A 115,343-nucleotide genomic window follows, 5' to 3' on the forward strand; every position below is an offset into this window, starting at 1 on the left:
TCTTGGTCGACTTCCGAACATAGAGCCACGCCCCGTGTGCGCCTTACCCACCGGTCACCGTGTCGCCAGATCCGTTGCCCCGCACCGGTTCGGCACTCTCAGCGCCGAAACTCACCCACATTCATGCCGGGAGAGCCCGAATTCCGGGCCGGTAGACGGTATGGGGAAGGGCTGGGACCTCGCTCGCAAAGGTCGTGGGTTGTCGAGCAGGCTTGGTCTGGTTCGACAGAGCCGCGTCTGGTTCGACCGAGCCACATTTGTGAGGAGGTCCCAGTGGTTATTGAGCGTACGTGTGTTGGTCTGGACGTGCATGCCAGGTCTGTGGTCGCGGCGGCGATCGAAACGGATACAGGTGAGTTACATCGGCGGCGGATGGGTTCGGACAGCAAGGAGGTCCTGGCCTGGATCGGGCGCTTGCCCGGCCCGGTCCGGGTTGTGTATGAGGCTGGTCCAACAGGTTTTGGCCTCGCGCGGTTCCTGACCGCCAACGGGGTGGAGTGTGTGGTGGCGGCGCCGTCGAAGCTGCAGCGCCCGGCCGGTGATCGGGTCAAGACCGATTCCCGTGACGCGTTGCATTTGGCGCAGCTGCTCAGGTTGGGGCAGATCGCGGAGGTGACTATTCCGTCGCGGACGCAAGAGGCTGCCAGGGATCTTGTGCGGGCACGGGAGGATTGCCGCGGCGACCTGATGTCGGCGCGGCACCGGGTGTCGAAACTGCTGCTGCGCCACGGGATCGTTTACGACGGCAGCCCGACATGGAACCAGCCGCACAACCGGTGGCTGAGTCGGCAGCGGTTCGAGATCCCCGGGTCGCAGTTGGCGTTCGAGTCCGCGTACGAGGCGGTGGTGCTGACGTTGCAGCGGCGCGAACGTCTCGATGAGCAGATCGCGGCGATGGCGGCGGACAGCGAATTCACCGATGTGGTGCGGCGGCTGAACTGTCTGCGGGGGGTGTCGACGCTGACCGGTTTCGGGCTGGCGGTGGAGGTTGGGGACTGGCACAGGTTCACCGGCTCCACGATCGGGTCATTCTTGGGGCTGGTGCCAACGGAGTACTCCTCGGGAAGTTCTCGGTCGCAGGGGTCGATCACCAAGACCGGGAACAGTCACGCTCGCCGGCTGCTGGTGGAGGCGGCTTGGCACCACCGCCGCCCGTACCGGCCCAGTATCGCTCTGCGGGCACGCTGGGAGCTGGCCCCTGTGCAAGCCCGTGCCCGTGGCCATGAAGGAAACTGGCGGCTGCATAAACGCTGGATGCGGTTCGTCGAACGCAAGAAACGTCCCACCATCGCTACTGTCGCGATCGCCCGCGAACTGGCGGGCTGGTGCTGGTCGCTGGCGGTCCTGGAATAGTTGCCAGGCGCGACAGCCACAAACCACCCGTTGAGTTCCCGCCCGGGTCGCAGCGCGTGGAACGGACCCGCGATGTCGTTATGAGCAGCTCCCTTCACGGCAGCCACGCTCGATTGGTAGACCAGCGGCTCGTTCCAGCCGAACAGCCCGTCCTGCGGTAACCAACCCGCGCATATCAGTCTGACCGCGCGTCGCAAAGACACGCTGGCCCACAGCGCGGAACCCAACGGGCCCAAAGATGAGGGCCGTGTCCTAGCTGGTTGCTGGGACACGGCCCTCGCGCGCCGACTTGACAACCCCCACCTACATATCAACGACGATAACGGGTAGATCCCGAAGCGCGGTGTGCCAGGGCTGGGCGGGACCAGCGACATGTCGAGGCCGCGCGCCCGCGAAATCCGAAGAGCCGGCATGCCTGACATACGGCCGCGTACGCGCTCCTTCCACAGGCGCCGATGATCGCGACTTTTCCCCAGGCGCTCGCCAGCTCGCCGCGAAGGCGTCTCCGGAGCGCAGAGTTGTGCCACGTCCAGATGAATCTGGAGACAAGCTAGGGGGTGCGATGCGCAACGTAGTGCTGTTGAGCAGGCAAGAGTTGATCCGCGAACAAGTCGCCGAGATGGCGGCCGCAGTCGACGTCTCACTCATCGTCGCTGAGACTTTCGAGGACGCGTGCGCCCATCCTGGTTCACTAACTCTCATAGACGCGGGGGTGCTTGATGAGCATGGCTGCGTCCTGCTCGATGCCCACACGGCCAGGGACCTTGTCCTTCTCTCCAATGGCACGGACCCAGGAGTGTGGGAGGCCGCCGTCCGGATCGGCGCGGATCGCGTGGTACTCCTGCCCGATGGCTGGTCATGGCTTCGAGGCAAGCTAGCCAGCCTGGCGGACCCAGGTGGTCCGTCCGGACGCACGGTCTGTGTTGTAGGCGCTCGCGGGGGTTGCGGCGCCACCACGATCGCCGCCGCGATCGCCCGAGCCGCGGCTGACCGCGGGACAACAACCCTGCTCGTAGACGGCGACCCAGCGGGCTCCGGCCTGGACCTAGCCCTCGGACTGGAGGAGACCGAGGGCCTGAGGTGGCCGGACCTGAGCGCGGCTCGAGGCCAGCTCCCCGCCTCGGCGCTGAGCGAACGACTTCCCACGTCCGAGCGGATCGCCATACTCTCCCAGAGATCTGGCGCCGCTAGCGCCTCTTCCTCCTGGTTGCCTGCGCTCTCCGCTTTGCGTCGCTCCTATGACGTGACCATCGTGGACTTGCCCAGGTACCGCCTTGACTGGGCCGCCGTGCCGGCCGAGTCCGCCGTCATCCTCGTTACGACATTGGAGCTGACGGCCGTGGCCACCGCCCGCGCCCTGCTGGACGGGCCGCTAGAGGCCTTTCCATGCGTGACGGCCGTGCGCGTCGGCAGCGGGCCCCTGTCGCTCAGCGCCGTCGGCAAGGCCCTGGCCCCAGCTGACTTGGTCAGCATCCCCCGGAGTCGAGCCGTGATGGGAGCCGCCGATTTTGGAGACCTACTCACCTCAGTCACGTCCGGCGGCATAGGCAAGGCCGCCGAGCATCTGCTTGCGACAGCCTGGCCTCTCTCGGCCGCCGCCTAGTGCGCCCGTGGCAGCACAGACCCGCCTGCGGCCGGTTCGCCCGCTCGCCGACAACGCAGCCCCGACACCCTCGACCGACCCGACCACGCTCGCCAAGAGCGTGCGCGAGTGGCTCGCGGAGCGCGACCTGGATCCGATCGCGGCGAATGTTGGACGAGCGCTGCGCGGGGTCGGGCTCGTCGCGGACCCAGGTCTTGCCCAATCCCTTGTCGCGCGAATCACGGCCGAACTGTGCGGCGCCGGACCACTGCAGTCGTTGCTCGAACGCCCAGGCGTCACGGATGTGCTGGTCAACGGCTCCGCCGGGGTGTGGGTGGACGACGGGTCGGGGCTGCACAGGAGCCAGGTCAGGATGGGGGATGAGGGGCAGATCCGGGCATTGGCACAGCGCCTGGCGGCACTGGCTGGCCGTCGGCTGGATGACTCGTCTCCGTTCGTGGACGCCAGGCTGCCGGATGGGGTAAGACTCCACGCCGCTCTGGCGCCCCTGGCCCATCCTGGAACTCTGATTTCCCTCAGGGTCGGAGCGGCAGCTGGCCTGACGCTGGACGATCTCCTAGATCGCCGCTCCATCTCAGCTGCTGGATTGCCGTGGCTGAAGGCGATGGTGGCGGCCCGACTCGCCTTCCTCGTCACGGGCGGGACCGGCTCGGGCAAGACCACAGTCCTGCAAGCGCTCTTGGAAGTCGTGCCGATGACCGAACGGATCGTAGTTGTCGAAGAATCCTCCGAGCTACGACCATCTCACCCACACTGCGTGTCCTTGGAGGGCCGTGTCGCTAACGCCGAAGCGGCGGGCCGAGTCAACCTGACCGATCTGGTCCGTCAGGCAATGCGCATGCGCCCTGACCGAATCGTTCTCGGGGAGGCCAGGGGCGCGGAGGTCACCGATCTGTTGGCTGCCATGAACACCGGCCACGAGGGCTGCAGCGGCACGGTCCACGCGAATGAGGTCTACGCGGTGCCGCCCCGGCTCGAAGCCCTAGCCCTCACCGCCGGTCTGGGCCGGGCAGCGGTTCACAGCCAGATCGCCGCTGGGCTGGATGCTGTGTTGCACGTCGTGCGCGAGCCCGACGGGTCGCGGCGGATCCAGACGATAGGTGGCGTTGAGATGAAGCCGGATGGAATCGCTGCCGTGAGGCGCATCGTGTCCTTCACAGAACGCAATCCGGTTGTCCACGCACCGTCCCACCCAGTCATCCAAAGAATGCTCGCCGCCATGGGACGAACAGACGGAACCTCGCTGCGAGCCGATCTGCGAGCTGTAGTCGGAGCGTCCTGATGCCCAGGGAACTGCTCGCGCCCGCTCTCCTCGTCGCAGCCGCCTTCACGGCGCCCGCTCTCGTGCCGCAACGCAGCTCGCTTCGATGGACGGCGTCGGCCGCGTCGCGGGTTGCCGGAGCTATCGACGCGGCTCTGGGACGCCTCGCCTCCCGGCGCCGCAGCCGGGAACTGCAAGACGAGGCGTTGCGCTGGGCCATGGCACTGGCCGCCGAACTGCGCGCGGGCACTGAGGCGGCTACCGCACTGGCGTCCGTCGACCGCGTACAGCCGCTCGCCCATCGCGCCGCGCGCGCTGCCACGACCGGCGGCGACATTCCGGCCGGCCTTCGGACCGATGCCTTACGCGCGGGCGTTCCGCTGCTGAACACGGTGGCGGCCTGCTGGCAGGTAGGCCAAAGCAGCGGAGCCGGACTGGCGGACGCCGTGGAGAACCTGTCGGACGGCTACCGGCGGACCCTCGCGATAGAGCGATCGATAGATGCCGAATTGGCCGCGCCGCGCGCGACAGCCCGCCTGATGGCCATACTGCCTCTGATCGGTGTCGGCCTGGCCACCATGCTCGGGGCGAATCCCGTCGCCTGGCTCATGACAACGCCACTGGGGTTACTGACTCTCGCCGCCGGACTGTCGTTGAACCTGCTTGGAGCCGGTTGGACCAGACACCTGGCTCGCCAGATGGAACCCGGAAAGTGAAGTGGATCTGGCTAGCGGCGCTAGCTCTAGTCCTGTGGCGCTCACCGTCTCTCCGGCTGACGAGGCGAATACCGCATCGTGTCAGGACCGGTGAAGCCGTAAGCCCGCCACGGGGACGGCTCACGATCGGAAGCGCCTCCACCTGGGTGGCCCTCCTGGCCGCTGCGGCGTGCCTCGCCGTGCTCGGGTGGCCCCTCGGGGCTCTGGTGGCGTCGCTCGTTGGACTCGCCATTCGTCTTGGGATCCCCCGACTTAGCACCCGCGAGCAGCAGCGCACCCGCCTCGAGCTTGCCCGGGGGTTGCCGCCGGGAATCGACCTGCTGGCGGCGGCACTCCGCGCGGGCATGACTGACGCGGCAGCACTGGATGTGGTCCGCTCCGCCTCAGATGGACCGATCTCCAACCACCTGGGCCTCGTCGCGCGGGCCCTGCGACTCGGAGCTGATCCGCGCGACGCGTGGGCGTCCGCGATCGCCGAGCCAATCCTGGCGCCACTCGCGGAGGGCATGATCCGCTCGGCGCGCACGGGGGCAGCTGTGGGGCCAATCCTGGACCGCATCGCTGAGGACTCCCGAGCGCGCTACTTCGACGAAGCCCAGACAACGGCGAGGTCGATATCCGTTCGCGCGGTACTGCCCCTCGGGCTGTGCTACCTGCCGTCCTTCATGCTGCTGTCGGTCGTTCCTGTCGTGGCGGCGTACGTGTCTGGCCTGAAGTGGTGACTATCAACAGCCCTTCCGAAGCGTCCTGTGTCCCCAGGAGCGAAATCGCCCGACCCGCTAGTCGGATTCGCTCGCAGGCTTGTTCAAGCGACCGATCCTGGTCGCACTATCCGGTCTTGTACCGGGATTGGGGGACAAATGAGCGGAGTCATCGCAAGAATCAGGCAAGAGGAGACGGGCCTGTCGACCGCCGAGTACGCCGTTGGAACTGTGGCTGTGGCAGGCCTTGGCGGCCTGCTGCTGAAGCTGTTGACGTCCGACTGGTTCCTTGAGTTACTGCGCCGGATCATCGAATGGGCTTTCCATTCGCTCTTCGCCTGACGATGGGCAAGTCTGGGCCCTCGCGTCGGAGGACGTCGGCTCGGGTGGGGTGGCTGATGCCCCACCCGAGCGCCCAGGAGGCACCCCGCGGAGCCAAACATCGCCGGGCGGAATCGGAATCCGGGATGGTCACGCTTGAAACAGCGCTGGCAACGCCGCTGATCGTGATCTTGACTCTGGGCCTGGCCTGGACCGTGGCCCTGGGTGCGGCGCAAGCGCGGGCAGACGGCGCGGCGCGAGACGCGGCACTCCTGGTTGCCCGCGGCGCGACGGATGAGGCTGCGGCGACCGAAGCGAGACAGATCCTGGGGCCAGTATCAGTCGAGGTCAGGCGCTCCCAGGAACAAGTTTCGGTCAGGGTCTCGCGACGGTTCTCAGGACCAGGACCGGTTCTTTCGAAGCTCGACTACACAGTGCGCGCCGAAGCGGTCGCCGTCATGGAGCGTTCGTGACGCCAAACACGCAGCGGTTCAGTCGGGCGAGGGCGGGTCGGGGCGACAGTGGCGCGATCGTCGGGCTGCTGGCAATCGCGGTCGCCTTGAGCGTGGCCGTTGCCCTCGGCGCGTTGACGATCACGGGTCTGATGCAAGCACGCACCAGAGCCGCGAACGCGGCCGACCTGGCAGCGCTCGCGGTAGGAGAGCATCTGTTCGACTCGGCCGATCCGTGCGACGCGGGCTCGGCGATCGCGCGCGCGAACGGCGCCGAGCTGCGAACATGCGAACTCGAAGGCGCCGCCGTGGCGATCTCTGTGACAGTCCCGATCCCCGGCTGGATCGCGCGGGTCTCTCGCGACTCGACGATCCGCGCAGACGCTCGAGCCGAAGTCGTTGTTGATCCCGAGGCCAGGTCGCCAACCTGACAGTGCCCAGAGGCGGCAGCGCAGGTCACGCCACCGGAACGGGGGCATCAGGTGGAAGTGGGGCGCACCCCGGTCAACGACCCATCAAGGAACCCGCAACACCCACCACGGCACACTGGCCCCCTGCCTGACCGCCCCGGCAGGAAGGGATCCGTGGACCGGACCGCCGTCCGGGGCCTGCATCAACGCGAACTCGATCACGCTCAGAAGCTGGCGGACCTCGGACACGACGTCGTGTTCTTGCCGCGCCACCCCTCGGCACGCACACCGGACGTGTTGATCAATGGCGAAAGCTGGGAGTTGAAGGGCCCCCGCACGGGACTTTCGTCGGGACTGGTCGATGCAATCCGACGAGCCAAAGGGCAATCGAAGTCTGTCCATGTCGATTTGACGCGCTCAACGTTGACCCGCAACCAAGTCGAGGATGCGCTGGCAACCATCGAGCGGCGGTATCGTCGCCACTTCCGGCGTATCGTGGTCATAGAGATCGACGAAACCGGAGTCGACCTGACCTGGGAGGGGGCGTGATCACGTTGAATGAGGCTGAGTACGTTCTCGCGGACCTGGGTAGTCCTTTGACTCTTGACCAGTTCGCTGCTGAAGTCTCCCGGCTCTTGGCGACAGACTTGCAGCCATATGAGCGGAATGGGTACCGCTGGTTCAGCGGACTGCTGGGGCCCGACATGCTTCTGGACGTAGAAGCCGACGACATGGGGTTGGAGTCTGATCCCTTCCCCCTGGGCGTGGCAACGATGAGCGTCGGCGACAAGTATCTCCTCGACGAGGATCGTCAGATGCAGAAGGAGGCGGCTCGTTCAGTGTTCGACAAGCTGTCGGAGTCCACGGATTGGCGACTCGCGCTGGTGGACGAGGATGGCCTGTACGCGCTTCAGCGCCCGGCACTCCAGTCCGCCTAGCACTACCGCCTGACCTAGACACCGTTCACTTCAACCGGCCACGGAAGTAAGGGGTCGGCAAGCGCTCTGGCCTGGAACACGGCAGACTGGGCCACCTGAGCGGCACACTTACGAGGAGGTCCGCGTGGAGTTTGGCATCGAGACGCGAGATGTTGGCGACCAGACAATCGTGGCGGTGACCGGTGAACTCGACGTCTACACGGCTCCGGACTTCGAGGCGTGCCTGGAGGAGCTGGTCAAGGCAGGAAAGACCAAGCTAGTGATCGACTTGACCGGGGTGAACTTCCTGGACTCGACCGGCCTGGGCGTCATGGTCAAAGCCCTGAAGTGGGTACGCGAAGCTGGCGGGAGGCTGCGCGTGGTCGCGGACGAGGAGCGGATCGCGAGAGTCTTCCGGATCACGGGACTCGACGACGTCCTGGCGCTTTCGCCAGCCCTCGACCAAGCATTGGGGACCTAGCGATGCCCATCGCGACACTCTCGATTCCGGCCCTGCCTGAGCAGGCCATGACAGCGCGCATGGTCGTTGGAGCAGCGGCCCGCCGGGCAGGGATGGACCCTGAGACAGTCGACGACATCCGACTGGCGGTGACTGAGGCGGTCGCGCGGGCCATGCTGCGCTCTCGCCCTGGGGAGCGTGTCCGGATCTCGGTCCGCGATGATCTGGACCAGTTCCGAGTCGACGTCAGCGACACCACGGCTGAGGATGTCGTCGCTGACGACGAGTCGGAGCTATCCGTGTCCTTGATCCAGGCCTTGTCTCCGCGCGTTGTCGTCACCGAGAACGAATGGAACGGACAGACAGTGACCCTGGCCTGGGCGCTCGGCCCAAGGTAGGTGCCAGCAGGCCACCGATAGGCCGCGCATAGCCATTCACGTAGGATTCCAGCGGTCGGCGGAACCTGCGGGATCCGCCACATCCGGAAATGCCGCCCCAGCGCACTACGCCTGGGGCCCCCACCCGTCGCGCAGCGGCGGGAAGGGGGAGTCAAGCAAGGAGTGAGATCAAGTGGAGAATCTCTCCGTCGCCCTCGAACACGTAGAGCTGACCAGCAGCAGCATGACGATTGCGGCCGTCGTCGCAGTGATCGCCCTGCTGGCGCTAGGCGTCGCGGGATTGCTGGTCCGGGAGGTGCTCTCCGCCGGCGAAGGCACCGACAAGATGAAGAGCATCGCCGCTGCGGTGCAGGAGGGGGCGGCGGCATACCTCAGCCGTCAATTCCGAACCCTGTCCGTGTTCGCGGTGATCGTGTTCTTCCTGTTGTGGCTCTTGCCCGCCGATAGCACCAGCGAGCGAATCGGCAGGAGTGCCTTCTTCCTGATCGGTGCGATCTTCTCGGCCACAACCGGATACGTGGGAATGTGGCTGGCGGTGCGTGGCAACGTGCGCGTGGCCGCGGCGGCACGTGACGGAGACGAAGCCAAGTCGATGCGGATCGCCTTCCGTACTGGTGGCGTCGCCGGAATGTTCACCGTGGGCCTTGGTCTGTTCGGTGCAGCCGTCGTAGTCCTTGTCTACAAGTCCGGGGCCCCCAATGTGCTGGAGGGCTTCGGATTCGGCGCCGCGCTCCTAGCCATGTTCATGAGGGTGGGCGGCGGAATCTTCACCAAGGCAGCCGACGTGGGAGCCGACCTGGTCGGCAAGGTCGAACACGGGATACCCGAGGACGACCCGCGCAATGCCGCGACCATCGCTGACAACGTAGGCGACAACGTTGGCGACTGCGCGGGCATGGCAGCCGACCTATTCGAGTCCTACGCCGTGGTACTGGTGGCGGCACTAATCCTGGGCAAGGCTGCCTTCGGCGAGCTAGGCCTGATCTTCCCGCTGGTAGTCCCCGCGATCGGCGTGGTGACGGCGGTAGTAGGGATCTTCGCCGTCTCCCCAAGGGCCGGCGACCGCTCCGGGATGTCGGCGATCAACCGCGGCTTCTTCATCTCGGCGGGCATCTCCGCGATTCTTGTGATCGGCGCGGTCTTCCTGCTCCTGCCCGCGCGCATCACGGACCTCAACGGAATCGTGATCGGGGACTTGGGCCTGCTGCGAATCGACAGCTTCAATCCCCGCGTACTGGCCATAGGCGCCGTCCTGATCGGCATCGCACTGGCTGCTGCCATTCAACAGCTGACGGCGTACTTCACCGAAGCCAACCGCCGCCCCGTTGACGACGTGACCAAGAGTTCCCTGACCGGACCGGCGACCGTTGTGCTTTCAGGGATCTCGCTGGGGCTGGAGTCAGCGGTGTACTCCGCACTGATCATCGGAGCCGCTGTGTATGGCGCCATGCTGCTCGGGTCCGGCTCGGTACTCCTGTCATTGTTCGCCGTCGCTCTGGCGGGCACCGGTCTACTAACGACGGTCGGCGTCATCGTCTCGATGGACACCTTCGGGCCCGTCTCCGACAACGCCCAGGGCATCGCCGAGATGTCAGGCGATGTCAAGGGCGATGGCACCCGGATCCTGACCAAGCTGGACGCTGTCGGCAACTCCACGAAAGCCATCACAAAGGGCATCGCGATCGCTACAGCCGTCTTGGCCGCGACCGCCCTGTTCGGGGCCTTCCGTGACACGGTTGGGGCCGCCACCGCCGACATAATCGCCAACGCTGCGGAACTCCACGAGCGTGTGGGCGTGATCGACGCCCTTCAATACACGGGCATCTTGAACATCGCCAACCCGGCGAACCTTGTCGGTCTGCTCATCGGCGCATCGGTCGTCTTCCTGTTCTCAGGGCTTGCGATCAGCGCTGTGTCGCGAACCGCCGGCGCGGTCATCTTCGAAGTCCGCCGTCAGTTCCGCACCAGGCCGGGAATCATGGACGGGACAGAGAAGCCCGAATACGGGCGGGTAGTCGACATCGTCACGAAGGATTCCCTTCGCGAACTGGTCACGCCGGGACTGCTGGCAGTCCTCACCCCAATAGCGGTGGGCTTCGGGCTTGGCGTCGGGGCACTCGGTGCCTACCTGGCCGGAACCATCGCCACGGGCATGCTCATGGCAGTGTTCCTGGCGAACTCCGGCGGAGCATGGGACAACGCCAAGAAGTACATCGAGGACGGCAACTACGGGGGCAAGGGGTCGCCCGCCCATGAGGCGACCGTCATCGGCGACACTGTGGGCGATCCGTTCAAGGACACCGCAGGGCCGGCCATCAACCCCCTGATCAAGGTGATGAACCTAGTGGCACTACTGATAGCTCCACTCGTCGTCACGATGACACTTGGCGACCAGACTGTGGCTCGCTGGGGAATCGCCCTCGTGGCCTTGGCCATCGTGGTCGTGTCCATCGTCATCGGCAAGCGCCGCCCGATCACGGTCGGAGATGAAATCAATGAAGTGCCCGCACAGGAAGGGCCCGTAGGCGCCTGACGCCCAAGGATCCGATAGGGAGAAGATCGCTTTGCCCAGAAGTGGGAACGTGGCGACGCGCCGACTCGTGATCGTTGAGTCACCCGCGAAGGCCAAGACGATCCAGGGATACCTGGGCGACGGGTACACCGTGGAGTCCTCCGTAGGCCACATCAGGGACCTGCCGGACCGAGCGGCCGACGTACCGGAGAAGTACCGGGGGCAGGCCTGGGCGAAGACCGGCGTCGATATCGACAACGGCTTCGCTCCGCTGTATGTGGTCCCATCTGAGAAGAAGTCGAAGGTCCGCGACCTGAAGAAGGCCCTGGCGGAATCCGACGAACTGCTACTGGCCACTGATGAGGACCGCGAGGGTGAGGCCATCGCGTGGCACTTGATCCAAGTGCTGAATCCTGATGTGCCCTGCCGGCGAATGGTCTTCCACGAGATCACGCCCGAGGCCATCGCGGCAGCTGCCCAGAACACTCGAGACCTGAACACAGACCTAGTCGACGCACAGGAAACCCGGCGCATCGTTGACAGGCTCTTCGGCTACGAGGTGTCACCGGTGCTCTGGCGACGCGTCAAGCAGGGGCTGTCGGCAGGCCGGGTGCAGTCCGTGGCTCTGCGGCTGGTTGTCGAGCGTGAGCGTGAGCGGATCGCGTTCTGTTCGGCCGAATACTGCGACGTGCGCGGGTCGTTTCTTCCCGGACCGTTCGCCGCCCGCCTGGTGCGGGTGGATGCGAAGCGCGTCGCCACGGGCCGCGATTTCTCGGACACGGGACAGCTGACTAATCCTGAGCTGCTCGTGCTGAATGCTGCGGCGAGTAGCGCGTTGGCCGAGTCCCTGTCCGACAGCCAGTTCAGCGTGGCCTCCGTCCAACAGCAACCGCGCACCAGACGACCAGCGGCTCCCTTCATCACGTCTACGTTGCAGCAGGAAGCCTCGCGCCGACTCCGCTGGACTGCCCAGCGCACGATGCGGGTCGCACAGGGACTGTACGACCGCGGCTTCATCACCTACATGCGAACCGACTCAACGACACTGTCAGAGCAGGCGATCTCCGCAGCGCGCGGTCAGGCGCGACAACTGTTCGGCGACGACCATGTCCCGGCCGCCCCGCGCAAGTACGACAAGAAGGTCAAGAACGCCCAAGAGGCGCACGAGGCTATCCGCCCGGCGGGTGAGGTGTTCCAGCTACCCACGGAGGCCTCCGGGGCTCTGACAGGCGACGACATGGCGCTATATGAGCTGATCTGGAGGCGAACCCTCGCCTCGCAGATGAAGGACGCGACAGTGGCCACGACCACTGCCCGGCTGTCGGCCACAGCATCTGATGGACGGCAAGTCGAATTCAGCGCGTCCGGCACAGTCGTGGTGTTCGCTGGCTTCCTCGCCGCCTACCAGGACACCAGCGACAATGAGAACGCCAAGCGCGATGCCGGCCCACTTCCCCACATGACGGAGGGCCAGGAGATCAGCGCAACGGAGTTGGTCTCCGAAACGCATCGAACCAACCCACCCGGCCGTTACACCGAGGCCAGCCTCGTTAGGGCTCTTGAGGAGCGCGGGATCGGACGCCCCTCCACATTCGCCTCGATCATCGCGACAATCATCGATCGCGACTACGTGCGCAGGCGACAGTCCGCACTCGTCCCGTCCTTTCTCGGCATGGTCGTTGTACGACTTCTGGAAAACCACTTCGCGGACCTCGTGGACTATTCGTTCACTGCCCGCATGGAAGAGACGCTGGACGCGGTCGCCGGAGGAGACACATCACGGCTCGACGCCTTGCGGCGGTTCTACCTCGGTGACGCCACGGTCGGCTTCGATGGCCTGAGGCCTCTTGTCGATCGAGTCGGGGAGATCGACGCTCGGGCCTTGGCTACGTTCCAGATTGAAGGCAGCGACGCCGATCTGCGAGTCGGCCGGTACGGACCCTTCCTGGAACGCGGCGAAGAGCGGGTCAACGTGCCAGAAGATCTGGCGCCGGACGAACTTACCTCAGAGAAGATTGAGGAACTGTTCGCTCAGCCGCGGGGGGAGCGGGAGCTGGGCGTGGACCCCGCCAGCGGAAACGTCGTCGTCGTTAGGACCGGTCGGTTCGGTCCCTATGTCTGCGAAGTTCTCCCGGAAGGCTCCCCAGCGACGGAACGCCCGCGGACATCGTCCCTGTTCAAGGACATGGACATGACGTCGGTCGACCTCAACGACGCGCTGCGCTTGCTCTCACTTCCGCGCGTGATTGGCAATGATCCCGCCGACGACCAACCCATAGTCGCGCTGAACGGACGCTACGGCCCATTCATCAAGAAGGGCACGCAGAGCCGCTCACTTGAGACCGAGGAGCAACTGTTCACCATCGCGGTTCCGCAAGCCCTTGCTCTGCTTGCCCAGCCCCCGCGACGACGTGGCCAACGAGCCGCGGCGCCTGGACGCGAACTGGGACTCGACCCAACAAGCGGCAAACCAGTAACCCTGAAGGACGGGCGCTTCGGTCCATATGTGACCGATGGCGAGTACAACGCCACCGTCCCCAAGGGCGAGGATCCGGCTTCGGTTACGCTGAGCCAAGCCGCGAGCCTCCTGGCCGAGCGGCGAGCCAAGGGGCCGGCCAAGAAGCCCAGCTCGCGTGCGAAGAAGGCCCCGGCCAAGAAGACTGGCAAGCGGAAGGCGCCTGCGAAGAAGGCCCCCCTTCCAAAGACGTAGGAGAAACGATCGGCCACAAGCCCGAGCAGGCCCTGGAATACACAGCCAACTCGGTCCGGAGACAGGGAGCCCAATGAATATCGCTCACGACATCACCGCTCTGATCGGCGGAACGCCACTGGTCCGCCTGAACCACCTCGCCGAAGGCCTGCCTGGAACTGTGGTGGCCAAGCTGGAGTTCTTCAACCCGGCCGGGAGCGTCAAGGACCGGATCGGCCTGTCCATGATCGACGCGGCCGAGGAATCCGGGGAGCTCAAGCCTGGCGGCACAGTAATCGAACCAACCTCCGGGAACACCGGAATCGCACTCGCCCAGGTTTGTGCGGCACGCGGATACCGGCTGGTCATCACCATGCCCCTGACAATGAGCAAGGAACGGCGCGCGATCCTGCGAGCGTACGGGGCCGAACTGATTCTCACTCCAGGCCCGGATGGCATGGGCGGGGCTATCATGGCGGCTGAACACCTCAAGGAACAGAACCCGGACTGGGTGATGCCCCAGCAGTTCCTGAACCCGGCGAATCCAGACATACACAGGACCACGACCGCCGAGGAAATCTGGCGCGACACGGATGGCCAAATCGACTGCCTGGTCTCAGGAGTGGGAACAGGGGGCACTATCACTGGAATAGGCCAGCTCCTGCGGGAGAAGCGCCCTGAGGCTCGCATTGTCGCCGTGGAGCCGGATACTTCGCCGATATTGTCTGGCGGTACCAAGGGTCCGCACATCATCCAGGGCATCGGGGCGGGGTTTGTCCCAGGGGTTCTGGACACGAATATCTACGACGAGGTCGTGCGTGTAACGGACGAGAATGCGCTGATGTGCGCCCGGCAGATGGCTCGCGAAGAAGGCCTACTCGTCGGAATATCTTCGGGTGCTGCGACATGGGCCGCACTGCAGATCGCCGCTCGCCAAGAAATGCAGGACAAGCTGATAGTCGCGATCATCCCGTCGTTTGGCGAACGCTACTTGTCCACGCTGCTGTACTCCGACATGATGGACTGATGGCGAGGCTCGGCGAAGACATCCGGGCCGTTCTGGATAGAGACCCAGCATCGCGTACGAAGCTGGAGGTCTTTCTGGCCTACCCAGGGTTGCACGCGCAATGGGGATACAGACTCGCTCACTGGTTCTGGAACCATCGGATGCGCACGCTGGCCCGCTGGCTTTCCGACCTCGTACGGTTCGTGACCGGGATCGAGATCCACCCGGGGGCGGTCCTGGGACGTCGAGTCTTCATCGATCACGGGATGGGCGTTGTCATCGGCGAGACGACCGTTGTTGGGGACGACTGCACCATCTACCAGGGGGCGACGCTCGGTGGCTCAAGCCTGAAGAAGGGCAAGCGCCATCCGAACCTGGAGTCGAACGTCGTAGTCGGGGCGGGGGCGAAGATCCTGGGCCCGATCACCGTCGGCGCGAATGCGAGAGTCGGCGCGAACTCAGTAGTCACTCACGACGTCCCGGCCGGAACCGTCGTTGTCGGAGTCCCAGGCCAAGTCGTGACCAGAATCGCTCCCGACACCCCTTCGGTGGCGGACAGCGAGGCTGAGGCGCCCGACGCGATGGGCGACACGGTCGTGTCGCTGCTGCGCCGCGTCGAGGACCTGGAGCGGATGACGATGGGGCACGCGGGCCCCGGCCCGCACGCTCCGGTCCACGGAGTTTGGCGGGGTGAGGACTTCCGGGTCGGGGATTTCTCGATCTGACCGTGTGCGCGGCCGTGTCGGACCTGGAGCCTAAGCTCATGTGGTGGCTGGAGCATTCGTAGCGTTCGAGGGCGGCGACGGCAGCGGCAAGTCAACTCAGTGTCAGATGCTGGTTGACCGACTGGCTGCCGCAGGTCAAGCGGCTCGAGCTACCCGCGAGCCCGGTGGTTCGGTTCTAGGCGAACAGATCAGGTCCTTGCTGCTAACTCAAGATGCCCAGATGGATGCCAGGACCGAGGCACTGCTGTTCGCGGCGGCACGGGCCGATCACGTGGCGATGACGATTCAGCCTGCCTTACTGAGGGGAGAGGTCGTTGTTACCGACCGCTACTTGGATTCCTCTGTCGCGTACCAGGGAGTGGCGCGGGCACTCGGCGAGGATTGGATCGCGAACCTGAACATGTGGGCGACGGGGGGGCTTGTGCCGGATCTGACGGTTCTGCTCGATATTGATCCAGCCTCCGGCTTGCGACGCGCCGAGAATGCCAATCGGCTCGAAGCCGAACCACTTGAATTCCATAAGGCCGTCAGAGGCGCCTTCCTGGCTATGGCCGACAGGGCGCCAACCCGGTACCTAGTACTGCCGGCGCAGGACCCGGTTCCGCGAATCCACGAACAGGTTTGGGAAGCTGTGCGGTGCCTTGTCGGAGATCTCCCGTGAACGTCTGGCACAGCTTGATCGGGCAGCCGAGCGCATTGACACAACTGCGTGCGGCTGCCGCATCAGCACACGGAAGCGGCGACCCTCGGGCTATGACCCACGCCTGGCTGATCACTGGTCCGCCGGGGTCCGGCCGGTCGATCGCCGCTGTGTGCTTCGCGGCTGCGCTGGTTTGCCAGAGCCAGGGTTGCGGCGATTGCCCGGCGTGCCGAGCCGTACTCAATGGCAGCCACGCGGATGTCGACTTGGTTCGATCCACGACCCTCAGCCACGGCAAGGACCGGGCAAGACAGCTAGTAGCGCGTGCTTCGGGAGCGCCGTCGATGTCGGCCTGGCGCTGCTTCGTGATCCTGGACGCCGACCGAATGACACCCGCCGCGGCATCGACACTGCTCAAGGCCATAGAGGAACCGACCCCGCGCGCGGTATGGGTACTGTGCGCCCCTAGCCCCGAGGACCTGCTCCCCACGATTAGGTCTAGGACTAGACATGTCGCCTTGAGGATTCCGTCGGCGGCAGACATCGCCGAGGCCCTAGCGAGCGAGGGGGTCGACCCGGCGACGGCGGCGTTCGCGGCGAGCGCGTCACAGGGCCACATCGGTCGCGCGCGAGCCTTGGCTATCGATGAACACACACGGGAGAGGCGCATGATGGTCCTGCGCATCCCCCACCGACTCGGGGGCTTGGACTCCGCCTACGCCGCCGCCCACGAACTTCGGCGAGTCGCTGACGACGATGCCCGCGCCCGCAACAAGGAGCTGGATGAACGCGAGGCGGGCCATCTGCTGGACTCCTACGGTCAGGGTGCGACCGGCGTGTCGGCTCTTCGGGTCAAAGCGCTGGCCCGCAGTGCGATGACTGAGCTTAACAAGAACCAGCAACAACGGTCGTCGCGTTCGACACGAGACGAACTCGATCGGCATTTCGTCGACCTCACTGGTCTGTACCGCGACGTGCTAGTGATGCAGCTGGGCGCGGGAGCTGACCTAATCAACGCTGACATCCTGCCGCTGATCGAGAAGTTGTCGAGCTCAGGCGACGCGGCCCTGACGATCCTTCGGATTGACGCGATATCGCGAGCCCGGTCGCAACTCGCCGGCAACGTTCCTCCAGCGCTGGTCTGCGAAGCACTGATGGTGAACCTGCTCCACCCGGTTCGGGGCTGACAGGCACGCGCAGTCGCCCACAGGCCACGGTCGGTGACAGTGTCGACACGTTCCGACCTCAGATCGGCAAGAATCGCTTGAAAGCGTCTAGAGTCGGGCGTCTGGGAGGTCCGATTCGTGAAACGCCTGACCGCGAAAATCGCGGTGCTTGTGCTCGCGCCAGCCCTGGCGGTCGCGGCGTGTGTGTCGGCACCGTACCCGGAGCAGCCGCCGGATCCGTCGTCGTCGGCCATTCCCCTCAGCGCGTACTACGACCAGGATCTGGACTGGCAATCATGCGGCGGCGAGTTCGAGTGCGCGATGCTTTCGGTGCCTAAGGACTACGAAGACACTTCTGCGGGGGACTTCCAGATCGACATCGTCAGACTCCCATCGACGGGCGACCAGCGCCTGGGCTCTCTGGTCGTGAATCCAGGTGGCCCCGGCGGTAGCGGCGTGGACTATGCCAGGACGGTGGCGCACAGAGTTTCGGGTCAGGTCCGCCGGAGCTACGACATCGTTGGTTTCGACCCCCGCGGTGTGGGAGGCAGCGATCCAGTCGACTGCGTGACCGACTCCGAACTGGACTCCTTCATAGCGGCCGACGGTGCTCCGAGCAATCCGCGGGAGGCCGAGGATCTCGCGGAGATGGCGAAGGAATTCGGCAGGGACTGCGCTGCCACGTCCCCCGACTCGTACAAGTACATGTCAACCGACTCGGTCGCCAGGGACTTGGACATACAGCGCGCCGCTCTCGGTGACGACAAGCTCAACTATCTTGGCAAATCCTATGGAACGCTCATCGGAGAGACCTACCTGAGGCTTTTCGCGGACAAGGTCCGCCGGATGGTTCTGGATGGAGTACTGCCGCCGGATCTGACATCTGAGCAGGTGCATCTCGACCAAGCGATCGGCTTCGAGCAGGAGCTCCGCCGGTTCGTGCGGTATTGCCAGCGGCGGCGGAGCTGTCCTTTGCCCAAGGGGTCCGTGAACAAGGGCGTCGCCAGTATCCAGCGCTTCCTCAAAGATCTGCGAGCGAACCCGATCAAGGCCGAGCGCGATCGACCTCTAACCGAGTCCCTCGCGGCAGGGGCGATTCTCTACTATCTCTACGCCCCGTTCTACGGGGATTGGGACGAGCTCTCAGCCGGTCTGGCACCGGCGTTCCGCGGCGATGGTTCGAAGTTGATGAAGATGCTTGACCGCAGACTCGATCGCAGCTCCGACGGCCAATATCAGGACAACTCCATCGAAGCCTTCTACGCGGTGACATGCTTGGACAGAGCCGCCGAAAGCGATCTGGCTGTACTAGCCAAGCGCGAGAAGGAATGGGCGAAGATCGCTCCGACCTTCGGGGCGAGCGTGGCGTGGTCAGACCTGGTTTGTGGGCAGTGGCCAACACCACCCACAGGGAAACCGTTCAAGGTGGACGGCGCGGGAGCGGGACCCATCCTGGTGGTGTCACCAACCCGGGATCCGGCCACTCCGTTGAAGTGGGCGCGACGGGTCGTGTCGCAACTGACCGATGGTCACCTGATCACGTGGAACGCTGACGGGCACACCGCCTACATGAACGGCTCGGCCTGCGTTGACCGCGCGGTGAACGACTACCTCCTAACCGGCCGCGTGCCCAAAAACGACCCGAGGTGCGAGTAGATGAGACGTCAGATGGGTCTAGGTCGAGTCACGTGCGCCGTCATCGGCGTCTCGCTGCTGGTCGCCGCCAGCGCCTTGCTGGCGCCGCAGACCGTTGGGGGCGGGGCAGCGAGCGCCGACCCTGTGCGGTCCGGGGTGCGAGTCGCATCTGCGTCTGAGCCGAACGAGGCAGTTCTGTCGTGGCTGCGCAGGTCGCTCTCCGGCGGCAAGCCGTGGAACGTAGTAGTAGTGCTCACCGACGACCAACCCAAGTCCATGATGGAGGACATGACGGCGGTGCGCCGACAGGTAGCCGCACGCGGGATCACCTATCCAAACGCGCTCGTCCCCGAGTCCATATGCTGTCCATCTCGCTCCGCCCTTCTGACCGGCCGCCTCTCAGATGAGACTGGCGTGTACGACAACACCCGGAGCGGACCACCCGGTGGATACTGGGCGTTCCGCTCCAACGGGAACGAGAAGCGCACCATCGCGGTCGCGCTCCGCAAGGCTGGATACAGAACGGGGCTCTTCGGCAAGTACTTCAACGAGTTCGGCAAGTACTTCACCGGCAAGTCACCGAAGGGATGGTCCCAGTTCCAGGCATTCACCACGACAAGCCGCAGCGGGCGCTACTTCTCATATCCGGCCAGCACACTGAAGACCAAGCGCCAGAAGCGCCGGGCGGCGTCTGGCAAGGCGGTAAGAAACTACTCAGTCCGAGTTCTGAAGAAGTACTCAACAAAGCACTTCGGTCAGCAGACCGTACGCTTCATCAAGAGCACTCCGCGCCGCAAGCCTCTCTTCGCGCTGCTGACGCCATACGCTCCACACTCCCCATTCCGGGCGAAACAGCAGCATCGCTCGACCCTCACGGACACACGCTGGTGGGCTTCCGACCCGTCCATCATGGAACAGGACGTCTCAGACAAGCCCAAGTACGTCACCGACCAGGACCCCGAGGAGGTCTTGGCCAATAACCCCTTGGGGAGCAAGTACGTCAGGCAGCGGGAAACGCTCCTATCCGTGGACAACCAAGTGCGCAAGATAGTTAAGGTCCTCAGGCGCACAGGACGCCTGCACCGCACTCTGCTTGTGTACACCAGCGACAACGGCTACCTGCATGGTCAGCACAGGCTGATGCGCAAGTTCGTCCCCTATCGGGCCGCGACCGAAGTGCCACTCATGATCAGATACGGGAACAGAACTCCGGTCGGCCTGTCTGACTCCAGGATCGCGGGCGCGAACATCGACCTATCCGCCACGATCATGGCCGCTGCCCATGTGCCGTGGACTTCGGCGGGAATGTCGCTGATCGGGACGGCGAAGCGCACAGGTCTCCCCCTGAAGGCGGCCGCCTATTCGGCCAGTCCGTCAGTAAGGCGCCCACCGTACTGCGGCTGGCGAACTGACCAGGAAGCGTTCGTCCGCTACGGGTCGGGCGAGGAAGAATACTACGACTACGTTTCGGATCCGTTCGAGCTGACGAACCGCGCCGATGACCCAGAAGTGGCCGACCGAGTGGCGGTGCTGCGTTCCGCAGCGCGACTGGCGTGCGCCGACGTGCCACCGGACTTCGGCCCTTCTTTTGACGAGCCGAGCTGGGAGTACCCGCCTGACCCGACCCCGGAGCCGACCCCGGAGCCGACCCCGGAGCCAACCCCCAGCGAGAGCCCCAGCGAGTCGCCCAGCGCAACCCCCTAGCGCCGGAACCGGCCACGGGGGGCGACACAACATAACGTTTCGGTAGCGCTCTGTGGAAAGCCCAAGGCGGGCCTAAAAGGCGCCGACATACAATGTCGGTGATGTCTCGTCTCATCAGCGGTCTGTCCGCCATCGCATTGGGCCTGTCGGCGCTTCTGGCGCCCACGGGGGCTTCCGCGCTGAGTCCGGCCATCTCATCTGAAAAGTCTGACGACAAGGACAAGTCTGGTTCTTCGGAGCGCGACGAAGCCGCCGAGCGCGAAGCCCAAGAGGCAGCGGATAGGGCCGCCGCCGAAGCCGCGATGATCGCCGAAGCCACGAGCCGCCTGCAAGACGATCTATCCCGCACGCGGCAGGTCCGCGAGGCCGCGCGCGACCGCTACCTAGTAGCGAAGCGCCGTGCGGACAAGCTTGCCCGTGAGGTGGCGAAGGACAAGTCCGCTGTGGACCAGGCCCGCCGGATCGTCGGGCAGTACGCCAGGTCGATCTACATGGGCGGGCCGACCGACCTGACCCTCCTCGCCTCCGTGATCGACACCAACGAGCCCGGAGACCTGATCCGACGCGCGGACTCCGCCAGACGGGTGGGCGGAAGCAAGGATTACGAATTCCGTGAGGCCATGGAGGTGTTGCGGCGCACGGAGGAAACCAAGCTCGCATCGGATGCGGCACAAAGTGCCGCCGAGGTCAGCCTTGGTGCGGTGGACGATCAGCTCAACGGGCTTAGACGCCAACTGGCGGGTGTGGCTGGCCAGTGGGCGGACCATCTGGCCGTGACGACGTCGCTGCTGGATCCAGAGCAGGCCGAGCGAAACAGCAAGGCGGCGGCATCCTGGGCTGCGTACCTGACCAGACTCGCGGATCTGCGCGTACCAGTCGTCACGGCTAATCAAATCAAGACTTCAGACCTGCCCGACGGAGTCACGGCATCCCGATCCGTGCCCGGAACAGCGGTGTGGAAGAGCGGGAGCGACCGCGTCGTCGTACTTCCCGAGCGTGTGATCGCAGCTGTGACCTACGCCGTGTCAGCCCTGGGTACGCGGTACCGCTGGCAAGCGAATGCGGCGGGAGAGCTGGATTGCTCGTCTCTGGTCGACCGTGCGTGGAACATGCCGACCGTCGGCCCTTCGGCCAAGGACAACAAGCGCGCTCTCGTGGCCGGAGGAGTTCCCGGGCTAGCCGAACGAACAGCACTGCTGCCCAGCGACAGCGGGATCATCGGCGACATCGCCTTCCTCAGCGACCGTCGGCACGGAGTCAACCACGCTGGCATCATCTTGAATGACTCGACAATGATCGCCGCGGACGCGTCCAGCGGGGGTGTCAACGCCATCCCCATCCCAAGTACTCGCCTGTGGAAGGTGGGCCGACAAGTTCTGCCTGGTCCAAAGAGAGCAAACGCGCTACCCAAGACCACCGGCAAGCCGTGGCAATGCGGCGCGGATCCGTCAGCGCTGATGACGACGCCAGACGGCCAAGTGATCGGCAGTCCAGTGCAGTGCCCCGCGAAACCAGAGGTGTTCGGCGAGCTGAACATGGTTCCCGAAGCGATAGCCGTTGGCCGTTGCGTCGCCGCCATCTGGTCCCAGATCACCACGATCGGGGGATGGCGTCCAAGCGATCCGTATCCCGACCACCCGTCGGGACATGCGGTCGACATCATGATGCCTGGGGGGTGCTCGACAGACCCGGCAAACGTGGCGATCGGGAACGCCATCTCGATGTTCTTCATGAAGCACGCCAAGCGATTCGGCATCAACTACATCATCTGGCACCAGAAGATCTGGACATCAAGCCAGCCCATAATGCAGCCAGCCCAATGGCGTGGCATGAGTGGCCGAGGCAACTGCACCGCCAATCACATGGACCACGTCCACATCACGGTCGGGAATCCGCCTCCTGGAGCAGCCACTCCGCTCCCTTCACCCTCGGATGAGCCGAAGCGCAAGTCGAAGTCGCCCAAGAAGAAGTCGGGCAAGCGCTAGCCCAACTGAGTCTTTGGCCCACCGTCGCGGCGATAGGGGATCACTAGCCCGACTGCTACGATCCCGGCGGGAGGAGGGGGCCGTGTCAAGTCTCGACCTGTCAAGAGTCCAATTCGCGACGACTTCCGTCTACCACTTCCTGTTCGTGCCGCTGACGATCGGCCTGTCGTTCTTCGTGGCGATCCTCCACACGAAGTGGCATCGATCAGGCGACCCGGATCACCGGCGGCTCGTCAAGTTCTTCGGAACGCTGCTTGTCATCAATATCGCTGTCGGCGTGGTCACAGGGCTCGTCCAAGAGTTCGAGTTCGGCATGAACTGGTCCGCGTATTCTCGCTTCGTCGGTGACGTGTTCGGGGCTCCTCTGGCGATGGAAGGCCTGGCGGCCTTCTTCCTGGAATCGACTTTCCTGGGGCTGTGGCTGTTCGGATGGGACAGGCTGCCAAAGCGCGTGCACCTGGCATGCATTTGGCTCGTCGCGATCGGGACAGTCCTATCGGCGATGTTCATCATGGTCGCCAACTCGTGGATGCAGAACCCAGTCGGGTATGAGATCAACCAGTCAACCGGGCGCCCCGAACTCAACGACATCTCAGCCCTGTTCACCAACCCGGTCTTCGTGTGGGGGTTCGTCCACGTACTGCTCGCTTCGGCGGTGACGGGTGGGCTGTTCGTGCTTGGCGTTTCGGCGTGGCAGCTTCGGCGGGGCCGCGACGTGCGCATGTTCCACTACAGCGCCAAGATCGCCATCGTCGCACTGATCCCGGCGATTCTGGGCGTCATGGGAGTCGGCAGTGAGCTCGGTGTGATCGGCGCGGAGTTCCAGCCGATGAAGGTCGCGGCCGCCGAGGCCCAGTGGGAAACCTGCCAGCCTTGCTCCTTCAGTGCGTTCCAGACCGGAGGGAACAGCAGCGCCGACAAAGCCAGCCACGTGATCGAGATCCCGAACCTCCTATCGGTTCTGGCTACCAATTCTCCCGACGGCGAGGTTCTCGGTCTGAATGAGCTGAACGCCCAGTACCAGCAGCAGTACGGGGCCGGAGACTACATACCCAACGTCTTCGTCCAGTACTGGTCAATGCGCGTCATGGCCTACCTGGCCAGCCTCGTGGCGCTCGTGGTGTTCATCGGCGCCTGGCTGCTGTTCCGGCGCAAGCTGGATACCGCGCGATGGTTCCTGCCCGTCGCCATGATCGCCACTTTCACGCCGTACTTGATGAATGCCGCCGGCTGGATACTCACTGAGACCGGCCGGCAACCCTGGATCGTCCAAGGCCTCATGCTCACGGAGGACGGAGTTTCCCCGCCGATCTCCGCGCTCGACGTCTGGATCAGCATGTCGGTGTTCGTCCTTCTATACGTGATCCTGGCGATCGTGTGCGGCTCCCTGCTGTTGCGCTACGTCCGCAAGGGCCTGCCCGATCCAGAAGCTGACGGCGACGGTCACGATCTTCTACCCACCTTGACTTACTAGGAGTGCCCGTGGACTTGCAGGTGCTGTGGTTCATCGTCATAGCCGTACTGTGGACAGGATTCTTCATCCTGGAAGGCTTCGACTTCGGAGTCGGAGCTCTGCACGCGCTGATTGGGCGCTCCGAGATCGAGCGCCGCGTGGCCATCAACTCCGTCGGACCGTTCTGGGACGGCAACGAAGTCTGGCTAATCGTCGGAGGCGCGGCGATCTTCGCGGCCTTCCCGGCTTGGTACGCGACCATGTTCTCCGGTTTGTACTTGGCCCTGGTTTTGATACTCGCCGCGTTGATGGTCCGCGGCACCGCCTTCGAGTACAGGGGTAAGGGCAAGACGCAGCGCTGGCGCTCCAACTGGAGTCGAGGGCTCGCGGTCGGCAGCGTTCTGGCGCCACTGCTCATAGGCGTGGGGCTCGGCGACCTGTTGGCGGGGCTCCCGATCGGCGCCGACCAGGAATACACGGGCACATTCTGGAACGTCTTGACTCCATACGGGCTAGCCACAGGAGTGACTCTGCTTGTTCTGTGCCTGATGCACGGTTCCGCTTTCCTAGCGTTGAAGACAACCGATGAGGTAAGCCGGCGATCCGAGGCGCTGGCCCGCCCGCTGTCCCTGGCCGCGCTGACGCTGGTCGTGATCTGGGGCATCTGGACGGGCCTGGTCGGCGGATCGAACTCGCCTGTCGCGCTCGCGCTGCAGGCATTGATGGTCGTCGGAGCGATCCTCGCCGCCGTCCGGGTCAGGACAGGGAATCAAGGTCAAGCATTCGCGGCCAGCGCCATCACGATCGGTGCGGCCGTCGCTTCGTTGTTCGCCAGTCTCTACCCCAACGTCATGGTGTCTAGCACCAGCGCGGCGAACAACCTCACCGTCGCGGGCACCGCCTCAGGGGACTACGCCCTGAGAATCATGAGCATTGTCGCGGTTGTCCTGTTCCCGGTGGTCCTGATCTACCAGGGCTGGACCTACCACGTGTTTCGCAAGCGCGTCTCGGCGCCAGCTCAGTCCTGACCGTCAGTCCGCGGCAGGAAGCTACCCGAGCGCGGAATAGGCCAGAAGAGCGGCGAACAGGAACGCTATGGCGGCGTTGATCTGCTTGGCGTGGCTCCTCGTGAAGCGGTTCATGGCGCTCAACCACCTGTCCGAACGCGAGCCCATCAACGTAACCGCCAGCGCGGGCAAGATGACCGGGGCCAGAGTGCAGAAGAACACCAGAGCCAGCATCAACCCTTGGGTCACCAAGCTCGTCGCTGAATTCATGATGTCGTGGGTGGCTGGCAGTATCAGGACCACGCTCGAGAAGTTCGTGACCATGCCCGTCAAGCCGACCGCTACGAATGTCCCGAGGCCGGCGTTCTTCAGGCGCGCCGCGGTCTTGGCTGGTGGCTTGCCCTGATCCTTCCCCCTGCGTAGCGCCCGGACGCCCAGCAGTAGGAGCAGGGCAGCCGCCGCTAGCTTGATGAGTCGCTCGGTCTCGGACATATGAGTCGACGAGAGCGTGACGGTCGCGGCGACCGTCGCCAGGACGAACATGTAGGCACCAGCCGCTATCGCCACACCCAGGGCGAATGACCATGCGCGCGCCACCGGGCGAATCGCTCCCGACAGGATCAGCAGCTGCAGCCCCAGAAGAGTTGGGCTCACCGCGGCCCCGAGAGCCAACGGAACGACTTCCGCCTCCAGCGATGTCACACCAAGACGGTAGCGTCCTCTCGCACGAACAATCAGCTGTGCGCTGGTACTGCCGGGGCCACAGTGCGACTTCGTCGAGTAATCAGCCATCCGGCCAGCCACGCCAGAGTCGCCACGGCGATCACGAAGAAGCTCGGCGGAAGGTTGAACATCGCCGAAAGCGTCAAGCCGAACCACACCGAAGCGATGCTGATCAGCGACCCGATCGCGATGACCGCAGCCGGGCGTGCCGTGACCATGAACGCGGTCGCGGCGGGCGTCACGACCAGTCCGAACAGCAGCAGGGTGCCTACGACCTGCACCGCCATCGTGATAACCAATGCGAGTAGCAGCATGAACACAATGCTCAGGGTTCGCACCGGCAGCCCTTTCGCCTCAGCGACCAGCGGGTCCAGTGAAGCGAACCTGAGAGGCCGGAACACGACGGCGATCGCGGCCACCAGCGCGAACATCAGCCCCGCGAACAGGACCAGTTCACTGGTCTTGATGGCCAGAAGGTTCCCGAACAGCACACTGGTCACGGTGGCCGCGCCCTGCGTCGCGAGGCTGGCGAACAGGATCCCCAATCCCGAAGCGAAAGCCAGGACCGTCCCTGTGGCCACTTCTCGCTGGGACGCCCTGTCTCCAAGCACACCGATGACGAGGCCTCCAACGGCGCAGAACACGAGCAGGCCCAGTGAGATAGGAGCCCCGACGAGCAACGCTCCCGTAGCCCCGGGAAACCCTATGTGCGCTAGGGCGTGCGCCGCGAAAGCGCTGGATCGAATGATCACGAAGTAGCCGATCAGGCCCGAGGCGAGGGCAACGACGGTTCCGCCCAGGAATGCGTTCCGCATGAAGGTGGACGTAACTACGTCAATCCATTCCGGCTCGAACCCCGCCGCGATCTGATTGGTCACGCTCATCCGCTCCTCGTGAACAGGTCGCCCTGCGCTGTCCTGACGACACGGATCTTCGTCCCATACAAGTGAGTCAGAAGCTCCTCGCTTACCGCTTCGTCCAACGACGCGTAATGCGCGTGACCGTCGAACAGGTAGATGACGCTGTTGATGAGCGACAGCAGGGGGTTCAGGTCGTGAGTGACGATCAGGATCCCGATACCACGCTGATCATGCACGCGGCCGAGCACAGATACCAGCTCGTTCTGGTTCCTCAGGTCCAAGCTGGCGAACGGTTCGTCCAGCACGAGGAGCTCCGGGTCGCCGACGAGAGCGCGGGCAATCGCGACTCGCTGCTGCTGGCCACCTGACAGGTCAGCGACCCGCCGATCGCCAGATTCCGCCGCCCCAGCGTCCGCCAGAGCAGCATCTACGTCATCCAACTGTCTCTGAGTAGCCCGACGAAGCCCCCACTGGTACCCGGTCAAGCCCATCATCACCTGATCACGCGCCAGCAAGAACTCCCCGCTGGCCGTGCCGTAATGCTGCGGCACGTAGCCGACTCGCCGATCACCCTTGCGGGGACGCGTTCCGAGCACTTCGACTGATCCGCTCGCGGGAGGCAGCAGTCCCAAAAGCAAGTGCAGCAGCGTGGTCTTGCCGGAACCGTTGGGGCCAATCACGGCCACGACGGAGCCCTGGGGCACGTCGAAGGAACCTTCCGACCAGATCAACGATCCATGCCGCGCCACGCTCACGTCGCGCAGACTGATCATGGGGGCGACGTCGCTCATCCTCGCACCCCCAGTGCCCCAGCCAGAGCCCTGAGCTGACTGACTTGCCAGTCAGCGAACGATGAGGCACCGGGAACCACCGTCTCAGTCACCGCCACTACTGGAACGGAGGCTTCTCTAGCGTCCCGCTCGATCATCTCCGGCACAGCGCCCGATACCTGCGAGTTGAATATCAACACCGCCATTTGGTGACCTTCCAATGCCGCCTTGAAGTCCTTGAGGTCTCCCGGGGACGGCTCCCCTTCGTTCGCGGAGGACCGCCGGTATCCAGCTGGGGTCCGATTGACCAGGCCCAGTGCGTCGGCCATGTAGTCGAACAACGGTTCGGTGGCTCCGAAGGGCTTCCCGGCGGCTTGCTTCCTGATGCGCGCGATCTCGGCATAGTAGGGCCGCATGGACTCGGTCCAAGCGGCCTGCCGCGCTGCGAAGTACCCCGCCGCATCCGGCGACTGCGCAGACAGTTGCCGCGTTATCGCACGCGCCGTCTCGGCCACGTACTCGGGGCTGTACCACAGGTGGGGGTTGGCTCCGGCGGACACTCGATTCACTACTGCCGCGTCCACCACATCTGGCTGAGCGGGCAGAGCCTCCACGACACCAGAGGCCCACGCGTCATACCCCGCACCGTTGACGACTACTAGGTCGGCCTCATCAAATGCCGCCAGATCGGACGGCGTCGGCTCGAAGTCGTGGGGATCGATGGATGAGTTGGCCACGGCAGTTGTGACCTGCGCGCATTCCCCACCGAGCTGCTGAGCGATGTCGCCCCACTGGTCGACGCTGGCGACCACTTCCACTACTCGCCCACCACACGAGGAGCCGACTACGCCGCCATCTGGCGCGGTCTGCGAGCACGCGACAACCGTCAGCGTGGCTGCGGCCATCAGGGCCGCCAGGCGAGTCCCCATCCGGGCCCCCATCCGGTACAGTTGATAATGACATTCATAACCGTATCATCCCGCAACGGCCACACGCACGGATCAAGTGACACAATGCCGTGGAACAACTGGGAGGACTGCAGCATGTCTGACGCGGAGGCTCCAGACAATGCGGGCGTGCGGCTCCCGGGCGCTCTCCGCGCGACCAGGCAGCGGCTGGCGGTGGCGGCGGCACTGGACGACGAGGCGGCCTTCCGGTCCGCCCAGAGTCTCCACGAGGCGATTCGGGGCCGTGGCGTGCGGGTGGGTCTGACTACCGTCTACCGGACTTTGCAGGCGCTGGCCGACGCAGGCGAAGTTGATGTAATTCAGCGGGCGGATGGCGAGTCTGTCTATCGACGGTGCGCGGTAGCCGAGCATCACCATCACCTGGTTTGCCGCATGTGCGGTACGACCGTGGACATAGAGGCCCCTGCGGTGGAACGGTGGGCCGGAAAGGTCGCCGAGCAGCACGAGTTCACCGAAGTCAGTCACTCGACGGAGATCTTCGGCGTCTGTCCTCGATGCGGCGCTCAGTAGTCGGCGGCGGGAGCCGTCTCCCCTCCCCGCCAGAGCTTGGATTCCGGAACCGGCCGCCTGCGCGAGATCAGGTAGGCCGCCATCGCTGACAGGCCCGCGATGATCTGAGGCAGGAACCAGATAAGCCTCCACAGCAGATCTGCCGCGACTGCCACTGATCCCGGCGCCCCGAACGCGACGAGCAATCCGATCAGGGCAGCGTCCACTGTGCCGAGCCCGCCTGGCGTCACAGGTATCGAGACCAGCAGGAGCGCCACGGAGTAGGCAGCGAAGATCTCGATGATGCTCAGCTGTTCCCCGACGGCGTCCAGTCCCACCAGGGCGAAGAAGAGTACGAACAAGGGCATGATCTGGGCGGCCACGTTTGTAACTGTGAGCTGCTTCCACTTCTGCGCCACCAAGCCGTGCGCGTTCTCGCGGAACTCAACCAGCGAGCCAACGAAGTCCGGGGTCTCGCGATGAAGTCGGTGGAACACAGGGCCGATGAGTCGCTCCGCGAGACGGCCGACCCTTCGAGCGCCGGACTCGCTGCGCAGAACAATCACGATGAGAATCACCGAGACCAGAACGACAGCCAGGCCGATGATGGCGATCGTGGCCATACCAGCGGTCGACCGGCCTTCAACCACGAGCAGCGTCACTGCCACTGCCGGCATCCCAAGCGTGAGCAGATACGTCCACACAGCGTCAGCACTCACTGCCGCTGCGGACAAGGCCGACGGCACACCGTAGCGCGACAACATGGAGTACTGGGTACCTACAGCGATAGCGCCGCCTCCGGGGATCGCGTTGCTGACGAGAAATCCCGCCTGCCGCTCCGAGAACCCCCTCCAGTAGCCAAGGCGGGGGATGGCCACAAGGACAGTGAATGGGTACACCGCGATGTTGGCGAGCCCCGCGACGACGACCGCGAGTATCCAAACCACGGGCATGTCCGCCAGCTCCTTGAGCGCCTCCTGATAGGAGGAGGCCTGAGGAAGCAGGAGCGCGAAGACAGCCACCACGACGATCACGCCAACCAGCGCGGTGATCACGAATCGTCTGCGACTATGCCGCGTCTTTACCCCGTCTGGCACGACGTTCTCGGGAGGCACGAGTTGATGTTATTGCCAATTCAGTCCACGCTGGCGCGATAGGGAGATCGGAGGGACGCGACATGGGAATCACCTTGGCCCACGTTGATGCCTTCAGCAGCGAACCATTCGCTGGCAATCCGGCGGCCGTGTGCTTGCTCCCGCAGCCCAAGGATCCCGCCTGGCTCCAATCCGTCGCCCTGGAGATGAACCTGTCCGAAACCGCGTTCGTAGTCCGGAGGGGCGGATCAGACTTCGACCTGCGATGGTTCACTCCGACGTGCGAGGTCGACTTGTGTGGGCACGCGACTCTGGCCAGCGCTCATGTGCTCTGGGAGATGGAAGTCTTGGCCGACTTCGAACCAGCGACGTTCCACACCGCCAGCGGCGTGTTGACCGCCTCGAGCCGGGATGAGTGGATCGAACTTGACTTCCCGGCGATCACTGCTCGCCCGTGCCCGCCGCCCGAGGGTCTGCTCGCAGCGCTGGGAATCGAAGCCGACTATGTCGGGCGCAGCGCATCCGACTACCTAGTGGAGGTGAGCCAGGAGTCCACAGTGCGTCACATCCGGCCCGACTTCGAGCTGCTGAAGCAGCTTCCGGCCCAGGGAGTGATCGTTACCAGCGCTTCGAACGGGGGCTTCGACTTCGTCTCCAGGTACTTCGCTCCAGCCGCTGGCATCGATGAGGACCCGGTGACGGGATCAGCGCACTGCTGTCTGGCACCGTTCTGGAGTCGGAAGCTCGGCCGCAGCCGTCTGGTTGGCGAACAAGTTTCCCAACGCGGTGGAATCGTCCGCGTCACACTGGCCGGTGATCGAGTGAAACTCGCCGGTCAAGCCGTCACGGTTGCCGTCGGCGAGCTCATGATCTGACCAGACGGCTCCGTGTCAGGCGCAGCCCCACGGACCCCAGCCTGAGCGCTTCCACAGCTTCCACGCCATGTGGTTCTGGGCGAACTTCGGGGCGTTGCTGGCGTAACGCGCGTACCGGCGCCCGCCTATGCCATTCCACGTCCCGGCTGCGAACTGCCAGGCGCCGTAGTACCCGTTGCCTGTGTTGATCTTGTATCTGCCGCCAGATTCACACCGAACGACAGAGCGAGCCTTCGGGGTGCGCGCCCATTTCTTCGAAATCGCGATCCTGCGCAGTGCGGTGCGGCCCAGGTGGTAGCGCTTGATGTGCTTGACCTTGACGGGCGGTTTCGCCGCCTTCGCTTGGGTCCGCACGGCTGGACTCGCCGCGGGAACTGGTGCCGCCGATGCTGGCGCGGCGGCCAACGTCAGGGCTGATGCCGACAATACGGCGGCAAGGGGCATGGCAAGGACGGGCTTTCGCACGATGATCCTTTGTCGACGGTCCCCTCGCGCGACGCTCGGCCTCTGGGCCGGCCACACTAAACTAATCGGGGCTGACACGCGGGGTGTGATCCCGCCGATACGCCGCGGCACGATGCTCGGCCACTGGCGCACGTCCTTCGACCGTAGGCCATGTCGAGCATGTGGCTCAAGGGCGATCCGTGTGAGCCATCTCGCACCATCACCCACGTTTGAACTGTTGAGCTACCGCGACATCTGGTCCTGGCAGAGCTGGAACTGCCACTCGCGACAGATCGGAACTGCCCCCGGCGCAGAAGCGGCCGCTCCCGACAAACGCGCCCGTTACGCGAAGAAACGTGCGTTACAACGGGCGCGTCTGTACCCAAACAGTCGCGTTTGTTCGGAACGGCCGTAAAGTCGGCCCGGAGGCGGGTGGAAGCAGGCGCCTTCGGCGGCAGCGGCCGCTTCGACGGACGAGTGATGGTTCGAAGGGTGGATTGATGAAACAGCGAACGAGCATCCTGACCGCGCTGATCGGACTCCTGGCAGTCGCGACGATCGCTCCAGTCGGCCGAGGGACTGGGAGCGCTGCGGCCCGGACTGAGGCGGCCGAACAGTCTCCAGCGACGAGTGCGGCAGTCCTCGAAGGGGAACTCAAGCCGCGCCACATCAGGAGGCGGACATCGGCCAGGTGGCTGTCTGGCCCTTCAGTCACCAACCAGTCCCGCGACGGCAAGATCGGGCTCATGGCGAGCTCATCATCGCTGATCGTCGCCGCGCGCAGAGCCATCAAGTCCAGCCCGCTCATCGATGGCCGTAATCCCCGAAAGGCCGAGTTTGGGGAGCCGTACGTTCCTCAGGAATCGTGCGTGCCCATCGAGCTTCCGGGTGTAGCGGCTTTCAGAGAGTTCCTGCTTGAGGCCTTCCCGCGCCCACCCGAGAGCCTGTGGATCTACAACATCCTTCGCGGATGCGACGTGCCAGGAGTCAGCGAGCACGAGGAGGGCCGGGCCCTCGACTTCGAAGCCGATCAACGCGATCCAGTGCAGCTCGCCCAGGCCACCAGGTTTCTCAAGTGGCTGACAGCGCACAAGGGGTACCAGGCCAAGAGATTCGGGATCATGTACGTGATCTACCGGCAGAAGATCTGGGCTTCCTACAAGCCTTACTGGCGGCACATGTCAAGTCGTGGAAACAGGACCGCGAACCATCGTGACCACATCCACTTCTCGTTTACCTGGAACGGGGCGCTGAAGCGGACGAGCTACTGGAAGGGCAAGACGTCGGCCATGAACTACGGTCCCTGCCCCGTGTGGTCGAATCAGTTCGCCCCGATATCGATCAAGTGGCGCGGGCGCCACCCGAGGACCAGTTCATGCCCTGGGCGTCCTCGCGTGCCGAGGAAGTGGCGTTCGGCGGCAGCGGCCTCGCTGATGCCATGGAAGTCCGGCGGACGGGTCATGCGTCTCCAGGAGTACCTCGTCGAGCAGGGACTGCTCAAGGCCGAGCCAACGGGTACCTTCGGCGCTGCCACCTACAGGGCGATCCGCCGCTGGCAGAAGCAGAACTCGGTTCCACGAACCGGGGTCTGGGATGTCCAGACGCAGCACCAGTCGGGCCTTACGTTCGTACGTAACAGCTAGACCTGAATCCATCGCCGTCACTCGCCTCCGCGGAGGCCCCGGTGATGCGAATCCCTGTTGATCAAGCTCGTCCGCGGTCTTCCCTTCCTGAGTGTTCGTCGACGTCCATGATCATCAGAGGATCTGCACCATCTAGCTGCCTTGGACCTGGAGTAGCGGAGCGACTTCCACCGGAGGGTTCGAAGGTTCGGCCCGACACCGAGTAGCGCTTCAGCGCGCAACCCGCCTTAGCGATTGGCATCATCAAAGACAAGGGACCGATTTCAGGAGGCGATCATGGGTTTCGGGCAAGCGATATCTACCTGTTTGCGCAAGTACGTGGTATTCGAAGGCCGCGCACGTCGGAGCGAGTTCTGGTTCTGGGTCTTGTTTGTGTTCATCGTCGTCGTAGTCGCGGCGATCGTTGACCAGGCGCTTGGCCTGAGGCTCTACCAATTCGACACCGTCCAAGGATCTCAGTCATACTCCTTCGCCAGCTCGATCGGGATACTCTCCACGATCGCCTCGCTGGCGCTCTTGCTACCCGGCATCTCTGTGTCAGTCCGCCGTCTTCACGACTCGAACAACAGCGGTTGGTGGTGGTGGCTGAACCTCCTGAACTTCCTATGCGGACTCGGGGCGATAATCCTGATCTTCGCCTTCTACATCCGGCCTAGCGACGCCGGTGAGAACAAGTACGGCCCAGCGCCAAGCTGATAGTCGCCCCAACCTCGGCGAGCAGAGGCGATTCGGGCAGTGGCGTCTCGATCACGACGACGACGGAATCGGCGTCGAAGTCAGGCCAGCTACTTCTGACCGTCTTGGCGGATAGACCACAGAGCTACGGCGCGTTGTCTCCACGTCTGCTCAACCCAGATCTGCCTTGCCTTGCGCACCTCGCGCCGACGAATGTGCCTGAACTGCTGGAGCCGTCCCCGATCTGCCATCTCATCGTCGCCGATGAAGGACCCGGCCGCTTCCAGCATCACGCCTCGGGCGGCCCGAACGAGGTCTCGGTCGATCATTCGCTCAAGCTAGTGGGACGCGCCACCCAGGCGCGACGGTGACACGCACGACTCCGAGGGCAACGCGGGCTCAACGCCGACGATCGCCTTCCTTGCGGCTGTACACGACAATGAGGTACGCCACCGCGGCGAACGAGCCCGAATAGCCCAACCACTCCATCCCGACCCGCATGCCGATAACCGTCCCAATGATGCCGAGACCGATGGCGAGCGCCAGCGCGATCACGATCTGCTTGCCGGTAATAGCGCTCGACATCGCGCCGCCTCTCGCTCGATTGCTCCCGTCCCGAGGCTACCTTCGACACAGCGGAATCAGCGCCGCCACGGCCGAGCGATCACACGAGAACTCGCGCCACGTAGCCAGCATGGTCGGACGCCCAGAGCGGCGCTGGCCCCGAGCGGAACTTGCGGGCCCCAACTCGTTTCGCTGACAGGGTCTCAACGCTGCCATGGGTCAATATCAGGTCGATACGTGAACGCAGCGCCGACTCCGTGTTGGCCAAGTCAGGATCCTGGCAGCACGTCGAACCGCCACCGCGTTTCCCCGCAGCCACCCAGGTATCGGTGAAGAACTCCCGAGTCAGGAGTGCGTAGGTGTCGCTCATGCGACCGTCCGCGTCAGTATTCAGGTCGCCGGCAAGGACGACAGGTTGCTCGGGGCTGCCGCTGCCCGCGATCCGCAGTATCTCCTCAGCCTGCGCCCTCTGAATCTCGGAACCGCCGGACTGACCCAGTGGATTCGATGCGACTTCGAGATGCGTGGCGATGAACCGCAGCTCTGATCCCGCATAGGTCAGGTGAACCGAGGCCCAGCCGCGGTTGAAGTCCAGCACGTGGCCGTCGGCGCGGAGGACTCGTTGCGCCTGGAAGTCTCCGTTTCCAGGTGTGTGAAACTCCAGGCCGTCAAGGTTCAGGTCGACGAGGATGACGTCGCGGTTGCGGAAACCCATCATCTCAACGCCCGGGGCCGTCGGGCCTCCCCGCGCGAACGGTATGCGCAGATCGGCGCCTCTCGTTTGACAAGCGACTCCGTACTCCATCCCCTCACGACTCAGCTCGTCCAGCAGGATGTCCAGGTAGTCCCCCTCCAGCGGCCCGGCGCCGTCCTGTGAGGCCCAGCTAGCCACCTCATTCAGAGCGATCGCGGCCGGCCGCTCGCGGAGGATCGTCCGGGCAATCGCTGCTGCCCTTGAGGGGAAATCTGTGCCAGCGGCTTGCTGGTAAACCACAGCTGCGGCATCCAGCAACCGCTGTCCCCAGCGGCCCTCAGCGGCGTCCGTGATCACAGACACATCCGCGCCCAAATACAGGTTGTACGTCATCAAACCCAAGGGGCCACGGCGTTCCATGGGCCCAATCTTGCTCGAATCGTTACTGCGATTGGTGGAGAAAGCGGGCGAAGCTGTTTGACAGGACGCCGCCTGACCGATCAAGGTAGATGAGAGGGAAGGGGTACGAATGCTATCCAACAGAGCCGGAAGAGTCGCGATCGCGGCGTCACTCGCAGCGGGCCTGATGGTTCCGACTTGGGCCGCCACCGCAGCGAGCGGAGCGACCACAAGCGTTGCCGCGCACACGCCAGGGCATGGGGCCGGGACGCACTCCCAGAGCGAGAAGCGGGAATGCAAGGCAGCCGCTAGGGCCGCCCACAAGGCCGCGCTCAAGGCCGCGCACAAGACCAAGAAGGACGCCTATCGCACAGCGCGCCAGGAGTTCCGCACGGCCACTGAGGCAGAGCGCGCCGATCTCAAAGCCGCCCTCAAGGCAGCTACTAGCAACGAAGATCGCCAAGCAGCCCGCGAGGCCTTCCGGGACGCCACCGAGACCGAGCGAAAGGCCCGCAACGCGGCCAGGAAAGATGCCCGTACCGAAATGAGGGCAGCTGTGAAGAGCGCGCACAAGGACTTCCGCGCCGCCAAGAAAGAGTGCCGCGCCTGACCGAGTAGCAGATCAACGCCAGCGCACACGCAAGACCACTGGCGTTGAGAAACACCTACTCGAAATGCGCCACAACAGACAATCCGGGGCAGCGTCTGCCTAATCTGTTCTCGCGAAGATCCATGCTGATTGGAGCGAGATGGCGGTCAACCGGCCAGCGATGCCGAGCGCGATCGCGCTCGGGGCTGAGCGCGATCACCCCGACGTTCTGGCTGTGTGTCGGTGGCTGCCTCAGCCGTATCCATCCGGCGCATTCACGGGGCGCCACGACCGAGTTCACGCCGCCGAGAGACATGGACTGACTGTCCTTTGGTGGGCAGACCGCACCGTGCATGTCGGTGATTACGTAGGGCCAGCTCGCGGAGGCCTGGCCCCAGGCGCGCGGCCCTCCTATGACGTTGCCATGCCAGCAGGCGGCTACCTCCAGGTTCGATCTGGGATCCTGCGTGGCTGGCGTCCCGATCCCAGCGACTCGCTCGTTCTGCGAGCCGACGGCGAGGCATTCGACGCCGCACAGTACGGCGGCGATCATCCGTACTTCCTGCGCCAGTACCTGACCATGACCAACGCGGACTGCGCGTCCGCCTTGGCCAGCGCTAGCGCCCGTCGGCCTTCAGCGGACAGTTCGGACCCACCCAACTCAGAAGCCAGCGACGTCATCCGAGCCCTGCGTGGACGGATCGGCTGGTCGAGGCCACCTGTTGTATGCGGTTGCGATACGCCCGGAGGGGCAGACTCAGTCTGGTCCGGATCCAGGGCAACGAACACGCCAACTGCCCTGTTGAGGAATGGGGGGGCCATGGCGGTCCTGGCTGGAATCGGCTCTGCCGACGACGCCGCAGACACAGTCTGGTCACTGACTGCCAGTCTCGCCGACCCCACCCAGGCCGGCACGGTGCGGGCCGTCGAAACCGCCGCGAGGCGTTCCTGCGTGCCCATGTCGGGGTGGCCAGACGCTCCGCTCACCGAGGAGGCGGTTGCGCTGGTCGCGGCGCAGGCGGTTCGTTGGCATGGGCTCCCCGCTCTCAAGCGGCTACCGTTCTGGACCCTGGGATGGATCTTCCTCGCGCAACCTCTGCTGGATCGGCTCTTCGCTGATTTGTCGCCTGAGTCACGACCGGCCCTGCGGCAAACGCTGCTTGAGAACGCAGACGCCATCCGACTCCAGAGAACTCAACGGATGTGGTTGGCCACCAACGACGCGACGCTCGCTCTCGCGGAGATGGCAAGGCTCGTATCGGGCGATGCCCCGCTTCGTCCCGTCGATCTGTTCCCAGTGATCAACCTGACTGACTCCTCCGCACAGAGAATCCGCGCACACGTGCCTGAGCCCCGACAAGCCGACGACGCCCGTGCGTACGCAGCGGACGTGGCCACCGTCGCGGCTTCGCTGGCGTCCGGTTGAGCCGTCGAGCACCGTCACGATGAGCAGTCCGCAACCCCATGCGTCAAACGAGCGCATAGACACTGATGTGCTCGTCGTCGGCGCGGGTCCAGCTGGGTCGGCTGCCGCAACTTGGGCTGCTCGTTCGGGTCTTGACGTTGTACTCATAGACGCGGCTCGTTTCCCCAGGGACAAGACGTGCGGAGACGGTCTGACTCCTCGTGCCATAGCCGAACTGAACCGCCTGGGCATGGCGGGTTGGCTGCGTGGGCGGACGCGGAACTGGGGGGTCGTAGCGAACGCCTTCGGGCAGTCATGGCACCTGCCGTGGCCAGCAAGCAGCTTCCCCCCGTATGGAAGCGCCACACCGCGCAGCGAACTGGATGAGGCTCTTCTGGCCGTCGCACTCGCCGCCGGAGTGCGGGTTCACCAGGAAACCAGAACCCTCGCGGTCGAGCGGTCAACTTCCGGCGCCGTGAGATCCGTGACTTGCTCCAGTGGAGCCGAGTCCGTGGTCGTGCGCTGCAGGCGCTTAATCGTCGCCGACGGCGCCCGCTCCAAGACCGGGAAGATGCTCGGGCGCATCTGGCACCGCGAAACGATCTACGGAGTTGCCGCGCGCTCATACGTCCCCAGCGCGCGGGCGGACGAACCTTGGATCACGTCCCACATGGATCTGAAGGACCCGTCTGGGTCAGCGCTGCCAGGCTACGGCTGGATCTTCCCTCTCGGGAACGGTGCGGTGAACCTGGGAGTCGGCACTCTTGCCACAGGTGATCGTCCGGCCAACATCAACCTGAGCAAGCTGCTGCACCAGTACTACCTGGCCCGCCGAGATGAGTGGGGGATGACCGGCGAACCGGACTCCGTGCGCTCAGCCCTCCTTCCAATGGGCGGATCAGTCAGCGGCATCGCCGGACCGAACTGGGTCCTCATCGGCGACGCCGCTGGCTGCGTCAACCCACTGAACGGTGAGGGCGTCGACCACGGTCTGGAAACCGGCCGCATGGCAGCGGACCTGCTGGCCTCAGGCGCCGGGCTCGCCAGGCCGGGTCAGGACTTGAGCCGCGCGTGGCCCCGCCTCCTGGGTGACCGATACGGCCACACCTACTCAGCTTCGCGGCGTGTCGGACATCTGTTCTTGAATCCGAGGCTTCTGTCAACGGTGGGACCGTACGGGATGCGCTCGCGCGCGCTCATGAACACGATCATGAGAATCGCTGGGAACTTCATCACGGATGAGGACACAGACCTCATCGCCCGTCTCTGGCGAGTGGCTGGCCGCTGGTCATGGGACAAGGACGAGCGTCCGCCTTTCTCGAACTGAGCCCCACCTGGCGGGGATCGGCACGCTCGCGATTGCAGAAAACAGCCATATCACCCATATGGCGTATCTCAGCTGGCTGGCTGGCCACCGATACAACACACAAGGAACGCTGGAGGAGTCATGCACTCAGGCCGAGCGCGTAACTGGCGCACCCTTCTCGTCAGCGCGGCGGCGTTTGCCCTCGTGCTGCCTCTTGGCGTCGGCACTCCTGGTGCTGCTGCGGTAACCAGTGAGCACCTGTTGTCCGTGCCCGAGGGACAGATTGAGCACGTGACCGCAGCGGTTCAGGAATCGGGCGGGACGGTTCTTGAGTCGTTCGAAGTAGCGTCCGCTCTCCTTGTCCAACTGCCGAACGGGGCACGCATTCCCGAGGACGCGACCGTAGTGCCTGATGTCGCCATGCAGTTCCAGGCCGCGGACGCCGCCACGGAGACGCCCGCAGCCAATACATACCGCGACACGATTGGTGCCTCCAGCAGCCTGGACGGCTCCGGCGTGACAGTGGCGCTTGTTGACACCGGGGTCGCCGACACTGGCGAGACCCAAGTAACTCACGTCAACGTCAGCGACGGCCCGGACGGGGACGGGCTGGGCCACGGCACGTTCCTGTCAGGGATCATCGCCGGGGACGGGGCATCGTCGGGAGGTGCCTACTCTGGTGTCGCACCGGGAGCCAGGATCCTCGACGTTCAGGTCGCGATGCCCGATGGATCGACTTCGCTGTCCAAGGTCCTGTCCGGGCTCCAGGAAGTCGCCGATCGATCGGCTGGGGACCGTACCATCAAGGTCGTCTCGCTCGCGCTGTCGAGCGGAAGTCCGCTACCGCCCAGCGCTGATCCTCTAACTAGTGCGCTGGACCGGCTCTGGTCACGTGGGCTCACGGTTCTGGTCGCGGCAGGCAACGGCGGACCGAAGTCTGTGACATCTCCGGCTTCGGATCCGACGCTTCTCGCAGTCGGAGCGGTAGCTGAAAACAGGACGGCGAGCCGGTCCGATGACACGGTGGCCGACTTCTCGGCCTACGGCAAGAAGTTCGGCCGTATGAGGCCGGACATCGCAGCTCCGGGTGTGTCCCTGGTCTCGCTGCGCGCGCCTGGGTCTGTCGCCGATACCGAGAACCCTGAGTCCCGCGTGTTGGACAAGTACTTCACGGGCACTGGAACTTCGATGTCTGAGGCAGTCGCGGCTGGAGCCGCAGCCGCCTTGCTCGGGGCACGGCCGGGGTTGACCCCGGATCAGGTCAAGCAGCTTCTGGTCGGAACAACCTACTCGGCCGATGGACTCACCAAGGGCGCCGGATCGGGCGGACTGGACCTAGCAGCCGCAGCGGCAGCCAAGATCGCCCGCACTCGCCCACTGCCCGCAGCGACGCGTTCCACCCGATTCGCTCCCGATGAAGCCGACGCGAGCACGTGGGCCGCCTTCGCCGCCGCCTGGGCAGACGGCGATCTGCAAGCCGTCATTGACGCGTGGAAGGCGCTGAGCCCCCAAACCCGCCGTTGGGCGGCTAGCGCGTGGTCGCTAGCGGTGTTGGAGCGCGCGCTGGCGACCAGCGAGGATGACTTCGAGCTGCGAGTCTGGGAAGGTCGCCGCTGGGCAACACAGAAGTGGCAAGGTCGCCGCTGGGCCGATGACGCATGGGTTGGTCGGCGTTGGGCGGGTCGCCGCTGGGCCGATGAGGACTGGGCTGGTCGGCGTTGGGCGGGTCGCCGCTGGGCCGATGAGGACTGGGCTGGTCGGCGTTGGGCGGGTCGCCGCTGGGCCGATGAGGTCTGGGGAGGCCGTCGCTGGGCCGAGAACGACTGGCTAGCGGTCGCGTGGACTGGCCGACGTTGGGCCAGCACCGACTGGGCAGGTCGCCGCTGGGCAGACGAGGCCTGGGCAGGTCGCCGCTGGGCTGACTTCGACTGGAGCGGCCGACGCTGGGCTGATGAGGTCTGGGAAGGCCGCCGCTGGGCTGACGTGGCATGGGAGGGCCGACGCTGGGCTACCGAAGTTTGGAACGGACGGCGCTGGGCCGTGACAGGCTGGGGGCAGTAGCACCTAGCCGGAGGCAGGATGACGGAGATTCCAGGTCCCGGTCGCCTGCCGGTTCTCCCGGAGGCCGAGCACGAGAGGCGATCCCGGCACCTGTCGGCCGTGATCATCGCTGCTGTGTTCACCGCAGGGATGGCATCGGTGATCCTGACCGCGTGGTGGTCGACTGACTGGCCTGTGCCATCCGCTCAGTACACGGCGGCGACCATCTGGCCCTACATCGCCTTCATCGCGGTAGCGACATTGGCCGAGATCATCTACGTACCGGTTCGACACGGCGATGGAGTCGAGGATCTGACGTTCTTCGAAATCCTGGTCGTGGGCGGAGTCCTGGTGTTCCTTCCTGTAGTTGCCCTCGTGTGCCCGCTGATCGGCTTCGCTGTAGCTGAACTCCTACTGGGGCGACCACTGCGGAAAGTACTGTTCAACACGGGTTCCTACGCTTTGGCAGCCTCAGCCCTCATCCTGATCTACGCAGGAGTGGCCGGGACAGGGTCCCGGTTCGGAGCGAGCTCCGTTGTCGCGCTGCTGCTCGGTGCGGCGGTCTTCGTAACCATCAACTTGGTCTTGCTCGCGTGGATCCTGAACGTGGCTCAGGGCGTTCCGTTCAAGGAACTGATCCGCGACCAGTGGGTGCTGTCGGTGAGCATGGCGGTCGGAAGCGTAGGTGTCGCGGCAACAGCCGTCGCGATGGTCAAGTTCGCTCCAGCCCTGGCTGTGTTCTCGCTCGTGCCAGCCGCGGCCCTCTGGTACGCCTACCGATCCTCGGCGGCCCACACACACGCACTCGAGCGCAACCGCTGGCTGGTACGCCTCAACTCCCTGGTCACAACTCTCACCGCGCCACACATCCTGGTACCGGGCGCGGCCAACGCGATTCGCCATGTGTTCGGGGCCGACACCGTGCGGGTAGTTCTGCCAACCGTTGCCTACGGAACCATCGACTCCCAGCCACAAGTGATCTTGCTCGACCCCAGCGCCGGCGACGATCTAGCGGTCACTGCCGCCTCGGAATCGGTCCAGCAGATCCCTGGCAGCGCCCTCCCTGACGGCTGGGTGTCGGGCTGCCTGGTGCGACTCGACACCGGCGATGACAGTCCCGGCGTTCTCATGCTGGGCGCGTCTAGACGGATTCCAGGGCTGCAAAGGCTCCTTCCCTGGGCGCAGGGGGAATGGCACCTGCGCGATGTCGACGCCCCCGTTCTCCAGGCTGTCGCGGCCTCGACTGCTGGCGCGATACGCGCCAGCCAGCACCTAACGGCCTTGGCGGAGGAGACGGCCAAACTCAACGCCGTCGTGGACCACGCCACCGACGGCATCGCGGTCATGGATGCCACGCGCGCGTTCGTGATGTGGAGTCCCGCTATGGCGCGCATCACCGGGGTATCCGCCCAAACCGCCCTTGCGAGTGTGCCGTCGCCAGGGACCGACGACCCAGTGGCGGTCCTGGCGCGCGTAGCCGAATCGGCCAGCTCCTCGGCGGACCAGGCCAGCTCGCTTCTTACGCGGATCACCAGGGACTCCGAGGACCGAGAACTGCGAGTCTGGGTTGTATGGATCGACCACTCCGCCGTCGATCTCGCCCAAGAACCGGAATCCCGCCGCCTGGCCATCCTCACCGCCCGAGACATCACGCAGGAACGTCGGGTCGAGCGCATGAAGGCTGACTTCATCGCGACGGTTTCGCACGAGCTGCGCACACCCATCACTCCGATCAAGGGATATGCCGGGCTTCTGGCCGACAAGTGGGACCGGCTGGCGCCCGAAAAGCGTGTCGATATCCTGAACACGATTGTCGACCGGGCCGATCACTTGACGCGCTTGGTGGACGACCTGCTGCTGGCGTCGCGGGCATCGGATACGTCGGCACGCCTCACCGTGGAGATGACAGATGAGGATCTGCTGGAAGTTGTTCACGAGGCGCTCAAGATGTTCCCGGGCGAAGCTGACCGCGTCCGCGTCACGGGATCGGGTGTCACAGTGTCGTGCGACAGAGTCAGAGCGATTCAATGCTTGGCGAATCTGATCGGGAACGCGCTGAAGTACTCGCGGCCCGGATCGGCCGTTGGTGTGGAGATCCGGCGGGAGGAGGGAGGATCATGGGCAACGGTGTCGGTGATCGATCACGGACTTGGAATACGTCCTGATCAGCTGGAGAAGGTGTTCGAGCGCTTCTATCGTGTGGAGGATCCAATGACGATGACCACAGGGGGAAGCGGCGTCGGTCTGTTCGTCTCGCGTGAGCTCGCACGGGCGATGGGCGGCGACATCGACGTCATCTCACAGATCGGCGAGGGCAGCAGTTTCACGCTCCGCCTAAGACCAGCTGACTACGAGGCGGGTTTCTGATGGCAACGGTTCTAGTCGTCGATGATGAGCCCTCAGTGCGCTCGCTGCTACGCGACGTCCTCGAACTGGATGGGTATGACGTCATCGAAGCCGCCGACGGGGAAGAGGCGCTACGAGAAATCGCGAGATCCCTGCCCGACTTCGTGATTCTCGACATCATGATGCCGGGCATGTCTGGGCTTGACGTCCTACGCCGACTTCGAGTCGAGCACACCGTGACGGACCTGCCGATCATGCTGCTCACAGCGGCGACCGACGACGAGACGACATGGGCTGGCTGGACCGCTGGGGCGAGTGTCTTCATACCGAAACCGTTCGACCCAGGTCGCCTGCTCGACTGGATCGAGAAGCTACTAGCCAGCGATCAGCCCAAGAACTAAGGACACGTAGACACGAATGAAGAGAATCACGCTAGAGCAGCTGCCCACTGTGCTCAGCGGCTTGCCAGACAACCCTCGAGTCGTCGCGTCCGGGAACTTGGCCACACCGAGAGCCATCCTCGGCGCGACCGACCAGGCGCTGGAGCGCTACGTCTTGAACGTGCTCAACGCTCAGTGTGAGCTACCGGACCGGGAGGGCGTGACCTACGAAACGGCATTCGTCGGACCGCGCATGCGCAAGAGTCCGCGCCTGAAGTACGTACCCTGCCGGTTGAGTCTCGTCCCGGTTCTGTTCCAGAAGATCATGCGTCCGGACGTCGTACTGATCCACACTTCAGCCCCGCACAACAACTCAGTCAGCCTCGGGATCGAAGTCACCGTGATGCCTGCCGCCATGGAGGCCTGCCGCGCGGGATGTGGCATCGTGATCGCGCAGGCGAACTCGAACATGCCCTACACCTACGGCGATGGGGTCTTGCACGCGGACGAGATTGACTACCTGGTCGAGGTCGACGAAGAGGTCCCAACACACGCCAGTTCACCTCCTGACGATGTGTCCCGACAGATCGCCGACAGAATCGCCACGCTCGTGGATGACGGGTCCACGCTTCAAGCGGGGGTCGGCGCCGTTCCGGATGCCGTGATGTCGGGGCTGACGGAGCGCAAGGGGCTTCGCGTCTGGTCGGAGACGTTCAGTGACGGCGTTCTGGATCTCGAGCAGCGAGGCCGCACCGACGACAGCGTGCCCCTAACGGCATCGTTCGTGACCGGCAGCCGCGAACTGTACGGCTGGGTGCACCTCAACCGGAGAGCGAAGCTACTCAGGACCGAGATGACCAATGCCCCGGGCCGAATCGCCAGACAGCGGGCGATGACCAGCATCAACGGTGCATTGCAGGTGGACCTACTGGCCCAAGCGAACGCGTCCCGGATTGGTGAGCACGTGTTCTCGGGAATCGGCGGGTCTACGGATTTCATCGTCGGCGCCCTTCACTCCCCTGGCGGAGCCGCGTACATCACACTGCCGTCTTGGCACGCGAAGGCGAACGTGTCCACGATTGTTCCGATCATTTCCCAGCCAGTGACGTCCTTCCAGCACTCCGCGATAGTCACGGAGCAGGGGCTCGCCCACGTGTTCGGCTGCTCCGAACACGAACAGACCAGGAACATCATCAGCCAGGCCGCTCACCCGGACACGCGTGACGAACTCTGGGCGGCCGCCCGAGACCTGTGGCGCGCGTAACGCCGGTTGCGGCAGACATGGTATGACAGTTGCCTGATGGCAAGTCCCCGCTTTCGCGTCCTGACCATCTGCTCGGCCAACATCTGCCGGTCGCCCGCCGCGGAGACCCTGCTGCGCCGCGAGTTGAAGGCGTGGCCCGATTCGGTTGCCATCGCCTCGGCCGGGCTGTGGACTCCGGGTGGGTTTCCCGCATGCGATCTATCGGCCGCTCTGGTTGGAACGCCCGACCCCGACCTGGCGCACATGTCACGTCAGCTGACGGCGGACATGGTGCGCGACGCCGACCTGATCCTCACCGCTGACCGGACTCACCGGGCGGAGATCGCCACTATCGATCCGCGCGCGCGGCACAGGGCATTCACCTTGCGGCAGGCCGCGCATCTGAGCTTGCCGATCGTCGAGTCGCTCAAGGCCTCAGAGCTACCGGAGGGCGCCCCAGCGCTTCCCACCGATCCCACGGCGAGGCTGCGTTGGTTCGCAGCGGAGCTCGACGCCGGTCGTGGACTGGCACCGGTGCCTGCCGTCCTTGAGCCTTGGGACCCAGAAGACGTCCCCGACCCACACGTTCTCGGCTACCAGCTCCACAGCTCCGCGATCGATCTGATCAAGGCGTCGGTTGCCGATCTGGTATCCGTGATGCGGGCGGTGTTGAAGTCGGATCCTCTGGGTACAACGTAAGATCACCGTGAATGCGACCAGGAGGTTCTAGGTGTCCTCAGCCACCCTCGTCAGCGATGACGCGGTACTGGATGTCCTCGAAGCCGAGGCGATCCACGTCTTCCGGGAAACCGCGGCAGCGTTCCGCAAGCCGGTCCTGCTGTACTCGATCGGAAAGGACTCCTCGGTCCTGCTTCACCTGGCTTTGAAGGCCTTCGCTCCCGCACCCCTTCCGTTTCCCGTGATGCACATCGACACCACGTGGAAGTTCCAGGAGATGATCCAGTTCCGCGACCGCAGGGCCGCAGAACTTGGACTCGACCTGATCGTCGCGACGAACGAGGAAGCCCTGAACGAAGGCGTGTCGCCGTTCACCCACGGAACCCACGAATACACGCGGCTGATGAAGACTGTCGCGCTGCGCGAGGCTTTGGACGAGTACGGCTTCGATGCCGCGATCGGTGGCGCTCGTCGCGATGAGGAACGCAGCCGCGCCAAGGAGCGAATCTTCTCTCTGCGCGAACCTGGGCACCGCTGGGACGCGCGCAAGCAGCGACCCGAGTTCTGGCGCACCGCGAACACCCGGCTCGCCGAAGGCCAGACGATGCGATCCTTCCCGCTGTCCAACTGGACCGAGCTCGACGTGTGGCGCTACATCCGCCGCGAGCGGATCGACATCGTCGACCTGTACTTCGCCAAGCCGCGACCCGTCGTAGACCGTGACGGCGTCCTGATCATGGTTGACGACGAGCGGCTTCCGCTCCGAGAGGATGAGGTTCCCCAGAATCGCACCGTGCGCTTCCGGACCCTGGGCTGCTATCCGTTGTCCGGCGCCGTGGAGTCCGACGCTGCCGACCTGGACACACTGATCCAGGAGATGAGTGACTCAAAGCTCTCCGAGCGCGCCGGGCGCCTGATCGATGGAGAAGGCGGCAGTTCGATGGAGTCGAAGAAGGCGGAAGGGTACTTCTGATGCCGACAACTGACTTACCCGGCTCGCGCACGCCAGGACCCGCGCCGGTCCTGCGGCTGGTCGCCTGCGGTTCGGTGGATGACGGCAAGTCCACACTGATCGGCCGACTGCTGGCCGAGACCGACTCGGTCCCCATCGACCAGCTTGAGTACGCACGCAGAACCCGCCGGGGTGGATCGACGATTCCGGTCGGCGAGATCGACTACTCCTTGCTCACCGACGGTCTCGAAGCCGAGCGCGAGCAGGGGATCACGATTGATGTCGCCTACCGGCACATGTATCTGCCCAGCGGTCGACGTGTGATCATCGCTGACGCCCCCGGCCACGAGCAATACACGCGCAACATGGCCGTCGCCGCCTCAACCGCCGACGTAGCTGTGCTGCTGGCCGATGCGGCCCGCGGGCTGCGGCCGCAGACATTCCGCCACCTGACTGTGTGCGCTCTCATGGGTGTTTCCAGCGTCATCATCGCCATCAACAAGATGGACCTAGTCGGCTTCGAGCACGCGACGTACGAGGAGCTGTCCGGCGGTGTGCGCGCGGCGGCTGCCCGGCTGGGCATAGATGAAGTGACGACCATCCCCGTCAGCGCGGTCACAGGAGCCAACGTCATCGAGCACGGCCCCGAGATGCCGTGGTACCAAGGCGGCTCAGTTCTGGACGCGCTGGCGGCTTGGGATCCCACCGTCGACTCGACCGAAGCCGCCTTTCGACTGCCAGTGCAGATCGTGCTTCGGGCTGCGGGCAACTTCCGCGGATACGCGGGCACAATCGCATCAGGGAAGGCCCATGTCGGCGACAAGATCGTGATCGCTGACTCAGGCGTGTCGGCCGCGATCGAGCGCATCGTAGCCGGCGGGCAGGACGTAACCGAAGCCTCTTCGGGGCAGGCGGTGGCGGTGACGCTAGACCGCGAAGTGGACGTAACTCGCGGGGACCTAATCGCCGAAGAGGGCGCTTCCCAAGCACAGCCCGCTGACCGCTTCGCCGCTGATCTGGTCTGGATCGGCGAAGAGCCCCTAGCTCACGGCCGCTCGTATCTGCTCTACGCGGGTCCACGCGTCGTCCCCGCGACGGTAACGTCCGTGCGGCACAGGCTGGATGTCGTCACCGGACGCCATGACGCCGCGCGGCTGCTGAGCATGAATGACATCGGACGCGTCGAACTCGCCACTGACTCCCCTATTCCCTTGGACCCGTACACGACCTGCCGCGAGAGCGGAGGGTTCCTGCTCGTCGACCGCGTCACGAGCGATACGGTCGCTGCCGGGCTGACCCGCTACGCCATGCGTCGCGCGTTCAACGTGACGCCGCATGACTACGCGGTCGACAGGGAATCCAGGATTCGCCTCATGGGGCACCGGCCACGCGTCATCTGGCTGACCGGGCTGTCCGGGTCAGGCAAGTCCACGATCGCCGACGCCGCCGTTGCGATGCTCCACAGCCAGGGAGTGCATACCTACGTCCTGGACGGCGACAACGTCCGGACGGGACTCAACCGCGACCTCGGATTCACGCCGGAGGACCGGGCCGAGAACGTGCGCCGCGTCGCGGAGGTCGCCCAGCTCATGGCCGACGCTGGATTGGTCGTGCTTGTTGCTCTGGTCTCCCCGTACCGCTCGGACCGCCGGGCCGCCCGGAACATCTTCAAGACGGGCGAGTACGCGGAAGTCTTCGTGGACACGCCACTGTCAGTGGCGCAAGGAAGAGACCCCAAGGGGCTGTACCGGAAGGCCGCCGCGGGTCAGCTGCCGAACCTGACTGGCGTTGGTCAGGAGTATGAGCCTCCCGAGGACCCAGAGTTGCACCTCAACGGCGAGGATGAGGTGGCGGTCTCGGCCGAACGCCTTGCCCGCCTCGTGCTCGGCGACGCCTAGTCGCACGCTCAAGCCGTGGTGCCCGTGGCCGATCCAGCGGCTTCAAGCCTCACGCTGGGGGTCCCCCCACGAAGTGGGGGACTGGATCCGACCCCGGGCACCACGGCTTCAGGCCTGACGCCGCTTGATCCGGGGCTCGCGGCCATGAGATTCCGCGAAGTTGGCACCGATCCACGCGGCATTCTGCTATCCATAGCCGGTGACAGGCTCAGCATCTGCCTTTGAGTACCTGAAGGTAATCACCTTCCACGAGTTCATCGGCACGTCAATCATGATCGTCATCGGCTGCGGTGTGGGTGCGCTTCAGCGGTTGAGCAAGAGCTTGGGTCACGGTTCCGGCGGATGGGCCTTGACTGCGTTCGGCTGGGGCATGGCGGTCTTCGTCGGGGCCAGCGTCGCTTGGCATTCCGGTGCACAACTGAATCCGGCAGTCACCCTGGGACTGACTCTGATCGGACAGAACACTTGGGCCAAGGTCCCCTTCTACGTAGTCGGCCAAGTGCTGGGCGGAATGTTCGGGGCCTTGCTCGTCTATTTGCTCTACAAGAAGCAGTTCGACACAGACACGCATCGACCCACTACCGGCACGATCTTCTACACCGCGCCCGGAGTCCGATCCCTGGGATGGAACACCGTCAGCGAGGCCATCGCCACGTTCGTCCTTGTCTACTGGATCGTCCAACAGTCTCCGTGGGTGCCTCAAGTGGGAAACGCTCATCCGAACTACGGAAACATCGCCCTGGGTTACGCCGGCGTCGCGTTCGCCGTAATAGGGGTTGGCGCCGGGCTCGGAGGTGCTACGGGCTACGCGATCAACCCGGCCCGCGACTTCGGGCCGCGCGCCGCCTACGCCTTGCTCCCGATCCGCGACAAGCAACGCATCGACTGGGGTTACGCCTGGGTACCCATCGTCGGACCGCTAATAGGAGCCGCTGTGGCCTCCGGACTGTATCTGCTGACCACGCCGTTTTGACCGCCACGACAAGACCGGCGAGTTGAGATTCGCGCGGTGAACCTGAAACTGATCGTGCGCGAACGAACTAGCTGAAGCCGAGGGTCAGAAGGCGCCCTCTGGAAGCTCCATGATGCCCAGGTCCGTACCCTGCGTCACTTCCCGCTCAGCGGCGAGAAGCGGCAGGCGGTTGCTACAGAACCACCTCGCCGCGGCGACCTTGCCCGTGTAGAAATCGCGATCGGACGGTGACGGATCCCCAGCAAGAGCTGCCTGAGCGACCTCGGCCTGACGCACTAGCAGCCACCCGATGACGAGGTCTCCAGCCATCATCAGCAACCGCGTGGTGTTCAGCCCGACGAGGTTGATCTGCTGGATGTCTGTCTGCGAAGCCATGGCCCATTCGCCAAGCTTGCCTATGGTCAGCTGCACATCCTCCAAGGCGCTTCCAAGCAACTCCCGCTCGCGCGACAGCGAGTCCTGAGCGCCCCCGCCCTTGACCGTGTCGGTGATCTGGGACGCCAGGTGGAATACGGCCTTGAACTGGTCGCGGACCATCTTGCGGAAGAAGAAGTCCAGGCCTTGGATAGCCGTGGTTCCCTCATAGAGGGTGTCGATCTTCGCGTCACGGATGTACTGCTCGATCGGGTAGTCCTGCAAGTATCCGGATCCACCCAGAGTCTGCAGGGATACCGCCAGCAGCTCATAGGACCGCTCCGAACCCACGCCTTTGACGATCGGCAGTAGCAGGTCATTCATCCGCTCTGCCAGGTCCACGTCGATGTCGGCCTCGCCAAGTCGCGCGGCGCTGATCTGGTCCTGCCACGTCGCCGTGTACTGAACGAGCGCCCGCATGCCCTCGGCATAGGACTTCTGCAGCATCAAGGAACGCCGCACGTCCGGATGGTTGATGATCGTCACGCGAGGTGCGGTCTTGTCCAGCATCTCCGCCAGCTTGGCTCCCTGGACCCTCTGCTCCGCGTACTCAAGACAGTTCAGGTAGCCGGTGCTAAGGGTCGCGATCGCCTTCGTGCCGACCATCATCCGCGCGTATTCGATGACCTGGAACATCTGGGCTATGCCCCGATGCACGTCACCAACGAGGTACCCGATAGCGGGCTCCTTGTCGCCAAACGTCAACTCGCACGTCGTCGATACCTTCAGGCCCATCTTCTTCTCGAGGTTGGTCGCGTAGACGCCGTTGCGCTCGCCCAACTCACCGGTCTCGAGGTCAAACAGGAACTTGGGCACGACGAACAGGCTCAGCCCCTTCGTTCCGGGTCCGCCAGCACCTTCGACTCCCTCTGGCCTCGCCAGCACCAAGTGGATGATGTTCTCCGACAGGTCATGCTCGCCCGACGTGATGAAGCGCTTCACGCCTTCAATCCGGTAGGTCCCGTCGTCGTTCAGGAAGGCCTTCGCCCTGCCCGCACCGACATCGGACCCGGCATCCGGCTCAGTGAGCACCATCGTGGCGCCCCAGCCCAGGTCCACCATCAGTGATGCCATGTGCTTCTGCTGCTCGTTGCCGAGCGCGTGAAGGATCGCGGCGAATCCAGGCCCCGACATGAACATGAACGCGGGCGGGTTGCTGCCTAGGATCAGCTCAGCCACAGCCCAGCGCAGGCTTGGGGGTGACGCGATACCTCCGAGCTCTTCGGGAAGCTCAAGGCGCCAGCCCTCGGCGTCCATCAATGCCCGGTAAGCCGCCTTGAACTCGTCGGGCATCGTGACCGAGCAATCCTTTGGGTCATAGACAGGCGGGTTGCGGTCACAGCTCGCGAAGCAATCGGACAGAGGGCCGCGGGCCAGCTCGTCGGCCTGATGCAGGAACTCTTTGGCGATGTCGACGTCAACGTCCTCGAAAACGCCCTTACCCAGACGGTCATCAACGCCGAAGACCTCGAAGAGGTTGAACTCGAGGTCGCGCAGGTTGCTCTTGTAATGACTCATGCGCTATCTCCCCTTGATCCAAACATGTGCCCCCCAGGCACCAACTCGGGCAGCGGCCCGATGCCGCAGGTTACCCACCAGTAACCCAATGATGATACCCGCTGGCAGATGGCGCAAGGCCATGGCACGTGCTCTGCGTCGCAACTTCGTCACAGGGTTGCGCGGATTAGCACGGTATCTTCGGCGAGGCGGGGGGATGGGAGTGTCGATGCGCGAGCACGTCACGTCGGCTGACCCGCGAAGTAGCACCCGGCGGCAGTGGATCGGGTTCGGGTTCCTCGCCCTGGCGCTGTTCATGATCGCTGTGGACTTGTCGGTCACCGCGGTCGCGGTGCCATCCATCGTTGCCGACCTGGGGATCTCCGCCGATGACGCCAGCCTCGTGATGACGGTCTACCTGGTCGTGGCGTCATCATTCATCGTCTTGATGGGCAAGGTGTCGGACTTGGTTGGGGCCAAGAAGGCCTTCCTCACGGGTGCGATCGTGTTCGCAGTTGGTTCGCTGGTCACGGGCGCGGCGCCGACATTCAGTGTCCTGATCCTGGGCCGCGTGATCCAGGGAGTGGTCGTGGCTGTGGCCATCCCGGCGTCACTTTCCCTGCTGAACCAAGAGTTCCCTAGCGGCAAGGCGCGGGTTCTGGCGTTCTCGATCTGGACTGCGGTCATCGGGTCAGCAACAGCCCTGGGGCCACTCATCGGCGGACTGCTGGCCACGTACGAGTCCTGGCGTTGGGCGTTCTTCATCAACATCCCGATCATGGTCGTGGCCGCGATCGGCGCGGGCATCGCGGTCAGACCGGTGGCGGTCACGCTCAAGGAGAAGGGATTCGATGCCGTCGGCGCGGTCCTGCTGGTCGCAGCGGTCGCCCTCATCACGTTCGGACTTCAGGAGGCAACCGATCTGGGCTGGTGGACGGCGAAGCGTGACACTTTGCTGGGCGCTTCCATCCCCTGGCCTTTCGACATCTCCGCCACGCCGATCATGCTCATACTCGGCGCCGGGCTGCTGGCCGTGTTCGTGATTCTGGAGAAGCACCGCGCCCGCAGGGCGTTGGGCGTAGTGCTGGAACTGAAGCTGTTCAAGGTCAAGAGCTTCACCTGGGGAACCTCGGCGGCAGCGTTCATGACAGCCGCCGTCTTCGGTCTGCTGCTGTTGATCCCGCTCTACTGCCAATTCATCCTTGAAGCCAACCCGCTCGGAGCTGGGGTCACACTCGCGCCGCTGGGCATCGGGATGGCGTTCGGCGGACCGATCGTTTCCAGGCTCAACTGGCCGCTGCGCAAGACGGTCCTGATCATGCTGATCATCCAGCCCATTACCACGCTGGGGCTGATACCTCTCATCCAGCCTGGCGGAGAAGGATGGTGGCTGGCGCCAGTTCTGGTCGTGGACGGATTCGCCTGGGGCGCCGCCTACTCCATCCTCGTGTCCATGCTCCTGGCGGACGTTCCGAAGTCCCTGTCGGGTGTCGCCGGTGGCACCCAGACAGCCGCCAGGCTCCTGGCGGGCGCGATCGGCAGCGCGATCCTGACCACAATCCTCCTGGGCTCTGTTGTGGCACAAATGAGCAGTGTCTCTGGGTCTGGGCTCACGGCCAAGGAGAAAGCCGAGGTCACCCAGCTCTTCCAGTTCTCGTCTCAGCTGCATCAACCGACTACCGACTCAGGGCACACAGTCCACACGCTGAGGACCGTGGCACCTTTCCATCAGGTGATCCAGGACACGAAGGACAACATGAGCGCCGGCGTCCGCTTCGCGCTGCTAGTGGCCGCCTTCCTGTCATTCCTGGGCTTCCTCTGCGGCCTGAAGCTCGACGCCGACGAAAAGGCCTGACCCTGCCCACGACTCGACTCAGCAAGCCCGTACTAGATACGGTCTAAGTTCGCCGCGTCCGAAGGTAGTTGATGCCCGCGTGAAGAAAACGAAAGGGTCGGCCACCTCCCCAGGCGATTGCGCCGCGCGTCCTGACACGGACCAAGCCTGCGCCCCACCCAGCCGCGCATCGGCGGGTGAAGGTGCACCCAGGCGACAGTGGATCGGCTTCGGCTTCCTGCTCCTCGCGATGCTCATCACTGTCCTGGACGCCTCAGCCGCATCCATAGCCGTGCCATCAATCGCTGCCGATCTGAAGATCTCCGCCGGGCCCGCCAGCCTCCTGATGACTGTGCAACTCGTCGTGGCCTCGTCTCTCATCATCCTCATGGGCAAGGTGTCGGATCTGATCGGGGCCAAGAAGGTCTTCCTCCTAGGCGCAGGATTGTTCACAGTGGGCTCGTTGATCACGAGCGTCGCGCCCAACTTCGGTGTCCTGATGCTGGGCCGCGTGGTCCAAGGACTGGTCGTAGCCCTCGTGACCCCGGCGATCCTGTCATTGATGAATCACGAGTTCCCCTGCGGTCGCCCGCGAGCACTCGCCTTCTCGATTCGGACCGCCGTGATCGGGTCGGGTCTCACTCTCGGGTTGCTGATCAGCGGCCTCTTGTCCACCTACGCGTCGTGGCGATGGATCTTCCTAATGAATATCCCGTTCATGGTTACCGCAGCGATCGGTGCCGGCGTTTCGGTCAGGCCGGTCACAGTGAAGCTGAAGGAAAAGGGTTTCGATATCGCCGGGTCGATCCTGCTCGTGCTGTCCGCCATTCTCATAACCTTCGGGCTGCAGGAGGCAACTGATCTGGGCTGGTGGACAGCGAAACCTGACGCGTTGGTCGGCGGCGTGGTTCCGTGGCCGTTCAGCGCCTCGGTGACACCATTCATGCTGATTCTGGGCGTTGTATTGCTACTCCTGTTCGTGTTGGTCGAGAAGGATCGCGCCCGCCGGGCGAAAAGCGCGGTGCTGGATTTCAAGCTCTTCGCGGTGAGGAGTTTCACCTGGGGGACCTCGGCCGCAGCGCTGATGGCCACCCCCGTTTTCGCCATCCCGCTTCTTATCGCCCTCTACGGCCAGTACATCCTCGGCCTCGACCCGCTGGGGACGGGTGCGATGGTCGTGCCGCTGGGCATCGGCGTCTCCGCCGGAGGGCCGATCCTGTCCAGGGTCAACTGGCCACCGCACACAACACTCCTGATCACGCTGATCATCCAGCCCATCGCCTTGCTGGGGTTGCTGCCGCTCGTGCAACCAGACGGACAGGCCTGGTGGCTGGCCCTAGTCCTCGCTGTGTACGGATTCGCCTGGGGCGCCGCCTACTCGATCCTCGTGTCGACGCTCCTGGCTGATGTTCCCCAGTCCCTCTCAGGTGTCGCCGCCGGCACTCAGTCGGCCTTCCGGAAGCTGGCGTCAGCGATCGCCGTCGCGGCCCTTACCACGATCCTGTTGGGCTCCGTGATGGAGGAAATGAGCGGCGTCTCGGAATCTGAGCTGACCGCCAAGGAGAAGTCTGAGATAACCCAGCTCTACGAATTCTCGCCCCAGGTGCATCCGCCGACCACCGATTCGGGGCAGACCGTCCACACGCTGAGGACTGCGGAGCCTTTCGATCGTGTGATCCAAGAGACTGAGGACAACATGAGCGCCGGCGTCCGCTTCGCGCTCCTGGGGGCCGCCTTCCTGTCATTCCTGGGCTTCCTCTGCGGCCTGAAGCTCGACTCCGACGAGAAGGCCTGACGCTGCCGCCGATCTGAGCTACCCCAGGTTCAGGTTTAGGCCCACCGCAGGCGGGCACACTCGTCGAAACGGCCGCTCCGGCCAAAGGCACCAGTTACGGATGGACGCACCCGTTGCAACGGGCGCGTCTGTACCTCAACGGGCGCGTTTGTCAGGAACGGCCGCTAACTCCGAAGGGGGAAACTGGTGATTCCTGTCGATGGCCATTTCTCTGTCAAGCCTCGGCTGATGTGGCGCAAGGTCGTTGCGATACCGACCTCCATGCTCACCGTCGCCTTTTTCGTCGTTAGCACCGTGGTCGCAGCCCCGGCAGCCCCGGCGGCGCAGGCTGCCCCGGCAGCCACCAAGGCCGCAGACTCCGGCAAGAAGTCCTGCACCATCGTGGGCACACCCGGCAACGACCGGATCCGTGGGACAAAGCACCGCGACGTGATCTGCGGCCTCGGCGGTCGAGACATCATCAAGGGCCTGGGCGGGAACGACGTGATCCGCGGCGGCGCCGGTAACGATGTCCTCAAGGGTGGTCGGGGCGCCGATTCGCTCGAGGGCGGCCGTGGAGCCGACCAGCTTAGCGGCGGCGACCGCGCGGACGATCTTGACGGCGGACCCGGCGACGACCTCCTCGACGGGGACGAGGGCGGCGACGACATCGACGGGGGCTCCGGAGATGACGTCTGCTACATGGACCCAGCCGACACTCAAGCGTCATGTCGTTACGACGAGAAGGCGCCGGTATTCAACCTCGTGTCAGTCCCCGAGTCCGTATCCCCGAAGAGGGACCGTGGCCGGTTCGAGATCAGATTCAGAGTCTCGGACGACACACGCCTGTCGCGGTACGAGATACCGCAGGTCTCTCTGAATAGCAGAGCAACCAACTTCCCTCTCATGTCGGTGTCGCTCCAGTCCGGTGACCGACACTCGGGCGTCTGGAAAGCGACTGGCGTCGTGGAGCAGGACACAGCGGAGCTGCCCCTGAAGCTCGAGATTTCCGCGACGGACGAGATGGGCCGGCTCGGTCGCGCCGAATACCCAGACCTCATCCGAGTGGAGGACGGCGCCGCTCTTGAGTACGAGCCACCCGAACTGGTCTCCGCGTCGGTCTCTGGTGACACCGACGGCGTTCTAGATGTCCGCAGCTCGTCGAAGACCCTGACTATCGTCATGAGGGTCAAGGACGCCGGAGCCGGCGTCGATCCAATCGGGGTTCACCCGTCTGCCGAATGGGACGGAATGGGGCACCAGGGCGACTCGCGACGCGTGTCCGGAGATTCGCACGACGGGGTATACCGACAGGATTTCGATATCCCCAAGGACTCCCGTTCAGGGACCCTCTACTTCAAGGTGTATCTGAAGGATCGCCATGGCAACCTCACTGTCGTAGAACTCCTCAATCGCAAGATCCGCCTACTCGGAGTTGAACCGGGAACACATGTCCCGGAGCTGGACAGTATTCGGATCTCGCCACAGCGAATCGCCACACTGAACAACAGCGCCTTGGTCGACGTTGAGTACACCGCCCACGACGCGGACGGCGAAGCGTTCACTCCCGGGGTCTACATGTCGACGTGGGACGGCGAGGCCTTCTGGAACCCGGAATCAATCGAGAGGATTTCCGGAACCGCCTCCAACGGAACCTGGCGTGTGCGGTTCCGCATTCCGCGAGGAACACCGCCTGGGAAACTCGCGGTCACGTGGACCGTCCACCAGTCGGGCAAGTACGTGTACCTAGCTTCTCCCGGCTTCCCCGGGTACGCAGACTTCACGCCACAGCAACTCGGAGGACAGCCCGGGTACGTTGAAGTGATCGACGAACGGTAGCCGTCGGCTCCACGACACACCTCTGCCCCATAGGGCAAGATGGGGCCATGCCTTCGTCTCCCGGACCGTTGGGGGTCCCCTCCCCCCCTTCGCGGGGGGACCCCCAACGAAGTGGGGGAGGGACCGCGCCCGAACCGGCCGAAGAGACCGCCTCGAACCTGAACTCCGTCACCCCGGTCTCGCCGCCCATGTTCAGCATCCCGACGACTCGGACGGTCTTGAAGGCTGGCTGGGTAACCGGGGTCACGTCAACGATCGTGTGCCTGTGCATCCGCGCGCTCGCGTGGATCTTCCGCGTACCGTTTGAGGTCAAGCCGCTAGTGGGGTCCGGCCCGCTTCAGTCGGTGCCGTGGCTCCTGGTATTCGCGGTACCGCTCGCTGCCGGGATGATCGTCTCGCTAGTCGCGGCGATCTTCCTGGGGGTGCGTCGGGCCGCTGGCTGGGTGACGACACTGGGAACCCTGGCGTTCCTCGGACTCGTCTATCTGGCGCTGTCCCAACCGCCCGCCGTGCTTTGGTCAACCAGGATTTGGCTAGCGGTCATGATCGTTCTTACGTGGCTAATCGTTGTGCCGCAGGTGGCGCGAGTGGTCGGGGACGGCGATCCGAAGCTCGCCGCTGCCTATCGGACGTTGCCCTCGCCGGAAGTCACGCCGGGCGCCTGAGACTCTCCCCACCCCAGCGTGGGGAACACTCGGCCGGTGTCCTCGCCAGTCTCGTACACCACCGAGGGCGAACCGACGATCTGGCTATCGGGAGCCCCGACGACGGAGTTGTCCTTCTCGGGATAGTCGATCTGGCTCAGAACCCAGCGCATGGCCTCCACCCGGCCACGCTTCTTGTCGTTGCTGCGCACAACGGTCCACGGTGCGTGCTCGGTGTTCGTGTACCAGAACATCGCCTCTTTGGCTTCCGTGAACGCCTCCCAGCGGTCCAGTGACGCTAGGTCCATGGGGCTGAGCTTCCACTGACGCACCGGGTCGATGCGCCGGATCGTGAACCGCGTGACCTGCTCCTTGCGGGACACCGAGAACCAGAACTTGATCAGTATGATTCCGGTCCTGACGAGCATCCGCTCGAACTCTGGCACCTGCCTCATGAACTCCTCATACTGCCCGTCCGTGCAGAAGCCCATGACGCGCTCGACGCCAGCCCGGTTGTACCAGGAGCGGTCGAACAGAACGATCTCGCCGGCGCTGGGAAGGTGCTTCGAGTACCTCTGGAAATACCACTGTCCACGCTCACGCTCGCTTGGCTTGTCGAGCGCCACTACAGTGGCGCCGCGCGGATTCAGATGCTCCATGAAGCGCTTGATTGTGCCGCCCTTGCCGGCGGCGTCGCGGCCTTCGAACACCAGGCACAGGCGCTGCCCGCTCTCCTTGATCCACGACTGCATCTTCAGCAGTTCGATCTGCAGCAGCCGCTTGGAGTACTCATACTCGCGCCGGGTCATCCGCTCCTCGTATGGGTAGCCCTCGCGCCAGGTATCGATGGGTGTCCCATCCGGCCCAATGAGGATGGGATCGTCCACCTCGTCCCAAGTCCCAGCGACGGAAAGGCCGCGCTCGGTGAACTCATCATCCTCAAGGTCCTGCAACGAAGCGATGATGTCGTGCAGATCCATCACGGCTTCGATGTCGAGGTAATGATGCGGCAAGACGCCTCCCGCTGCCAGGCAAGTCGTATCTCATTGTCAATCCTCGCCGCCTTGCGGCCCGGATACCTGTTCTGCGCGAAACCGGTCCGCTTTGCACACTCTGATGCCCGCTGGATAAGGCAAGGCTTACCTGTGGTGATAGCCTTCTCCTATGCCACTGCCAGCTTCACTCGATCAAGTGCCGATCGGCCAAAGTTGCAGCATCCGCCCCAATCCACACATGCACGACCGCGTCGTTCGGCGCCTGGCCGTGATGGGTCTGCCTCCGGGAACCCTTGTCCAAGTCATCGCCCACGCCACGTCGGGAGCCCGGATTCTCGGCATCGGAGCCAGTCGGCTCGCGATCGACTCACAGGTGGCAAAACAGCTGGAGGTTGATCTCGTCGGCGGAGGACCCGCGTGAAGTCCACGATGCTGAGCAAGTCCTGCGGTTGCGAATCCGCCAGCGACACGCTCGTCCTCGATGACACCGCGACCATTGGGCTTCTTGGGAATCCGAACTCGGGCAAGTCAACGCTTTTCAACGCGATGACCGGGGCCCAGCGAAGCGTCGGCAACTGGCCAGGCACGACAGTTGAGATCGGTCGAGGTTCTGCCAAGCTGCCCGGAGGACACAAGGTCCGCGTTCTCGACCTGCCGGGCGCCTACAGCCTGGACGCGCACGCTCCCGACGAAGAGCTCACCCGGGACCTCATACTCACGTCGGAACGCCCTGAGCTTGTCGTCATTCTCGTCGACGCCACGAGTCTCGAACGCGGGCTGTTCCTGGTCTCGGAGCTTCGCGAGCACAGGTGCCGCCTGTTGGTCGTGGTGACCATGACCGACGTCGCGGCGAAGCGTGGCTTGACCATCGACACAGACGCGTTGGCAGTCAAGATCGGTGTCCCGGTCGTCGCCATCGACCCGCGGCGTCGCGAGGAAGCCGGGCCGTTGATGGATGCCGCCGAAGCGGCTCTGCTCGCCACGCTCCCCGAGGACCTGCCTGCTGGACCTGCCGACGAGGATCCGCTCGCGCGTGAAGAGCGGCGATTCGCGTGGATCCAAGACGCCGCCAGAGCCGCCATGGTGAGCCCTGAGACCGCGCGGGTGACCTGGTCGGACCGCGTCGACCGCATTGTCACCGCTCCGGTACTCGGGATGTTCGTCTTCCTCGCCGTGATGTGGCTGATCTTCCAGGCGACCACGACACTCGCGGTCCCGCTGCAAGACGCGCTGGACTCCTATGTAGTCGTGCCGGCATCGGACTTGACCCAGCAGGGGTTTGACGCCGTCGGACTAGGCGCCAGCCCCGTCGCTGGGTTCCTCGTCAACGGACTCATCGCCGGTGTCGGGACCGTGCTGACGTTCGTACCCCTCATGGCGATCATGTTCGTGCTGCTAGCGCTGCTTGAGGACTCCGGATACCTGGCCCGCGCCGCCATGGTGACCGACAGGCTGATGAGGCGGATCGGGCTGCCCGGCAAGGCCTTCATCCCCCTCATCGTCGGATTCGGATGCAATGTCCCAGCTATCTCGGGTGTGCGTGTGCTGTCGGACGCCAAACACCGACTGCTCACGGCGTTGCTGATTCCGTTCACGTCATGCTCGGCCCGGCTGACTGTCTACGTGATGGTCGCCGCGGCCTTCTTCGGCTCCAACGCGGGAACCGTTGTGTTCCTCATGTACGTGATCTCTGTGGTTCTGATCGTCCTGGTGGGCTACGCCCTCCGCAAGACCCTGATTCGCGCCATGGGATCCGAGCCTTTGATCATCGATCTGCCCGCCTATCACCGCCCGACGTTGCGGCTCGTCTGGTCCGTGACGTGGGTACGGCTGCGCGCGTTCCTGAAGACCGCCTCGGGCATCATCGTCACTACTGTCATCGTTGTCTGGGTCTTGTCGAGCGTTCCCGCCGTTGCCGGGTACTCGTTCGCCGACGTACCAGTACAGGACAGCGCCTACGCGAGGGCCGCGGACACTGTGGCGCCCGTGTTCGCGCCAGCGGGATTCGGGGAGTGGCACGCGGCAAGCGCCCTGATGACGGGATTCGTCGCCAAGGAAGCTGTGATCTCGTCGTGGGCGCAGACCTACTCAGTGACCGAGCCGGAGGACCCCGCGGATCCGGGCACCCTGGGCGACCAGGTCCGCGCCAGTTTCGACGCCTCGTCCGGGGGTCACGGGAGTGCGGCGGCCCTAGCGTTCCTCGTCTTCCTGCTCGCCTACACGCCGTGCATGGCGACAGTGGGTACCCAGCGCCGAGAGATCGGCTGGCGCTGGACGCTCACGGGAATGGCGATTCAGCTCGCCGTCGCCTGGACATTGGCCGTCGCGGTCTTCCAGATCGCGCGCGCGATCGGATCATGATGGCCCCTGCCGCGACCCTGTCCGACGTGCTCGATGCCGCAGCTGCCGGCAGCACGTCGGTGGGAGAGATCGCTCGGAGGACGGGTCTGTCGGCCTCGATGGTCCGAGTAGCGCTCGACCGGCTTTCCGCCCTGCGCATGCTCCAGTGCGATGAGCTTCCGACCGGCTGTCCAGCCTCGGGTTGCTCCGAGTGCCCAGCGGCGGGCATCAACGCGGGAGAGTGCCCCAGCGACCCCATCGGTCGGACCACTGCCTGCTTCAGCGTCGCCAGCGTCTTACCGACCATTTCGGGTCGATCGCGCGAGCGGGAATCGGTGCGCGAGGGGGGAGTTGAACCCCCACGCCCTTGCGGGCACACGGACCTGAACCGTGCGCGTCTGCCTATTCCGCCACTCGCGCGCGACGCCTGAACGCCGCCAGAAGACTAGCATCGCCAAAGCTGTCCCGAAGATCCCCGCAGCGAGGGCATCCCCCGATAGCATCACGCCTAGCGACCGCCCAAACGCCGGATCTGGAAAGGGAGGTGCCGATGGGGTTGCTGGAGAGCTTCGAGCAGCGCCTCGACCAGATGGTCAACGGGACTTTCGCCAAGGCATTCCCGGACGTAGTCGAACCAGTGGAGCTGGCTACGGGGATCCAGAAGGAGATGGACACCAGAGCCGCGATCGTCGGTCGAGGTCGCACAGTCGTGCCCAACGTGTTCAACATCGATCTGGCCACAGAAGACCTGGCTCGCTTGGACGTTCTTACCGATGAGATGCGCGCCGAGTTGGCCCTCGTCGCCCGGCAATACGCGGCCGAGCAAAGATACACGTTCCTCGGAGCGGTGGATGTCCGGTTTCGCGAAGAGTCGAGTCTGACAAAGGGAGTCTTCAGGATTCACAGCCAAGCCGAAGCGGACGCGGGCGAGGCCCCCAAGCCACAGCCACCGATCACCCCAAGGGACGCGACGGGGCATCCCAGGCTCGTCATAGGGACAGCCTCCTACCCACTCACGCGCAGCCACACCCGAATCGGGCGCGGCACTGGCGCGGACATCCAGATCGACGACACCGGGGTTAGCCGGGCGCACGCTGAGATCATCCTGGGTCTGCCGGTGATCATCCGTGACCTCGGGTCGACGAACGGCACTCTGGTGGACGGAAGGAGCGTGGCCGAGTCGCCCCTCCACAACGGAGCCCACATTCAAGTGGGATCTACGGTGATCACCTATAGGGAAATGTGATGTCCGAACTGGCACTGACCCTGTTGCGACTCGGCTTCCTCGTCCTGCTGTGGGTAGGAGTGCTGACCACGCTCAGCGTTCTGAGGCGCGACCTGCGAGCCCCACGGGAGGCACGGCCCGCCGCGTTGGCCGGCGGGGGCGCGATCCCAGTCACTCCACAACCCGCCCGGCGCGCGAGGTCGGGCCGGGCATCACGGATCGTGGTCACCGAGGGCGCCCTGGCCGGGACGGTTGTCCCATTGGGCGGAGCCACTGTGACGATTGGGCGGGCGCAGGACTGCACCCTGGTCCTGGATGACGATTACGCGTCCAACAAGCACTGCCAGATCTACTCATCCAGTGGGGAATGGGTCGTGGAAGACCTCAACTCCACTAACGGAACGTGGCTTGAGAAGACCCGGATAACCCGTCCAACCGTCTTGCACATGGGCGTTCCCCTGCGCATAGGGCGCACGGTCATGCAGCTGCGGAAGTAGCCATGGGGTATCGACTGCGTTACGCCGCCCGCTCTGACGTCGGCATGCGCCGCGCTGGAAATGAGGACAGCGGACTCGCGGCCTCGAACCTGCTCGTTGTCGCGGACGGCATGGGGGGGCACGCCGCAGGCGAGCTGGCCAGCGCGATGGCCGTAGCCACGTTCGCGGAGCTGGTCGGCGAGCCCATGCCAGACGACGAGGTACTGGAACACCTGGCTGCCGGCGTCGAGCTGCTGACCGAGAGAATTGGTGACGTCATCGCGGAGGACCCCAGCAATCAGGGGATGGGCACCACGGTCACCGGGCTCAGCTGGAAGGGCAACCGAGTCGCCATAGTCCACGTCGGCGACTCACGCGCCTACCGGCTGCGAGACGGCCACCTGTCGCAGCTCACCAAGGACCACACCTACGTCCAGACTCTTGTAGACGTGGGGGACATCTCGCCGGCCGAGGCCACGACCCATCCGCGCCGGAACCTGCTGGTTCGCGCGGTCGACGGAATCCACCCTGTCGAGGGTGATCTGTCCATGCGTGAGACGCGACCCGGAGATCGATACCTGCTGTGCACCGATGGACTAACCGGGATGGTGTCGGACGAGACACTCGCCGCTGTTCTCAGGACGGACGCGGACCCGACCGGAGCGGTCACAAGGCTCGTGGACATGGCCCTGGAAGGCGGAGCCCCTGACAACGTCACGGTGGTTGTCGCCGACATCGCGGACGCTGATGACGACGAGCAGCCCAACCTCGAACCCGTAGTCGTGGGAGCCGCCGGGGAACCAGCCAACCGAGCACGCCTGCCTGGACTCCCCTGGCCAGTTGACGAGCAACTGGATCCTGACTACCCCAGCCCACGATCCGGAAGCGTGAACCCGCCGGTGCTCACCGAGGACGCACCGAGCCCGGCGTCGCGTCCCCGCACCAAGCCATGGACGCGGGTCGCGCTGGCCGCGATCACCGGAGTAGTTGTGCTGCTGGCAATTGTCGGCGCCGGTCTGCTTTGGTGGGTGCGGGGGCAGTGGTACGTGTCCACAGCGGACGGTCTCGTCGCCGTTTACCACGGGGTGCCCGGGAGCCTGGGTCCGATCCCACTGCAACGCCTTGAGGAGGTGTCAGCTCTGCAGGTCTCCGAACTGCCCTCTTACGACCAGAGCAGAGTGCTGGGCGGTATTCTCACGCACTCCTTCGATGAGACCACTTCGGTGTTGGATGAGCTGAACCAGCGCGCGGCCGAATGCAGAACCGATCCGGCCACACCAGGATGTCCGGGGTCCGACCGGTGAGCCTCGCGACAACCGCGCCTGAGTCAGAATCCGGCCGACAGTCCACCCGGCGCAACGCCGAGCTCGGACTCCTTGTTCTCGGATGGGCCATCGGGTCGATCGCCCTGGCCAATGTCGTCTGGGCCACCGGCGTGGGCATCACGCCGCGGTTCTGGCTGGCCATCACGGTACTCGCGGCCTTGGGGCTGTTCGCCAACATCGCCGTGAGGATCCTGGCGCCCTACGCCGAGCCGATCATGCTTCCAACCGCGTACTTACTCAATGCCCTCGGCCTAGTGATGATCTACCGGTTGGACATCGCGGAGTCGCAGCGGGCCGCGGACAACGGCAGCCCAGAACCCACTCCACAAGTGTTCGGGCAGCTGACCTGGACGATACTGGGCGTGGCGCTCCTGGTGGCCACTCTGCTGCTCGTCAAGGATCACCGACGACTACAGCGCTACACGTACATCTCCATGGTCGTCGGCGTCGGGCTGCTGCTCCTTCCACTGCTGCCCTATATCGGTCGCACCGTCAACGGCGCGACGCTGTGGATAAACGCCACACCGTGGAACACCGTCAAACCGCTCACTTTCCAACCCGCCGAGCTGTCCAAGATCGCGCTGGCCATCTTCCTAGCCGGGTACCTTGTCACCCACCGGGATGCTCTGGCGATAGTCATGCACAAGTGGCTGGGAATGTCATTCCCGCGCGGCCGCGACCTGGGACCGATCATCGTGGCCTGGCTGATCGCCCTCGCGATCATGGGGTTCGAGACAGATCTGGGCACCGCGCTGATCTTCTTTGGACTGTTCATTGCCATGCTCTACGTCGCGACTCAGCGCCGAAGCTGGCTGTACATCGGCGCGGTGATGGGGATCAGCGGCGCCGCCTTGGCCTACTTCGTGTTCCCTCACGTGCGCCTGCGCGTACAGATCTGGATCGATCCCTTCCCGTACGCGACGGAGCAGGGCTACCAAATCGTTCAGTCCCTATACGGCCTGGCCAACGGCGGCATCCTGGGTACGGGCCTGGGTCAGGGTGTTCCCCAGCTGGTCCCGTTCGCGAGCAACGACTTTATCCTGTCGGCCTTCGGCGAGGAACTCGGACTGACCGGACTGATAGCGATCCTGCTTCTGTACGGGATCCTGGTACAGCGCGGTCTTAGAACCGCCGCGGCTTGCCGGGACGTCTTCGGCCGCCTCCTGACGGCGGGCTTGGCGGTAGTGCTGGCGCTGCAGGTATTCGTCGTGGCGGGCGGAGTCACCAAGCTCATCCCAATGACCGGTCTGACTACACCCTTCCTGTCGGCGGGCGGATCGGCTCTGATCGCCAACTGGATCATGATCGGACTGCTTCTGCGAGTTTCCGATATCACCCGGCGCCCGGACCCAGAAGTGACCTCCCCCGATGAGTCGCTGACCCAGGTAGTGCGCCTGTGACTCGCAGCATCATCCGGCTCTCGGGCGTTTTGGCCGCGCTACTGATCGCGGTGATCGCGAACCTGACTTACATCCAGGCGTTCCAGGCCAACGAGTACAGGACCGCCGCGGGCAACGCCAGGGCGATCATGGATGAGTACTCTCGCGAGCGCGGCCCGATCCTGGTCGGGCGCGAGGCCGTCGCCCGCAGCGTAAGGACGAAGGGGAAGCTCAAGTACCTGCGCGAGTACCCACAAGGGGATCTCTACGCTCCGGCCACCGGCTTCTACTCCCAGGTGTACGGCGCCACTGGCATCGAGAAGTTCGAGAATCCCATCCTGTCGGGCCTCGACGACAGATTGATATTCGACCGGCTCCAGCAACTGTTCGCGGGCAGAGATCCGCAGGGCGGCAGCGTGACCCTGACCCTGAATGCCGCCGCCCAGCAAGCGGCCTTCTCCGGCCTTGCCGGCCGCAACGGCGCGGTGGCAGCCATTAACCCTTCGACTGGGGAGCTACTGGCTCTCGTCCAGTCACCGTCGTTCGACCCCAACAAGCTGTCCTCACACAACTCCAAGTCGATCCAGGCCACCTACGAGGAGCTGATCAAGGATCCCAATGACCCCCTCCTGAACCGGCCCTTGGCGGCCGCCGACCCTCCGGGGTCTTCGTTCAAGGTCGTGGTTAGCGCCGCTGCCCTGGAGTCCGGCAGGTTCACCCCGGACACGGTCATTCCGGGACCGGCGGCGTTCACGCTGCCAGGTACGACGACGAAGGTCAGGAACGCCTCTCGCGCGGCGTGCGGGCCGAACGACAAGGTGACGCTGGCAGAGGCCCTGGTCGTGTCCTGCAACACCGCGTTCGCATGGCTGGCGACTCAGCTCGGCGACGATGCCATCCGGGCTCAGGCAGACAAGTTCGGGTTCGGCCACAGCTTCGACGTTCCGATGCCAGCGGTGGCTGGCAGATACCCGGAGAATCCGGACGTGGCTCAAACCGGGCTCACCGGGATCGGCCAGTTCGACGTGCGTGCAAGCGCCCTGAACATGGCACAAGTGATGGCTGCGATCGCCAACCAGGGCCTGACAATGAACCCCTATCTGGTTCGGGAACTCGGAAGCCCCAGCCTGGCCGTTCTCGACAAGAGCGAACCTCGCGCCTATCAGCAGGCCATGGATCCCGTCAACGCGACGACCCTGATGCAGATGATGGTCGCAGTCGTCGAGAAGGGGACCGGTAGCAGCGCCGCCATACCCGGCATTCGAGTGGCGGGAAAGACCGGCACCGCGGAGAACGGACCCAACGAGCCTACGACAGCGTGGTTCATCGCGGCTGCTCCGGCCGACAGCCCCCAGGTCGCTGTGGCTGTCGTACTGCAGAAATCAGGTGGCAGCGGCAATTCGTCCGCTGGTCCGATAGCGCGCGCTGTCATGCAAGCTGTGCTGGGTCGCTAGGTCCCCAGCCTCGACTCGTAGGTCAGAATGGGGCGGACGGCCCCCGGATCAGGAGGAACTATGAGCGGAAGCGGACCCACGGGTGACGACCCCCGCCCTGAGGACAAGACTCCTTCCGACCTGCCCGCCAGCCCCATCGCGCCCACAGACGGCGGCAAGATCATGCTCGGGGACCGCTACGAGATCGGAGAAACCCTGGGCCGCGGCGGCATGGCCGAGGTGCACGAGGCGTACGACCTGAGGCTCGGCCGCCGGGTCGCCGTGAAGATCCTGCGCCCGGAACTGGCCCGTGACTCCTCGTTCCAGCAGAGGTTCCGCAGAGAAGCGCACAGCGCCGCAGCCCTGAACCACCCAAACATCGTCGCTGTTTATGACACCGGAGAGGACATTCTCGGCAGCGGTCCATCGGCCGTGACAGTGCCCTACATCGTCATGGAATACGTCGACGGGATGACGCTGAGGCAACTGTTGGCCAGTGGTCGGCGGCTGCTTCCCGAGCGCGCTTTGGAGATCACGTCCGGTGTCCTGGCGGCTCTCGACTATAGCCACCGCCACGGGATCGTCCACCGAGACATCAAGCCGGCGAACGTGATGCTGACCAAGACGGGCGAAGTCAAGGTCATGGACTTCGGCATCGCCCGGGCACTGGCAGCCCACGGCCAAACGATGACCGCGACATCGCAGGTGATGGGCACCGCCCAGTATCTGTCTCCGGAGCAGGCACGAGGCGAGGTAGTCGATGCTAGATCTGACCTGTACTCGACTGGCTGCGTGCTATACGAACTGCTTACCGGGCGGCCGCCCTTCACGGGAGAATCGCCAGTATCTGTCGCCTACCAGCACGTCAGCGAGCAGCCGATTCCTCCGTCCCAGATCGACAGCCAGGTGCTGCCGCAGACGGACACAGTGGTGCTTCGTGCCCTGGCCAAGAATCCCGATGACCGGTATCAGACGGCCGCTGATTTCAAGGCCGATGTCGACCGGGCGGTAGTAGGCGCTCCCGTCACAGCACCGGTGCCCGTGATCTCTGATCCGGAGCCGACCGCGGTGATGCCACCAGTTCTGCCGCCGCCCGGAGCGGTGACCGCACAGGGTCCGACCCGCCAGAAGAAGAGTCCATGGCTTTGGGTTGGCGTCGTGGTCGGCATCCTGCTGCTGGTTGCCGGGTCGGTCGCGCTGGCACAGTCGCTGTTCGGGAACGCCAAGCCCGAATCCGTGACTGTCCCCCGGGTCGTGGGAATGACGGTCCAGGAGGCGCAGAACGCACTGAACTCGGTGGGACTGCGCGTTGGAACCCAGACCGCCGAGAAATCCAACAAGGAACCCGGGAAGGTGCTGAGCCAGGACCCAGCCGAGGGCGAGTCCGTGGAGAAGGGGCAGGCGGTCAACCTGTCCGTGTCTGGGGGTCCGGGGCAAACCGTAGTACCGAATGTCGTGGGCATGACTAGCTCCGACGCGGCGCGTCAGGCCCTGGAGCTCAACGAGCTCAAGCTCGGCAACGTCGAGGAGAGGGACAGCGACCAGCCGAAGGGCTATGTGCTGAGCCAGTCACCGCCGCAGGGCACGCAGGTGCAGGTTGGCACCGAGGTCAACATCACGGTGTCCAACGGCCTTGTCACCGTCCCAAAGGTCCTCGGGAACACCGAGTCGCAAGCGCGTACGGCCCTGGGAAATGTCGGCCTGGACGTCAACGTCATCGAGGAGTCGAGTTCGTCGCCAGCGGGTACCGTCATCGCACAATCCCCGAATGCCGGCAACAAGGTCCAGCGGGGCTCAACCGTGACGATAACCATCGCGACGGCGCCAACTGATGCCCCGAACGCCGAACAGGGCATCAACGACGGCAACCCCGACAGGCAAGGTCAGTCCGGGTCGCCGAAGGCAACGCCGCCTCCGGAAGCCGAGGGCGATACCCAAGACTGAGACGGTCGGCTGTCTGACTGGCCAGTGTCAGCCGTGGACGACAGGCGCCAGGCCCGCGGACCTCGCCACGGCGTCGGAATCGCCGCACGTGGTCAGCCAATTCGCGAGCATCCTGTGCCCGCCTTGGGTCAGGACCGACTCGGGGTGGAATTGCACTCCCTCGACTGGTAACTCAGCGTGCCGGATGCCCATGATCACGCCCGACTTCGTCGTGGCCGAGACGATGAGCTCAGCGGGAATGGTGTCGGGTAGCGCAGCCAGCGAGTGATAGCGGGTGGCGGTGAGCGGCGATGGCAGACCCTGGAACACGCCGAGCCCATCGTGGTGGACCTCTGACGTCTTGCCGTGCAGCAGCTCCGGCGCCCGGCCGACGACCGCCCCATGAACGACAGCGATGGCTTGATGACCCAGACACACCCCGAGGATCGGAATCCGGTCACCATAGGCGCGGATCAGGTCGCAGCACACGCCGGCGCGCTCAGGAGTTCCCGGTCCAGGTGACAGCAGGATTCCGTCGTATGCGCTCGCGCGGTGGAGTGCCATCTCGTCGTTGCGGACAACGTCGACCTCAGCATCAAGCTGCTGCAGATACTGGACAAGGTTGAACACGAACGAGTCGTAGTTGTCCACTACTAGGATCCGCGCGGCCACAGTCCAAATGGTCGCACGGTCGGCCGCGCAGGAGCCAACAGGACTTGAGGCCGAGTCCGGGTTAGGCTGCCTCGTCGTGAGCACTAGGTGCTGGATCGTCGGGGCCGCCGTAATCGCTGTGGGAGCGGCGTCGCTGGCGGCCTGCTCGTCATCGCCACCGTCTGAGCCCCCCGAGGCCGGGGCCATGAGCTACTACGGCGTGGGTCGTAAGGACTGCGTTGGCACGGCACGCAACGACACTTCCAAAGTGTGGTTCACGGTCGCTGGCGGCGCGTTGTCAGATGTCTATCAGCCGACCATCGACATCACGAACATGCAGAGCATGCAGTTCATCGTGACCGATGGCGAGACATTCACGGACTTGCAGCTCCGCGACATGACCTACAAGGCTTCAACCGACTCCACTGGACTGGCTTGCACCGTTACTAGCACAGCCAAGTCCGGCAAGTACGAGCTCGTCACAACGTATGTGACCGATCCCCGGGCCAACACCGTGCTTGTGCGCACCCGACTCACCGCGCTTCAGGGCCCCGCGTCGGACCTGAAGCTGTACGTCCGCGTGGACCCCTCCATCAACGGCAACGGAGGCGGCGGTGACCCAGCGACAGGCGGCAATTCCGGCGCCGATTCCGCGACCATCGACGCCGACTCCGGATCGATGCTCAGCTGGGACCTGAACACCAAGACCGCCGCTGCGAACGCTACATACATCCAACCCACGTACCTCGCCGTAAAGGCGAACAAGCCGTTCACCCAGGCTGGCAGCGGATTCGCCGGCACGGGCACCGACGGTCTGACTCAGCTCGACAAGGACCGGAAGCTCACGACTGTTGCGCCCAACGCTGACAACGGCAACGTGACGCAGACGGCCGAGCTTGACACCAGCGGCGGCGAGGTGGTTCTGGCGCTTGGCTTCGGTCAGACCGCGCAGGACGCCACTGGCGCCGCCAGCTCATCGCTCGGTCGCGGCTTCACCAAGGCCATGGGCGACTACCGCTTGGGGTGGAAGCGATACGACGCGTCCCTGAAGAAGCCCGCGGCCTCGCTGCGCGGAGTTCCAGCATCAGCGATGCCGTCCATCGCCGCTAGGTACTGGAAGGCCGCGAACGTGGTCAGGGCCAGTCAGGACAAGACGTTCTCCGGGGCTGTCTCCGCCGGTCTGGCAGCGCCGTGGGGCAACACGTATATGGCGGGTCAGGGCCAGCCGGAGAATCAGGGCATCAACGTCGCGGGCTCCACTGGCGGCAGCCCCCCGTACTTCGGTTCGTACCGGGAGATGTTCTCGCGCGACATGGCCGAAGCCGCCGGTTCAATGCTCGTGGCCGGTGACGTCGACTTCGGGCGGGCGGTGGCGAGGTTCATCCTGGAGAAGCAGCAGCTGCCAACAGGTGAGATCCCCCGGAACAGCCTGCCGAACGGCGAGAAGGCGCCGGACACAAACGGAACTCAGCTCGACGAGAGCGCCTATCCAATCCTGTTGGCCTACCAGTCTGGATTGGGTACGGACGCCGTTTTGTACCGCGAGCACATTCGCAAGACGGCGGACTTCATAGTCTCCAGGGGGCCGTCGTTCGGGGTGGAGCGGTGGGAGGAGCAAACCGGTTACTCGCCCTCGACGATCGCCGCGCAGATCGCGGGCTTGGTGTCGGCTGCCAGGATCGCTGCCCTGAACGGCGATGGCGAGCGCAGTCAGCTTTACCTGGCAGTCGCGGACCACTTCCAGCGCTCGGTCAAGAAGTGGACAGTGACCACCAGCGGGCCTGACAAGCCGGGCCGGTATTTCATCCGAGTCTCCAAGGACGGCAACCCCAACAGCTCGATTTCCTACAGCCTCAACAACGGCTCAGGCACCTATGACCAGCGTGCGGTTATTGATCAAGGCTTCCTCGAACTCACCCGCCTGGGCGTCCTCCCTGCTGATGACCCGGACATCGTCGCGTCTCTTGGTGTGGTTGACCGGTCAATCCTCAACAAGACCCCGAGCGGAGTCGGCTTCAACCGCTACGGCACGTCGGAGCCGGGATCCGAGGACGGCTACGGCGACTGCTACATCCCGGGGCCGACCGATTGCCGGATTCTTGGCAAGCCGTTCCCCGGCGGGACCGGCGAGGAGATGAACACCGGTACCGGTCAGGTCTGGCCACTGCTTTCGGGTGAACGAGCTGAGCACGCTATCGCGCTGGGGAAGTCCGAGCAGGCGGGTGACCTGATCCGCGCGATGCATGGCTTCGCGTCAGACGCCGGGCTTCTGCCCGAGCAGGCCTGGGTGTACGCACCGCTAGCGGCAAGCCCATACGGCAGTGACCCCAGCACTGCTTCCATCGGTTTCGTGCCGGGCAAACCCGGAGGCTCGGCCACTCCGCTGACTTGGGCCGAGGCGCAGTTCGTGAGATTGACTCTCGACCTGTCAGCGAACGAGGTGCTGGAGCAGCCGGACATCGTGCGCAACCGCTACGTGGCTAAGAAGCCGCCGCGCGCCGTGGAACTACGGCTCACCTCGCCCGCGAGCGGATCAGTACCGCCAGGCGCCGAAACGGCCGTCACCGGTCGCACAGTGCCGGGTGCCCAGGTCTCGGTAGCTACCACGAACCTGACTACCGGTGACACGAGCGTGGCATCCACGCGGGCGGACTCCAAGGGCGAGTTCCTGGTCAGGCTCGCCGTCACGTCAGGCTCGTCCCTCACCGCCGCGAGTACCAGCAGGCAGGGAACCGGGTACGCGCAGATACTGATCGGCCCGGTTCCGTCTGCGAGTTAAGCCTGCGGCTCGGACACGCGCGCGGCTTGTCGGGTGGGTGATGGGGCATGATGGATCAACTTCGACAAAGGGAGTATCTAAGTGCCGGAGTCGTCGCGCAGGAAGAAGGATGTCTACACCCCTCCCCCAGAGGCTCGCAGCAGCAAACCGGTCAGGGTGGACAATCCCCGCTGGCTAGTGCCCACGATGGTGGCACTGTTCATCATCGGACTGGCGTGGATTGTCGTGTGGTACATAGCGCCTAACAATCCGCTGATGGGGCCGCTATACGGCTGGAACGTCGCCATCGGATTCACGTTCATCATCGGCGGGTTCTTCCTCTCCACGAAGTGGCAGTAGGGCTAGAGCGTTTCCTAACCCGTTGACGGGCCTTCGCTGGACCCCGGGCATCGGGGCCGGTCCCGCGGCTTCAAGCCTCACGCCGCGGGTCCCGACCCCGGTGCCCGGCCCCCGTCAGCGATCGACCCGTAAGGGGGGTCCCCCCTCCGGGGGAGTTGCCATAACCGCGAATTCCGGGCCGGTAGCAACTCCCCCTCCCCGGCGCTAGGCGCCGGGCGGGGGTACCCCCAAGCGGGCAGATCCATAGCGCGCCGCGCCGCGAGGGTGGCTAGGATTCGCTAACACCCCAGCGAGGAGGGCGAGCTCATGGGCCACTTCAGCTCCCGTAGCCGCAGCTCGTCCCGCAGCCTCTTGGTTGTGGGCGCGCTCGGGCTCATTCTGATAGCCACGGCGGCTTGCGGATCTCAGCCTTCACCCACTTCCTCAGCGGGCTCAACCCCGCCAGGGAGTGAAGTGCCCAACTCGACGCCGACCGGTGCCGCGTCCTTCATGGGTCCAGTCCGCATCGTGCAAGCCAACGGGATCGACATCGGCTACAGGCAAGCGGGGTCGGGTAAGCCGCTCCTACTAATCATGGGGTTCAGCGGCACGATGAGCCTCTGGCAACACGAGTTCGTCAAGTCGCTCGTGGACGCCGACTTCCAGGTGACCATGTTCGACAACCGGGGTGTCGGGTACACGACCGATGACACATCCCGGCCACTCACCATGCAGTTGATGGCGCAGGACACCGCCAGCCTCATCGACGTCCTTGGGCTCGGCGAGCCAACCATCGCCGGATGGTCGATGGGTGGCGAGATCGCCCTCACACTTGCCGGCAGCCGCCCCGATCTGGTCGGCGCGCTCGTCACATCGGGGGGCGACGCTGGCTCCAAGCACTACATCCCACCCACGGCCAAGGCACAGCAGGTGCTTGAGCACCCGACGGACGAAGCCCTGCTCGAACTGCTCTTCCCCCCGAGTCAGGCGGCTGCCGCCCAGGCGTTCGGCGAATCGGTTGCCCTCTTCCCTCAGGAGACGGTGTCCGCAGCGACACTTCAACGACAGCTGCAGGCCGAAGCCGCCTTCTCCAGATACGAGGGAACCTGGGCCAACCTGCCCAATATCACCTCCCCCACCGTGATTGAGAACGGGGCGCTTGACCAAATCACGCGACCGGAGAACGCGCGACTCATCGCAGCGCGGATCCGTGGCGCGGAACTCGTCCTTGAGCCTGACTCCGCGCACGGATCGCTGTTCCAGAACTACGTCAAGTTCACTAGGCTCATCGTGAAAGTCGCATCCGCCTCGTCAGCACCGACACCGTGATCGCCACCCACGCGCACCGGGTTCCCGGCGAGCGAAACGCCACACGCGGTCGAACGCTAGCCAGACAGTGGATGGAGGGAAATGCCCAAGCAGATCACCAACACCGTGGCCATGGTCCGTCCGGTGTCCTTCTACTTCAACACCGAGACCGCGGCGAACGACTTCTTCCAAAGAAACCTGGGCGAGAAGCGCGACATCGTCCAAGCGAAGGCGCTTGTCGAATTCGATGGGTTCGTCGACAAGCTGCGGAGCAAGGGCATAACAGTCCACGTCATCCAAGACGACAACTCCGTGTTCAGCACGCCGGACAGCATCTTCCCGAACAACTGGTTCGTGTCACTTGAGGAAGACAAGCTCGTGCTTTGTCCGATGTTCGCTCAGGACCGCCGGTATGAGCGCCTCAAGTTCTTGGGTAGCCTCGTGGCCGCTCTCGGTCGAGAGACGTTGCAGATCCACGACTACACCAAGTTCGAGCGGGAGAACCGGTTCCTGGAGGGAACCGGCGCGATGGTGCTGGACCGCGCCAACAAGAAGGCGTTCTGCTGCCTTTCGGAGCGAGCTGACGAGGGTCTGTTCAGACAGTTCTGCTCGGACTTCGGCTTCAAGCCGATTCCCTTCCACGGCTTCCAGACCTACCGGGAGAAGCGCGTGCCCATCTACCACACGAACGTGATGATGGCGATGGGAGAGAAGTTCGCGGTGGTCTGCCTGTCCGCCATCGACGACTCAGACGAGCGGAAGATGGTCGCCGACGAGCTCAACGACAGCGGCAAGCAGATCCTCGACGTCTCCGAACGCGAGATCGACAACTTCGCGGGCAACGAAATCGAACTCGAAGGGACCGGCGGCAAACGCTACACCGTAATGACCCATTCAACGTTCAAGGTGCTGACCGCACAGCAGAAGGCGGAGATCAAGAAGTCCAGCGAAATCCTGGTCGGCGACGTTGAGACCATCGAGGAGTACGGCGGCGGATCAGTACGGTGCATGATCTCGGAAGTGTTTTGAGAACCGAGCGAACGGAAGCCATGGACAACCAGCAGGAAGAAACTGCACGAAGCAGCTACAACCGAATGAGCAAGGTCTACGCCTTGATGTCGGACAGCAGCGAGAAGCGCTTCATCTCCGAAGCGATCGAGGATCTGTTGAAGCCGCAACCGGGCGAAGTTGTCCTTGAGCCCGGATTTGGCACCGGACAGGCACTGGCAGCCCTCGCTGAACTCGTCGGCGCGGAGGGCCGCGTCTACGGCATCGACATCTCCGACGGCATGGTGGAGCAGACTCGAAAGCGCCTCGAGAAGCACGCGCTGCTCGACCGGGCCGACATCAGCCGGGGTGACGCAACTTGCATGCCCTACGCGGACTCCATGTTCGACGCTGTCTTCATGAGTTTCACCCTTGAGCTGTTCAGCGATGACCAAATCCCGGTTGTCCTCGCTGAGGCGCGCCGAGTCCTAAAGCCCGACGGTCGTCTGTGCGTCGCGTGCATGTCAAGCCAAGGCGGCCAGCCGACGATGGAGAAGCTCTACGAGTGGTCCCACCGGAAGTGGCCGACCTTCGTCGACTGCCGACCGATCGACGCCGCTCCCAGCCTCGCCGACGCGGGGTTCACCATCGAGCAGACGAGGAAGCTGTCGATGTGGGGGCTCGCCGTGGACATCTTGTTGGCCCGGGCGTGACGGCGCCCGAAACTGACACCTAAACTGACAACTAAACTGACACTGGCAGCGACAGGGCTGCTGAGTCAGAGTAGGCTCGCGGCATGGCCAGGCAGTACGAATCCACCCATCCCTGGCTCACATTCAAGCTCCCCGAGCTGACAACGGAATGGCGAACCTGGCAACGCTTTGGTGAAGCCAGCAGCAAATCCGAGCACCTCGCGGGCGTCGCGATCAACCCCCGAGTCGCCCACAGCCTCGCAGCGATCTACCTCGCCAAAGGTGCACACGCCTCAACCGCCATCGAAGGCAACAGCCTCACCGAAAGCCAGGTACTGGCGCTTGTCGAGGGGGGGGCCGGAGTCGTACCACCATCTCTGGACTACCAGGAAGCCGAAGTGCGGAACCTGTTGAACGTCCTGCGCGAAATCGATGATGCGATTGTGAGGGGGCAGCGGCTCCCGCTGAACGCGCAGAGGATCTGCCAACTCAACCTGGCGATACTCGACGGTACCGACATCGGAAACGACGTCGTCCCCGGTGAGGTCCGTGCGCACAGCGTCACGGTTGGCGCCGGACGCTATCGCGGCGCCCCAGCCGAAGACTGCCAGTACCTGCTGGAAGCGCTCTGCCACTGGCTGAACGGCCCGGACTTCAACAGCGACGACCCGGAACTCAGATTCGCATTGATCCTGACCAAGGCAGTGATGGCACACGTCTACCTCGCCTGGATTCACCCATTCGGCGACGGCAACGGACGCACCGCCAGGGCCGTGGAGTCGCAGATCCTGTCGCAATCCGGACGCGTCCCCCAACCGGCAACCAACCTGCTTTCCGACCACTACAACAAGACCCGCGACCGCTACTACCAGCACCTTGACTCCGCGAGCCGCAACAGCCCAAGCGACACGAGGCCGCTACTCGCCTACGCGGTCCAAGGCTTCGTCGACGGGCTCCGCGAACAGATAGCGATGATCGCACGCGAGCAGATCAAGGTCGCCTGGATCAACTACGTGTACTCCACTATGGACAGCGAACCCAACACGGCAACGGCTCACCGCCGACGCAAACTCGTGCTGGCACTCCGCCCGCACAAGCCGACTCCGACGTCAGCGGTTAGAGCCCTCTCCGGACCCATGGCAATCATGTTCGAGGGCAAGGGCGAACGCTCAGTGATCCGAGACCTACGAGCGCTCGAACGTCTCGGTCTCGTGACCCACCACGGACACAGTGGATGGACGTCCAACCAGAGCGCGATCGAAGCATTCAAACCGCCTGTGTTCAGCGACGGCGCCTCAGAGCCACGGCGAAGTGGCCGAGCCACCTGAACGCACGCGCTAGCCTTGGTGCCATGAGTGCCAGCCAGACAGCAGCCGATCCGCGCCCATCGGCCTGGGTCATGTACGCGACCTACGCAGTCGGAGCCATCGGGATCTTCATCGGCTTCGCCACAGTGTTCGCCGACCCGCCGACGCTGACCTGGAGTTGCCTGCTAGCCGTCGGAGCCGCTGGCATCCTGTCCTTCGTCCGTCATTCCATCCTGCACAAGTCGGATGCCGCCCGCATGGGATGGGACTACGGCCGCCGGAACAACTTCCAGATCGAAGTCGGGCTCGCCAACCTGGCGTGGGGGAGCGTAGCCGTCCTCGCTGTGGTGCTGGACTGGGGTCTGATCACCGAGGCCGCCATGTTCCTCACGATGGGCCTGTACTTGCTCTTCGTGGCGATCATGCAGCTCGTGTGGCCCGGAGGGCAGCGTCGCAGTCCGGGACCGCTCGCGGGGATCCTGGCCTTCGCCCTCGCGCTCGTGGTCCTCGGCGGCGCGGGCATCATGCTGGCAGCCTGACGTCCCTCCGGGCTTCGTTCCGACTAGCCTCCGAAGAGACGCGATAGGTTGGGCGCCGACCGACCGCCTGCGGTGCTGAACATGCCGACGACGACAATCTTGCCGCTGCGCTGAACCGCCAGGGAATAGCCGCCGACGCTGTCACCTTCCGAACCATCGCCCGTGATACCACCGTTGTCGCGGATGTTCATGTTGAAGGACTTGTCACCCGCGCCGTGCGGCCCGAACCGCGCGATCCCGTTGGCCGCGATCCCGCCAGCCGTGGTGAAGTACCCCGCGACGACGATCTTGCCTGTTCGCTGAATCGCGACGGAGCGAACGTCGGCGACAAATACATCACTTTCGAGGCCGCCGTTGCGGCGGATGTGCTTGTTGAACGCCTTATCAGGCGCGCCGTGCGGCCCGAACCGCACGATCCCGTTGACCGCCTTGCCGCCAGCCTTAGTGAACCAACCCGTGACGACAACCTTCCCGTCGCTGCCCGTAGCGACCGCGTCAACTTCGTCCAGGACTCCGCCATTGTGGCGGATGTGCTTGTTGAACGCCTTGTCAGGCGCCCCGCCTGCCTTGAACCGCGCCAGGCTGTTCACCCTCCTGCCACCAGCGCGGCCGAAGTCGCCGCCGACCACGATCTTGCCGTCCCGCTGAACAGCCACGGAATTCGCGCCGACATCCGTGCCACCGTTGCGTCGGATGTGCTTGTTGAACGCCTTGTCAGGCGCCCCGCCTGCCTTGAACCGCGCCAGGCCACTCGCCATCTTGCCGCAAGCCTTGGTGAAGCCGCCGGTGACCACGATCTTGCCGTCGGTCTGAACAACAACCGACATTGCGCTCGCGTTCAGGCCACCGTTGCGTCGGATGCGCTTGTTGAACGCCTTGTCAGGCGCCCCGCTGGCCTTGAACCGCGCGATCCTATTCACTTTCATTCCGCCAGCGTGGGTGAAATCACCAGCGGCGACGATCTTGCCGTCCCGCTGAACAGCCACGGATGACACGTAGTAGTCAAGGCCACCGTTGCGTCGGATGCGCTTGTTGAACGCCTTGTCAGGCGCCCCGCTGGCCTTGAACCGCGCGAGGTTGTTCGCCCCCTTACCGCCAGCCTCCGTGAAGCTGCCAGCGACCACGATCTTGCGGTTGCTCTGCACCTGCACTGCGTAGCCGACGGGCTGAGGACCGCCCAGACCACCTTTGCTGGCGAGCGTGGCGTTGAAGGACCTATCGAACTGCCCGGGATCGGCGGCCTGAGCCCCGCCGATACTCGCCAGAATCAGCCCGGTAGCCGCAGCTCCCGCAAGAGTCACCCACACGCTCCGCCTCGCGTCCACCGCGCACTTTGAGCTCACTGTCAATCCTCCAGGTCGGAGCGGCCCATCCGCTCGCGCTACATCGTCGCATGTTGGCTCAGTTGGCGTACGCCTTTGGTTCCACGCCACGTCATCCACAAGATCACAAAGTTGTCCACAGGCTGAAGCCCGTCCCGAACGCTCATTGTCCAGAAGCGCTCACTCACGGTGGCGAGCACTCCAGATCGGGACATACCAGGACAGACCGAATTGCACTTCTAGTGATCTCCGGGCAGCAGCGAGCCACGCGGATGCGACCTGCGTCACTGCGATATCCACAGTCATCCACAGGAAGGGGATAAGTCACACCGTAGTGATTACACCGGCGTAGTTTTACCCAGGTGGGGAGAACTTGTGGACTGTGGTGCTAGAGCATCGGCCAAGCCGTACCGCATCGTCGGAAGCTGCTGCTGTATCTGAGCTGTCCGTAGGGTCAGAACGGCTACCAGTACCCCCACCCACGCCAGAACCCCAAGAACTTGCCACAGCTCACGGCTGCGCTTCGGCGCGTAGGCCAGGACCGCCGCCACAACAGCCCCACTCACCGCCCCACCTAAGTGAGCTCTCCAGTCGATCCCAGGAACCACGAATCCGATCACGGCGTTGATGACCAGCAAGACGATTACTTGAGTCACGTCCCGGCGCAGATGATGCCCCGTCACGATCAATGCGGCCATCAGCCCAAAGATCGCCCCACTGGCGCCCACCGACACCGAGTTGAACGGACCGAACGTGTACGACGCCACGCCTCCCGCCAGAGCCGCCACCAAGTACAGGACCGCGAAACGCACATGCCCGAACAGGGACTCCAGCGTCGGACCCAGCACCCACAGGACGTACATGTTGAACAGGATGTGGAGCACGCTGCCGTGCAGGAAGGCCGAAGTCATCAGCCGCCACCACTCGCCCTGTAGCGATACCCCCGCCGGAGACATCCCCCACTCGTACACGAAGCTGCTGATGCCAGCTACGAACTCGACCACGAAAAGCGCCGCGCAGATGCCGATGATGGCTTTCGTGACGTAGGCGTCCTTGATAACCGCGGTCCCCATCGGGCTGAGCGGACCAGAAGTCGTCGATTCGGCCTTGGCTACGCACTCCGCGCATTGGAATCCCACAGGGGCGGCGATCATGCAGTCCGGGCAGATGGGGCGGTGGCACCGGGCGCACTTGATATAGGTGACGCGGTCCGGGTGCGCGTAGCAAACCGGCGTCGTTGAGACCGGTCCGGTCAGGAGTCGGCTCCCTCGATTGTCACCGACTGAATCACCACGTCGGTCACCGGCTTGTCGTTCCGGCCCGTGGCAACGGCCCCGACCGCGTCCACGACCTCGCGGCTCGGCTGATCGGCGACCTCACCGAAGATCGTGTGCTTGAAGTTCAGCCAATTTGTCGGCACCAAGGTGATGAAGAACTGCGACCCGTTGGTGTCCTTGCCTGAGTTGGCCATGGCCAGCAGATACGGCCGGTCGAACGTCTTCTCCGGGTGGAACTCGTCCGCGAACCGGAACCCAGGGCCACCCGTACCGTTGCCCGCCGGATCTCCCCCCTGGATCATGAATCCGGGGATGACGCGATGAAAGATCACGCCAGCGTAGAGCGGATCTGTGGACTTCCGGCGCGTTGCCGGATTCGTCCACTCAATGGACCCGCTGGCGAGACCGACGAAGTTCCGCACGGTCTTAGGCGTGTGGTCATCGAAAAGCTCAACCTTGATGTCGCCAAGATTAGTGTGCAAAGTGGCTGAAGTTGTCACCCGGCGATCATCCCATGAACCCAACCTGGACCTTGCGCTCGGTCCGGCAAGCGCCACCCGAGGTGGAGGCGAAGGGACTTGAACCCTCAACCCCCGCCTTGCAAAGGCGGTGCTCTACCTGTTGAGCTACGCCCCCGGGGCCTTGACTGCTAGTGCGCCTCCGCGGGCGGCGTTGCGGCAGGCTCCTGCCCGTTTCCGCCCAGCTCACCGGACGATGTCGCCTCGGTCCACAGGTCCTCTTCTGCCCGTGACGCCATCATCTTGCGGTACACAAGGTATGCACCCGCGGCGATCGCCGCGAGCAACAGCAATTTCTTCATCTGCCATGTCCCTTCCGTGGACGTTCAGCCGCGCATCCGCGCGACACGTGGCGTGGGCCTGGATGGACTCGAACCATCGGCCTCTTCCTTATCAGGGAAGCGCTCTAACCAGGCTGAGCTACAGGCCCGCACGAAGGCTCAGGATACCGTCCGCTACGGATCAAGGCTCACCAGACTTCGGACACCGCCCCGCTGGCCGCTGCTACCAGGTCAGGAGTTCAGGAATCGTCAGTGAGCGTGACCTGCAAGCCACCGGTAATTCCGACCGCCAGGTTGTACAGGTACGCGAAGAGCGTCGTCAGAGCCGTCACCAAGACCACTTCGAGCCCGGCCAGCATGGCCGTGATCCCCACGATCCTGGAGAACGACAACAGGCCCTTCACGTCTACCGAGCTCGTTCCGCTGCCCAACAGGTCAGTCAACGTCTGGTTCACCGATTCCAGCGTGCCGCTGACGGAAAGCATCCACCAGATGATCGTCACCGCCACCATCATCACGATGCCGATCGCGATGGCCATCATGAACGCGTTCTTCATCACCGACCACGCGTCCAGATGGGTCACGAACAGATGGGCGTGCCGAGCTCGCCGCTGCGGCGCTGGTGCATCGGTAGTAGTCACCGGTATCTCCTAGTCGTCAGCCGCAGATGACGGGTCGAGACTACCGTCAGGACCGTCTCCTGGGAACGATTCACCGGACTCTTCGGCCGCGTCGTCATCCTCGGGGGTCTCCTGCTCAGCTGAGCGCGCGACCGCCACGACGCTCTGCCCCTCCCCGAGCCCCATCAACGACACTCCCATCGTGGCGCGCCCCGTGGCGCGGATCTGACTAACGGGGGTCCTAATCACCACCCCGCTGTCGGCAATGGCCAGGATCTCGTCAGTCTCCTCGCACACAAGCGCCCCAACGAGCGCTCCCCGCTCGCTGACCAGACGCATCGCACGCACGCCCTTGATGTTCCGGCCCTTGCGGTTCCATTCGGCTACCGGAGTGCGCTTGGCGAACCCGCCGTCGGTGACGGTCACGCAGTACGTGTCAGCACGGGCAACCTCCATGGACAGCAGCTCATCGCCCGGTGCCAGCCGAATCCCGCCGACGCCACCGGTGGCTCGACCCATCGGGCGCAGCTGCGCGTCATCGGCCAGGAACCGGACCGACATCCCTTTCCGGGACACGAGCAGCAGATCGTCCTGAGCGGACAACAGTTCGGCGGAAATGACTTCGTCGTCGTCCACCAAGTTGATGGCGATGATCCCGCCAGTCCGGCTTGAGTCGAACTCCCGCAGGCGGGTCTTCTTGATCCTGCCGCGCTTGGTCGCCAGCACCAGGTGCTCGCAGTCCTCATAGCCGCGAAGCGCCAGCACTTGAGCGATCGTCTCATCCGGCTGGAAGGCCAGCAGGTTAGCGACGTGCTGGCCCTTGGCATCCCTGCCGGCCTCCGGGAGCTGGTAGGCCTTGGCGCGGTAGACGCGACCCTTGCTGGTAAAGAACAGGATCCAGTTGTGCGTCGTAGTCACGAATAGGTGCTCGACAACATCGTCGGCCCGCAACTGGGCACCGCGCACACCACGGCCTCCCCTGCGCTGAGACCTGTACAGCTCCAGCTGGGTGCGCTTGGCGTAGCCGGACCGGGTGATCGTAACGACCACGTCCGTCTCGGCGATGAAGTCCTCATCGGCCATGTCGCCCTCCCAGGGGGCGAACTGGGTGCGGCGCTCGTCACCGAACCGAGCCACAACGTCAGTCAGTTCCGATGCGACGATGTGGCGCTGACGCTCCGGGCTGGCCAGGATGTCATTGAAATCGGCGATCTTCGTCATCAGATCCGCATGCTCGTCGAGGATCTTCTGGTGCTCCAGAGCTGCCAGGCGCCGCAGCTGCATGTCCAGGATCGCGGTCGCCTGGATCTCGTCGATCTGAAGCAGGTCGATCAGGCCAGAGCGGGCGTCATCCACGGTTGGAGACCGCCGGATCAACGCGATCACAGCGTCGATCGCGTCCAGCGCCTTCAAGTACCCCAGCAGTATGTGAGCGCGCTCTTCGGCTTTGCGCAACCGATAGCGGGTCCTACGCTGAACCACCTCGATCTGATGCGCGACCCAGAATGTGACGAACTGATCCAGCGTCAGCGTTCGGGGAACTCCGTCCACTAGCGCCAGCATGTTGGCCCCGAAAGTGTCCTGCAGGGCTGTGTGCTTGTACAGGTTGTTCAGCACGACCTGCGCGACCGCGTCGCGTTTCAGCTCGATGATCAAGCGCATGCCGGTCCGCGATGATGAATCGTCTCGAACGTCAGCGATCCCGGCCAGCTTCCCGTCATTGGTCAGCTCAGCGATCTTCAGCAGCAGGTTGTCAGGATTGACGTGGTAGGGCAGCTGGGTCACGACGAGGATCTGCCGACTGCGGCTGTCCTCCTCAACCTCCACCACGGCCCGAACTACCACTGAGCCGCGTCCAGTGCGGTAGGCCTGCTCGATTCCCCGGCGGCCCACGATGATGCCCCCGGTGGGGAAGTCGGGCCCCTTGATCCGCTCCAGCAAAGCGTCAAGAAGCTCCTCGCGTGTGGCCTGGGGGTGTTCAAGCGCCCACAGCACGCCGGCTGCCACTTCGCGCAGATTCGCGGGAGGGATGTTCGTGGCCATGCCAACGGCGATGCCGGCGCTGCCGTTGACCAGCAGGTTCGGGAACCTGGCCGGGAGGATGACTGGTTCGGCGGTCTTGCCGTCGTAGTTGGGGACGAAGTCGACGGTCTCTTCGTCAATGTCGCGGACGATCTCCATCGCCAGGGGACTCATCTTGCATTCCGTGTACCGCATCGCGGCGGCTGGGTCGTTACCCGGCGACCCGAAGTTGCCTTGGCCCTCGACCAGCGGATAGCGCAGGCTCCACGACTGCGCCAGGCGGACGAGGGTGTCGTAGATCGCCGAGTCGCCGTGGGGGTGATAGTTCCCCATGACATCGCCCACGATGCGGGCGCATTTGCTGTAGCCGCGCTCTGGGCGGTAGCCACCGTCATACATCGCGTACATGACGCGGCGGTGGACGGGCTTCAACCCATCGCGCACATCCGGGAGCGCCCGCGAGACGATGACGGACATCGCGTAGTCCATATAGGACCGCTGCATCTCCAGCTGCAAGTCCACCGGCTCGATGCGGGCGTCCGCCGGTTCTTCGATGTCGATGCCGTCGGACACGTCAGACCGCCCTTCTACTCACTGTCGCCCCGCGACGCTAGGCCAGATTCAGATATCAAGGAACCGGACGTCCCTGGCATTGCGCTGGATGAAATGTCGGCGCGATTCCACGTTCTCGCCCATGAGCACGCTGAACATTTCGTCGGCCTGTGCCGCGTCGTCCAATGTCACCTTCAGCATGAGCCTGCGAGTCGGATCCATAGTCGTCTCCCACAGCTCGTTGGCGTTCATCTCGCCGAGACCCTTGTAGCGCTGGACAGGTTCATCCTTCTTCATCTTGCGGCCCTGCTCCAGGCCGACTCGCATCGCGACCTCACGCTGGCGCTCGGTGAACACGTATTCAGGATCGCCAGTTGTCCACTTCACCTTGTACAAAGGCGGCTGGGCGAGGTAGACGTGTTCATCCTCAACGAGTGGACGCATGAACCGGAACAACAGTGTCAACAGCAGAGTGCGGATGTGCTGGCCGTCCACGTCGGCGTCAGCCATCAGCACGAGCTTGCCGTACCTCAACCGTGCCGCATCGAACTCATCCTGGATGCCGGTACCCAGCGCCGACACCAGAGCCTGAACTTCGTTGTTGCTCAAGACGCGGTCGATCCGCGCCTTCTCAACGTTGAGGATCTTGCCCCGGATCGGCAGGATCGCCTGAGTGCGCGGGTCGCGCCCGCTGCGCGCACTGCCGCCGGCCGAATCGCCCTCGACGATGAACAACTCACACTCGGCGGGCTCTCGTGAGGAGCAATCCACCAGCTTTCCGGGCAGGCCTCCGCCGCCGAGTAGACCCTTGCGACCACGCGCCAGATCCCTTGCCTTGCGCGCGGCCAACCTCACAGAAGCCGCGTCCACGGACTTGCGGGCGATCTGCTTGCCCTCCGCCGGGTTCGCCTCGAACCACGCCCCCAGGTGATCGTTCACAACCTTCTGCACGAACGTCTTGGCCTCAGTGTTGCCCAGCTTCGCCTTGGTCTGGCCCTCGAACTGCGGCTCGGTGAGCTTCAGCGACACGATCGCTGTCAGGCCCTCGCGGATGTCCTCCCCGGTCAGGTTGGCCTGTTTGTCCTTCAGCACACCCCATTCACGGGCGAACTTGTTCGCCTGCGAGGTCAAAGAGGTCCTGAAGCCCTCCTCGTGCGTCCCGCCACCCGTGGTGTTGATCGTGTTGGCGAACAGGTACACAGACTCGGAGAACCCGGCGTTCCACTGCATGGCTACTTCGACCGACATCTTCTGGTCCTCGGCAATGTCCTCGAAGTGGATGACCGTCGGATTGGCGGCCCCCTTGGCCGCGTTCAGATGCCTAACGAAGTCGGCGATGCCTCCGGAGTAATGGTAAGTCTGAGACGTAGGGCCGGTCGGCTCGACGACTGGTCGCTCGTCAACGATGCTGATCGTTAGGCCCTTGTTCAGGAACGCCATCTCCTGGAACCGGCGAGCCAGCGTTTCGAAGTCGAAGTGAATCGTTTCGAAGATATCTGGGTCCGGCCAGAAGGTGACGGTAGTCCCGCTGGCGTCGGTCGCTTCGCCTTTGGCCAGGGGAGCGTCAGGGACACCGTGGGTATACGACTGCCTCCAGACCCGCCCACTGCGCCGGACTTCGACTTCAAGTCGCCGCGACAACGCATTGACTACCGACACGCCGACACCATGTAGACCGCCCGACACCGTGTAGCCGGATCCTCCGAACTTCCCCCCGGCGTGCAACACAGTCAAGACGACCTCGACGGCGGGGCGTTTCTCCACCGGATGCATGTCAACAGGGATTCCACGGCCGTTGTCCGCGACACGTACTCCGCCGTCCGACTGCAGTACTAGCTCGATGCTGTCGCAGTAGCCTGCCATCGCTTCATCGACTGAGTTGTCTACCACCTCATAGACAAGATGGTGCAGCCCCCGCTCCCCAGTTGAGCCGATGTACATGCTCGGCCGCTTGCGCACGGCATCCAGACCTTCGAGCACGGTAATCGCGCTGGCGTCATAGGACACAGTTGCTCCTGAGCAAAGTTCGGCGCCCCCGTCCGCGACATCACGCCATCAGGGGCCAACAATTGACCTCTAGTCTACCGCTGGACCACCTACTCTGGTGGGCGCCGACCCGGCCGCGTCTTCCAGCGTCCAGTGGACTTCCCGCCTACTGGACGTCGAACGTCCACCTTCGCCACCACACCAGGCCCAAGCTCCTTGGCGATACGCTCCAGCAACTCCGGAACCAAGTACCGCATCTCAACAGCCCACGCTGGTGAGTCGGCTTCAACAACCAGAGTGCCGCCACGGTCGTCGTCGGCCGGCTTGTACGCCGCGACCGTGACGTGTTCGGCGACGACCGGGCCAACAATCTCTCGCCACCGCCCCGTGATCCCACCAACCGCCATGTTCAACTGATACCCGTTCTCGCCGACCCAATGGGCTATCGACTGTCCCAGCGGTTGCGGATCTCTGGCATCCGGGCCCGAGCCGCTGCCCCAGCCGGACACAGGGAACTTCCCGGTGCTCCTTCCGTGGCCCGAGCGCATGATCTTGCGCGCTGCGGACCGGACACGGGTAAATGCCGCCACAGCGGGGTCGGCGCCGGGCTGGCTGTTCGCGCCGTCAGAAGTCAAGGCGACTCACCCCACCCTTGCTGACATAGACCTCGGTCCTGGCCAAACTCTTCGGCACATCCTCTGCGACCGCCGCGGTCACTAGAATCTGGTCCGCGGCAGACACGGCGGCTACTAGCCTCTCGCGCCTGTCGGCGTCCAACTCGGCGAATACATCATCCAACACCAGCACCGGGGAGTCTCCGGTCAGACTTCGCATCACATCGAACGACGCGAGTCGCAACGCGATGCCCAGCGACCACGACTCACCATGGCTGGCGAAACCACGCACCGGATTGCCGCACAATGTGATTCGAAGGTCGTCACGGTGAGGACCGGACAGTGTTACCCCCCTGCTCATCTCCTCATCGCGCCGGTCCCGAAGAGCCGATAGGAGCATCCGCGCCGATTCAGCCTTGCTGGTCGCCGAGACAAGCCCCGGCACTGACGGAACGTATTCGATCAACGCGTCGTCCCTAGTCGGACTGATCAGCGCGTACGCCACTGCCATCGGATCCGCGAGCCTTCTAACCGCGTTCAGCCTCCCCCACATCAAGTCCCCGCCCAGCTCGGCGAGCCTTTCATCCCACACATCCATCGATCGCATCACGTCCGCGCTGCGGCTTGGAGCGGTCCTGAGCAACGCCGATCGCTGCTTGAGGACCTTGTCGTAGTCGCCGCGGACACCCGCATACCTGGGTGACACCTGAAACATGACTTCGTCGATGAAGCGGCGCCGGTCAGCTGGTTCCCCCTTTACCAGGCGCACATCCTCTGGGGTGAACATGACGCACCGGACGTGACCCAACACATCGCGTGTCCTGGGTACCTCAGCTCCGTTGATTCTTGGTCGGCACGTTCTGGATGGGTCGATCTGAAGTTCGACAACCACGTCCCGCTCCTGGCGCACCCGGGCCGAAACCCTGATCACTGCCCGCTCTGCTCCCCACCTGACAAGAGCGGAGTCCTTGGCAATCCGGTGACTCTCCAAAGTCGCCGCGAATCCCACTGCCTCGACTAGGTTCGTCTTTCCACTGGCGTTGGAGCCAAGAAGCACCGTAGCCCCTGGCTCTAGACCCAGTCCAGCCTCTTCGTAGGAGCGGAAGTCAAATACCTCGACTCGGCTCACCCACATGCGGACAACTTCAGTCGCTGAGGCGCACTGGCATCAACAAGTACCTGTAGGTCACCGAGTCGGCGTCAGAGCTAATCACCGCTGGCTTGCCGGCTGTTGTGAACGCCATGCGAACCCGCTCAGTGGCGCTCGCGTTCAGCCCGTCCAACAGGTAATCGGGGTTGAACGCGATCTCGATGCCGTCGCCTTCCACAAAGCACTCAAGCGTCTCGCTGGCCTGCGCCTCATCTCCAGTGCCAGCGCCCAACGAAAGCTCGCTGTCGGCGAATGCCAGCCGGATCGGACTTGTCCTTTCCGCGGCGACGAGCTTCACACGCTTCACGGCTTCGATTAGTTCGTCGGTTCGCGCTGTCGCGATGCAACTCGACTCAGTCGGAAGCAGTTGTCTGTACTTTGGGAACTCCCCGTGCAACAACCGGGTCACCAGTTCCCTACCGGTCACCGCGAAGCCGATCCGGCCGTCATCGGCTCCACCCAACCCAATGCGGACATCCGAAACGTGGCCGAGGGATCTGCCCAACTCTGCTAGCTGACGCGCCTTGACCAGGGCGTTCTGGCTGCCCTGCGGCGTTCCGTTCCAAGGGATCTCGCGGACCGCCAGTCTGTAGCGGTCCGTGGCTGCCAGCGTCAGTGTGTCCTCGGTGAACTCCATCCGAATCCCTGTGAGGACTGGGAGCGTGTCGTCACGACTCGCGGCGACCGCGACCTGCGACACAGCCTGGCCAAGCACGTCACCCCTCACAGTCCCAGCTCCGGAAGGAAACTCCGGCAGCTGCGGGTAGTCATCCACTGGCAACGTAGGAAGGGTGAACGACGAGCGGCCGCACTTCACGCTCACCCGGCTCCCATCGTCGGCGAACTCGACAGGACGGCTCGGTAGTGCCTTGGCGATCTCAGCCAGCAGACGCCCGGGAACAACAATCGGACCCAGCTCTTCTACGACCGCCCCCACTCGCGACTGAGCAGATACTTCAAGGTCGAAGGACGACAGCAACAGATGATCAGACTCGGCGCGGATCTGCACACCAGCCAGAACTGGCGACGCGGGTCTGGCCGGAAGCGTCCTGGCAGCCCAAGCGACCGCATCACAGAACTCTTCCTGCTCAACCACGAACTTCATTGGATAACTCCCCAGCCCGGTACCGGCCAACCTAGACCCGATGATCCGTCATCCTGTCACTGATCCAGTCAGGATGGAACAGTCGGGTGCGGTCGGTCATGACCGGCGAGCCAGCGTCCACAGCCTCTATTAACAACCCATAGCACTTAATTGTAGGAAGTAGTCGTCGTAGTAGGTGTTGTGGAAACCTCGGACAACACACAGATCACCTAGTCAGAAGGCATGTCGTGATCCCCACTCATGTGGATAGCAGCGCCCACTTCTGTGGATGACTGTGGACACGGCGCCGATAGCCGGAAGTTACCTCCGGTTATCACGAACTACAACGATGTGTGTACACGGTTTCCACACAGGCGGTCCACATGTGGTTTCCTGGCGGCATGATTCAGCCTGAGTGGCATAAGAGCAATTCTGAAGGGGCGATTACTGTGACGGTTACAGGGTGGAAGCTAATAGGCGCGCTTCAGGCGAGCCTCGGACTTAATGCGTCCCGTGAGGTCGGTAACCTGATTGAAAAGACTGCGGCGTTGCGAGATTTCCTTGCGTATCTTACGTTCCGCGTGCATGACAGTTGTGTGGTCCCTACCGCCGAATTCCTGCCCGACCTTTGGGAAGGACAGGTCGGTTAGCTCCCTACATAGATACATCGCTACCTGCCGCGCCGTGACGAGGGAACGACTCCTCGATGGCCCGCACAGGTCGTCGATGGTGACGCCGTAGTACTGCGACGCGTGCGCCATTATGAGTCCAGCCGACACGTTGGGGCGGGCGTGGTCGCTGATCAGGTCCTTCAGCACGTCCTGCGCCATCTCACGCGTGACGGTTGTGGCGTTCAGGCTGGCGTAGGCAGTGACGCGGATCAGGGCGCCTTCTAGTTCCCGAATGTTGTTGGATATGCGGTCCGCGATGAATTCGAGAACATCGTCGTGGACATTCATTCGCTCTTGACGAGTCTTCTTACGAAGGATAGCGATTCGAGTTTCGAGGTCCGGCGGCTGCACATCGGTGATAAGGCCCCATTCGAACCTCGATCGCATTCGGTCTTCGAAGTCCGGCAGCTGGCGCGGGTGGATATCAGATGTGACCACGATTTGCTTGTCACTGTTGTGCAACGTATTGAATGTGTGGAAGAACTCCTCCTGAGTCTGGACCTTGCCAGACAAGAATTGGATATCGTCCACCAGCAGCAAGTCGATGTCGCGGTATCTGTGCTGAAAAACCGCTGCCTTGTCATCTCGGATGGAGTTGATGAACTGGTTGGTGAATTCCTCGCTGGAGACGTAGCGAACAACTGAGCCCTTGTACAACTCGCGGTTGTAGTGGCCGATCGCGTGAAGCAGGTGCGTCTTGCCCAGCCCGGACCCCCCGTAGATGATCAGCGGGTTGTACGCCTTGGCCGGCTGCTCGGCCGCCGCTACAGCCGCTGCGTGAGCGAACCTGTTGCTTGAGCCGATGACGAACGTATCGAACGTGTACCTGGGGTTAAGGCGCGTGTCGTCGGAGCGGTTCGGTCCCGCGTCGAATCCGTTGCGAGAGCCGAACGCAGGCGACGCACCTGGGCCACCGCGCCCGGGACGCAGCGACGTAGCGGTGTGCGAAAAGGGGCTGGCAGAGGTTCTAGCTGGAGCCGCGAGCGCTGCAGTGGCTACAGGGCCAGCGTAGGTGGCGTCAGCGACCACGTCGGTTGTGTAGTCGTCCGGTCCGGGAGCAAGCGTTGGGTCCACGGTCACGGCGACCCGAATGGGCTGGCCAAGCCGACGCGATATCGATCTGGACAGGGGCTCTCGGTGCTTGGTCTCCACCGTGTCCTTGGTGAATTCGTTTGGTACAGCGATTAGCACGGTGTCGCCCAGAATCCCGACAGGATGGGTCAGTGCCAGGATTCCGCGCTGGTGCGCCCCGACACCGCTGCCCGTGACCTCTGTCAGGATCTCGCCCCACACACCAGACAGGTCCACGGTGGTGTCCATGCAGAATCCTCCATCTACCGGCTGCGTAAACGATCATGCACAGCCATATACACAGCCTGTGGATAACCTTCCCCGCAGGACACGCCCCCAGTCATTTGGCGTTCCTGGCCCAATCCCCTCAACGTCGGTGTGACCTTAGTCGCATCTACCCTGAGTGAGTCAAGGGGTTGGGCAAGATTGCCCAGGAATTTCCCCAGTTGTCGGCGTGTCGGCTTCTCCCCCCAGCATGTGTGCTCGATCCTATGCGGCTCTGCCAGCGGTGCGAACCTGTTGTGTTTGACCTGGGGACTACGGTTTCGTACCGTTGGCTGTCGCACCCTGGCACCTGAATCGGGTCCGGTGGTCTGGCGGGCCCGAAACCTGGGTCGGCCAGAACGTGAGAAACTGGCGACCGATGCTGTGGAGTGAGGCATGAAGCGTACGTACCAGCCGAACAGTCGGCGCAGGGCCAAGAAGCACGGGTTCCGTCACCGGATGCGCACTCGTGCTGGGCGCGCGATCGTCAGCGCCAGGCGTTCCAAGGGGCGGGCGAGCCTGACCGCCTGACACGTCCAATGTTGCCCAAGCATCAGCGGATCCACCGCACCCGCGAGTTCGGGGAAGTGGTCAAGAGTCGCGGGGTTCGGTGCGGATGCGTCGTGGTGTACATAGATGCTGGGTCCGGTAGTGGTCCGGCTCGAGTCGGCCTGATAGTCGGTCGGCAGGTGGGAAACTCAGTGGCGCGGCACAAGGTGTCAAGACGTCTTCGTCACGAGGTCGCCCCGCTGATGGGCGTGCTTCCCGCCGGCACGAGAGTGGTCTTGCGGGCTCTGCCCAGCTCATCGGAAGCGTCTTCATCCGACATCAGCGCGGCCCTTCGCCGCTGCTTTGGGGATCTAGTCCCCGGCGGTGCGGCGTGAGTCCGAAATATGGCGCTTTAGGCGTAATTGGGACTCCGATTCGTGTGCTGCTCAGACTCCTGATTGCGGGATACCGGCGGTACATCTCGCCATGCTTCGCGGCTCGATGCCGCTACCATCCCAGCTGCTCGGCCTACGCGCTGGAAGCTGTGGAGGTCCACGGGGCGTTCAAGGGAACGCTGCTTGGGGGTTGGCGCCTTCTGCGCTGTAACCCTTTCAGCGGCGGTGGGTATGACCCCGTGCCGGAGCGGGGGTCGTGGCTGCCGGAGGTCCACCCCGACGGCAGGCCGCGGGTGACGGCCGTCGGTCGGCGTGTGGGGCAGCAGCTGACGCCGGGTGACGCGGCCGATGATGATTGACTCATCGGCGATGTGGGAGGCCCCCGTTGTGATCCGCCGCGCTAGGGGTCGTCAGACTGGGCAGGTCATCAATGCGACCGGCGGAGTCTGACTGTGTTCCTTTTGGATTGGCTGCGCACCGGAGTCTCGTGGGTTCTGGTCCAGTTCCACTCACTCTTCGGGGCGATCTTCGGGGAAGCCAGCGGCATCTCCTGGACTTTGTCCATCGTCGGTCTAGTCGTCGTCATCCGCGTGCTGCTGATCCCGCTGTTCGTGAAGCAGATCAAGGCGCAGCGGAACATGCAACTGATTCAGCCGCAGATGAAGGAGATAAAGAAGAAGTACGAAGGCGACAGGGAGCGCCAATCCCAGGAGATGATGAAGCTGTATCGGGAGACCGGTACCAATCCCCTGGCGTCGTGCCTTCCGATCCTGTTGCAGATGCCGATCTTCTTCGCCCTGTTCTCGGTGCTGCAGGGGATCGCCATGAACAACCCCCAGGGTGTGTTCACGTGGCCGCAGTACGCGGATCTGATGGGGCAGGCTCGCGCCGCCACGATACTGGGTGCTCCGCTGTACGGAACCTTCCTTGGCGCGGCGGAGACCCCGTCCGAGTCCGTGACGCGTGCCGTGGCAGCCGTACTGATCGTTCTGATGACGGTCACGACCTTCCTGACTCAACGTCAGCTGATGGTCAAGAACACGGCGGCCGACAATCCGATGGTGCGGCAGATGAAGATCATGCTGTACCTGTTCCCGCTGATGTTCGCCGTCGGCGGTATCAACTTCCCCATCGGTGTGCTCATCTACTGGTTCACTACGAACCTGTGGTCTATGGCGCAGCAGTTCTACGTGATCCGGAACAATCCGCAGCCGGACACTCCGGCGCACGCGGCCTACCTGAAGCGGAAGGCGGAGAAGGCTGCTCGCAAGGCTGTCAGGCGGGGCGAGGCTGAGTCCGTCGAGGATGTCCTCAGGGTCGCTCCTGTGGAGCCACCCAAGCGGCAGCAGCCCAAGCGCAAGACGCGTAGTCAGAGGCGGCATGGGGGGTCATCGCCGGGTGGGCCCAGGAAGTAGTCTTCGGTGCGGGCCACGACAAGTGGCCCGACCCAGGCCTCACGTCGACAAGGTGCTGGGAGACGCTCACACATGACTTCAGGGGAGAACCCAATGGCCGAGGATGAACAGGTGGAGATTCCGCAGACACCGCCTGAGTCGGCCGATGACACCGCCAAGCGGGATTTAGTGGCAGAGGGGGACGTAGCCGCCGATTACCTTGAGGCACTGCTGGACATCGCTGATCTCGACGGGGACATCGACATCGATGTGGAAGACGATCGCGCGTCATTGTCCGTTATCGAGGTGAACGATGGCGAGCTGGCGGCACTTGTTGGCACTGATGGAGAAGTGCTCGCAGCACTTCAGGACTTGACCAGGCTTGCTGTGGCCCGCGAGATGGGTGAAAGATCGAGGCTGATGGTCGACGTCGCGGGCTTTCGTGCGCGCCGCAGGGAGACACTTCAGCAGCTGGCGGCGGAAGCTGTGGAGAAGGTTCGCGAGTCGAGTGCACCTGTGCGACTTGAGCGCATGAGTGCTTTTGAGCGCAAGGTCGTCCATGACGTTGTAACTGAGGCTGGGCTGCACAGCGAGAGTGAGGGCACGGACCCAGCGCGATACGTGGTCATTTCGCCGGCGTGAGCGATCCTGTTTCACGTGAAACATCGGGGCTGAGCCTTGAGGCGTTTTCCGCGCTCGTGGACTACGAAGAGCTTCTGGCTACTGAGGGGACGAAACGGGGGTTGATCGGACCCCGCGAAGCTGAGAAGTTGTGGCCTCGGCACTTGCTGAACTGTGCGGTTGTCGCGATGGATGATCGGGGGCTGGTGCCGAAAGGCGCATCAGTGGTCGACGTGGGGAGCGGGGCGGGACTTCCCGGCTTGGTGTGGGCGCTAGTCAGGCCGGACATCCACGTCACTGTCGTGGATAGCCTGCTTCGGCGCGCGGACTTCCTCAAAGAAGCGGTCGCAGTGCTGGGGGTTGGGTCCCGCGTCGAGGTCGTAAGGGGCAGGGCGGAGGCGTTGTCAGGCGACCTTGCCGCGGATGTGGCTACGGCGCGCGCGGTGGCGCCCCTGCCGAAGTTGCTGACTTGGTTAGCGCCGTTAGTGAAGCCGGGCGGAACAGTTCTTGCATTCAAGGGTGAGTCCGTCACGCGGGAGGTCGCCGAATCCACAACGGTCCTGGCGCGGCTGGGACTGGGCCAAGCTCAGATCCTGCGGTGTGGTTCGGGCGTGGTCGACCCGCCGACTGTTGTGGTCCGCTACCAGAGGTCCTCATGAGCTTACGGTTGGACTAGTCGCTCAAAGCTTCGCCGGTAGTGCGTTAGGGAGGTGCGGATGGCTGCCTATTCTTGGGAGGTCGTCCCCCAATTGGGGACGTGCTTGACTCCGGCCTGCGCTAGCGACGTCGAGTCCCTGAACCACAATGTTCCACGTGAAACAAGGCAACCGCGGGAAGATCTGGATTGCTCGTTCGGGGTGGTTCGCTCGGTCGATTCGATCCGGCGCTCGCTCGGAGACCTAGCCGGAGAGCCAGTGCCCCGGCCGTCGGAGACCCGGATCATTGCCGTGGCGAACCAGAAGGGTGGGGTCGGCAAGACGACCAGCGCGGTCAACATCGCCGCCGCCCTGGGCTTCATGGGGCAGGAAGTTTTCGTGGTGGACATGGACCCTCAGGGAAACGCTTCCAGCGCTCTGGGCGTGGACCATGGACCCGAGATCATCAGCATGTACGAAGTGCTCGTTGAGGGCAAGAGCCTTCTTGACGTGGTTCGCCCAGTGGCTGGATTGCCTGGACTTACAGCCGCGCCGGCAACGGTCCACATGGCGGGGGCCGAGATCGAGCTCGTGAACGAGGCGGCTCGGGAAGGCCGGCTGCGCGCCGCGCTACGGCAGTACATGCCTGAGTGTCAGGAACGGGCCAGGCGGCTCGACTATGTGATCATTGACTGCCCGCCGAGCTTGGGCCTGCTCACATTGAACGCGATGGTGACGGCTAACGAAGTTCTGATTCCCTTGCAGTGCGAGTACTACGCCCTGGAAGGGTTGGGACAGCTTCTGGGGTCAATCGAGCTTGCGCGCGAGCACCTAAACCCGAATCTGCGAGTGTCGGCGATACTGTTGACTATGTTCGATAGCCGGACGAAGCTAGCCTTGCAGGTCGCTGACGATGTCCGCGAGCATTTCCCGGATCAAGTGCTCGCGACGGCGATCCCGAGGTCGGTCCGGATCAGCGAGGCGCCATCGTTCGGTCAAACTGTCCTGACGTATGACCCGCGGTCGAGCGGGGCGGCCTCATACATGCGGGCGGCCCGCGAACTGGCACAGGACATGCGATGAGGAACTGCCGCGGGCGGTCACCTGGTGGTTATCCACAGGTTGTCCCTAGGCGTCACTGGTCACGCTCGGAGGTTGGTGTCCGATTTGAGCGACTTCTCGGTGAGGACAAATCGGACACGCCGCCACAGAGCGGGCGCGAAGTGAAGATCGACATGACCTGGAGTATCCACAGACAAGCTATCTGTGTGGTTGCTGTCGGGCACTGAGGTCTAGGGGCGACGAGAAGGGAAGATCATGAGTCAGCGACGCGGACTTGGGCGGGGATTGGGTGCCCTGATCCCGAGCGGCAGTGTGCCTGGGAGAGGCGATTCGAGCGTCATCGACCTGCGGGATTCTCAGGTCGAAGTCGTTCCAGCGCTGCCCACCGCCACGCCGGATGCCGCCACTGAAAGGGTGGCCACGGACGCGCCAGGCCTGGCCGACGCACCGCAGATGGTGTACGCGGAGCTGCCGGTAGGTGACGTGCACCCGAATCCGGCACAGCCCCGGCAAGCGTTCGACGAGGATGAACTCGCCGAGCTCGCGCACTCCATCGCCGAAATCGGGCTGCTTCAACCGATCGTTGTGCGGCCGACGACCCGCGGGCATGAACTCGTCGCTGGTGAGCGGCGGTTGCGCGCTGCCCAGATGGCTGGACTAGACCGAATCCCGGCGATCATCCGCAAGACCGCGGACGACGCGATGTTGCGCGACGCTCTGCTGGAGAACCTGCATCGCGCGCAGCTCAACCCGCTTGAGGAGGCGGCGGCGTACAGTCAGCTACTCAAGGACTTCGCCTGCACGCAAGAGGAGTTGGCGTTGAGAATCGGGCGGTCGCGGCCGCAGATCGCCAACACTCTGCGTCTCCTGAAGCTGCCCACATCGGTGCAAAGGCGCGTGGCGGCAGGCGTCCTGAGCGCGGGTCATGCCCGCGCCCTGCTAGGTGTTCGCGACCCGCATCGCCTGGAGGAGCTGGCGGGACGTGTCGTTGCCGAGGGACTGAGCGTTCGCGCGGTCGAGGAGCTGGTGATCGTCGGGGAGAAGGAATCAAAGGCACCCAGGAAGCCTCGCTCGCCGGCCCAGGTTCCAGTCGAGTACCGGGAGGCGGCCGCGAGGCTTTCGGATCACCTGGAGACCAGAGTGCGTATCGAGGTCGGCCGCCGTAGGGGTCGCCTGATTGTCGAGTTCGCCGCTGTCGAGGATCTAGTCAGGATCGTCGAGATCATCCAGTCAGGCCGCGAAGGCGGGTGATCCAGCGCGCGCAGGCCAGGCCACGGGCCCAGCTCGCGCGGAGATCGACCCATAATGGTCGCCACCACGGCCGCCACCAGAACAGCCACCGTTGCTTTGCCGCTTCCGGTGTTCTTGATGAGCAGAAACTGGACGGGCCGTAAATCCGCCCCAGGCTGGATGGAGAAGATGGTGCCAGCTGGGGATGAACTTGATCCTCCGATCCCGTGGCGAGATGGCCCTACGGCCTCTGAGGGCAGCCCAGCGACCATGAGGCTCACGGCAACTCGTCGCGGCGCGCTGGCTCCTTGCTACGACGCCGGGCCAACGGTCACCGTCACGGCCCCGCTGTAGGTCCCGGCCGGGACCCGACCACCTGAGGTCAGACGGCAGGATGCGACGTTCGTATTGTTGCCGCCCTCCACCGCCCCGCCGGTCAGAATGTTCGAATGCACTTCGGTCGCACCCGCACCTATCCGAACCGCACCGGTGTTGTCATAGGTAGCCGAGCCGCCAAGGCAGTCGAGTGCGAACTCGGTGACTGTGGGCGCCGCAGTAACCAAACCTCCAGCGTTCGTCATCGTCGTCGTCCCGTCCGTCAGGTCCGCCACCGAGTAGTAGATGTTGGACGCGCCGTTGGCCTGCAGCGTGCCGTGGGAGATGTTCTGCGCGGTGGCGCTTGCATCCTTCGCCAACGTCCCGTAGTCCTGTGGCACACGGTGAGTGTTAATAGCGCCGTAGTAGGCGACGGAGTAGTTCGCGTCGGCCGCGGAGTCCTCTCCGGCGCTAGTGTCGAGCGCGGTGACCGCTGCGGTCCAGGCTCCTTGCAGCGCTGCCTCACTGATCTTGAACTTGAAGTTCATGACCATCGCGGTGTTGGTGGCAACGTAGTTGGAGACAGAAGTCTGATCAGCCCAATACGTCGAAGCCCCGGAGGTGAGCGCGAACGCGTTAGTCGCCTGAGTCCAGACGATCTTCATGGTGTTCTGCGCATCAGTCGACGAGCAGGTCGAAGTGCCCTGAGTGGTGTGGTACAGACACAGTGTGACTGTGTTGAGATCAAGCAGAGTGTCCGCATCGGTTATCTCCGCATTGATCTGATACGTGTCCGATGTGCCGTTCGCGGCAGGCTGCATCGCGAAGCCCGCCGTCAAGCCTGACACGACCGGAGCGGTGTTCGTAGCCTGCGCCGGCGTGACAGCGACAGCTGTCAGGGCACCGGCGATCAGGGCGACGGATGCAAGTCCAACCCAAATCCCGCGCCTTGGCCTACAACCCATGCACACACACTGTCTCGGGGCGGCACGGAAACAACACTAAGGCGCGCATGGCGGCATCTAGGGTACCCAACAGCAAGCGGCAAGCTCGAAATATCCGCATTGTCTGCTTGACGGCGAACGCGACGAGACAGCGACCCCTCACGTCAAGGGACCGCTCCTACGAGGGCAGCCCACGTGTGATCGCGGTCCGTGCCAGCGCGGAGAAGACGTCTCCCAGATCCAGCTCGGCCGCCTGCAGGGCTTGAGGCATGAGTGAAGTCTCGGTCATGCCGGGTGCGATGTTGACTTCCAGGAATGTTGGGCTGCCGTCGTCGGCGACTATCAGGTCGACTCGGGAATAGTCGCGCAGCCCGAGGCGACTGTGCACTTCAAGGGCGAGCTGCGCCACTCGCGATGCGACTTCATCGGAAAGGCGCGCCGGTGCGAAGAACTCGGTCAGGCCTGCGACGTAGCGAGCGTTGTAGTCGTAGAAACCCCCGTCTGGGACTATCTCCACGGCCGGAAGGACAACGGGTCCAGTGTCGGTCTCGATGATGGAGACAGCTACCTCAGTGCCGGATACGTAGCTTTCGATGAGAGCGGCGTCTCCGTACGCGAACGCGCCAACTAGCGCTGACGGCAGGTCGCCGGACTCGTGAACGATAGAGGCACCAAGCGCCGACCCACCCTTGCTGGGCTTGACCATCATCGGAAGGCCGAGTCGGTCCACCAAGTGCGTCAGAAGAGTGGAAGCCCCAAGTTCGCGGAACAGGGAATGCGGCAGTGCTACGGAGTCGGGCGTAGGGATCCCCCACCTCCGGGCCAGCGCTTTTGCCACTGCCTTGTCGAAGGAGATCCGCGCCGCGTCTGGTGTGGAACCGACATATGGCAGGCGCAGGCTCAGCAAGACATCGGCCAGTGAGCCGTCTTCACCCGCGGAGCCGTGGACCATCGGCAGGACGCAATCCGGACGGCTCTGCGCCAGATGCGGCAGCAGCTCGGCGTCGACGTCGCACACCGCTACTTGGCAGCCGGAGTCGCGCAAGGCCTCGGCCACACGCCTGCCGGACCTGATTGAGACATCCCGTTCCGGCGAGAGGCCGCCGCACAGGATCAGGAGTTGATGGTCCCCGATGTTGGCCGGGTGGCCGGAATGTGCTTGCATGCGCGTCCTTTCAGGCCAGGTCGGGTGCCGGGACGGAAGTGCCGGCGGGTGTGTGCAAGGTAGTGGCTGTTCCGAAGGTCTCGGCGATCTGAAGTTCCTGCTCCAGAACGGTCGCCAGTCGCCTGACTCCCTCACGGATTCGTTCAGCGGTCGGATTGCAGTACGACAGGCGCATGTTCTGCCGACCCTGACCATCGGCGAAGAATCCGGTCCCAGGCACGTAGGCGACCAGCGCCGCGACCGCGCGGGGAAGCATCGCCGTGGCATCCAAACCTGGCGGCAGCGTGACCCAGGAGTAGAAGCCTCCGCCAGGTACCGTCCAAGTTGTGCCAGCGGGCATGTGCGCCGACATGGAACTCAGCAACGCGTCCCGACGCTCCTTGTACAACTCCCTGAAGACATCCACCTGCTTACGCCAAGGCTGCGTGGCCAGGTACTCAGAAACAACGCCCTGCGTGAAGTTGGATGGGCACAGAACCGCCGCCTCAGCGGCGAGCACGAGCTTCTCGCGGACTCCGTGGGGCGCGACGGCCCAGCCGACGCGCAGGCCCGACGCGATCGTCTTGGAGAACGACCCGAGGTATACGACTTGCTCGGGATCGTCCGCCCGCATCGCGCGCGGGACGGTGCCGTCGAAGCCCAACAGGCAGTAGGGGTCGTCCTCCAAGAGCAAGATGTTCTCGCGCTGAGCCAGTTCGAGCACGTCATGGCGCCGCGCGGCTGGCAGCGTCACGCCAGCCGGGTTATGGAACGTAGGCACTGTGTAGATGAGCTTGGGTTTGCGGCCGCTGGCACGCACGGCCCTGATCGCGTCTTCGAGCGCGGCCGGGATTAGTCCGTCGGAGTCCATGGGCACGTGGACCACGTCGCACTCGTAGGCACGGAACACGCCCAACGCCCCGACGTAGCTTGGGGCCTCGACGAGCACGACATCGCCGGGATCGCAGAACACTCTGACCACGAGGTCCAGTGCCATCTGCGAGCCGGTTGTGACCACGACGTCATCGGAGTGCGCGTGGATCCCCACGTCACTCATGACGTCCAGGATCTGCTCTCGCAGCACGACGTCTCCCTGCCCTGAGCCGTATTGAAGGACGATCTCGCCGCGGTCACGGATCAGCTTGGCGACCGTGTCGGCCACTTCCGCCAGAGGCAGAGCTTCGACGAATGGCATTCCGCCGGCGAGGGAGACGACTTCGGGCCTGGAAGCCACAGCGAAGAGTGCCCGAATCTCAGATGCCGCCATCGACCGCGCACGCTGGGCGTACGCCCCGACCCACGGGTCCAGGCGAGAACCGTGGGGATGGCCAGGTGGCGGCGTGGGCACTCGTGCCTCCTCCTCGTCGTGCTTCTGGGTCGCCTCGCGGCGGGTCCTATGCCTACGATGCCTGAGTGTCCCGCATAAGCCCAATCCGACTCGTCGTAATTGCGCTACTTGGCTTCGGAGTTGGTTTGATGGCGGGCTTCGCTTGGTCGCTGTTGAAGCCGCACCGCGTATCGCGGTACCGCGTCGAGTTGAACGGCGAGTCCTGAGTCTGGATTCACACAGCCGGTTCGGGCTCAAAGAAGCGCTCCACAGACTTGGCGATGGAACGCGCCACGGCTTCGGTGACAGCTGCGTCGGCAAGCTTCTGGCGGTCGCCCGGCTGCATTAGGTTGCCAAGCTCGATCCTGACCGCTGGCATCCTCGTCAGGCGCAGCAAGTCTGATGTTCTCGGAGAGCTTCCGCGTCCGGGAGTACCGGTGAGATCGGTGATGCCCTCGCTTATGAGATTGGCTGCCAGCCGACCCGGCAATGACTGTGTTCCCTGCTCGCGACCCCAGAAGTAGGTGGCTGGCCCACCGGGGTGGTCCGGATTGTGGCTAACCCCGATCGACAGGACCAAGTCCGCCCCGAGTTCGTTGCACATCCGCGCGCGGTCTTCGACTGTCGTTGATGCGGATGGCGGATCAAACAAGGAACGGGTCACCAGTACTCGCGCGCCAATCTCGTTCAGATGCACTTCGATTCGCGCGGCAATGGCTGCGGTGATCGCCGCCTCTGTCGCCTGCGGAGAACCAGGGTCGGGCATGTCGCGGACGCAGGGATCCAGCACCACGAGCTTGCCCCGCACCCCCGTACGCAGCTCATGGAGGGAGTACTTCTCGCGGACCGATTGGCTGGAGTAGTGGCCGACCGTTCGCCTCAGCTGACCAAGAGCGCGGAAGGTCGACGGTCCGCATACGCCGTCGGCGCCGATACCTGTGTTGCGCTGGAATTCATGAATCGCGCGGTCCGTCAGAGGACCCAGACGGCCGTCCTCCCGGCCGCAGGAAAACCCAAGGGCGTTGAGCCTCTGCTGCAGATCGAGGATGTCTTCGCCCACGGTCGTGTGCGGTGTGCCGTAGCACAGGATTCGGTCGCCCAGACGCCAGCGGGCTTCCTCTAGGCGACGAAACGTCTCAGGTCCGACGACACCGTCGGCGGTTATCCCTCTGCGCCTCTGAAACTCGCGTACCGCAGTTTCCACCTCCGTGTCGAAATCCGCGCTCACTAGGCCCGTCGTTTCCCACAGGGAGGGATCCTCCTGAGGCTCTGAGGGACCCGACCGCAGCGGGTCATCGTCACGATGCTCCTCGGCGTACAGGGAACCCGGTAGGAGGCCGAGCCTTGCCAGTCGCGCGCGAATCTCCGCGACAGCTGGGCCGCGATCCCCCAGCCGGAACACCAGCCCAGTCATCACTTCATGGCGAGCAGGACGAGCGTGCGGACCCTGGTCACAGGTAGTCGGCCAGCTGCTGCAGCAGGACGCGCTTTGGCTTGGCTCCCACGATCTGCTTGACGAGCCTTCCGGATGAGAACACGCTCAGTGTCGGTATTGACGATATTCCGTACGCGGCCGCGGTCTGCGGGTTCTCGTCCACATTGACCTTCGCGACCACGAGAGTGTCCGCGTGTTCTTGGGCGATCTCCTCGAGCACGGGGCCCACCATCCGGCAAGGTCCGCACCACTCCGCCCAGAAATCCACAAGCACAGGCTTGTCCGACTTGAGCACGTCTTCTGGGAAAGACGCGTCCGTGACTGTCTTAGAGAATTGAGCCATTGGCCCTCCGTCCGTCGTTTCGCTTCACCCTATCGGCCAGCACCGTATTCAGCGCTTGTGGCATTGGCACGGTTCGACCTCCTAATGGGACTCGGTTGCGTCGGTCAGGAATCGTTCGGCGTCCAGGGCCGCTGCGCACCCGGTGCCGGCGGCTGTGATCGCTTGGCGGTAACGGTGGTCGACAAGGTCGCCGCAGGCGAAGACTCCCGGCGCACTCGTGCGCGTGCTTGGGTGGTCGACGATCACGTATCCGGACTCGTCCAGGTCGACTTGTCCGCCAAGCAGTTCCGAACGTGGGTCGTGGCCGATGGCGATGAACAAGCCTGTCACCGCCAGCCTTCGTGTCTGTGATGTCCGCGTGTCCGTGAGCGTCACAGCCGAGAGTTTGTCTTCACCATGAACCTGCGAGACCTGGCTGTTCCAGGCGAAGCTGATCTTCGGGTCGCGCTCGGCGCTTTGAGCCATGATCTTGCTCGCTCGAAGCTTGTCTCGCCGGTGGATGATCGTCACCGATCGTGCGAAGCGCGTCAGGTATGTCGCCTCCTCCACCGCGGAGTCGCCTCCTCCAACGACCGCGATGTCTTGATCCTTGAAGAAGAACCCGTCACAGGTCGCGCACCAGGACACACCGTGCCCAGACAGCCGCTGCTCGCCGGGTAAGCCCAGCTGTCTGTACCCAGAACCCGTCGCCAGAATCACTGAGCGAGCTTGATGCCGCGTGCCAGCGCCGTCGACCGCGGACTTCACCTCGCCTGACAGCGAGACCGACTCGGCGTCGTCGGTGATGAGGTCAGCCCCAAAGCGCTCGGCTTGCTCGCGCATGCGCCCCATCAGCTCGGGACCCAAGATACCGGTGGGGAAGCCAGGGAAGTTCTCAACATCGGTTGTGTTCATCAAGGCCCCGCCCGCCGTTACAGACCCCTCGAGCACCACTGGGTGCAGCTGGGCGCGTGCCGCGTAGATGGCCGCGGTGTATCCGGCGGGTCCGGACCCGATGATGATGACATCACGTGTTTCGGTCACGGTTTCTCCGTCGTAGTTGGTCTCTTCGCGTGAGCTGTCGCTTCGCCCTCGCGGACATCAACGATCTTATGGGGGCAGCCATTCCCGGAACAGCTTGAGGTGATCAGTACTGCCAGCTCGTCTCTTGCAGGATTCGGGATTCTCCCCCAGCTTGACAGTCTGCGATGAGGATTCGCGCATCGCCCACGGAAACGGAGACAACCACCAGCGTCACCGGGACTGAGCCAAAGTAGCCGCGGTCAACCGTCATCACAGGAAGCCCCTGGGCGGCCGACTCCACGCACCGTCGCTGATCAAAGAACGGATGGTCCAGTTCGGTTGGACCTATGCTCGGGGTCCTGGCGGCCATGTCCCCCTTGGACTTCATGAACTGATCGGTTGTCGCGGAAAGGGGCTGGCCCGCCTCGCATCCCGGTTGGCTCGCCAGGAGACCCCCCACCAGGCTCGGCAGGTTCGCGGCCGCGAAATCCGAGCCGGTCTGATGCGAGATCGCGATCAGGTCCGCGTCCTCGACGATGACGGGGCAGGCCTCAGTCGCGACAGTCGAGGGAGAGCTAGCCAGCTGGGGCCCGAGTACCAGGCCCAGTGCGGCGATCGCGGCCGCCGCGGATGCGGCCGCCGCCAGCTTCGCCAGCGGGTAGCGGCGCCACCTGGGCTGATCACGCCCGACGCCAGCCGCGGCCCGGGCGCGGGCTTCTTCGGCTGTGGCGGCCTCGATGCGTGCCAGAACATCCGTGGGGATTCGCGGACGGGGCTGGGCGGCCAGAAGTTCCCGCACCCACGCGTCGGGCTCGCGCTCCGGTGGGTCGGGCCGTGTCATTCGCCGGTTCCCTTCTGCGGGTTCTGTTTCGCGGGATCGATGGTTGTGACGGATTCCGGGGTGACAGGGTTCCCCGCCGTGAGCAGCTCCGCCAATCGGGCGCGCCCGCGGTGGCAGCGACTCTTCACTGTTCCTGATGGACACCCGAGGATCTGCGCGGCCCCCTCGACCGGCCAGCCCTCGAGGTCGACAAGGACGATCGCGGCGCGCTGATCGATCGGAATCTGAGCGAGTGCCCCCCACACGTTCATCCGCTCGTCGTGTTCGGCGATCGGGTCGCGACCGTCGGAAACCTGAAGGTGGGATTCGTCCTCGTGCAAGGGGATAACCGGCCGGGACTTCTTCGCCCTGAGCCTGTCGAAGCAGGCATTGACCACGATCCGGTGAAGCCATGTGCTCACCTTGGCTTCACCACGAAATGTCTCAGCTCTCCGGAAAGCCGACAGCATCGCGTCCTGCAGGGCATCCGACGCTTCCTCAGGATCCCGGCACGTGCGCAGAGCCACTGCCCAGAGTCTGTCGGAGTGGCGACGCACTAACACCGCGAAGGCGTCCGGATCGCCGCCTACGTGACCCCGCAGTAGTTCCTCGTCGCTGCTCTCAGTGTTGTCGCTGTCGGTCATCGGGTAAGCAGCCTACGAAGCGGCATGACCTAGCCCAGGATCCTGACGTCCGCGATACCGCCGGTGTAGCCAACTTCGTCGTAGGGCAAACCGGTTAGCCACACCAGGACGTAGCGCGCCGACAGGGGGCGCGGGATCCGGACCGTGATGGCGTCTCCCGCGCTCGTGACGCTTACCATTCGGCGGAAGTCGGACAGGGATCCGTGGCGCTGCTTGCTAGTGAGGATCTCGAAGTCTGTTCCAGTTCCGGACAGCTTCAGATCGACTGCCGCGACGGGGCGAGTCGCGCCAAGATCAAGCAGCAGTCCAACTCCAGTCTTGGGGTCCATGCTCGATGACAGGTAGCTGACTGTTCGCCACGCCGAATCGGTATCGGCATCCACTGCCAAGGGCGCTAGATCCGGGTTCTCCGAGCCGTCGCCGCTTGGGTCGAAATCCTTGACTGACACGACGGGGAACGCCGCCTCGGGCAGCGGAGACTCGAACGGTGCGAGCGCTGGCGATGACGCGATCGGTTCCGCCTGTGTCAAATTCGCGTCTGCGGCGCCGTTGGCGAGGAACTGCCAGATCAGCAGGGCCAGTCCAGCCGCGGCGAAGAGGACGACAGCCGCTGTGCTCATCCGGTTGAAGACGCGATCCGTGCGTGACTGGGTGGCTTCCTCGTACGTGCCCGAATTCTCGTATGACTGCACCGAACTCATCGCGCTGTCGAGATCCTGGATGCATTCGGTGACGTTGGCATAGGGGGTCAGGTGCCCAGGGTTGTCCGCGCCGATGACACTTCGGGCCACTACGCGGTCGAGCTCACCTGGCCTGTCGGCGACCATGGCTGAGGGCAGCGGGATCGTCCCGTGGGCCAGCGGAGCGACTTCGATGCCGTCGACAGTTTTTTGGCGGCCGGTGGGATCTGGCCACCGTTTGGTGAGCCCGACGTAAAGGAGTGACCCGATGCCATGAAGGTCGGAGCGGAACGGGTCATCCGGCGGGTCACATCCCCAAAGGACTTCCTCGACTCCCAACCCCCGAAGGCGAACTTCCGAGGTGTCGGTGATCATGATCGAGTCCGGCCTGATCCGGCCGTGCGGTACGCCGACCGCGTGGGCGGACTCCAAGGCACGAGCGACCTCAAGCGCGACCGTGGCTGACTCCTGCGGGCTCCAAGTGTCCGACAGCAGCTCAGACCAGCTGTTCCCCAGGACCCATTCGGTTATCACGGCCAGGTGGGTATCTGTCTCCACGACGTCCAGTACGCGAACAACTCCGCGGTCGTGAACGCTGGCCGCTCGACGGGCGGCGTCACGAAGGGCCTCGGCTTTGGGGTCGGACCTTGGCATCAGCCGGGCGCCCACAGGGCGCTGCAGCGCGGGGTCGGTGGCGCGCCAAAGCGCTGTGTTGTTGCTCTCAGCTACCAGATCGTCCAGAACATAGCGTCCAACGTGGCGGCCTGAGAGTCCACGTTCAGTTCCGACGGTCACCGTTCCAGGTTACGGTACGAGCCAGCCTGAACGGTGATTCGAACGCCTGATGAGCCGCGCGTCTACTCGGTTGGAGTCTGATGTCGCCCGCTCATCGGTGTGTGTGACCAGATCCAATAGACGAGCTCGCGGAACTCGGAGACTCGCAGGATCCACGCCGTCACGGCGAACCCACCCAGCACGAAGATGGCGATCCCGGCCAGGTCCACCAAGGCGCTGCCTCTCGTGCCGCCGACGACGTAGTTCGGCAGGACGAGGCGGTGCGCCAGTACTGCCGCCGCGACAGCGACCGCACCGGCCACGGCGATGCGCGCCAGCGTGCTCAGCGTGCGACGCGTGTCGAGGTACCCGTATTCGCGTCGCAGCATCGGCCAGGCGACAACGAATGTGACCCAGTTCGCGGCGGAGAAGGCGAAGGCCAGTGCTTCGACCTGACCTGCCCCCGGACCCGCCCTGTAGAACAGCGGCACCGCCGCTCCGACGAAGACCGCGTTCAAGAGCAGTGCGAATAGAAATGGCGTGCGTGTGTCTTCGGCGGCGTACCAGCCACGCTGTAGGACGTAGTACAAAGTGAACGGCAGCAGCCCAAGAATGAAGATGCTCACAACGGACCCCAGCTGGGCGGCGGCGGCGGCGTTGGTGGCTCCGTACTGGAACAGCAAACCGACCAAAGGCTGCGCCCCCAGCAGGATCACCAAGGCGATTGGCGTGATGACTGACGCCGCCAGGCGCATTGTGTGGCCGATCTCAAGGCCCGCGGCCCGCCAGAGCCCGGCATGGACCGTACGGGACAGGTTGGGAAGCATGGCCGTCACGATTGAGACCGTGACTATTCCGTGAGGGATCATGAACACTAGGTAGCCGAGCGTGTATGTGCGCAGACCCGCGGATGCTTGTCCGGATTCGGCCGCGTTCACGTTGGCCTGGGTCGCGAGCCGGGAGACGACGACGAATGCCAGTTGGGTAACTGCCACTAGACCCAGCGTCCACCCAGCCAACCGGCCCGCCTTGCGCATCCCCATCCCGCGCCAGCGCCTGGAGAATCGCCACTTGTATCCGGATCTGGCGACGACTGGAAGCAGGATCAGCGCTTGGGCCGCGATCCCCAGTGTTGTTCCAAGTCCCAGCCACGCGGTCTGTTGCGCCGTGAGCAGTCCGTCTGACGCGGCGCTTGGTCCAACGATCAGGAAGAACGACAAGTACGTCGCGATCGCCACGCAGTTGCTCAGGATCGGCGCGAACATGGGAGGCCCGAACCGGCCCCGGGCGTTGAGGACCTGCGTCAGCATCGTGTACAGGCCGAAGAAGAAGATCTGTGGCAGGCAGTAGCGCGCGAAGGCAACGGTCATGCTGAACTGACCCTCGGAGAAGTCGCTCGTGACGTACAGGCTGACGATCCAGGGCGCTAGGGCCACGGCGGCGACGCTCACCACGAGAAGGATCACCACGGTCAGGGACAGCAGCGAATCGGTGTAGGCCTGTCCACCGTCGCGGTCATCCTTCATGCGGCGCACGAGCTGCGGCACGAAGACGGCATTTAGGGCTCCGCCGATCACGAGCACGTAGACGATGCCCGGAAGGGAGTTGCCGACAGTGAAGGCGTCCGCTGTGGTCGCCAAGCCCAAGGCCGCGGTGAGGGTGATGTCGCGGGCGATCCCGGTGATTCGCGACAGGATCGAGCCGCTGGCCATCACGGCGCTGTTGCGAAGCAAACCGGATTGGGCTTCCAGGGCCGCGTCTGCCTCACCCTCGTTGACGGATTCGTACGTCGGGTCCTCAGCCATGGGCTCGACGCCAGAATCGGATTCCGACAAGTATCAGCAAGGCAACGCCAGCGAGGATCGCCACTGCGGCGGCAATACTGCTCGCCGCCGTGGATCGTAGTTCCAGGGTCGCGTTGGCGTCATAGACGTTGCCGTCGCGATCGGTGAGCACGATAGCCACCTCCATCGGCTGGCTGCCTACGATCCTGACTGGCAGCTCAATCCCTGCTTTCTGCTTCGCGCGGATGGTCAGGGGTTTCGGCTGACCGTACTGAAGCCGAACCTGGTTCGCGGTGCGCAGGCGGATCCCGACGGTGACCGTTTGATCCAAGTCGTTCGCGATCGTTAGTGGCAGAACACCGCTGTCGCCGGACAGCGTTACCGTGCCGCTCGACACGACTCGCACTTTCGCTTTCTCTTCCCTGAGCTGTCGGCTGATGGTGGCGACCAACTGCTGGCGGGACTCCGCGCGGTCACGCCACAACGCCGACGCGGCGCGCTGTAGGGCGAGGGTGAAGGTCTCGCCGAAGCCGGTGGCATCATCCACGATGGCCGTCAGGGAAGTCAGGCGCTGCTCCAGGGAACGCAACCTGGACACGTACCCGCTGGGTAGTTCGAACTTCCGCTGTGCCTGGCGGTAGGGAGACTTGAATCGCGGCACCTGGCCGGTGAGTCCTACCCGGCTGAGCGGAATCAGGCGGACCCACGGCGCCTTCTCCAGCGCGGCAACAAGATCAGCGGTCCATCCCGGGGGCGGATCCCATAACGCGGGCGGCATCCCGACGACCTGACGTGGCTCGTTGGGACGCTCAAGGGTGATCATGGCGGTTTCGGCCAGGAAGCGTTGGGAGGCCGAACTGCGTTGAGCTGCCGTTTGGGTCGGGGCGGCCAGCGTGCGGCGCAGGGGACTGTCGACCAGCAGAACACGCACGGTACTCGCGGCTATGTCGACCGCGGTCGCACCGGTGGGTGTGTAGTTCAGGGGAGGGTCCGGGGGGAAGGCCCTGTCCGAGAGCACGAAAGTGCGCACGCCCGCGTCGGCCAGCGCGCGCATAGTGTCGTCGTCGACTCTTCCGCCTGCGGGCACATAGGCGGTAGTCGTAGTCGCGTCGGGCAGATACTCGCTCGCGGTGGTACTAGGAAGAGACGCCGATCGCACCACGAGTGACACCAGCCCCGCGCGCTGGAGAGCGTCGGCATCGGCCGCTGCGTAGCCGGGAAGCGTTACGGCCTTCTGGCTCAACGCGGTCGCGAGCTGGGCCAGGAACGCCCTGGCGTCATCGGTGCGGTCTCCTGGCTGGGGGCCATCAGGCCCGAGGATTCGATAGCCGTCGGACAATCCCGCTGCCGTAGCGACGGTCGCGGCGTCGACCATCCACGCCACGTCGTGGCCGGACCCCGCACTCACCAAGCGGGTCAGGCGGCCGTCCGCCCCGAAGTCCTCCGGTAGTTGGGGCGCCATTACCAGCTCGTCCGCGGCGACGTCGGGCAGTTGCTCTACGGGCCACATGAGGGCCAGGCCGGTCGGTTCGTAATGAGCCTTTGGGGGGAACCAAGGAACTACCGTTCCCGCTCTCCCCACTGGGACTCCGCCAGAGGTCGACTCCACCATGAACGCGTAGACACCGGCGCCCGGGCCCAGCGCCAGAGAGCTGATCGGCAACCGGATTCGAAACCCCGCCTGCTGCCCGGGCTCCAGTCGCTGGCCGAGATCCCGTTGCGTGCCTTGGACCGGAATGCCTTCGCGGAGCGTTGAGCCTCGCAGCACTTCTCTGATCTCTGATCTCGATGTCAGCGGTTCTGGCGACCAACGGAGTTGCACTGCTGGACTGTCCACAGCATCGCCCGTGTTGTTCGCGACGCGGCCTTGGATGACTAGCTTGGACTTCGGGCCCGGTACGGCGGGCGTGACGGACTCGATGAGCACTAGCGCTTGTTGATCAGCCTGCTGCGCGCGTGGCGGAGCGGCAGCCTCCACCGAAGCGGTTGCCACCGCCGGTAGCACAATCAGGCTGAGGGCAGTCGCTGCGGCCATCACTCGATTCAGCCGGACTGTCACCTAACCACGCTCCGAGATCATGGCCTGGGCCTTCTTGAGCAACTTGCGCTCGTCGGCGTACACCAGTCGGCCGATTACCGCCTTCAGTGGTACCCATTCCACTGACACGACTTCCGGGTCCTCCGCGGAGAGCTCGCCCCCCTCAGCGAGCATCAGGAAATGATGGACGGTCTTGTGGATTCGCCTGCCCTCGGCCATGAACCAGAAGTCGATGGGGCCGAGTGGCTCCACGACCCGTGCGGCAATCCCTGTCTCTTCCTTCACTTCTCGGATGGCGGCTTGCTGATCGGTCTCGCCTTCCTCCACGTGGCCCTTCGGGAATGACCAGATCAGCCGCTTTCTCCGGTCATACCGCGAGATCAGCAGGGCATGCGCGTCGTCGGACATGCTGTCGACGACAAGCCCCCCCGCGCTTGTCTCAAGAGCCGTCTTGGGGCGGTCTCCAAGCCGGTGCGTGGGCCTTGGCGGCCCGACAGGTCCTCGGTGCTGCCGGTTCGCCATGCAGCCACGATATAGGCGTCGCTGGCCCCAGGGCACATTCAGACGCCGCACCACCTACTCTTGGGCCACGTGACCGAGCCCACTGCCTCCACCGTCCTGGCCCAGATCCGCCAGCGGGCCGTCGCCGACCTTGTTGACCGTGTCCCCGAGCTCGTGGATCTGGGGAAGCTGTTCGCCGCAGCCGGGAACGAGCTGGCAGCCGTTGGCGGTTGCGTGCGCGATGCCGTGCTGGGCGAGCTGGAGCACGTGGACGTGGACCTGGCGACCGACGCTCACCCGGATGTCGCGTTGGGCATCCTCGGCCGCTGGGCTGATTCGGTGTGGGATGTCGGGATTGGTTTCGGCACGGTTGGCGCACGCAAGCATGGGCTCACGTGGGAGGTAACCACGTATCGGTGCGATTCGTACGACTTGTCTTCTCGCAAGCCCGCAGTCCAGTACGGGTCATCTTTGTCCGAGGACCTGGTTCGGCGGGACTTCACAATCAACGCGATGGCTGTAGTGCTGGAGGATCTTCGATTCGTCGACGAGCACAATGGCCTGGTTGACCTAGCCGCGCGGCGTCTGAGGACCCCGGGTCCGCCGGAGCGCTCGTTCTCGGACGACCCCTTGAGGATGATGCGGGCGGCGCGGTTTGTGTCTCAACTCGGTGTGGTGGTAGCTCCGGATGCGCTGGCTGCCATTACTGATATGTGCGACAGGCTGGCCATCGTCTCCGCTGAGCGAATACGTGATGAGTTGACCCGACTGCTCATGGGCGCAAACCCTCGCGCTGGCCTGGGGGTTCTGGTCGACACGGGCCTGGCCGAGTATGTGGTTCCGGAGGTGGCGGGACTTCGGCTGGAGGCCGATGAGCATCACCGTCACAAGGACGTCTACGAACACACGCTGACCGTGCTGGACCAAGCCATCGCTCTGGAGGACTCCGGCCCCGACCTGGTCCTGCGGTTGGCGGCTCTGATGCATGACATTGGCAAGCCGCGGACCCGCCGCTTCGAGGCTGACGGCCAGGTGTCTTTCCATCACCATGAAGTCGTCGGCGCCCGGATGGCGACCAAGCGCCTGACCACCTTGCGATACAGCAAGGAAATCGTCGCTGACGTCGCGCGTCTTGTTGAGCTGCATCTGAGGTTCCACGGCTACGGCACTGGGCAGTGGACGGATGCGGCCGTGCGCCGCTACGTGAGGGATGCGGGTCCGCTGCTTCCCAGGTTGCACAAGCTGACTCGCGCGGACTGCACGACCCGCAATCCTCGCCGTGGACGCGCGCTGCAGCGGGCGTATGACGACGTGGAGGCCAGAATCGACAGGCTCGCGGCTCAGGAGGAGCTGGATTTGATCAGACCCGAGCTGGACGGCAACCAGATCATGGAGATCCTTGGCGTGCCGCCGAGTCGCGAAGTCGGCGAGGCGTACCAGTTCTTGCTCGAGTTGCGGCTCGAGGACGGACCGATCGGGCCCGAGGCCGCACGGACTGCGCTTGAGGCTTGGTGGGTCGAACGGTCGGGCTAGCCGGAGGTCGGCGTTTGTTGGTTGGCTGACTTGGGCGACCTTCCCCGCCAGTACCAGGCGGCGGTGAGCAAGTACGCCGCGCCGATCGCCAGGAACGCCGGGGCAGGGACGCCTTCCACCGGTGTTGCCAAGGCGATGATCAGCGCGCCGCCCACGACCGCCACGTTCACGGCCACGTCGTACAGCGAGAACACTCGGCCCAGGTGATCATCGGCGATGTGCCGCTGGATCGTCGTATCCGCACCGATCTTCGCCGTCTGCTGGGCCAGTCCCAGAACCAGGGCGCCGATCACCATCGCGACGAGTGAGGATGGCGCAAGAGCCACGGGGGCCGCGATCGCGGCAGCGATCAGGGCCAGGCACGTCCACGCCACTACCCCGATGCGTCGGGTAATGGCGGGTGTTACCAGCGCTGCGACTAGCGCTCCGGCTGTGACGGTGCCAGCGACGATTGAGAAGTCGCGCAGCGCTAGATCGGGGTCCGAAGCGGCATGGAGTTGCGTACGGAGTATCAGTAGCAGGAGGACAGTCAGCGCCCCGAAGACGACTCGGTGGATGATCACTACCGTCAGGGAACGCCATGAGGGGCGATCCCGCGACAGCGCCCGGAAGCCGTCGACGAGCCCTCTGGCCACCGCTGAGACACTGTCGCCCGGGAGATCTCCGCAAGGTCCAAGCTGATCCCGCCCCATGCTCAGCGCGATCATCCCCGCGCCCAGGTACGTGGCGGATGCCACGAGCAGTACGACTAGTGAGCCATGGTCCCCCCCGCCCAAGACACCGCGCAGCGCGACTCCGGCCACAGCGCCTATCCCGTAGGCCACGGTCCCCGCCGTCGGCGCGATTGAGTTGGCCGTGATCAGCTGGTTCCGCGGCACCACGTGTGGCAGCGAAGCGCTTAGGCCCGCCAGGACAAACCGGCCGATTCCGAGCGTGACCAGGACGATCAGTCCCAGGTCCAGTCCGTCATGCACGGCTGCCACCACGCAAGCGGTCACAAGCACCGTGATCGCGCGCAGCCAGTTCCCGCGCGCAAGGACCTGCCGACGGCGCCAGCGGTCCAGAAACACCCCGGAGAACGGACCGACGAGTGAATACGGAAGCAGCAGAATGCCGAACGAGGTGGCCACGGCGACGGGGGTCGGTTGGCGCTCCGGGGAAAACAGCACGAACGACGCCAGTCCTGCCTGCAGGAGCCCATCACCGAACGATCCGGTGAGTCGCGTGGTGAGCAGTCGCAGGAACCCTGAGTTCCTCAGCAGTTGCGCGGCTGGCTTGGGCTCCACGATCGGAAGCTAGATCACGGAGTGCCGCCGCGTCAGCCCGGGGTGCCGCCGCGCCGCTCATGCCACCGCGACCGAGACGCTAGGGTTACGACATGGGTGAGGTCGACGGCCGCGGTATGGCGATTGGAATCGTTGCTGGAGTCGCAGTCGGCCTGTTGGTTCTGGCGTTCACGGGAAATGTGGTCTGGTTGGGACTGATGGCCGCTATCGGCGCGGTTCTCGGGATCAACATCCGGTTCGGCTCGCGCGACGACCACTAGTTGTATCGCGTAGTCGGGTTGGTGAGAGCGTGGCCGCTGAGGACGCCTAGCAGGCCGCTCAACCGCAGAAACGTCCGCTCCCGACAAGCGCATCCGTTTCGCAAAGAAACGACCATTGCAACGGGCGCGTCTGTACCCAAAGGGGTGCGTTTGTCGGGAGCGGCCGTTTCTGCAGAGGCGGCATCATCATTACCGACAAGCCCCCGCCGCCACTACGGGGGTAGCCGGGTGAGCCTATGAGTAGGCAGGCGCGAGAGCTTCGCCGGCAAGACCATGGATTTGAGTGGCGAGATCACGTCTTGGGATCCGCCGCGCGCCTTCACATGCAAGCCCAGCGGCGGGCAGTTCGCAATATCAGGCGGGTGGTCGATTGTGACGAATGGGACGTCCACAACCTTGACTCGGTACTCGGACAGCGAATTTTCCGGATTCATGAGGTTCCTGTCCACGCCGCTGGTGCTCATGGCTAAACGCCAGGTAAGACACGAACTGGTCGAACTGATGCGCCTGATTGAATCCAACGCCTCCTGAGTTGGCCAACCGTCCCGACCTGCGGGCAATCACGGCGGCGGCCGCTCCTGACGCGGACCTCTTTGGTCGTTGACACACGGGTCGCGGTGGCATCAGGGGGGCTCCTGCTCGGCTCGGTCAGCCCCTACCGTTCGACACGACCGGCGATGAAGTCCTCCACAGCCTGCCGGGCTTCGGAGTCGGTGTGCTGCACCGGGGGGGACTTCATGAAGTACGAAGCCGCTGACAGGAGAGGGCCCCCGATGCCGCGATCCTTGGCGATCTTCGCGGCGCGGATGGCGTCGATGATGACGCCGGCGCTGTTGGGCGAGTCCCAGACCTCGAGCTTGTACTCCAGGCTCAGGGGCACGTCCCCGAAGGCCCGACCCTCAAGCCGGACGAAAGCCCACTTGCGGTCGTCGAGCCAGGCGACGTAGTCGCTTGGGCCGATGTGGATGTTGCGCGAGCCGATGTCGCGGGACATCTCCGCCGTGACCGACTGGGTCTTGGAGATCTTCTTCGACTCAAGCCGTTCACGCTCCAACATGTTCATGAAGTCCATGTTTCCGCCAACGTTGAGCTGGTAGGTCCGGTCAACGGTCACGCCGCGGTCTTCGAACAGCTTGGTCAGTACACGGTGGGTGATGGTGGCGCCGACTTGGCTCTTGATGTCGTCTCCGATGATCGGGACTCCGGCATCCTCGAACTTCTGCGCCCATTCCGGCGTTCCGGCAATGAACACCGGCAGGGCGTTGACGAAGGCCACCTTGGCGTCGATGGCGCATTGCGCGTAGTACTTGTCGGCCGCTTCAGAGCCCACGGGCAAGTACGAAACGAGAACATCGGCCTGCGTGCGGCGGAGCGTCTCCACTACGTCCACCGGCTCCTCTGGCGACTCGGTGATCGTCTGGGTGTAGTACTTGCCCAGACCGTCCAGCGTGTGACCCCTCAGCACCGGCATCCCGGTCGGCGGAACGTCACAAATCTTGATCGTGTTGTTCTCGCTGGCGAAAATCGCGTGGGCCAGGTCCTCACCGACCTTCTTGGCGTCGACGTCGAACGCCGCCACGAATTCGATGTCGCTGACGTGATAGTCGCCGAACTGCACGTGCATGAGGCCCGGAACACGCGACCCTGGCTCGGCGTTGCGGTAGTACTCCACACCCTGGATCAGGGAGGAGGCACAGTTGCCGACGCCCACGACCGCGACGCGGATTGATGCCATGGCGATTCTCCTTAGGTGCGCGGGCGGGCGGACTGCCCGACCCCGGAGTTGTTGGGGATAGTTTGCGATTCGCTCTCGATCAGTTCGCGGAGCCACGTAACCTCGCGCTCGACCGAGTCCAAACCGTGCTGCTGAAGCTGGAGGGTGTAGCTGTCGAGGCGCTCACGGCTCCTCGTCAGCGAGGCCCGCAGGGACGCCAGGCGTTCCTCAAGCCGACTGCTGCGACCTTGAAGTATGCGCATTCGCACCTCGGAGTTCGTCCTGCCGAAGAAAGCGAGGTGCACGCCGAAGCTCTCGTCCTCCCAGGCCTGGGGGCCAGCATCATCCAGCAGATCCGTCAGGCGTTCCTTGCCATCCGCAGTCAGGCGGTACACGACTTTGGCCCGGCGTCCGGAGAGGGTCGGAGCACCAGCGTCCGCTGGCCCGTCCTCTTCGATCAGCCCGCGCGCGAGGAGGTCCTTTAGGCAGGGGTACAGGGAGCCGTACGAGATGGCCCGGAAGCTGCCGAGCACGCCGTTGAGGCGTTTGCGAAGCTCATAACCGTGCATTGGGTTGTCCTGGAGAAGGCCAAGGACGGCGAATTCGAGCACGCCAGCACGTTTGGCCATTGCTCATCCTTCCCTTGTTACGAATCGATAGATCCAGATCGACATATCGACTCGATATAGCGACTCTAAGGTGCAGCTGAAGCCAAGGCAAGGGCAAACCACTTGTGCGTG

The 115,343-nt window shown here is 64.2% G+C and carries 108 protein-coding genes, 3 tRNA genes and 1 pseudogene; 68 read left to right on the forward strand and 44 right to left on the reverse strand.

Annotation, left to right across the window (positions count from 1 at the left end; translation table 11 throughout):
• The first annotated feature begins 273 nt into the window (after positions 1 to 273).
• The 23 genes from Q8P38_06140 to cydB all read left to right on the forward strand — a co-directional run bounded on the left by Q8P38_06140 (position 274) and on the right by cydB (position 25,135).
• Positions 274 to 1,353: an IS110 family transposase gene (locus tag Q8P38_06140; GenBank protein MDP4014181.1), complete on the forward strand. Its 1,080-nt coding sequence runs from the start codon at positions 274 to 276 to the stop codon at positions 1,351 to 1,353.
• Between the two features lie 562 nt (positions 1,354 to 1,915).
• On the forward strand, positions 1,916 to 2,956 hold the full coding sequence (locus Q8P38_06145) for a cellulose synthase operon protein YhjQ/BcsQ (GenBank protein ID MDP4014182.1): 1,041 nt from the start codon (positions 1,916 to 1,918) through the stop codon (positions 2,954 to 2,956).
• Between the two features lie 7 nt (positions 2,957 to 2,963).
• The gene (locus tag Q8P38_06150) at positions 2,964 to 4,238 is read left to right on the forward strand and encodes a TadA family conjugal transfer-associated ATPase (protein ID MDP4014183.1); all 1,275 of its coding nucleotides are present in this window, start codon (positions 2,964 to 2,966) and stop codon (positions 4,236 to 4,238) included.
• Positions 4,238 to 4,933: a type II secretion system F family protein gene (locus Q8P38_06155; protein ID MDP4014184.1), complete on the forward strand. Its 696-nt coding sequence runs from the start codon at positions 4,238 to 4,240 to the stop codon at positions 4,931 to 4,933. Before Q8P38_06150 ends, Q8P38_06155 begins: the two co-directional genes overlap by 1 nt.
• Entirely contained in the window at positions 4,930 to 5,655 is a 726-nt protein-coding gene (locus Q8P38_06160; protein MDP4014185.1) for a type II secretion system F family protein, read from the forward strand. Before Q8P38_06155 ends, Q8P38_06160 begins: the two co-directional genes overlap by 4 nt.
• Before the next feature lie 138 nt (positions 5,656 to 5,793).
• Positions 5,794 to 5,976, forward strand: coding sequence for a DUF4244 domain-containing protein (locus Q8P38_06165; GenBank protein ID MDP4014186.1), 183 nt, complete (start codon positions 5,794 to 5,796; stop codon positions 5,974 to 5,976).
• Between the two features lie 56 nt (positions 5,977 to 6,032).
• Positions 6,033 to 6,428, forward strand: a complete 396-nt coding sequence (locus Q8P38_06170; GenBank protein MDP4014187.1) for a TadE family type IV pilus minor pilin — start codon at positions 6,033 to 6,035, stop codon at positions 6,426 to 6,428.
• Positions 6,425 to 6,838, forward strand: coding sequence for a pilus assembly protein TadG-related protein (locus tag Q8P38_06175; protein MDP4014188.1), 414 nt, complete (start codon positions 6,425 to 6,427; stop codon positions 6,836 to 6,838). The genes Q8P38_06170 and Q8P38_06175 overlap by 4 nt, the downstream gene beginning before the upstream one ends.
• 153 nt (positions 6,839 to 6,991) lie before the next feature.
• On the forward strand, positions 6,992 to 7,366 hold the full coding sequence (locus tag Q8P38_06180) for a hypothetical protein (GenBank protein ID MDP4014189.1): 375 nt from the start codon (positions 6,992 to 6,994) through the stop codon (positions 7,364 to 7,366).
• The gene (locus Q8P38_06185) at positions 7,363 to 7,755 is read left to right on the forward strand and encodes a hypothetical protein (GenBank protein ID MDP4014190.1); all 393 of its coding nucleotides are present in this window, start codon (positions 7,363 to 7,365) and stop codon (positions 7,753 to 7,755) included. The genes Q8P38_06180 and Q8P38_06185 overlap by 4 nt, the downstream gene beginning before the upstream one ends.
• A 124-nt stretch (positions 7,756 to 7,879) precedes the next feature.
• On the forward strand, positions 7,880 to 8,215 hold the full coding sequence (locus tag Q8P38_06190; protein MDP4014191.1) for an STAS domain-containing protein: 336 nt from the start codon (positions 7,880 to 7,882) through the stop codon (positions 8,213 to 8,215).
• Between the two features lie 2 nt (positions 8,216 to 8,217).
• Positions 8,218 to 8,592 carry an ATP-binding protein gene (locus Q8P38_06195; GenBank protein MDP4014192.1) on the forward strand — a complete coding sequence of 125 codons (375 nt, stop codon included), beginning with the start codon at positions 8,218 to 8,220 and terminating at the stop codon, positions 8,590 to 8,592.
• A gap of 172 nt (positions 8,593 to 8,764) precedes the next feature.
• Positions 8,765 to 11,125, forward strand: coding sequence for a sodium-translocating pyrophosphatase (locus Q8P38_06200; protein ID MDP4014193.1), 2,361 nt, complete (start codon positions 8,765 to 8,767; stop codon positions 11,123 to 11,125).
• 49 nt (positions 11,126 to 11,174) lie between these two features.
• The gene (topA, locus tag Q8P38_06205; GenBank protein MDP4014194.1) at positions 11,175 to 13,814 is read left to right on the forward strand and encodes a type I DNA topoisomerase; all 2,640 of its coding nucleotides are present in this window, start codon (positions 11,175 to 11,177) and stop codon (positions 13,812 to 13,814) included.
• A 73-nt stretch (positions 13,815 to 13,887) separates the two neighbouring features.
• Complete coding sequence (cysK, locus tag Q8P38_06210) at positions 13,888 to 14,820, forward strand: cysteine synthase A (protein MDP4014195.1); 933 nt, start codon at positions 13,888 to 13,890, stop codon at positions 14,818 to 14,820.
• On the forward strand, positions 14,820 to 15,524 hold the full coding sequence (gene cysE, locus Q8P38_06215) for a serine O-acetyltransferase (protein MDP4014196.1): 705 nt from the start codon (positions 14,820 to 14,822) through the stop codon (positions 15,522 to 15,524). The genes cysK and cysE overlap by 1 nt, the downstream gene beginning before the upstream one ends.
• A 43-nt stretch (positions 15,525 to 15,567) precedes the next feature.
• The gene (tmk, locus tag Q8P38_06220; GenBank protein ID MDP4014197.1) at positions 15,568 to 16,185 is read left to right on the forward strand and encodes a dTMP kinase; all 618 of its coding nucleotides are present in this window, start codon (positions 15,568 to 15,570) and stop codon (positions 16,183 to 16,185) included.
• Positions 16,182 to 17,351, forward strand: coding sequence for a DNA polymerase III subunit delta' (locus Q8P38_06225; protein ID MDP4014198.1), 1,170 nt, complete (start codon positions 16,182 to 16,184; stop codon positions 17,349 to 17,351). Before tmk ends, Q8P38_06225 begins: the two co-directional genes overlap by 4 nt.
• A 117-nt stretch (positions 17,352 to 17,468) precedes the next feature.
• Positions 17,469 to 18,986 carry an alpha/beta hydrolase gene (locus tag Q8P38_06230; protein ID MDP4014199.1) on the forward strand — a complete coding sequence of 506 codons (1,518 nt, stop codon included), beginning with the start codon at positions 17,469 to 17,471 and terminating at the stop codon, positions 18,984 to 18,986.
• Positions 18,987 to 20,669: a sulfatase-like hydrolase/transferase gene (locus Q8P38_06235; GenBank protein ID MDP4014200.1), complete on the forward strand. Its 1,683-nt coding sequence runs from the start codon at positions 18,987 to 18,989 to the stop codon at positions 20,667 to 20,669.
• 101 nt (positions 20,670 to 20,770) lie between these two features.
• Complete coding sequence (locus Q8P38_06240) at positions 20,771 to 22,654, forward strand: NlpC/P60 family protein (GenBank protein ID MDP4014201.1); 1,884 nt, start codon at positions 20,771 to 20,773, stop codon at positions 22,652 to 22,654.
• A gap of 82 nt (positions 22,655 to 22,736) precedes the next feature.
• The gene (locus tag Q8P38_06245) at positions 22,737 to 24,128 is read left to right on the forward strand and encodes a cytochrome ubiquinol oxidase subunit I (protein ID MDP4014202.1); all 1,392 of its coding nucleotides are present in this window, start codon (positions 22,737 to 22,739) and stop codon (positions 24,126 to 24,128) included.
• A gap of 8 nt (positions 24,129 to 24,136) precedes the next feature.
• Positions 24,137 to 25,135 carry a cytochrome d ubiquinol oxidase subunit II gene (gene cydB, locus Q8P38_06250; GenBank protein MDP4014203.1) on the forward strand — a complete coding sequence of 333 codons (999 nt, stop codon included), beginning with the start codon at positions 24,137 to 24,139 and terminating at the stop codon, positions 25,133 to 25,135.
• A 21-nt stretch (positions 25,136 to 25,156) separates the two neighbouring features.
• Here the strand turns inward: cydB and Q8P38_06255 are convergent, their stop codons facing one another.
• The 4 genes from Q8P38_06255 to Q8P38_06270 are packed head-to-tail and all read right to left on the reverse strand — an operon-like array spanning position 25,157 to position 28,396.
• Positions 25,157 to 25,816: a GAP family protein gene (locus Q8P38_06255; GenBank protein ID MDP4014204.1), complete on the reverse strand. Its 660-nt coding sequence runs from the start codon at positions 25,814 to 25,816 to the stop codon at positions 25,157 to 25,159.
• A 32-nt stretch (positions 25,817 to 25,848) separates the two neighbouring features.
• Positions 25,849 to 26,721 carry a metal ABC transporter permease gene (locus Q8P38_06260; protein ID MDP4014205.1) on the reverse strand — a complete coding sequence of 291 codons (873 nt, stop codon included), beginning with the start codon at positions 26,719 to 26,721 and terminating at the stop codon, positions 25,849 to 25,851.
• Positions 26,718 to 27,488 carry an ATP-binding cassette domain-containing protein gene (locus Q8P38_06265; protein ID MDP4014206.1) on the reverse strand — a complete coding sequence of 257 codons (771 nt, stop codon included), beginning with the start codon at positions 27,486 to 27,488 and terminating at the stop codon, positions 26,718 to 26,720. The genes Q8P38_06260 and Q8P38_06265 overlap by 4 nt, the downstream gene beginning before the upstream one ends.
• A complete protein-coding gene (locus tag Q8P38_06270) occupies positions 27,485 to 28,396 on the reverse strand; it encodes a zinc ABC transporter substrate-binding protein (GenBank protein ID MDP4014207.1) in 912 nt (303 codons plus the stop codon). The genes Q8P38_06265 and Q8P38_06270 overlap by 4 nt, the downstream gene beginning before the upstream one ends.
• Before the next feature lie 27 nt (positions 28,397 to 28,423).
• Here Q8P38_06270 and Q8P38_06275 point away from each other — a divergent pair, with 27 nt between their 5' ends.
• Entirely contained in the window at positions 28,424 to 28,945 is a 522-nt protein-coding gene (locus Q8P38_06275) for a Fur family transcriptional regulator (protein ID MDP4014208.1), read from the forward strand.
• On the opposite strand, the gene Q8P38_06280 is transcribed toward Q8P38_06275, so the two are convergent.
• Positions 28,939 to 30,039 (reverse strand): YbhN family protein, encoded by a 1,101-nt coding sequence (locus Q8P38_06280; GenBank protein ID MDP4014209.1) that lies wholly within the window; start codon positions 30,037 to 30,039, stop codon positions 28,939 to 28,941. The genes Q8P38_06275 and Q8P38_06280 overlap by 7 nt on opposite strands.
• 62 nt (positions 30,040 to 30,101) lie before the next feature.
• On the opposite strand from Q8P38_06280, the gene Q8P38_06285 reads away from it, so the two are divergent.
• Positions 30,102 to 30,893, forward strand: a complete 792-nt coding sequence (locus Q8P38_06285; GenBank protein MDP4014210.1) for a PhzF family phenazine biosynthesis protein — start codon at positions 30,102 to 30,104, stop codon at positions 30,891 to 30,893.
• A 15-nt stretch (positions 30,894 to 30,908) separates the two neighbouring features.
• Here Q8P38_06285 and Q8P38_06290 read toward each other — a convergent pair whose 3' ends face one another.
• Complete coding sequence (locus Q8P38_06290; protein MDP4014211.1) at positions 30,909 to 31,358, reverse strand: transglycosylase family protein; 450 nt, start codon at positions 31,356 to 31,358, stop codon at positions 30,909 to 30,911.
• A 479-nt stretch (positions 31,359 to 31,837) separates the two neighbouring features.
• Here Q8P38_06290 and Q8P38_06295 point away from each other — a divergent pair, with 479 nt between their 5' ends.
• Positions 31,838 to 32,980, forward strand: coding sequence for a peptidoglycan-binding domain-containing protein (locus Q8P38_06295; GenBank protein ID MDP4014212.1), 1,143 nt, complete (start codon positions 31,838 to 31,840; stop codon positions 32,978 to 32,980).
• Between the two features lie 276 nt (positions 32,981 to 33,256).
• Positions 33,257 to 33,676 carry a DUF805 domain-containing protein gene (locus Q8P38_06300; GenBank protein MDP4014213.1) on the forward strand — a complete coding sequence of 140 codons (420 nt, stop codon included), beginning with the start codon at positions 33,257 to 33,259 and terminating at the stop codon, positions 33,674 to 33,676.
• An 89-nt stretch (positions 33,677 to 33,765) separates the two neighbouring features.
• Here the strand turns inward: Q8P38_06300 and Q8P38_06305 are convergent, their stop codons facing one another.
• The 3 genes from Q8P38_06305 to Q8P38_06315 all read right to left on the reverse strand — a co-directional run bounded on the left by Q8P38_06305 (position 33,766) and on the right by Q8P38_06315 (position 35,333).
• A complete protein-coding gene (locus tag Q8P38_06305; GenBank protein ID MDP4014214.1) occupies positions 33,766 to 33,984 on the reverse strand; it encodes a hypothetical protein in 219 nt (72 codons plus the stop codon).
• Between the two features lie 70 nt (positions 33,985 to 34,054).
• Positions 34,055 to 34,240 (reverse strand): hypothetical protein, encoded by a 186-nt coding sequence (locus Q8P38_06310; protein ID MDP4014215.1) that lies wholly within the window; start codon positions 34,238 to 34,240, stop codon positions 34,055 to 34,057.
• 79 nt (positions 34,241 to 34,319) lie between these two features.
• Positions 34,320 to 35,333 (reverse strand): endonuclease/exonuclease/phosphatase family protein, encoded by a 1,014-nt coding sequence (locus Q8P38_06315; protein ID MDP4014216.1) that lies wholly within the window; start codon positions 35,331 to 35,333, stop codon positions 34,320 to 34,322.
• A 109-nt stretch (positions 35,334 to 35,442) separates the two neighbouring features.
• Here Q8P38_06315 and Q8P38_06320 point away from each other — a divergent pair, with 109 nt between their 5' ends.
• Complete coding sequence (locus Q8P38_06320; protein ID MDP4014217.1) at positions 35,443 to 35,922, forward strand: hypothetical protein; 480 nt, start codon at positions 35,443 to 35,445, stop codon at positions 35,920 to 35,922.
• 55 nt (positions 35,923 to 35,977) lie between these two features.
• Here Q8P38_06320 and Q8P38_06325 read toward each other — a convergent pair whose 3' ends face one another.
• A complete protein-coding gene (locus Q8P38_06325; protein MDP4014218.1) occupies positions 35,978 to 36,454 on the reverse strand; it encodes a hypothetical protein in 477 nt (158 codons plus the stop codon).
• Positions 36,451 to 36,582, reverse strand: a complete 132-nt coding sequence (locus Q8P38_06330; protein ID MDP4014219.1) for a hypothetical protein — start codon at positions 36,580 to 36,582, stop codon at positions 36,451 to 36,453. The genes Q8P38_06325 and Q8P38_06330 overlap by 4 nt, the downstream gene beginning before the upstream one ends.
• 139 nt (positions 36,583 to 36,721) lie before the next feature.
• On the opposite strand from Q8P38_06330, the gene Q8P38_06335 reads away from it, so the two are divergent.
• From Q8P38_06335 to Q8P38_06380, 10 genes are all read left to right on the forward strand, one after another.
• On the forward strand, positions 36,722 to 37,327 hold the full coding sequence (locus tag Q8P38_06335; GenBank protein ID MDP4014220.1) for a hypothetical protein: 606 nt from the start codon (positions 36,722 to 36,724) through the stop codon (positions 37,325 to 37,327).
• Positions 37,328 to 37,346: 19 nt separating this feature from the next.
• Entirely contained in the window at positions 37,347 to 38,633 is a 1,287-nt protein-coding gene (locus Q8P38_06340; protein MDP4014221.1) for a geranylgeranyl reductase family protein, read from the forward strand.
• Between the two features lie 120 nt (positions 38,634 to 38,753).
• On the forward strand, positions 38,754 to 40,673 hold the full coding sequence (locus Q8P38_06345; GenBank protein MDP4014222.1) for a S8 family serine peptidase: 1,920 nt from the start codon (positions 38,754 to 38,756) through the stop codon (positions 40,671 to 40,673).
• A gap of 18 nt (positions 40,674 to 40,691) precedes the next feature.
• Positions 40,692 to 43,019, forward strand: coding sequence for a PAS domain-containing sensor histidine kinase (locus Q8P38_06350; GenBank protein MDP4014223.1), 2,328 nt, complete (start codon positions 40,692 to 40,694; stop codon positions 43,017 to 43,019).
• A complete protein-coding gene (locus tag Q8P38_06355) occupies positions 43,019 to 43,399 on the forward strand; it encodes a response regulator (GenBank protein ID MDP4014224.1) in 381 nt (126 codons plus the stop codon). The genes Q8P38_06350 and Q8P38_06355 overlap by 1 nt, the downstream gene beginning before the upstream one ends.
• 16 nt (positions 43,400 to 43,415) lie before the next feature.
• Positions 43,416 to 44,642, forward strand: a complete 1,227-nt coding sequence (locus Q8P38_06360) for an acetyl-CoA hydrolase/transferase C-terminal domain-containing protein (GenBank protein ID MDP4014225.1) — start codon at positions 43,416 to 43,418, stop codon at positions 44,640 to 44,642.
• Between the two features lie 36 nt (positions 44,643 to 44,678).
• Positions 44,679 to 45,320: a hypothetical protein gene (locus tag Q8P38_06365; GenBank protein MDP4014226.1), complete on the forward strand. Its 642-nt coding sequence runs from the start codon at positions 44,679 to 44,681 to the stop codon at positions 45,318 to 45,320.
• A 67-nt stretch (positions 45,321 to 45,387) separates the two neighbouring features.
• Entirely contained in the window at positions 45,388 to 46,272 is an 885-nt protein-coding gene (gene cysD / locus Q8P38_06370) for a sulfate adenylyltransferase subunit CysD (protein MDP4014227.1), read from the forward strand.
• Complete coding sequence (cysC, locus tag Q8P38_06375; protein MDP4014228.1) at positions 46,272 to 48,149, forward strand: adenylyl-sulfate kinase; 1,878 nt, start codon at positions 46,272 to 46,274, stop codon at positions 48,147 to 48,149. Before cysD ends, cysC begins: the two co-directional genes overlap by 1 nt.
• A gap of 199 nt (positions 48,150 to 48,348) precedes the next feature.
• Entirely contained in the window at positions 48,349 to 49,122 is a 774-nt protein-coding gene (locus Q8P38_06380) for an MIP/aquaporin family protein (protein ID MDP4014229.1), read from the forward strand.
• A gap of 84 nt (positions 49,123 to 49,206) precedes the next feature.
• Here Q8P38_06380 and Q8P38_06385 read toward each other — a convergent pair whose 3' ends face one another.
• Entirely contained in the window at positions 49,207 to 51,054 is a 1,848-nt protein-coding gene (locus Q8P38_06385; protein ID MDP4014230.1) for an acyl-CoA dehydrogenase, read from the reverse strand.
• 208 nt (positions 51,055 to 51,262) lie between these two features.
• Here Q8P38_06385 and Q8P38_06390 point away from each other — a divergent pair, with 208 nt between their 5' ends.
• From Q8P38_06390 to Q8P38_06405, 4 genes are all read left to right on the forward strand, one after another.
• Positions 51,263 to 52,888, forward strand: a complete 1,626-nt coding sequence (locus Q8P38_06390; GenBank protein ID MDP4014231.1) for an MFS transporter — start codon at positions 51,263 to 51,265, stop codon at positions 52,886 to 52,888.
• Between the two features lie 79 nt (positions 52,889 to 52,967).
• The gene (locus Q8P38_06395) at positions 52,968 to 54,662 is read left to right on the forward strand and encodes an MFS transporter (protein ID MDP4014232.1); all 1,695 of its coding nucleotides are present in this window, start codon (positions 52,968 to 52,970) and stop codon (positions 54,660 to 54,662) included.
• Positions 54,663 to 54,890: 228 nt separating this feature from the next.
• Complete coding sequence (locus Q8P38_06400; GenBank protein ID MDP4014233.1) at positions 54,891 to 56,480, forward strand: calcium-binding protein; 1,590 nt, start codon at positions 54,891 to 54,893, stop codon at positions 56,478 to 56,480.
• A 188-nt stretch (positions 56,481 to 56,668) separates the two neighbouring features.
• Positions 56,669 to 57,145 carry a hypothetical protein gene (locus Q8P38_06405; protein MDP4014234.1) on the forward strand — a complete coding sequence of 159 codons (477 nt, stop codon included), beginning with the start codon at positions 56,669 to 56,671 and terminating at the stop codon, positions 57,143 to 57,145.
• On the opposite strand, the gene ppk2 is transcribed toward Q8P38_06405, so the two are convergent.
• The gene (ppk2, locus tag Q8P38_06410; protein ID MDP4014235.1) at positions 57,103 to 58,137 is read right to left on the reverse strand and encodes a polyphosphate kinase 2; all 1,035 of its coding nucleotides are present in this window, start codon (positions 58,135 to 58,137) and stop codon (positions 57,103 to 57,105) included. The genes Q8P38_06405 and ppk2 overlap by 43 nt on opposite strands.
• A gap of 151 nt (positions 58,138 to 58,288) precedes the next feature.
• Here ppk2 and Q8P38_06415 point away from each other — a divergent pair, with 151 nt between their 5' ends.
• Positions 58,289 to 58,540: a ferrous iron transport protein A gene (locus Q8P38_06415; protein MDP4014236.1), complete on the forward strand. Its 252-nt coding sequence runs from the start codon at positions 58,289 to 58,291 to the stop codon at positions 58,538 to 58,540.
• Positions 58,537 to 60,480, forward strand: coding sequence for a ferrous iron transport protein B (gene feoB, locus Q8P38_06420; GenBank protein ID MDP4014237.1), 1,944 nt, complete (start codon positions 58,537 to 58,539; stop codon positions 60,478 to 60,480). The genes Q8P38_06415 and feoB overlap by 4 nt, the downstream gene beginning before the upstream one ends.
• A gap of 315 nt (positions 60,481 to 60,795) precedes the next feature.
• Here the strand turns inward: feoB and Q8P38_06425 are convergent.
• A tRNA-Leu gene (locus Q8P38_06425) sits at positions 60,796 to 60,879 on the reverse strand.
• Between the two features lie 130 nt (positions 60,880 to 61,009).
• On the opposite strand from Q8P38_06425, the gene Q8P38_06430 reads away from it, so the two are divergent.
• From Q8P38_06430 to pknB, 6 genes are read left to right on the forward strand one after another with little or no spacing between them, the layout of a single operon-like run.
• A complete protein-coding gene (locus tag Q8P38_06430; GenBank protein MDP4014238.1) occupies positions 61,010 to 61,705 on the forward strand; it encodes a DUF3662 and FHA domain-containing protein in 696 nt (231 codons plus the stop codon).
• Positions 61,705 to 62,181, forward strand: coding sequence for an FHA domain-containing protein (locus Q8P38_06435; protein MDP4014239.1), 477 nt, complete (start codon positions 61,705 to 61,707; stop codon positions 62,179 to 62,181). Before Q8P38_06430 ends, Q8P38_06435 begins: the two co-directional genes overlap by 1 nt.
• Before the next feature lie 2 nt (positions 62,182 to 62,183).
• Complete coding sequence (locus Q8P38_06440) at positions 62,184 to 63,464, forward strand: protein phosphatase 2C domain-containing protein (protein MDP4014240.1); 1,281 nt, start codon at positions 62,184 to 62,186, stop codon at positions 63,462 to 63,464.
• The gene (locus tag Q8P38_06445) at positions 63,461 to 64,885 is read left to right on the forward strand and encodes an FtsW/RodA/SpoVE family cell cycle protein (protein MDP4014241.1); all 1,425 of its coding nucleotides are present in this window, start codon (positions 63,461 to 63,463) and stop codon (positions 64,883 to 64,885) included. The genes Q8P38_06440 and Q8P38_06445 overlap by 4 nt, the downstream gene beginning before the upstream one ends.
• A complete protein-coding gene (locus Q8P38_06450) occupies positions 64,882 to 66,318 on the forward strand; it encodes a penicillin-binding transpeptidase domain-containing protein (GenBank protein ID MDP4014242.1) in 1,437 nt (478 codons plus the stop codon). Before Q8P38_06445 ends, Q8P38_06450 begins: the two co-directional genes overlap by 4 nt.
• A 60-nt stretch (positions 66,319 to 66,378) precedes the next feature.
• Positions 66,379 to 68,241: a Stk1 family PASTA domain-containing Ser/Thr kinase gene (gene pknB, locus Q8P38_06455; GenBank protein ID MDP4014243.1), complete on the forward strand. Its 1,863-nt coding sequence runs from the start codon at positions 66,379 to 66,381 to the stop codon at positions 68,239 to 68,241.
• A gap of 27 nt (positions 68,242 to 68,268) precedes the next feature.
• Here the strand turns inward: pknB and Q8P38_06460 are convergent, their stop codons facing one another.
• Positions 68,269 to 68,892: an aminodeoxychorismate/anthranilate synthase component II gene (locus tag Q8P38_06460; GenBank protein ID MDP4014244.1), complete on the reverse strand. Its 624-nt coding sequence runs from the start codon at positions 68,890 to 68,892 to the stop codon at positions 68,269 to 68,271.
• A 76-nt stretch (positions 68,893 to 68,968) separates the two neighbouring features.
• Between Q8P38_06460 and Q8P38_06465 the strand changes: the two genes are divergently transcribed.
• The 7 genes from Q8P38_06465 to Q8P38_06495 all read left to right on the forward strand — a co-directional run bounded on the left by Q8P38_06465 (position 68,969) and on the right by Q8P38_06495 (position 76,801).
• Positions 68,969 to 71,650: a glycoside hydrolase family 15 protein gene (locus Q8P38_06465; GenBank protein MDP4014245.1), complete on the forward strand. Its 2,682-nt coding sequence runs from the start codon at positions 68,969 to 68,971 to the stop codon at positions 71,648 to 71,650.
• A gap of 81 nt (positions 71,651 to 71,731) precedes the next feature.
• Positions 71,732 to 71,989, forward strand: a complete 258-nt coding sequence (locus Q8P38_06470) for a cell division protein CrgA (GenBank protein MDP4014246.1) — start codon at positions 71,732 to 71,734, stop codon at positions 71,987 to 71,989.
• A gap of 453 nt (positions 71,990 to 72,442) precedes the next feature.
• On the forward strand, positions 72,443 to 73,297 hold the full coding sequence (locus tag Q8P38_06475) for an alpha/beta hydrolase (protein ID MDP4014247.1): 855 nt from the start codon (positions 72,443 to 72,445) through the stop codon (positions 73,295 to 73,297).
• Positions 73,298 to 73,378: 81 nt separating this feature from the next.
• Complete coding sequence (locus tag Q8P38_06480) at positions 73,379 to 74,305, forward strand: arginine deiminase-related protein (GenBank protein MDP4014248.1); 927 nt, start codon at positions 73,379 to 73,381, stop codon at positions 74,303 to 74,305.
• Positions 74,302 to 74,976 (forward strand): methyltransferase domain-containing protein, encoded by a 675-nt coding sequence (locus Q8P38_06485; GenBank protein MDP4014249.1) that lies wholly within the window; start codon positions 74,302 to 74,304, stop codon positions 74,974 to 74,976. Before Q8P38_06480 ends, Q8P38_06485 begins: the two co-directional genes overlap by 4 nt.
• A gap of 83 nt (positions 74,977 to 75,059) precedes the next feature.
• Complete coding sequence (locus tag Q8P38_06490; GenBank protein ID MDP4014250.1) at positions 75,060 to 76,283, forward strand: Fic family protein; 1,224 nt, start codon at positions 75,060 to 75,062, stop codon at positions 76,281 to 76,283.
• A 23-nt stretch (positions 76,284 to 76,306) separates the two neighbouring features.
• Positions 76,307 to 76,801, forward strand: a complete 495-nt coding sequence (locus tag Q8P38_06495) for a hypothetical protein (GenBank protein MDP4014251.1) — start codon at positions 76,307 to 76,309, stop codon at positions 76,799 to 76,801.
• Positions 76,802 to 76,824: 23 nt separating this feature from the next.
• On the opposite strand, the gene Q8P38_06500 is transcribed toward Q8P38_06495, so the two are convergent.
• The 13 genes and pseudogenes from Q8P38_06500 to dnaA all read right to left on the reverse strand — a co-directional run bounded on the left by Q8P38_06500 (position 76,825) and on the right by dnaA (position 90,218).
• Entirely contained in the window at positions 76,825 to 78,144 is a 1,320-nt protein-coding gene (locus tag Q8P38_06500) for a delta-60 repeat domain-containing protein (protein MDP4014252.1), read from the reverse strand.
• Positions 78,145 to 78,461: 317 nt separating this feature from the next.
• Positions 78,462 to 79,196 (reverse strand): rhomboid family intramembrane serine protease, encoded by a 735-nt coding sequence (locus Q8P38_06505; GenBank protein ID MDP4014253.1) that lies wholly within the window; start codon positions 79,194 to 79,196, stop codon positions 78,462 to 78,464.
• Positions 79,197 to 79,375: 179 nt separating this feature from the next.
• The gene (locus Q8P38_06510; GenBank protein ID MDP4014254.1) at positions 79,376 to 79,900 is read right to left on the reverse strand and encodes a peptidylprolyl isomerase; all 525 of its coding nucleotides are present in this window, start codon (positions 79,898 to 79,900) and stop codon (positions 79,376 to 79,378) included.
• Between the two features lie 63 nt (positions 79,901 to 79,963).
• A tRNA-Ala gene (locus Q8P38_06515) sits at positions 79,964 to 80,036 on the reverse strand.
• A 73-nt stretch (positions 80,037 to 80,109) separates the two neighbouring features.
• Positions 80,110 to 80,220: pseudogene (locus tag Q8P38_06520) on the reverse strand (DLW-39 family protein).
• Between the two features lie 53 nt (positions 80,221 to 80,273).
• Positions 80,274 to 80,348 (reverse strand) — tRNA-Ile (locus tag Q8P38_06525).
• A gap of 90 nt (positions 80,349 to 80,438) precedes the next feature.
• Positions 80,439 to 80,840 carry a DUF3566 domain-containing protein gene (locus Q8P38_06530; GenBank protein MDP4014255.1) on the reverse strand — a complete coding sequence of 134 codons (402 nt, stop codon included), beginning with the start codon at positions 80,838 to 80,840 and terminating at the stop codon, positions 80,439 to 80,441.
• Positions 80,841 to 80,849: 9 nt separating this feature from the next.
• Positions 80,850 to 83,414 (reverse strand): DNA gyrase subunit A, encoded by a 2,565-nt coding sequence (gene gyrA, locus Q8P38_06535; protein ID MDP4014256.1) that lies wholly within the window; start codon positions 83,412 to 83,414, stop codon positions 80,850 to 80,852.
• A 48-nt stretch (positions 83,415 to 83,462) separates the two neighbouring features.
• Positions 83,463 to 85,400, reverse strand: coding sequence for a DNA topoisomerase (ATP-hydrolyzing) subunit B (gene gyrB, locus Q8P38_06540; protein ID MDP4014257.1), 1,938 nt, complete (start codon positions 85,398 to 85,400; stop codon positions 83,463 to 83,465).
• Positions 85,401 to 85,489: 89 nt separating this feature from the next.
• Positions 85,490 to 86,014 (reverse strand): DUF721 domain-containing protein, encoded by a 525-nt coding sequence (locus Q8P38_06545; protein ID MDP4014258.1) that lies wholly within the window; start codon positions 86,012 to 86,014, stop codon positions 85,490 to 85,492.
• A complete protein-coding gene (gene recF, locus Q8P38_06550) occupies positions 86,004 to 87,128 on the reverse strand; it encodes a DNA replication/repair protein RecF (GenBank protein MDP4014259.1) in 1,125 nt (374 codons plus the stop codon). The genes Q8P38_06545 and recF overlap by 11 nt, the downstream gene beginning before the upstream one ends.
• Before the next feature lie 10 nt (positions 87,129 to 87,138).
• On the reverse strand, positions 87,139 to 88,248 hold the full coding sequence (dnaN, locus tag Q8P38_06555; GenBank protein ID MDP4014260.1) for a DNA polymerase III subunit beta: 1,110 nt from the start codon (positions 88,246 to 88,248) through the stop codon (positions 87,139 to 87,141).
• A gap of 449 nt (positions 88,249 to 88,697) precedes the next feature.
• Positions 88,698 to 90,218, reverse strand: a complete 1,521-nt coding sequence (gene dnaA, locus Q8P38_06560; protein ID MDP4014261.1) for a chromosomal replication initiator protein DnaA — start codon at positions 90,216 to 90,218, stop codon at positions 88,698 to 88,700.
• Positions 90,219 to 90,629: 411 nt separating this feature from the next.
• Here dnaA and rpmH point away from each other — a divergent pair, with 411 nt between their 5' ends.
• The 8 genes from rpmH to Q8P38_06600 all read left to right on the forward strand — a co-directional run bounded on the left by rpmH (position 90,630) and on the right by Q8P38_06600 (position 96,080).
• Positions 90,630 to 90,764 carry a 50S ribosomal protein L34 gene (rpmH, locus tag Q8P38_06565; protein ID MDP4014262.1) on the forward strand — a complete coding sequence of 45 codons (135 nt, stop codon included), beginning with the start codon at positions 90,630 to 90,632 and terminating at the stop codon, positions 90,762 to 90,764.
• Between the two features lie 8 nt (positions 90,765 to 90,772).
• Complete coding sequence (locus Q8P38_06570) at positions 90,773 to 91,117, forward strand: ribonuclease P protein component (protein MDP4014263.1); 345 nt, start codon at positions 90,773 to 90,775, stop codon at positions 91,115 to 91,117.
• Positions 91,114 to 91,476, forward strand: a complete 363-nt coding sequence (yidD, locus tag Q8P38_06575; GenBank protein ID MDP4014264.1) for a membrane protein insertion efficiency factor YidD — start codon at positions 91,114 to 91,116, stop codon at positions 91,474 to 91,476. Before Q8P38_06570 ends, yidD begins: the two co-directional genes overlap by 4 nt.
• A 93-nt stretch (positions 91,477 to 91,569) precedes the next feature.
• Positions 91,570 to 92,532, forward strand: a complete 963-nt coding sequence (gene yidC / locus Q8P38_06580; protein MDP4014265.1) for a membrane protein insertase YidC — start codon at positions 91,570 to 91,572, stop codon at positions 92,530 to 92,532.
• Positions 92,533 to 92,625: 93 nt separating this feature from the next.
• The gene (locus Q8P38_06585; protein ID MDP4014266.1) at positions 92,626 to 93,153 is read left to right on the forward strand and encodes a R3H domain-containing nucleic acid-binding protein; all 528 of its coding nucleotides are present in this window, start codon (positions 92,626 to 92,628) and stop codon (positions 93,151 to 93,153) included.
• Positions 93,150 to 93,791: a 16S rRNA (guanine(527)-N(7))-methyltransferase RsmG gene (rsmG, locus tag Q8P38_06590; GenBank protein MDP4014267.1), complete on the forward strand. Its 642-nt coding sequence runs from the start codon at positions 93,150 to 93,152 to the stop codon at positions 93,789 to 93,791. Before Q8P38_06585 ends, rsmG begins: the two co-directional genes overlap by 4 nt.
• Positions 93,792 to 94,046: 255 nt before the next feature.
• Entirely contained in the window at positions 94,047 to 94,850 is an 804-nt protein-coding gene (locus Q8P38_06595) for a ParA family protein (GenBank protein ID MDP4014268.1), read from the forward strand.
• A 234-nt stretch (positions 94,851 to 95,084) separates the two neighbouring features.
• Positions 95,085 to 96,080 carry a ParB/RepB/Spo0J family partition protein gene (locus Q8P38_06600; protein ID MDP4014269.1) on the forward strand — a complete coding sequence of 332 codons (996 nt, stop codon included), beginning with the start codon at positions 95,085 to 95,087 and terminating at the stop codon, positions 96,078 to 96,080.
• A gap of 290 nt (positions 96,081 to 96,370) precedes the next feature.
• Here Q8P38_06600 and Q8P38_06605 read toward each other — a convergent pair whose 3' ends face one another.
• The 3 genes from Q8P38_06605 to Q8P38_06615 all read right to left on the reverse strand — a co-directional run bounded on the left by Q8P38_06605 (position 96,371) and on the right by Q8P38_06615 (position 99,810).
• Positions 96,371 to 97,339: a hypothetical protein gene (locus Q8P38_06605; protein MDP4014270.1), complete on the reverse strand. Its 969-nt coding sequence runs from the start codon at positions 97,337 to 97,339 to the stop codon at positions 96,371 to 96,373.
• A 157-nt stretch (positions 97,340 to 97,496) separates the two neighbouring features.
• Entirely contained in the window at positions 97,497 to 98,483 is a 987-nt protein-coding gene (locus Q8P38_06610; protein ID MDP4014271.1) for a D-alanine--D-alanine ligase, read from the reverse strand.
• 10 nt (positions 98,484 to 98,493) lie between these two features.
• Positions 98,494 to 99,810, reverse strand: coding sequence for a PLP-dependent aminotransferase family protein (locus Q8P38_06615; protein MDP4014272.1), 1,317 nt, complete (start codon positions 99,808 to 99,810; stop codon positions 98,494 to 98,496).
• A 65-nt stretch (positions 99,811 to 99,875) separates the two neighbouring features.
• On the opposite strand from Q8P38_06615, the gene Q8P38_06620 reads away from it, so the two are divergent.
• The gene (locus Q8P38_06620; GenBank protein ID MDP4014273.1) at positions 99,876 to 100,016 is read left to right on the forward strand and encodes a hypothetical protein; all 141 of its coding nucleotides are present in this window, start codon (positions 99,876 to 99,878) and stop codon (positions 100,014 to 100,016) included.
• 8 nt (positions 100,017 to 100,024) lie between these two features.
• Here Q8P38_06620 and Q8P38_06625 read toward each other — a convergent pair whose 3' ends face one another.
• The 9 genes from Q8P38_06625 to Q8P38_06665 form a co-directional block, all read right to left on the reverse strand.
• Positions 100,025 to 101,203 (reverse strand): peptidoglycan-binding protein, encoded by a 1,179-nt coding sequence (locus Q8P38_06625; protein ID MDP4014274.1) that lies wholly within the window; start codon positions 101,201 to 101,203, stop codon positions 100,025 to 100,027.
• A 37-nt stretch (positions 101,204 to 101,240) separates the two neighbouring features.
• Entirely contained in the window at positions 101,241 to 101,567 is a 327-nt protein-coding gene (trxA, locus tag Q8P38_06630; GenBank protein ID MDP4014275.1) for a thioredoxin, read from the reverse strand.
• A gap of 81 nt (positions 101,568 to 101,648) precedes the next feature.
• Positions 101,649 to 102,590, reverse strand: a complete 942-nt coding sequence (gene trxB, locus Q8P38_06635; protein ID MDP4014276.1) for a thioredoxin-disulfide reductase — start codon at positions 102,588 to 102,590, stop codon at positions 101,649 to 101,651.
• Positions 102,591 to 102,693: 103 nt separating this feature from the next.
• Positions 102,694 to 103,410, reverse strand: coding sequence for a hypothetical protein (locus Q8P38_06640; protein MDP4014277.1), 717 nt, complete (start codon positions 103,408 to 103,410; stop codon positions 102,694 to 102,696).
• Positions 103,407 to 104,033, reverse strand: a complete 627-nt coding sequence (gene sigM, locus Q8P38_06645) for an RNA polymerase sigma factor SigM (GenBank protein MDP4014278.1) — start codon at positions 104,031 to 104,033, stop codon at positions 103,407 to 103,409. Before sigM ends, Q8P38_06640 begins: the two co-directional genes overlap by 4 nt.
• A 29-nt stretch (positions 104,034 to 104,062) precedes the next feature.
• Positions 104,063 to 105,508 (reverse strand): hypothetical protein, encoded by a 1,446-nt coding sequence (locus Q8P38_06650; GenBank protein ID MDP4014279.1) that lies wholly within the window; start codon positions 105,506 to 105,508, stop codon positions 104,063 to 104,065.
• Between the two features lie 62 nt (positions 105,509 to 105,570).
• Positions 105,571 to 107,292 carry a murein biosynthesis integral membrane protein MurJ gene (gene murJ / locus Q8P38_06655; protein MDP4014280.1) on the reverse strand — a complete coding sequence of 574 codons (1,722 nt, stop codon included), beginning with the start codon at positions 107,290 to 107,292 and terminating at the stop codon, positions 105,571 to 105,573.
• The gene (locus Q8P38_06660) at positions 107,285 to 109,330 is read right to left on the reverse strand and encodes a DUF6049 family protein (GenBank protein ID MDP4014281.1); all 2,046 of its coding nucleotides are present in this window, start codon (positions 109,328 to 109,330) and stop codon (positions 107,285 to 107,287) included. Before Q8P38_06660 ends, murJ begins: the two co-directional genes overlap by 8 nt.
• A complete protein-coding gene (locus Q8P38_06665; GenBank protein ID MDP4014282.1) occupies positions 109,331 to 109,831 on the reverse strand; it encodes an NUDIX hydrolase in 501 nt (166 codons plus the stop codon).
• Positions 109,832 to 109,900: 69 nt separating this feature from the next.
• Here Q8P38_06665 and Q8P38_06670 point away from each other — a divergent pair, with 69 nt between their 5' ends.
• Entirely contained in the window at positions 109,901 to 111,343 is a 1,443-nt protein-coding gene (locus Q8P38_06670) for a CCA tRNA nucleotidyltransferase (GenBank protein ID MDP4014283.1), read from the forward strand.
• Here the strand turns inward: Q8P38_06670 and Q8P38_06675 are convergent.
• The gene (locus Q8P38_06675) at positions 111,340 to 112,629 is read right to left on the reverse strand and encodes an MFS transporter (protein ID MDP4014284.1); all 1,290 of its coding nucleotides are present in this window, start codon (positions 112,627 to 112,629) and stop codon (positions 111,340 to 111,342) included. The two genes, Q8P38_06670 and Q8P38_06675, sit on opposite strands and share 4 nt — an antisense overlap.
• A gap of 92 nt (positions 112,630 to 112,721) precedes the next feature.
• Between Q8P38_06675 and Q8P38_06680 the strand changes: the two genes are divergently transcribed.
• Positions 112,722 to 112,889 (forward strand): hypothetical protein, encoded by a 168-nt coding sequence (locus Q8P38_06680; protein ID MDP4014285.1) that lies wholly within the window; start codon positions 112,722 to 112,724, stop codon positions 112,887 to 112,889.
• 212 nt (positions 112,890 to 113,101) lie between these two features.
• Here the strand turns inward: Q8P38_06680 and Q8P38_06685 are convergent, their stop codons facing one another.
• From Q8P38_06685 to Q8P38_06695, 3 genes are all read right to left on the reverse strand, one after another.
• Positions 113,102 to 113,353, reverse strand: coding sequence for a hypothetical protein (locus Q8P38_06685; GenBank protein ID MDP4014286.1), 252 nt, complete (start codon positions 113,351 to 113,353; stop codon positions 113,102 to 113,104).
• Between the two features lie 191 nt (positions 113,354 to 113,544).
• A complete protein-coding gene (locus tag Q8P38_06690; GenBank protein ID MDP4014287.1) occupies positions 113,545 to 114,624 on the reverse strand; it encodes an inositol-3-phosphate synthase in 1,080 nt (359 codons plus the stop codon).
• A gap of 11 nt (positions 114,625 to 114,635) precedes the next feature.
• Positions 114,636 to 115,232, reverse strand: a complete 597-nt coding sequence (locus tag Q8P38_06695; GenBank protein MDP4014288.1) for a PadR family transcriptional regulator — start codon at positions 115,230 to 115,232, stop codon at positions 114,636 to 114,638.
• Between the last annotated feature and the right edge of the window lie 111 nt (positions 115,233 to 115,343).

The sequence above is a fragment of the Candidatus Nanopelagicales bacterium genome, assembly GCA_030700225.1.
In the GTDB taxonomy this organism is placed as follows: Bacteria; Actinomycetota; Actinomycetes; order S36-B12.

Coding starts and splice junctions, on each gene's coding strand:
- Q8P38_06145 (MDP4014182.1), top strand. CDS start 1,916: ATGCGCAACGTAGTGCTGTTGAGCAGGCAAGAGTTGATCCGCGAACAA.
- Q8P38_06155 (MDP4014184.1), top strand. CDS start 4,238: ATGCCCAGGGAACTGCTCGCGCCCGCTCTCCTCGTCGCAGCCGCCTTC.
- Q8P38_06165 (MDP4014186.1), top strand. CDS start 5,794: ATGAGCGGAGTCATCGCAAGAATCAGGCAAGAGGAGACGGGCCTGTCG.
- Q8P38_06170 (MDP4014187.1), top strand. CDS start 6,033: ATGCCCCACCCGAGCGCCCAGGAGGCACCCCGCGGAGCCAAACATCGC.
- Q8P38_06195 (MDP4014192.1), top strand. CDS start 8,218: ATGCCCATCGCGACACTCTCGATTCCGGCCCTGCCTGAGCAGGCCATG.
- cysK (MDP4014195.1), top strand. CDS start 13,888: ATGAATATCGCTCACGACATCACCGCTCTGATCGGCGGAACGCCACTG.
- cysE (MDP4014196.1), top strand. CDS start 14,820: ATGGCGAGGCTCGGCGAAGACATCCGGGCCGTTCTGGATAGAGACCCA.
- Q8P38_06235 (MDP4014200.1), top strand. CDS start 18,987: ATGAGACGTCAGATGGGTCTAGGTCGAGTCACGTGCGCCGTCATCGGC.
- Q8P38_06240 (MDP4014201.1), top strand. CDS start 20,771: ATGTCTCGTCTCATCAGCGGTCTGTCCGCCATCGCATTGGGCCTGTCG.
- Q8P38_06260 (MDP4014205.1), bottom strand. CDS start 26,721: ATGAGCGTGACCAATCAGATCGCGGCGGGGTTCGAGCCGGAATGGATT.
- Q8P38_06265 (MDP4014206.1), bottom strand. CDS start 27,488: ATGAGCGACGTCGCCCCCATGATCAGTCTGCGCGACGTGAGCGTGGCG.
- Q8P38_06270 (MDP4014207.1), bottom strand. CDS start 28,396: ATGGGGACTCGCCTGGCGGCCCTGATGGCCGCAGCCACGCTGACGGTT.
- Q8P38_06275 (MDP4014208.1), top strand. CDS start 28,424: ATGACATTCATAACCGTATCATCCCGCAACGGCCACACGCACGGATCA.
- Q8P38_06285 (MDP4014210.1), top strand. CDS start 30,102: ATGGGAATCACCTTGGCCCACGTTGATGCCTTCAGCAGCGAACCATTC.
- Q8P38_06295 (MDP4014212.1), top strand. CDS start 31,838: ATGAAACAGCGAACGAGCATCCTGACCGCGCTGATCGGACTCCTGGCA.
- Q8P38_06300 (MDP4014213.1), top strand. CDS start 33,257: ATGGGTTTCGGGCAAGCGATATCTACCTGTTTGCGCAAGTACGTGGTA.
- Q8P38_06305 (MDP4014214.1), bottom strand. CDS start 33,984: ATGATCGACCGAGACCTCGTTCGGGCCGCCCGAGGCGTGATGCTGGAA.
- Q8P38_06310 (MDP4014215.1), bottom strand. CDS start 34,240: ATGTCGAGCGCTATTACCGGCAAGCAGATCGTGATCGCGCTGGCGCTC.
- Q8P38_06315 (MDP4014216.1), bottom strand. CDS start 35,333: ATGGAACGCCGTGGCCCCTTGGGTTTGATGACGTACAACCTGTATTTG.
- Q8P38_06320 (MDP4014217.1), top strand. CDS start 35,443: ATGCTATCCAACAGAGCCGGAAGAGTCGCGATCGCGGCGTCACTCGCA.
- Q8P38_06325 (MDP4014218.1), bottom strand. CDS start 36,454: ATGATCGCCGCCGTACTGTGCGGCGTCGAATGCCTCGCCGTCGGCTCG.
- Q8P38_06330 (MDP4014219.1), bottom strand. CDS start 36,582: ATGACGTCGCTGGCTTCTGAGTTGGGTGGGTCCGAACTGTCCGCTGAA.
- Q8P38_06335 (MDP4014220.1), top strand. CDS start 36,722: ATGGCGGTCCTGGCTGGAATCGGCTCTGCCGACGACGCCGCAGACACA.
- Q8P38_06340 (MDP4014221.1), top strand. CDS start 37,347: ATGAGCAGTCCGCAACCCCATGCGTCAAACGAGCGCATAGACACTGAT.
- Q8P38_06345 (MDP4014222.1), top strand. CDS start 38,754: ATGCACTCAGGCCGAGCGCGTAACTGGCGCACCCTTCTCGTCAGCGCG.
- Q8P38_06350 (MDP4014223.1), top strand. CDS start 40,692: ATGACGGAGATTCCAGGTCCCGGTCGCCTGCCGGTTCTCCCGGAGGCC.
- Q8P38_06355 (MDP4014224.1), top strand. CDS start 43,019: ATGGCAACGGTTCTAGTCGTCGATGATGAGCCCTCAGTGCGCTCGCTG.
- Q8P38_06360 (MDP4014225.1), top strand. CDS start 43,416: ATGAAGAGAATCACGCTAGAGCAGCTGCCCACTGTGCTCAGCGGCTTG.
- Q8P38_06365 (MDP4014226.1), top strand. CDS start 44,679: ATGGCAAGTCCCCGCTTTCGCGTCCTGACCATCTGCTCGGCCAACATC.
- cysC (MDP4014228.1), top strand. CDS start 46,272: ATGCCGACAACTGACTTACCCGGCTCGCGCACGCCAGGACCCGCGCCG.
- Q8P38_06385 (MDP4014230.1), bottom strand. CDS start 51,054: ATGAGTCATTACAAGAGCAACCTGCGCGACCTCGAGTTCAACCTCTTC.
- Q8P38_06390 (MDP4014231.1), top strand. CDS start 51,263: ATGCGCGAGCACGTCACGTCGGCTGACCCGCGAAGTAGCACCCGGCGG.
- Q8P38_06400 (MDP4014233.1), top strand. CDS start 54,891: ATGTGGCGCAAGGTCGTTGCGATACCGACCTCCATGCTCACCGTCGCC.
- Q8P38_06405 (MDP4014234.1), top strand. CDS start 56,669: ATGTTCAGCATCCCGACGACTCGGACGGTCTTGAAGGCTGGCTGGGTA.
- Q8P38_06415 (MDP4014236.1), top strand. CDS start 58,289: ATGCCACTGCCAGCTTCACTCGATCAAGTGCCGATCGGCCAAAGTTGC.
- Q8P38_06430 (MDP4014238.1), top strand. CDS start 61,010: ATGGGGTTGCTGGAGAGCTTCGAGCAGCGCCTCGACCAGATGGTCAAC.
- Q8P38_06435 (MDP4014239.1), top strand. CDS start 61,705: ATGTCCGAACTGGCACTGACCCTGTTGCGACTCGGCTTCCTCGTCCTG.
- Q8P38_06440 (MDP4014240.1), top strand. CDS start 62,184: ATGGGGTATCGACTGCGTTACGCCGCCCGCTCTGACGTCGGCATGCGC.
- pknB (MDP4014243.1), top strand. CDS start 66,379: ATGAGCGGAAGCGGACCCACGGGTGACGACCCCCGCCCTGAGGACAAG.
- Q8P38_06480 (MDP4014248.1), top strand. CDS start 73,379: ATGCCCAAGCAGATCACCAACACCGTGGCCATGGTCCGTCCGGTGTCC.
- Q8P38_06490 (MDP4014250.1), top strand. CDS start 75,060: ATGGCCAGGCAGTACGAATCCACCCATCCCTGGCTCACATTCAAGCTC.
- Q8P38_06495 (MDP4014251.1), top strand. CDS start 76,307: ATGAGTGCCAGCCAGACAGCAGCCGATCCGCGCCCATCGGCCTGGGTC.
- Q8P38_06505 (MDP4014253.1), bottom strand. CDS start 79,196: ATGGGGACCGCGGTTATCAAGGACGCCTACGTCACGAAAGCCATCATC.
- recF (MDP4014259.1), bottom strand. CDS start 87,128: ATGTGGGTGAGCCGAGTCGAGGTATTTGACTTCCGCTCCTACGAAGAG.
- dnaN (MDP4014260.1), bottom strand. CDS start 88,248: ATGAAGTTCGTGGTTGAGCAGGAAGAGTTCTGTGATGCGGTCGCTTGG.
- dnaA (MDP4014261.1), bottom strand. CDS start 90,218: ATGGACACCACCGTGGACCTGTCTGGTGTGTGGGGCGAGATCCTGACA.
- rpmH (MDP4014262.1), top strand. CDS start 90,630: ATGAAGCGTACGTACCAGCCGAACAGTCGGCGCAGGGCCAAGAAGCAC.
- Q8P38_06570 (MDP4014263.1), top strand. CDS start 90,773: ATGTTGCCCAAGCATCAGCGGATCCACCGCACCCGCGAGTTCGGGGAA.
- Q8P38_06585 (MDP4014266.1), top strand. CDS start 92,626: ATGGCCGAGGATGAACAGGTGGAGATTCCGCAGACACCGCCTGAGTCG.
- Q8P38_06600 (MDP4014269.1), top strand. CDS start 95,085: ATGAGTCAGCGACGCGGACTTGGGCGGGGATTGGGTGCCCTGATCCCG.
- Q8P38_06605 (MDP4014270.1), bottom strand. CDS start 97,339: ATGGGTTGTAGGCCAAGGCGCGGGATTTGGGTTGGACTTGCATCCGTC.
- Q8P38_06610 (MDP4014271.1), bottom strand. CDS start 98,483: ATGCAAGCACATTCCGGCCACCCGGCCAACATCGGGGACCATCAACTC.
- Q8P38_06625 (MDP4014274.1), bottom strand. CDS start 101,203: ATGACTGGGCTGGTGTTCCGGCTGGGGGATCGCGGCCCAGCTGTCGCG.
- trxA (MDP4014275.1), bottom strand. CDS start 101,567: ATGGCTCAATTCTCTAAGACAGTCACGGACGCGTCTTTCCCAGAAGAC.
- Q8P38_06640 (MDP4014277.1), bottom strand. CDS start 103,410: ATGACACGGCCCGACCCACCGGAGCGCGAGCCCGACGCGTGGGTGCGG.
- sigM (MDP4014278.1), bottom strand. CDS start 104,033: ATGACCGACAGCGACAACACTGAGAGCAGCGACGAGGAACTACTGCGG.
- murJ (MDP4014280.1), bottom strand. CDS start 107,292: ATGGCTGAGGACCCGACGTACGAATCCGTCAACGAGGGTGAGGCAGAC.
- Q8P38_06665 (MDP4014282.1), bottom strand. CDS start 109,831: ATGGCGAACCGGCAGCACCGAGGACCTGTCGGGCCGCCAAGGCCCACG.
- Q8P38_06680 (MDP4014285.1), top strand. CDS start 112,722: ATGGGTGAGGTCGACGGCCGCGGTATGGCGATTGGAATCGTTGCTGGA.
- Q8P38_06685 (MDP4014286.1), bottom strand. CDS start 113,353: ATGAGCACCAGCGGCGTGGACAGGAACCTCATGAATCCGGAAAATTCG.
- Q8P38_06690 (MDP4014287.1), bottom strand. CDS start 114,624: ATGGCATCAATCCGCGTCGCGGTCGTGGGCGTCGGCAACTGTGCCTCC.
- Q8P38_06695 (MDP4014288.1), bottom strand. CDS start 115,232: ATGGCCAAACGTGCTGGCGTGCTCGAATTCGCCGTCCTTGGCCTTCTC.